This window comes from Nocardiopsis kunsanensis DSM 44524, assembly GCF_000340965.1.
GTDB lineage: Bacteria > Actinomycetota > Actinomycetes > Streptosporangiales > Streptosporangiaceae > Nocardiopsis > Nocardiopsis kunsanensis.
Window position 1 is genome coordinate 1 of the sequence record NZ_ANAY01000012.1, and the last position, 112,444, is coordinate 112,444.

Genomic DNA, 112,444 nt, shown 5'->3' on the forward strand with positions numbered 1-112,444 from the left:
AAGTTCCGAAGAAGAGAGGATCGTCGGTGCGTCGCGGCGCTGAGCCGACCGTGCCGGTGACTCGCCGTCCCACAACGACTCGATCGAGTGTAGGTGGCTGATGCAGCGACGTCAAACTCGCCCGAGCCGAGGGGGCGAACCCCTGTGTGCTCGGGCCGGGGGGGCGGTCGGAGCGACCGCCGGACGCCGTGCCCCACGTGGTCCCCGTGCCGGGGCCCGTGTCCCGTCCGGTTTCTGCTTGTCAGACAACCGGGGTCATCCCCCAGGATGCACGGAAGCAAACATCGCTCCCCCGGTTCTCCGCAGATTTTCTGAGCTGTACACCCGGTACCACCACTGGTGGCGGCCGCCCCCTCAGGGGACGACCGCCACGGAACGGCCGCATCGGCCGACCCGCTTCACGCCATCTCGGCCAGCTCACCGGCCAGCGTGCGGAAGGCGATCCCCCGGTGGCTGATCCTGTTCTTCTCCTCCGGGCCCATCTCCGCAGTGGTGACGTTGTAGCCGTCCGGGACGAAGACCGGGTCGTACCCGAACCCGTTCTCGCCCCGCAGCTCCCGCAGCAGTCGTCCGCGCAGCACACCTTCGGCGACCATCTCGGTCCCGTCCGGCATGACGAGCACGGCCGCGCACATGAACTGGGCGCCCCTGCGTTCGGCCGGGGTGTCGGAGAGTTGGTCCAGCACCAGATCGAGATTGGCCCGGTCCTGGTCGTTCCCGCCGAACCGACCGGCCCATCGCGCCGAGAGCACACCGGGCATCCCCTGGAGCTCGTCCACACTCAGCCCCGAGTCGTCGGCGATGGCCGGCAACCGGGTGTGTTCGGCGATCGCGCGGGCCTTCAGGAGAGCATTGCCGATGAAACTCGGCTCCGTCTCGGGGACCTCGGGGGCCTCGGGGAACTGGTCGAGGGCGACGACCTCGGCGGAAACCCCGGCTTCGTCGAGGATCGCACGCATCTCGGGAACCTTCTTGGGGTTGCGTGTGGCCAGGACGATCTTCACCGGTCCCCCTCCCCCGGGTACGCCTCCGATCCGAGCCTCCGGTTCCGTGGACGCACTCACTCCGACAGCGCCTTCTTCTGGATCGTGGTCAGTTCCGCGCACCCGTCGGTCGCCAGGTCGAGCAGCTTGTCGAGCAGCTCGCGATCGAAGACCGCGCCCTCGGCCGTGCCCTGGATCTCGATGAAGGAACCGTCCCCGTTCATCACCACGTTCATGTCGGTGTCGGCGACGGAGTCCTCGAGGTAGTTCAGGTCGAGCCGCGGCTGTCCCTGGACCACCCCCACGCTCACGGCCGAGAGGGAGCCGGAGAGCGGGTTGCTCTTGAGGTTGCGACGCTTGCGCAGCCACTTCACCGCGTCGGACAGAGCCACGTAGGCGCCGGTGATCGCGGCGGTGCGTGTACCACCGTCGGCCTGCAGGACATCGCAGTCCAGGGTGATCGTGTGCTCGCCCATCGCCTTGAAGTCGATGACCGCGCGCAGGGAACGGCCGATGAGGCGGGAGATTTCGTGGGTGCGCCCGCCGATCTTGCCGCGCACGGACTCGCGGGCGCCACGGGTGTCGGTGGAGCGCGGGAGCATCGCGTACTCCGCGGTCACCCACCCCTCGCCGGTGCCACGGCGCCAACGCGGGACACCGTCCTCGACGGTCGCCGCACAGAGCACACGGGTGTCGCCGAACTCGATGAGAGCTGAGCCCTCGGCTTGGCGCAGCCAGTTGCGGGTGATGTTCACGGGGCGGAGTTGGGTCGGAACGCGTCCGTCAGGTCGAGCCATGTTCCCGAGCGTATCCTCGGCAGCTCCCCCGGGGTGCGGGAGTCGGGAACTCTCACCCCCGGTGGGAGACACACCACTCCGCACCGGGAGGGACGGCGGCCCCTGACGGGCGCGGTTCAGCCGACCTCGTAGACCTGGCCGCTACGGGCCAGGTCGATGGGGCCGGTGTAGGTCGACCGGGCCTCGCCGAGGGTGATCCCGTCGTCGTTCCACGGCACCAGATGGGTCAGGAGCAGGTGCCGGGCACGGGCACGCGTGGCGTGCTCGCCGGCTTCGCTCCCGGTCAGGTGCATGTCCTTGGGGTGCTCGAGGTGGTCTTGGAAGGCGGCCTCGCACAGGAAGAGGTCGGAGTCCTCGGCCAGGTCCACCAGCGCGTCGCACGCACCGGTGTCACCGGAGTAGGTGAGGGTGCGGCCGCCGTGTTCCAGTCGGATCCCGTAGGCCTCGACCGGGTGGTTGACCTCGGCGACCCGCGCGGAGAACGGGCCGAGGCCGAAGCTGCCCTCGGAGAGTTCACGGAAGTCGAAGACCTCGGTCATGCCGGGGTCGGTCTCCAGCCCGTAGGCCTCGGCCACGCGGTCGGCGACCCCGGTGGGGCCGTAGACCGGGATCCTGCCCTTGGTGCCGTTCGGGTGGAACATGCGTGCCACCCAGTAGGAACACAGGTCGAAGCAGTGATCGGCGTGCAGGTGGCTCAGGTAGACGGCATCGACCGAATAGATGTCGGCGTGGCGCTGGAGTGCCCCGAGCGACCCGTTTCCCATGTCGAGCAGGAGTCTGTACCCCTCCGCCTCGACGAGGTAGCAGGAGGCCGGGCTGTCGGGGCCGGGGAAGCTCCCGGAGGACCCGATGATGGTGAGTCGCACGTCGTCGTCGCCTTCTCGATGGGCCGCGGGATCCGGCGCGCCCTCCCCGGTTCGGCGTTCCGCGGGCAGGGTGCGGATGGCGGCTGGTTCTGCGGATGTCCCGTAGTTACGGGTGTACCCCAATGCCCCGCCCGGTGGTACAAAATGTGTCTGGCATCTCAGGAGTGGAGCGTCACGTCTCAAATTCTCACATAGTTTGACCAGTTTCATCCGTTATGCCCAGAACGTTCGAGACACGACTGAGGCCGGCACCTGGCAAGGTACCGGCCTCAATTGCGACGACGGTGTCCGGGTCCGCGCCCCGCGGCGTCGGATCAGGCCCAGAGTTGGCCCTCGAGGCGTTCCTCCGCCTCGTCGAGGGAGCCCTCGTAGGCGCCCGTGGACAGGTACTTCCACCCGGCGTCGGCGATGACGAACGCGATGTCGGCGCGTTCCCCGGCGCGTTCGGCCTTGCGCGCCATCGCCATGGCCGCGTGCAGGGATCCCCCGGTCGAGATGCCGGCGAAGATGCCCTCCTTGTCCAACAGCTCCCGTGTCCGCTTGAGCGCGGCCTCGGAGGGGACGGAGAAACGGGTGGTCAGCACCGACTCGTCGTAGAGCTCGGGCACGAAGCCCTCGTCGATGTTGCGCAGGCCGTAGACGAGCTCGCCGTAGCGTGGCTCGGCCGCCACGATCCGCACGTCCGTTCTGTGCTCGCGCAAGTAGCGGCCCACGCCCATGAGGGTGCCGGTGGTGCCGAGTCCTGCGACGAAATGGGTGATCTCCGGCAGGTCCTGGAGCAGCTCCGGACCGGTCGTCTCGTAGTGCGCCCGGGCGTTGGCCGGGTTCCCGTACTGGTAGAGCATCACCCAGTCGGGGTTCTCGGCGGCCATCTCCTTGGCCACACGTACGGCCTCGTTGGACCCACCGGCGGCTTCGGAGAAGTACACCTCGGCCCCCCACATGGCGAGGAGCTGCTTGCGCTCGGCGGAGGTGTTCTCCGGCATGACACAGACCATGCGGTAGCCACGGAGCTTGGCGACCATGGCCAGGGAGATGCCGGTGTTCCCCGACGTCGGCTCCAGGATGGTGCACCCTGGGGAGAGCCGCCCGTCCTTCTCGGCCTGTTCGATCATGTAGAACGCTGCGCGGTCCTTGACCGATCCGGTCGGGTTCCGGTCCTCCAGCTTCGCCCACAGCCGGACCTCCGGTGAGGGCGAGAGGCGCGGCAGGCCGACCAGAGGCGTACCGCCGAGGGAGTCGAGCAGGGAGTCGTAGCGCATGGTTGCCCTAGCGGCTGCCGCCGGCCACTGCCGGCAGGATCGTGACGTTGTCGCCGTCGGACAGCTCGGCATCCAGGCCGCCGACGAAACGCACGTCCTCGTCGTTGAGGTAGACGTTGATGAAACGGCGCAGCTTGCCGTCCTGCATCAGGCGCTCCTGGATACCGGGGTGGCGGGTCTCCAGGTCGGCGACGAGCTCGCCGAGGTCGGAGCCCTGTCCCTCGACGACCTTGGCGTCGTCGGTCAGGTTGCGCAGGATGGTGGGGATACGGACCTCGATGGCCATGAAGGTGTCTCCGTAAACGGTCGTTGTCGTGCGTTCATACTCAACAGGGGACGCTCGCGTCCCATTCCGGGAAGGACCCGGTGGAGCACCTACTGGTCGGCGGTCTCGACCGGCTCCTCGGTGACCTCCCCGTCGATGATCCGGTAGGAGCGGAACTCGACGGTGTCGGGCTCACGTGTGGAGACGAGCACGTAGTGCGCGTTCGGCTCCGAGGCGTAGGAGATGTCGGTACGCGACGGGTAGGCCTCGGTCGCGGTGTGGGAGTGGTAGATCACGACGGGTTCCTCGTCGTTGTCGTCCATCTCCCGCCACACCTTGAGCTGCTCCTTGGAGTCGAACCGGTAGAAGGTGGGGGACCGCTCGGCGTTGATCATCTCGATGAACCGTTCGGGGCGGTCGGAACCTTCGGGCCCGGCGACCACGCCACAGGCCTCGTCGGGGTGGTCGCGGCGGGCGTGGGCGACGATCTGATCGTAGATCGAGCGGTCAATCCTCAACATGGCACCAGGATACCGAAAACCAAAATTCTACCTACCTGGTGGGTATTAATGTGCGTCACACCGCCCGAAGGCGGGGACCAGAGCCGACGGTCCGCCGGACACGTGGCGCACCCGGGCCGCTTGGCACACCCCGGCGGGGTCACGTTTAAGCTCGGGACCATGAGCGAGGACAGCAGCAGCGCGCTGCTCACCGACCACTACGAACTGACCATGCTCCAAGGTGCTCTGCACAGTGGGGCCGCCGAACGCCGGTCGGTCTTCGAGATGTTCGCACGCCGCCTTCCCGAGGGCCGGCGGTACGGAGTCGTGGCCGGGACCGGACGGTTCCTGGAACTGTTGGAGCGGTTCCACTTCGGCAGCGCCGAGCTCGACTTCCTCTCCGACCACGGAGTGGTCGACGAGCGCACTCTGGACTGGCTGGCCCGCTTCCGTTTCAACGGAGACATCTGGGGCTACGGCGAGGGCGAAGCCTACTTCCCCGGTTCCCCCATCCTCGTGGTGGAGTCGAGCTTCGCCGAGGCCGTGATCCTGGAGACCCTCGCGCTGTCGGTGTTCAACCACGACAGCGCCATCGCCTCGGCCGCCTCCCGCATGGCCGTGGCCGCCGGCGACCGCCCCCTCATAGAGATGGGTTCCCGGCGCACTCAGGAACGGTCCGCGGTCGCCGCCGCACGAGCCGCGTACGTGGCCGGGTTCGCCACGTCGTCCAACCTCGAGGCCGGCCGGAGCCACGGCGTCCCCACCGGCGGGACGGCCGCACACTCCTTCACTCTCCTCCACGACAACGAACGGCACGCGTTCCAAGCACAGCTGGAGTCCATGGGCAACGGGACGACCCTGCTGGTGGACACCTTCGACATCGAACGCGCCGTGCGCCACGCTGTCGAACTGGCCGGGCCCGAGCTGGGCGCGGTCCGGATCGACTCCGGGGACCTCGCCGCACACGCTGGCCGGGTACGGGCCCAACTCGACGACCTCGGCGCCACCAGCACCCGGGTGGTGGTCACCGGCGATCTGGACGAGCACTCCATCCAGGCCCTGGCCGTGGCCCCCGTGGACGGGTACGGGGTGGGTACGTCCCTGGTGACGGGTTCCGGCTCCCCGACCGTGTCGCTGGTCTACAAGCTCGTCGCACGCGCACGCGGTCTGGAGCGGGACACCCCGCTGGAGCCGGTCGCCAAGCGTTCGGTCGGCAAACCGAGCCGTGGTGGCCGCAAGTGGGCCCTGCGCCGGCTGGACAACCGGGGCACGGCCATCGCCGAAGAGGTCTACGGCCACGAACCGATCACCGAGGTGGGCACACGGCCCATGCTGCAGCCGCTCGTCCGGGGCGGGGAGATCGTGGGCCGCGAAGGGGTGCACGATGCACGTGACCGCCACCGCGCGGCCGTCGAGGAGTTGCCCGAGCAGGCGTTGCGGATGTCGCGCGGGGACCCGGCCCTGCCCACGGCCTTCCTCTGACCCGCCCCGGCCGTGCCGGCTGCTCAGCCGCCGGGCGCTCCGCCCTTCGAACAGGAAGAGACACGAGGTTCCGTATGAGCAGGGCACTGATCATCGTCGACGTCCAGAACGACTTCTGTGAGGGCGGCAGCATGGGTGTGAACGGCGGTGCCGCCACGGCCGGTGCCGTCACCGAGTACACACGTGCACACTCGGGCTCCTACGACCACGTCATCGCCACTCGTGACCACCACGTCGATCCGGGCGCGCACTTCTCCGACGAACCGGACTTCGTCGAGAGCTGGCCCCCGCACTGTGTGGTGGGCACACCCGGGGCGGAGTTCCATCCCGGGTTCGACCCCGGCCTGGCCGAGGAGGTCTTCTCCAAGGGTCGCTACAGCGCTGCCTACAGCGGGTTCGAGGGGGCCGCCTCCGACGGCTCGACCGGGCCGGCCTCGTGGCTGCACGAGCGCGGGGTGGACGAGGTCGACATCGTGGGCATCGCCACCGACCACTGCGTGCGGGCCACCGCCCTGGACGCGGTCGGCGAAGGGCTGCGTACGCGTGTGCTGCTGGACCTGACCGCGGGGGTGGCGCGGCCCACCGTGGACTCGGCCCTGGAGGAGCTGCGCGCGGCGGGTGTGGCTCTGGAGGGTGAGCCGGTGGTCCTCTGACCCCTGCCGCCGGAGACGGAACGGCCCCGCCCCCTGCCGGTCATGGGGGTGCGGGGCCGTTCTCCGCGTCCGGTGCGCGTGGTCTCAACCCACGCCGATGGCGGCACGCACGCGCGACAGGGTGGCCCGGGCACGCTCACGGGCGGGTTCGACGCCGTCCGCGAGGATCCGGTCGATCTGAGCGGGGTCGGCCATGAGCTCCTCGTAACGCTCGCGCTGGGGCGCCAGGACCGCGTCGACGGCCTCGAAGAGTTCCTTCTTGAGGTCGCCCCAGCCCATACCGCCGGCCTCCAGGCGCTTGCGGACCTCGGCGGTCCTGTCCTGGGACGCGAAATGGGTCAGGAGCTGGAAGGGGACCGAGACGTCGGGGTCCTTGGGCTCCTCCACCGGTGTGGAGTCGGTGGGGATCTTGTTGATCGCCTTGCGGAGCTTCTTCTGCGGCAGGAACAGCGGGATGTGGTTGTCGTAGGACTTCGACATCTTGCGGCCGTCGGTGCCGGGCAGGATGCTCGCGTCGCTGTCGTCGATGACGCCCTTGGGGATCGGGAAGGTGTAGCCGTTCCCGTAGCGGTGGTTGAAGTACCCGGCGATGTCGGCGGTGTACTCGAGGTGCTGGGACTGGTCGCGTCCGACCGGAACGTGGGTGGCTTCCATCGCGAGGATGTCGGCGGCCATGAGGATCGGGTAGTTGAAGAGCCCCATGTTGACGCCGGAGTCCAGCTCGGTGTTGCCGGCCTCGTGGTTGCGGTCGCGCGCGGCCTTGTAGGCGTGCGCACGGTTCATGAGCCCCTTGGGGGTCATGGCGCTGAGGACGGTGGTGAGCTCGAAGATCTCGGGCACGTCGGACTGGCGGTAGAAGAGGGTCCGTTCGGGATCGAGCCCGCACGCGAGCCAGGTGGCAGCGCCTGACCGGATACTGTGCCGGAGTTCGTCGGCGTCCTTCACCGTGTTCAGGGCGTGGTAGTCGGCGAGGAAGTAGGCCGTCCGGGTGCTCCGGGCCGCTTCGAGCGCGGGACGGATCGCACCGATGTAGTTGCCCAGGTGGAAGTCGCCGGTGGGCTTGATACCGGTCAGATACAAGTGGGTTGCTGCCATGACCACAGCCTATCGGCGCTCCGGTCCCGCATTCCCACCACGGGAGGGCCGATGCGTTCCGGCTTCCCGACGATCTACCTTGGTAACTACCGAACTGTCGTACTTGAAGTACGAGCACTACGGATACCTCCATCAAGGTCCCGAAGAAAATCAGGGACCGCCTCCAGAAGCGCGCCCGCAGAGACCGCACGACCTTGGCTGCGGCGCTCGAGAGCGCGCTCGACGAGGCCGAGGAACTCGAGTTCTGGAACCGTGTTCGCGAATACAACACCTCCTTGACCGATTCAGCACGTGACTCGTACACGCAGGACCACACTCTGCGCGATCACCTGTCCGAACCCGGGGACACCGACCTGGCCGAGGAGGACCGGTGAGGCGCGGTGAGGTCTTCACGGCCGACCTCGGAGAGCCGGTCGGCCGTGAACAAGCACTCAGGCGCCCGGTTCTCCTTGTCAACGCGCAACCTTGGCTGGACGCGAGTCCCCCGGTCGTCATGGGTCTACCGATCACGCGGACCCACCGCCCCAACCCCACTCATGTGGCGATCGAACCCGGCGTTTCAGGACTCGAAGAGATCAGTTACATCGAATGTGAGGATCTGCGGGCGATCTCACCGATGCAGCTCGAGCGTCGGTTCGGGCGCGCGGACGAGACGGTGTTGTTCCGGGTCGAGGTGGTACTCTGCCGGCTCCTGGCGCTCTGACACACGAGCGGGGGCGTCGCCCCCCCAGGGGCAGGCGGGCTCAGACCCGGGGTTCGCGGAACCCGGCCCAGTGCTGGACCATGCGTTCGGCCTGGCCCGGTGTGAAGTGGGTCATGCACGCGTCGTCGGTGTAGTTCATGAAGTTGTTGACCGGGTCCTCGCCGGGACGTCCGGTACAGGTGTCGCGGCCCACGGGGCAGCCGTTGGCGGCCTCGCGTTCGTACGGGGTGTCGTCGACGTAGTCGCCGGGGCTCTCGCACCCGTTCTGGAAGGTGTGGAAGAGCCCGAGCCAGTGGCCGACCTCGTGTGTCGTGGTGTGGCCGAGATCGAAGTTCTCGCGGCTGCCGCCGGGCAGGGTGTCGTAGGAGACGACGACCCCGTCCTGTTCGGGCGAGGACTCGACGTCCTGCGGGAAGGTCGAGAAACCCAGGACCCCGGATCCGAGGTCGGCGGTGTAGATGTTCAGGGTCTCGGGGCCGCCCTGGTGCAGCTCGGCGCGGATGGTATCGCGATTGGAGCTGAACTCGTGGAACCAGGCGTCGTCGCTGTGCCTGGTGACCTCGGTGAGCTCGAAGCCGAACCCGGTGTCGGTCGCCTCCTCCCCGGAGGCGTAGACGCCCCGGTAGGCGTCGTTGAGGACCTGGATCTGCTGTTCGACGCGTTCCCGTCCCACGTCGCCCTCGCCGTCCTCGGCGGAGACGACGTGCACGACGACGGGCACGGACTGCGGCGGGGCGATCTGGCGGCCGCGATCGGTGCCGAGTGCCTCCTCCAGCTGCGCTTGGTGGTCGGCGGCCTGTTCCGGGGTGAGTTCCCCGTCGTGGCCCTCCGGGGAGCGCCTTTCGCTGCCCGGGGCGGAACCATCGGTCCTGCACGTGTGGTCGGTGGCGGCGTCCGCGAGATGGACGGCGTCGGTGGCCTGTGCTGTGTCGGGCACGTCCGGGGACCCCGCCACTGCCAGGCCGGTCACTGCGAGTGCGCTCATGACCAGGCCTGGGCGGAAGGCGGCCGGGCGGCCGCGGCTGCTTCGTCCAATCACATGACGGATTGTAATCGCATGAACACGCACTGGCGTGCAGCCGTGCGTGAACTCGCCGAGTGTTTGCCCGGGGGCCGGGTCAGCGGGACCCGACCGCCCAGGCCCGGAGCTTGGCGATGCGTTCCCGGAGCTGTGCCGGGGTGGCCTGCGCGACCTGGGGGCCGCCGCAGGCGCGCCGCAGCTCGTTGTGGATCACCCCGTGGGGTTTCCCCGTGCGGTGGTGCCAGGCCCCCACGAGGCCGCTGAGCTCACGTCTGAGCTGGGCGAGCACCTCGTGTGTGGGACCGGCCTCCTCCTCGGTCCCGGCCGGCTCGCTCTGCTCGTTCTTCTTGCGGGCCTTGATCTCGCCGGCCTTGAGCTCGTCCTTGCGCTTGCGCAGCAGCTGGGAGACCTGTTCGGGCTCCAACAGGCCGGGCAGTCCCAGGAAGTCCTCCTCCTCGGTGGAACCCGGCGAACTGCCGTACTCGGCGCCGTCGTAGAGGGCCCTGTCGAACTCGGCGGCCGACTCCATCGTCTCGAAGGGCAGTTCCTCCCCCGCGTCGGGGGTGTCCTTCTTCTTGTTGGCCTCGTCGAGGAGGTCGTCCTCGGGGTACTCGTTGTCCGCGGGGGTGCGGTCGAGCACGTGGTCGCGTTCGCGCTCCATCTCCCCGGCGTACTCCAGCAGTGTGGGCACCGAGGGCAGGAAGACCGACGCGACCTCACCGCGCTTTCGCACACGCACGAAACGCCCGATGGCCTGCGCGAAGAACAGCGCCGTACTGGTGGAGGTGGCGTAGACCCCCACCATGAGCCGCGGTACGTCCACACCCTCGGAGACCATACGCACCGCGACCATCCACCGGTCGTCGCCCTGGGCGAACCGGGAGATCTTCTTGGAGGCGGAAGGATCGTCGGAGAGCACCACCGTGGCGCTCTTCCCGGTGATCTGCCGCAGGATCCGCGAATAGGCCCGTGCATTCTCGTGATCGCTCGCGATGACCAGACCGCCGGCGTCCGGGTGGGTCTTGCGGACCTCGCTCAGGCGCCGGTCGGCGGCCTGCAGGACCTTCTTGATCCAGTCGCCCTTCGGGTCGAGCGCGGCCCGCCAGGCCTGCGAGAGGGCGTCCTGGGTCAGTGGCTCGCCCAGGTGCGCGGCGAGCTCGTCGCCGGCCCGGGTGCGCCATCGCATCTCCCCGGAATAGGCCATGAAGATGACCGGGCGCACGACCCCGTCCTCCAGTGCGGGCGCATACCCGTAGCTGTAGTCCCAGGAGCAGCGGCGTACCCCGTTGCCGTCCTGCACGTAGTCGACGAACGGGATCGGGTTGACGTCGGTACGGAACGGTGTACCGGTCAAGGAGAGCCGGCGCGCGGCCGGCTCGAAGGCCTCCCGCACCGCGTCACCCCAGGACAGTGCGTCGCCGGCGTGGTGGATCTCGTCGAAGATGACGAGGGTGCGCCGGGTCTCGGTACGGTTGCGGTGCAGCATGGGGTGCGCGGCGATCTGCGCGTAGGTCACGGCCGCCCCGATGTACTGCTTGCCCAACGCACCCTGGCCGTTCTTGAAGTCCGGGTCGATGGGGATCCCGAACCTGGCCGCGGATTCCGCCCACTGCTTCTTGAGGTGTTCGGTGGGGCAGACGATCGTGATGGCCCGCACCCTGTGCTGCCGCAACAGCTCACTGGCGAGGGTGAGGGCGAAAGTCGTCTTCCCGGCGCCGGGTGTGGCCACCGCGAGGAAATCGCGGGGTTCCCGGCGGAAGTACTCCTCGAAGGCCTCTCGCTGCCAGGCCCGGAGTCCGCTGAGGCGGTCCTCCGTCGTGGTCTGCGTCACCGTCATACGTCACGTCCCCCGTTACTCACGCCGTAGAGGTTAGCGCTCACCGCCGACCGTCCCGTAGGGAGGCCACGGCGGGCCATGGGTGGTGTGTTTCACCCACGCCCCCGTTCGGGTGCCGTGCGGCCGGTTCCAGGCGTCGTCGGGCCCGGTGCCGAGCCGTGTCTACTCGCCGGGGACCTCACCCGGGACCGGGGCCCCGCCCTCGGGGCCGCTGTTGATCGCTCCGTCGTTGAAAGGCATGTGCGGGGAGATCTCCGGAAAGACCACGAACCACAACAACCCCGCCACTCCCACGATCAACCCGATCGTCATGATCAGCTTGGAGATCCAGGGTCCGGGCATGATGCGCCAGATCAGTCCGTACATGTCATTCCTCCGCGTCCGGTGCCATGTGCGCGATGGAGTCCGGCATGCCCTCGGACTTCGGTGTGGTCTCGGTCAGCTCCGCCCAGACGATGAGCCGGTGGGTGTTGTTGAGCTTGGGTGCGCACGTGGTCAGGGTGAGCAGGGCGCGCTCGGGGTCCTCGTCGGAGGCGTCGTCGAAGGGGTCGGGGTCGACCACCCAGGAGTCCTGGGGCAGGACCGTCTCCTCCTGGAACACCTCGTAGGTGTAGAAGTTCTCACCGTCCTCCAGGACCATGACGTCACCGTCGCCGAGCAGGTCGAGGTCCCAGAAGAGACCCGGGGTGCGGTGGGCGGCGATCGCGTAGTTGCCCTCCTGGCCGGGGCCGCTGTCGAACCACGTGTAGCGCCCGGGGCTGTAGAGGATGTCGTCCGGTTCGGTGCCGTTGACCACGACCCAGTCCAGGTCGAGACCGGGCACGTAGAGACGGCTGTCCGCGGCCCCGGGCAGGGGCTCGGAGTCGGGACCGGGCTCCTCCTCCACTGCCGCCCAGTTCTCCTCCAGCCCCTGGGCGAGGTCCTGCTGCTCGCGGTCGGTCTCGAACTGGGAACCGTAGACCTCGTAGGCGGCGTAGAAGAGCATGAGCAGACCGGAGGTCAACAGGATCTCACCGAAGAACCGGACGGTACCGCGCACGACCTCGCCCGGACCGGTGTTCTTCCGCCGGCGCCTGCGCCCCCGCGTGCCGCCCTCGTGCCCCCCGTCGTCGTCCGCATGGGGGGATTGCGGTTCAGTTGTGGACACCAATCCGACCTACTCCTGTTCCCAGTCGAAGGGGCACGACGAGTGGTCCCCGGAACACGGGTGCGCCGAGGGTGTCGCCACGAGTCCGTTCTCCGTGGCCCTTGCCTCGTGTCGGAAACACGCGAGCGGGGGCACTCCCGCGGCACCCGCCCGCACGGCCTGTTCCGCCGCGCGGCAGACCGTGCCGGACCCCGAATCGTGCAGCACCACGATAACCGCCGCAGCCCCTCCCCAGGCCGGAGGAACGATCCCGAAACGGGATCGGCCGGAATCGGCCGGGGAACGCCCGTCGGCAACCGTGCTCGGGGCACGCACCGGCGCGGGATCGGAGGGACCGCCATCACGGTGCCACGCCGTTCGGCGGTTCGGGGGGAGAACGCGGATATCCGAGCACGGTCCGGTCCCCTCCCCGCGGGAAGGGGGCACGGGGCCGTTCGGGCGGGCCCGGCCCCGTACCGGGGGCGGGCTCGCTGCACCACGTCGCGATCATCCCGGCCGGGCCGAGGAACGGGGGCCGCCGGGGTCCGGGACGCTCCTGCCACGGCAGGGGCAGGAGCGGACACGGTCGAAGTGGAGCGGGGACCGGGGACACCTCCGGACGCTCCGTGGGAAGGGCTGTGCCGACGAGCGTCCGGCAGGAACCGGTCCGGTGGAGTGCGCCCGGGTGGCCGCAGAGCGGCTCCCGGTGCTCAGCGGCCCTTGGTCATCTCCTCGTAGGCCTGCTTGCACTCGGGGCAGACCGGGTACTTCTTGGGGTCGCGCCCCGGCACCCACACCTTGCCGCACAGGGCGATCACGGGGTCGCCGGTGACGGCGCTCTGCGTGATCTTCTCCTTCTGCACGTAGTGGGCGTAGCGATCCCGGTCACCGTCGTCATGGGTCTCTTCCGGCTTGGTGTCGCTGTCGGGAAGAACCTTGTTGAGGATGTCCATGGCCATCGTTCCTCACACACCTTTCACGTCTCGTTCTCCACGATATCGGCTTCCGCGCACCACGGCCGGACCTGTGCGGCTCAGTTCAGGCCGGGGTCGTCGGGGTAGGTCGACAGCAACGCGAGGTCGCCTCCCTGACGCCGCAGCACACGCGACCACAGGCGCTCGGGCACGTTCGTGAACAGGTCGCCCGGCAGCGCGTCGACCACGTGCCAGGCACCCTCACCGATCTCCTCGGCGAGCTGACCGGAGCTCCACCCCGCATAACCGACGAAGAGGCGGAAGGCGGCCAGGGCCCCGCCGAGCACCTCCGGAGGACCGTCGAGATCGACCACGCCGAGCCCTTCCAGCCCCGGGGCGACCCCCTCCAGCGGGGCCCATCCCGGTGGTTCTCCACCGGGGCCGACAGAGCCCAGGGCGATCCCCGAGTCCTCGCCCACCGGGCCGCCGGAGAACATGACCGCCGGTTCGCTGGCATAGGAGCCCCAGGCCTCGGCGACCTCGCCCACGGCGGCGTCCAGAGGACGGTTGAGGATCACGCCGAGGGCTCCGTCGTCGGCGTCGTCGACGACGAACACGACGGAACGGCGGAAGGAGTCCTCCTGCAGAAGAGGGGCGGCCACCAGGAGTCGCCCGGTCAGTGTCGACTGGTCCATGTTCCACATCTACCCGCCAACACCGGACCGCCGGTACCTCTTCCGGATTCTCCGACGGGTTCGTGTGCCCCAGGGCCGGCGCAGGGGCGGGCTCAGTCCCCGGAGCTGCGCAGAGCGGCCTCGCGTACGGCCGTGGCCACGTGTGTGGACAGCTCGGAGTGGAACACGCTCGGGATGATGTAGTTCGGCCCGAGCTCGTCCTGGGTGACCACGTCGGACAGGGCCACGGCGGCCGCGACCATCATGTCCGAGTCGACCTGGTGGCTCTGGGCGTCGAGCAGACCGCGGAAGACCCCGGGGAAGACCAGCACGTTGTTGATCTGGTTCGGGTGGTCGCTGCGGCCGGTGGCGACGACAGCTGCGTGCAAGTTGGCGATGTCGGGGTCGACCTCGGGATCGGGGTTGGCCAGCGCGAAGATGATGGAGTCCTGCGCCATCTCGGCGATGTCCTCACCGCTGAGCACGTTGGGGGCGGAGACGCCGATGAAGACGTCGGCGCCCGCCACCGAACCTTTGAGGTCGCCGGTGTAACCGGTGGGGTTGGTGTTGTCGGCGATCCAGCTCAGGTTGTCGTCGAGGTCGTCGCGTCCCTGGTGGATGGCGCCGTGCAGATCGCTGACGATGATGTTCTCGGCGCCGGCGTGCATGAGCAGTTTGAGGATGGCGGTGCCGGCCGCGCCCGCGCCGGACATGGCGATGCGCACGTCCGCCAGCTTCTTGTTGGTCACCCGCAGAGCGTTGCGCAGGGCGGCCAGGACCACGATGGCGGTGCCGTGCTGGTCGTCGTGGAAGACGGGGATGTCCAGCAGCTCGCGCAGGCGGGCCTCGACCTCGAAGCAGCGCGGGGCGGAGATGTCCTCGAGGTTGACACCTCCGAAGCCGGGGGCGATGAGCTGGACGGTGCGCACGATCTCGTCCACGTCCTGGGTGTCCAGGGCGATGGGCCAGGCGTCGATGTCGGAGAAGCGCTTGAACAGGGCGGCCTTGCCCTCCATGACGGGCATGGCGGCCTCGGGGCCGATGTTGCCCAGGCCCAGCACGGCCGATCCGTCGGTGACCACGGCGACGCTGTTGCGTTTGACGGTCAGTCGGCGGGCGTCCTCCTTGTTCGCGGCGATGGCCGAGGAGACGCGGGCGACACCGGGGGTGTAGGCCATGGAGAGCTCGTCGCGGTTGCGCAGGGGCACCTTGGACGCCATCTCGATCTTGCCGCCCAGGTGCATGAGGAAGGTGCGGTCACTGACCTTGTGGACGGCCACACCCTCGACGGCACCGAGGGCGTCGACGATGGACTGCGCGTGCTCGGTGTCGCGAGCGGCGCAGGTGACGTCGATACGGATGCGCTCGTGCCCCGCTTCGGCCACGTCCAGCGCAGTGATCATCCCGCCCACGTGTTCGACGGCGTTGGTGAGGCTGCCGACGGCGCTGCTGCCGGCGTCGACCTCCAGCCGGGCGGTGATGGAATAGGAAACGCTGGGAAGGGTGGCCACGTGTCGCTCCTTGGCTCTCACTGGGGTGTCGTGCGTCCGCACGGTCCGCCGCGGCACGGGTGGGCGCGGCAGGCACGGGATGACCCTCGGGTCCGTTGCGCGGAAGCTCGGCCGGAGGGTGCTGCACACAGCCGGGGGACCCTCGGCGATGCGCTTCACACTACCCGAGTCAAGGGACCCACGTCAGCACAAGAGAACAATTCGCCCAAGCGTAAAAAATCAAAGAAATTCCACACAATCGAGTGGGACGGACCGGGCTAAAGAGATCCGGTTCCAAGCCCCGAGCGGTCCAGCGCGGCCCGCACGACGAGGTCCACACAGGTTTCCAGCGACAGCACCGTGGTGTCGATCACCAGGTGGTAGAGCCCGGGATCGGCCGGGTCGACACGGTAGAAGCGGCGCACGTAGGCGGCGCGGGCCCGGTCGTTCTCCTCGAGGAGCCTCCGGGTGGGGCCCTCCTCCCCCCAACCGGGGTCGCGGGCCTCCTCGCGGTCGCCGTACTCCCACAAGCGGCACATGCGGTCGAAGCGGGCGGCGGGGTCCCCGTCCAGGCGGACGTGCAGGGCCGCGGGGTGGTCGGCGAGCACGGTGGCCCCCGCCCGGCCCAGGACCACGCCTCCCTTGCGCCCGACCTCCTGGATGACCTGTTCGGTGCGTTCGACGAACTCGTGGTCGTAGAGCAGGCGGCCCTCGCGGTTGGTGGCGCCGATGAACGCGGTGTCAACGCTGCCGAAAGTCACCGTGGGCAGCCGGGCGGCGCTGGCGAGCAACCTCTCGAAGCCGCTGGGGGCGCGGTCGTCGCGGTCGCGTGCCTCGTCGAGGGAGCATCCGATGCGTTCGGCCACCGTCGAGGGCACGGCGCGGTCGAGGAAGTCGACGTCGAACCGGGCGGCGACCGCCGGTCCGACGACGCTGCCACCGGCGCCGTAGGTGGCGGACACGGTGACGACCGGGTCGTGGGGAGGATCGCTGCTCATGGCACACCTGCCGGGGTCTGGCCTGTGGGCCGGGGCCCGGTCCGGCGGACACCGGCGATCAGCTACGCGGCGGAAGGCATCCACCGAACGGGCCCTGGAGGCCCTTCCGTGGCCGGTTCCTACCCTGCGCACGGTCTTCTATACGCCACTGGAGCCCCCGGGAACGCATGTGTGAGCACGCGGGGACGCGAGCGAAAGAAACTGAGCTTTTACCGTTATGTGCCGCTATGAGGGAAAACTAACGAAAGGCGCCCAAGAGGATTTTCCTCCCGGGATCGCCCGTGGCTCCGGCCGGGGCACACACGAAAGGGCCGGCCCGGGAAGGTTCCCGGGCCGGCCCTTTCCGCGCCTCAGAACAGGGCGGCAGTGAGTTTGCGCCGTGCAGTGCTGACCCGCGGGTCGCCGGGGGGCAGCACGTCGAACAGGGCCAGCAGATGTGCGCGGACCCTCTCGCGCTCGTCACCGGAGGTGCGTTTGACCGTGGCGACGAGGCGGTCGAAGGCGGACTCGGCCTCGCCCCGGTAGATGTCCATGTCGGCGACGACGATCTGGGCGTCCACGTCGTCGGGGCGCTCCTGGGCGGCGGTCAGAGCCGACTCGGGCTCGACGTGCTGCAAGCGGCCCACCAGACCCACCTGGGCGAGCCGGCTCTTGGACTCGGTGTCGGAGGGGTCGGCCTCCACGGCCTTGCGGTAGATCTCCTCGGCGGCGGCGAAGTCACCGCGGTCCAGCGCTTCCTGGGCCTGGACGTCGACGGGGCGCCCCTGCGGCTCGGGCTCTCCCCCCTCCTCCGCCACGGGCGGCTCACCGTCGGCCTCGACCGTGCCCGGGTGCCCTTCGGGCAGCATCCCCTGCTGGGCCAGCGCGGCGAAGACCTGGCCCAGGCCCTCGCGGAGCTGATTCTCATCGGCCGGCCCCTGGGCCAGCGGCATGACCTGGCCCTGGATCGCCACGAGGATCGCCGGAGCGGACTGCACCTGCAGGGCCTGGGCGACGCGGGGGCTGGCCTCGCTGTCGACCTTGGCCAGGTACCAGTTCCCGCCCGAGCGCGCGGACAGGTTGTCCAGGGCGGTCTCGACCTGCGCGGACTGCTCGGACCAGCCCGCCAGCACGGCCAGGACGACCGGCAGGTCCATCGACCGCTGCAGGACCTCGTTCTGGAAGTTGGACTCGTCGATGTTGAGGGCGTACGGGTTGGTTCGACCCGCCGACTCCGCCGCACGCTGTTTGGCCTCACGTTCCATGGCCGCCTTGCGCGCACCGAGGTCAACGGCACTGTTCGGGGAAAAGTCCGAAGGCTGCATGTCTCCATCCTGCCGTATACACACGGGGGTGGTGGACGGCAGGACGTGTGGCGCCCTGCGCATGTCGGGGCGCGGCAGCCCGTGGTGCCGCGCCCCGTGCGCTCAGAAGCGGGGGTCCTCGGTGTAGGTCCCGAAGACCTCGCCCATCGCGGTGCAGATCTCCCCGAGTGTGGCCTCGGCCCGGGCGGCCTCCATGATCAGCGGGATCAGGTTGCCGTCCTCGGAGCGGGACCCCTCGAGCAGGTCGGCCAGGGCCCGGTCGACGGCCGCACGGTCGCGGTTCTCGCGGCGCTCGGCCAGGTCGCGCTTCTGCTCGCGCTCGACCTCGTGGCTGATCTTGAGGATGTCGAGCTCACCGGAGACGGTGCTGGTGTGGCAGTTGACACCGACGATCTTCTTGTCGCCCTTCTCCAGGGCCTGTTGGTACTGGAAGGCCGACTCGGCGATCTCGGAGGTGAAATAACCGTTGTCGATGCCGGCGAGGATGCCCGAAGTCATCGGACCGATCGTGTGCTCGGCGTCGCGGCCGCCGCCCATGTGGAGGATCTGGGCGAAGACGCGTTCGGCCTCGGCCTCGATCTCGTCGGTGAGCGACTCCAGGTACCAGGAACCGCCGAGCGGATCGGCCACGTTGGCCACACCGGTCTCCTCCATGAGGACCTGCTGGGTGCGCAGGGCGATCTCCGCGGACTGCTCGGTGGGCAGCGCGAGGGTCTCGTCGAGCGCGTTGGTGTGCAGGGAGTTGGTGCCGCCCATGACTGCGGCCAGGGCCTCCACCGCGGTGCGTACCACGTTGTTGTAGGGCTGCTGGGCGGTGAGCGAGACCCCGGCGGTCTGGGTGTGGAAACGCAGCCACATGGCCTTCTCGCTGGTGGCACCGTACTCCTCCCGCATCCACCTCGCCCAGATGCGGCGGGCGGCGCGGAACTTGGCGATCTCCTCGAAGAAGTCGATGTGGGAGTCGAAGAAGAAGGACAGCCCGGGAGCGAAGCGGTCGACCTCCAGCCCGCGCGAGAGGCCGAGCTCGACGTAACCGAACCCGTCGGCGAGGGTGTAGGCGAGCTCCTGGGCGGCCGTGGCCCCGGCCTCGCGGATGTGGTAACCGGACACCGAGAGCGGCTTGTAGGCCGGGATGTGCTCGGCGCAGTACTCCATCAGGTCGCCGATGAGGCGCAGCTGCGGCTCCGGCGGGTACAGCCACTCCTTCTGGGCGATGTACTCCTTGAAGATGTCGGTCTGCAGAGTGCCGTTGAGCGTGGTGATGTCCACGCCTTGGCGTTCGGCCGCCACCAGGTACATGCAGAAAACAGGGACCGCCGGACCGCTGATGGTCATGGAGGTCGTGGTCCCGCCCAGGGGGATCCGGTCGAAGAGCAGGTCCATGTCGGCGACCGAGTCCACCGCGACACCGCAGTGGCCGACCTCGCCCAGCGCGTGGGAGGAGTCGGAGTCGTAGCCCATGAGCGTGGGCATGTCGAAGGCCACCGAGAGTCCCCCGCCGCCGTTGGCGAGGATCATCTTGTAGCGCTCGTTGGTCTGCCGGGCGTTGCCGAACCCGGCGAACTGCCGGATGGTCCAGGTCCGTCCGCGGTAGCCGGTGGGGTACAGGCCGCGGGTGTAGGGGTACTCGCCCGGCCAGCCGATACGTTCGAAACCGGGGACCTCGGCGCCGGGTCGCGGGCCGTAGACCGGTTCCAGGGACCGGCCGGACAACGAGGTGAAGTCGGCGTCGCGTCTGCGTGCCGCGTCGTAGCGGCGCTGCCAGCGTTCACGCCCTGCCTCGATGTCGGCCGACCCGCCGCCCTGTGGTGTGGGGCCGTTCGTGGTGTTCGCCATACTGAAATAGTAGGACGTCCAAATAATTATGTACAGGGAAGAGCGGGCCGGCGCCCGGGCCCTTCCGCCGTGCTCAGCGGTCCTCGGCGGCCTCCACGACGGGTCCGGGGAAGTCACCGAAGTCCACCCTCAACCGGGTGAAGACCTGGTGCAGGTCCCAGAGCTCGTCATCGGAGTAGCAGCCCAGGCCGAAGTCCATGCCGAGCAGCGCCTGCGTGGCCTCCTCGGTGACCTCGCGCCCGGCATCGGTGACCTCGGCCAGCACGCCGCGCCCGTCGCTGGGGTTGGGCAGGCGGCTGACCAGGCCCTGGTTCTCCAGCCGGTCGATGGTGTTGGTGACGCTGGTCGGATGCACCATGAGGCGCTCGCCGATCTTGCCCAGGGGCAGGGAGCCCGAGGCGCTGAAACTCAACAGCACCAGGGCCTCGTACCGGGCGAAGGTCAGACCGAAGGGTTTGAGCGCGCCGTCCAGCTCACCGATGAGGATCTGCTGGGCACGCATGAGCGAGGTGACCGCGGCCATCGCCGGAGAGGCACCCCACTTACGCGTCCAGTTGTCGTGTGCCCGCTCGATCGGGTCGAACGGAAGATTCAACGGGTTTCCCACGCGATCACTGTATTCAGCGCGGGAGGACGCATCGCCACGGAGGGCGGCCGTCGCGGTCTTCCCCACCGGAGCCGGGCCTGTGGCACAGGGGCCCGCACCCCGCGGACCCCGTCGGCCGTGCCCCAGGAACGCCGGCGCCGGTCGGCACTGCCGTGGGCACTGCCGACCGGCGAGCGGGCCGTCCCCGGCACGCACCGGACGCGGAGCGGAGCCGCCTCAGGGGCCGGTACTGTCGGTGAGCTCCCCGACGAGGGTGTCGGCGGCGGCGTAGGGGTCGGTGCGGCCGTCGGCCACGTCGGCGGCGAGACGGTCCAGCCCCTTGCCGGCCTCCGGCCCCGCCATCCGGGAACGCAACAGGTCCAGCGTGATGGCCTGCACCTCCTCGCGGGCGCGGGCACGGCGGCGCTCGGCGAGCTCACCGGAGGCGGACAGGTGGTCGTAGTGCTCACGCACACGTTCCCACAGGTCCCCGACACCTTCGCCGCGGTCGGCGACGGTCATCTCGATCGGCGGTTTCCACTCGTGGTCCTCGCGGTCCTTCATCGCCACCATCTGGCGCAGCTCGCGCAGGGTGACCCGGGCGCCGTCCCGGTCGGCCTTGTTGACCACGAGCACGTCGGCGATCTCCAGCACCCCCGCCTTCGATGCCTGGACGGCGTCGCCCATGCCCGGGGCACTGAGCACCACGGTGGTGTCGGCCTGGCCGGCGATGGCGACCTCGGCCTGGCCCACACCCACGGTCTCCACGAGGATCACGTCGAACCCGGCCGCGCCCAGCACGCGCAGCGCGTGCGGAGCGGCCCAGGAGAGGCCGCCCAGGTGCCCGCGGTTGGCCATCGAACGGATGTAGACACCCGGGTCCGTGGCATGGTCCTGCATCCGCACCCGGTCACCGAGCAGAGCGCCGCCGGTGAAAGGCGAGGAGGGGTCCACGGCCAGCACCGCCACGCTCAGGCCCTTGTCCCGGACCGCACGCACGACCGCGCTCGTGGTGGTGGATTTGCCCACCCCCGGCGAGCCGGTGAACCCGACGACCTGGGCGCGGCCGGCGTGCTCGGCCAGGCCCGCCATGATCTCGCGCAGTTGCGGCGCACCGTTCTCCACCAGGGTGATCGCTCGGGCCAGTGCCCTGCGGTCACCGGCACGGACCCGGTCGACCAACTGGGGGGTGTTCATGGGGACTCCTCGACGTCGGCGGGGTGGGCGGGGCGGGATCGCCGCCCCGCCACGGGTGGGTACGTGGCACGGCCCCGTGGTGCCACGCGGTGCGCGGGCGCCGCCGGGTGGGCAGCGCCCGCGCGGGGAGCTCGGAACGGTCCGGGTCCTACTCGGCCGGGACGGAGAACAGCAGCGCGTCGCCCTGGCCGCCTCCACCGCACAGAGCGGCGGCGCCCGTACCGCCGCCGCGACGGCGCAGTTCGTTGACCAGGTGCAGGGCGAGGCGTGCGCCCGAGGCCCCGATCGGGTGCCCGAGGGCGATGGCGCCGCCGTTGACGTTGACGATCTCGTCGGAGATCCCGAGGTCCTGGGTGGACTGCAGGCCCACCGAGGCGAAGGCCTCGTTGATCTCGACCAGGTCCAGGTCCGCGACGTCCTTGCCCGCCTTGCCCAGGGCGTGCTTGATGGCGTTGGAGGGCTGGGAGTGCAGGGAGTTGTCCGGGCCCGCGACGTTGCCGTGCGCACCGATCTCGGCCAGGACCGGGACACCCAGTTCCTCGGCCCTGGCCCGGCTCATCACGACCACGGCGGCGGCGCCGTCGGAGATCTGGGAGGAGGAACCGGCGGTGATGGTGCCCTCGCGGTCGAACGCGGGGCGCAGCTTGGCCAGGCCCTCCGCGGTGGTGTCGGCGCGCACGCCCTCGTCACGGTCGAGGACGACCGGGTCGCCCTTGCGCTGGGGGATCTCCACGGGAACGATCTCGTCGTCGAAGAGGCCCTTCTCCTGCGCAGCGGCGGCACGCTGGTGGGAGCGGGCAGCGAAGGCGTCCTGCTCGGGGCGGCCGATACCGAGCTTGCCGTTGTGGCGCTCGGTCGAGGCACCCATGGAGCCGCCCTCGAAGGGGTCGGTGAGACCGTCGTGCTCGGTCGCGTCCAGGACCTCGATCGAGCCGTACTTGTAGCCCTTGCGGGACTTGGGCATCACGTGGGGGGCGTTGGTCATCGACTCCATACCGCCCGCGACGACGACGTCGAACTCGCCGGCGCTGATGAGCTGGTCGGCCAGCGCGATCGCGTCCAGGCCCGACAGGCACACCTTGTTGATCGTCACCGACGGAACGTCCATCGGGATGCCCGCCTTCACCGCGGCCTGGCGGGAGGGGATCTGGCCGGCGCCCGCCTGGAGCACCTGTCCCATGACCACGTATCCGGCCTGGTCACCGCTGATACCGGCGCGCTCCAGGGCGGCCTTGATCGCGAAGCCGCCCAGGTCGGCGGCGGAGAACCCGGCGAGGGAGCCGAGGAGTCGGCCGGTGGGGGTCCGGGCCCCACCGACGATGACGGAACCGGGCATGGTTAATGGCCTCCAAGTGATGGGTGTCGCACCTGGTCTGCCACGATACCTACACCCCCTACCGCGACCATCCGGAGGTTCCTCTTGAGCACCACACCCACGCCCGACGTGCCCTTCAGCGGACTGACGCGCCTGGACCACGTCGGTATCGCCTGCCGCGATCTCGACGCTTCCGTCGACCTCTACCGCCGCACCTACGGTTTCGAGGTCGAGCACGAGGAGGTGAACGAGGAGCAGGGCGTGCGGGAGGCCATGCTCCGGGTCAACGGCACCGACGACGGCGGCGCGACTTACCTGCAACTCCTGGAACCGCTCCGGGAGGACTCCCCCGTCGCGAAGTTCCTCGACCGCAACGGCGAGGGGGTGCACCACATCGCCTTCGGGACCGCCGATGTCGCCGGGTCCGCGCAGGAGGTGGGCCGGACCGGGGTCCGGGTGCTGGACTCCGCACCCAGGCGGGGGACGGCTGGGTCCAGCATCGTGTTCCTGCATCCCAAGGACTGCGGGGGCGTGCTCACCGAACTGGTCCAGAGCGGCCACTGAACACCGCGTTCGACACGCACGAATCACGGGGACGTTCCGGACACATCACAAGTTTGCCGCAGAAGGTGTTGCTGACCTCAGACCGCGTCGGAAGTTACCCGAAAGCCGCTTCTCACGGGCTCCCCGCTTGATAAAGTCGCCGAAGGTGTGTTCGGCGGTCGCCGTCGCGATCGGCGCAGCGGGCCGACTGTCCGCCGAGTACACATCAGAAGCTGGATTCGACCACCGGTGTCGGTCCGCGCCCCCGAGGGCCGGGCCGGACAGGTCGAACCGGGTCAGCCGCACCATGTGCGCGGCGCACTCCGTTGGCAGGCCAGGGCCCGGCCCATCCAGTGGGAGAGCAGCCGCAGCCGCCCTCCGAAACCGATCTCCGGCCGTCCACAAGTAGCCGTCTCGCACCCGTTCAGGATCCGCCACATGCCCTCAAACAATATCGACGCCCAGCTCAACAACATTTTCGACGAGGACAACGCCCCGCCCGAGTTCGACGTGGTGTTGCGTGGCTACGAGCGCAACCAGGTGACGGAGTACCTGGAGAGCCTGCGTGCCGAGGTGAAGGAGGCCAACGAGAAGGCCGAGAAGTACAAGGGCGACCTCAACGCCAAGAACCAGCAGCTCGCCGAGCGCGAGCGCCCGTCCTACTCCGGGCTGGGTTCGCGCATCGAAGAGCTCCTGCGCCTGGCCGAGGAGCAGGCCAACGAGCTGGTGCAGAGCGCCCAGATCGATGCCAACGACATCCGCTCCTCCGCCAAGATCGAGGCCGCAGAGATGCGCGCGGCCGCCGAGTCCGAGGCCACCGAGACCCGCGCCGTCGCTCAGCGCGAGTCCGACGACATGCGGCAGGCCGCCGAGTCCGAGGCCGAGGAGATCAGCACCACCGCTCGCCGCGAGGCCGACGAGCTGACCTCCACCACCGAGCGCGAGGTCCAGAAGAAGCGCTCGGCCGTCGACCACGAGATCGCCGAGAAGCGCGCCACCTTCGAGGGTGAGATCGCCAAGCTGCGCACGACCACCGAGCGCGAGTGCGCCCAGGCCCGTGCCGCCGCCAAGCGGGAGCGCGACGAGACGATCCAGGCCGCCAAGAGCCAGGCCGAGGAGCTGCGCAAGAACGCCGAGCGGGCCTTCGCCGAGTCCGAGGCGCGCCGCACCGAGGCCGAGGACCAGTTCGAGCTCCAGCTCACCGACCGCCGTGCCGAGGCCGAGCGCCAGGACGCCGAGCGTCTGGCTGCGGCCCAGGCCGCGACCCAGAAGATGGTCAGCGAGGCCGAGGAGCGGGCCACCAGCGCCGAGCAGCGCGCCACCAAGGCCAGCTCGCAGGCCGAGCAGACCCGCCGCGACGCCGAGAACAACGCCAAGCAGCTCGTCCAGAACGCGAAGAAGAACTCCTCGCAGATCGAGGCGGAGGCCAAGTCCAAGGCCGAGCACATGGTCAGCGACGCCAAGGCCGAGGCCAACCGCATCCACACGGCTGCGAAGAAGGAGGTCGACGAGCTCAACCGCCAGCGCGACAGCATCCAGTCGCACCTGCAGCAGCTGCGCCAGCTGCTGGGTGGCGGCGAGGCCCCCGCCCCGGCTGCCGGATCCGGGACGCCCGCCGTGCAGGCCGCGCCGGAGCAGGCCGCGATCCCCGAGTCCACCCCCGCCCCTGCTCCCGCCCCGGCGGAGGAGCAGCGCCAGCCCGCCGCCTCCGGCAAGGGCAGCGAGCCCGAGGAGGAGGACGAGGACTGGTGGCAGGAGTAAGGTTCCACGTACCGCTCAGCGGTGCTGGAACCCGTTCCTGAACCGGAAGTATTCGTGTGGCGCGGCCCCGGGACACCGTTCCCGGGTCCGCGCCACGCGTCGTTCCGGACACCGGGAGCGGGCGCCACCGGGTGTCCGCACCGAGGGCGCTGCTGCGGGAGCCGGGAGAAACAAAAATGCCCGGCGCGGACCGGAGGACGTCCGGTGCCGTCGCCGGGCAGGGTCTCGGGCCGTCAGCGCAGGGGTTGCACGTCCTTCTCGTAGGGCCCGTCCCACTCCGTCGGCAGCGGATGGGCGTCCGGGTTGGCACGCTTGACGATCTCGTCGAGCACACGGCGCACATAGGGTTCCCCGACCCACAAGTGCTTGGCTCCGTCGACACCGATGATCTCCGCCTGGGTCAGCGGCCGGAAGCGCCGCTCGGCCTCCTCCGGCTGCAGGAAGTCGTCGTGCTCGGGCACGAGCGCGACGACGGGCTTGCCCGAATCCGCCCAGACCGACATGTCGGACTCGTCGGCACGGTGCAACGGCGGCGACAGCAGCACTGCTCCCTCGATCTGCGGGTCGCAGCCCCACTTGAGCGCGAGTTCCGTACCGAAGGACCAGCCCACGAGCCACGGGGCGGGCAGGCCCTCGAACTCGGTGAACTCGATCGCGGCCATCACGTCGTGCTTCTCGGCCTCCCCGTCGCCGAACTCGCCCTGGCTCGTACCGTGGCGCGAGCTGGTCCCCCGGGTGTTGAAACGCAGCACAGCGACATCGGCCAGCGCGGGCAGCCGGAAGGAGGCCTTGCGCAGCACGTGGCTGTCCATCATGCCTTCGGCCGTGGGCAGCGGGTGCAGCGTCACCAGGGTGGCGACCGGTGTCCGCCCGTCCGGCGGGAGCGCGAGCTCACCGATGAGCTCGAGGCCGTCGGCAGTGTGCAAGGTGATCTCGCGGCGTTCCGCGGGCAGCACCGTGGTGGCTCTGATCTCCATGGTTCCTCTGTCGTCGGGACGGCTCGGCGGGCTCAGTACCGGGGCGAACGGCGCGTACGACGGTCCCAGCAGGAGGAGTGCCAGTGGCGGCGGTCGCCTCCGTCGCCGTAAGGGCGCCAGGCCACGACGTGGGCCATGCCCACCGGGATGTTCTGGGCGCACCCGGGACAACGGTAAGACTTGTTGGCCGACGCGCCGGGGATCCGGCGTGTCACCCACTCTCCGTCGGGGCCGTTCTCACGTCGTTGGCCGCCGGTGACACGCAGCATGAGAGCGTCCTCGTCGGGGACGCCGGGTGCGTTCTTCCTGCCCCGGGAGGACTTACGTCGTGGAGAGTTTCGGCGCGGGCTCACCCCTCAAGGGTAGAAGAGGCCGGGCAGTGGCAGCCACCACCCCCGTCCCTGTGCAGAACGGTGGCCGCACACAGCGGTGGCCGGCGTCCCGGGAGCGGGACACCGGCCACTGTTCGCGGTCGGAACGGGTCAGGCGGAGCCGGAGCGGTTCAGCCGTGGCAGGCGCAGCCGCCGCCGTGCCCCTGGCCCTCCCCCTCGGTCTCGGCCTCGGGCAGACGGTCCACCAGCAGCGGCGCGGGCGCCGAGATCGTGGTGAGGCTGTACTCGCTCATCGCCATGAGCGTGGCGACGACGGGGGTGGCGCCCCGGTCGGCCAGCAGTTCCGTGGGGCCCTTGGGGTAGCCACAGCCGAAACGCATCGCGGTGTCGATGTCCTCTGCGGTGGCGTACCCGTCGCCGAGCATACGCATGGCGTCGTCGATCTGCGGGGCCACGAGCATCTCGCCCAGGTCGAGGAGCTCCTCCTCACGGACCATCTGCGCGAAACGGCCGTCGGGCTGCGGCTCGGGGTCCTCGCCCCGGCCGGCGTAGAACCCCTGGCCGGACTTGCGCCCGAAGTGGCCGGCCGCCACCATCCGGCGCAGCAGGGGGGAGGCCACGTAGCGCGGGTCCTTGTACTCGTCCCAGAGCACGTCCATGACGGCCAGGCACACGTCCAGGCCCACCATGTCGGCGAGGGTGAGGGGCCCCATCGGCAGGCCGGCGGCCTTCTGCACGGCGGTGTCGATCTGCTCGCGGGAGGCGACCTTGCGCTCGTACAGCTTGATGGCGTCGTTGATGTAGGGCACCAGGAGCGCGTTGGCGACGAAACCCGCACGGTCGCCGACGGTGATCGGTGTCTTGCCGATGCGCTTGGCGACCTCGGTGACCACGTCGACGGTATCGCCGCTGGTGGAGACCGTCGTGATGACCTCGGCCAGCTTCATGACGGGCGCGGGGTTGAAGAAGTGCAGCCCCACGACCTTGTCCGGACGCCCGGTGAGTGCGGCGATCTCGGTGACCGAGAGCGAGGAGGTGTTGGTCGCCAGGATCGTGCCGGGCGAGCAGATCCGGTCCAGATCACCGAAGACGTCCCGCTTGATCGCGATGCTCTCGGGCACTGCCTCCACGACGAAGTCCGCGTCCGCGAGTTCGTTGCGCGAGGAGGTGAACGTGAGGCGGCCGTCGATCGCCGCACGTTCCTCCTCGTCGATCTTGCCCTTGCTCACGGCCTTCGAGAGGGACTTGTCGAGGTGGCCCTTGCCGCGGTCGAGGGCGGCCTGGTCGATTTCCACACCGACGACGTTGAATCCCGCGCGGGCGAACACCTCGGCGATGCCCGCGCCCATCGTGCCGAGTCCGACGACTCCGACCTTGTCAAATTCCTGCACCATGGGACCAGCCTAGACGGCACCGAGTGCCACCGTGTGCACGGGAGTGCCTGAATCGGCCCGTTTTCCGGAAGATTCTGCCGGCGGCCCGGCTCAGCAGTCCACGAGTTCGGGACTCTGGTTCAGCAACTGGGCGCGCGGGCTCACGAACCGGCCGTGCGCCTCCTCTGCAGCAGGGGTGAACATCGCGAGCCGATGGCAGTTCTGGAAGGCCAGGCGCATACCGAAGTGGCGTTCGACCGCTGCGCGCATGGCGTCGCTGCCGACCAGACGCAGGAGCTGGCCGCGTTCGGCCTCTCCTGGGGGCGGGGTCTCGTTGGTCTCGAAACCGGCCTCGGCCGAGCGCGCCCGCGCGGCCACATCGCTGACCACGTTCCAGGCGTAGGGCAGGGACTCCCGCACACAGGCGATGAAGTCGGCGTCCTCGACGGGTCCCTGCTCTGCCTTCTCCAGGAGCTCCGGTGACACGGTCAGCGACATGGTCTTCCCTTCGTCGTGCCGGTGCGCGGACGTGTGCCGCGCCTTCTCCGGAGACGTTAGGCACTGCGTTGCCGCGCCGTCACGGGTCGTCGGGGACACACCTGCCTTCCCCGGAGGACACATGGAAGTGGTTCCCGTTGTCATTGTCTTCCGGGTGGGGAGGGCTGCCCGAGCCGGGCGAACCGCCCTCGGACACCCCGGGAAGACGGTAACGTTGCGTCCCGTGCGTCTCGTGATCGCGCGGTGCAGTGTCGACTACGTCGGCCGTCTCACCGCACACCTTCCGATGGCTCCCCGGCTGATCCTCGTCAAGGCCGACGGGAGCGTGTCCGTCCATGCCGATGACCGGGCCTTCAAACCCCTGAACTGGATGAACCCGCCGTGCAAGGTCCTCGAGGAGACCGTCGCCGACGGCCCCGACGTCTGGACCGTCACGCACGGCAAGTCGGGTGAGAAGCTCGTGCTCACGATCGAGGAGGTCATGCACGACTCCTCCCACGAGCTGGGCAAGGATCCCGGGCTGCAGAAGGACGGGGTCGAGTCCCACCTCCAGGAGCTGCTCGCCGAGCACATCACCACGCTCGGGGAGGGCTACACCCTCATCCGTCGCGAGTACCCCACCGCGATCGGACCGGTCGACATCCTGTGCCGGGACGGTGACAACGCCACGGTCGCGGTCGAGCTCAAACGCCGCGGCGAGATCGACGGGGTCGAGCAGTTGACCCGGTACCTGGAGCTGCTCAACCGCGATTCCACCCTCGCCCCGGTCACCGGTGTCTTCGCCGCCCAGGAGATCAAGCCGCAGGCCCGTGTACTCGCCGAGGACCGCGGTATCCGCTGCGTCGTGCTCGACTACGAGGAGCTGCGCGGCATCGAACCCGACGTCCTTCGCCTGTTCTAGGACGTTCAGGGCCCGTCCGGCGTCCGTTCGAACCCGTGGAGGCGGGTCTGTGCCCGAGGGCCTGTGTCCGAGGTGGGTGGTCTTCCCCGCCACGTCGGGCACGGCCCGTCCGGTGTCCCCCGATCGGAGGACCCGCCGCGTCCGCACGGCCGATACCCCTCCCGCCACCTGCGCGGGAGGGTCGAAGGCATGGACGACACTGCGATCGAGGTCGCCGACCTCCGTAAGAGTTACGGCGAGACACACGCCGTCGCCGGCATCGACCTGAGCATCTCCCGCGGCGAGATCTTCTCCTTCCTCGGACCCAACGGCGCGGGCAAGTCCACGACCGTGGAGATCCTCGAGGGGTTCCGTCACCGCGACAGCGGCACCGCCCGGGTGCTGGGACAGGACCCCGGCACGGCCGGCCGCGACTGGCGGGCCCGCATCGGTGTGGTCTGGCAGAAGGAGACCATGGCCCCCAAGATCCCCGTCCGCGCTCTGGTGCGGCACTTCGCGAGCTACTACCCCTCCCCCGCCGACCCCGACGAGGTCGTCGACCGGGTCGGCCTCTCCGAGAAGGCCGGCGCCCTGCCCGAGGTGCTCTCCGGCGGGCAGCGGCGGCGCCTGGACGTGGCCCTGGGCATCGTCGGCCGCCCCGAGCTGCTCTTCCTCGACGAGCCCACCACCGGTTTCGACCCCGGGGCCCGGCGCGACTTCTGGGGGCTCGTCCGCAATCTGGCCGACGGCGGAACGACGATCGTGCTCACCACGCACTACCTGGAGGAGGCCGAAGCCCTGGCCGACCGGGTGTGTGTGGTCGCACGAGGCCGGGTCCGGGCCCTGGACACCCCTGCCGACCTGGGCGGGCGCTCGGCAGCGCGCGCCGTGGTGAGTTGGCGGGAGGACGGCCGCCGCCACGAGGTGGCCACGGAAGAACCCGCCCGGGTGGTCTGCGAGGCGGCTGCCCGCTTCGACGGGGAGGTCCCGGAACTGACCGTGCACCGCCCCACCCTCGAGGAGATCTACCTCGGTCTGATCGCGGACGGTGCCGAGCACGACCGGACGGAGGTCCCTGCATGAGCGCGCCCACGAAGAACCCCGAGTCCGCCGCCACCGCCCCGCCACAGCCCCCGCCTCTGCCGGGCACGCTCCGCCTGGGGTTGAGCCGGGGCTGGGTGGAGATCCGCTCCTTCACCCGCGAGTGGGAGAGCATGGTCTTCACCTTCTCCATGCCCACGCTCGTCCTGGTCTTCTTCTCCGTCATCTTCGACGACATGTTCGACACAGGGGTGAGCGCGGTGGACTACTACCTGCCGGGGCTCATCGCGATGGGGCTCATGTCGGTGAGCTTCCAGAACCTGGGCACCGGGATCGCCACCGAACGCGAGTACGGAGGGTTGCGCCGGCTCCGGGGCACACCTCTGGCGCCGGCGTCCTACTTCATCGGCAAGACGGTGATGGTGCTGTTCCTGGCCCTGGGCCAGCTGGCGCTCCTGCTCGGGGTGGCCGTCCTCGTCTTCGGTGCGAACCTGCCCACCGACGCGGCCTCCTGGAGCACCGTGGGGTGGGTCTTCGTCCTGGGCACGATCGGTTGTGCGCTACTGGGCACCGCCGTGAGCTCACTGGCACGCACCGCCCAGGCGGCGTCGGCGGTGATCATCGTTCCGTTCCTGCTCCTGCAGTTCACCTCCGGCATCTTCGTGCCCGTGTACCTGCTGCCCGAGTGGGTCTTCAACGGCGCCGCCCTGTTCCCCCTGCTGTGGATGGCCCAGGGCCTGCGCGCCGGGTTCTTCCCCGACGGGATGGCCGCGCTCGAAGCCTCGGGCTCCTGGGACCTGCACCTGGTCGCCCTGGCTCTGGGGGCATGGTGTGTGGTGGGCTTGGTGCTCACACTGGCCACGTTCCGGTGGAAGACGCGGAAGGACGGCTGAGGCGGCGATGCACGAGAGCGGGGAGCGCCACGCCTGGGAACTGAGCCGGGGATGGGACATCTATTTCACCTCGGTGGTGCTGATCCTCCTGGCCCTGAGCCTGCTGACCTCCGAGCCCGGACCGCGGTCCTGGTGGACCGCCCTCCTCGTGGCCTCGCTCCTGCCCCTGTACTGGCTGGTGGGTCGCCGGATCATCCTGGAGGACCGCTACGCCTCGGGAGAGTCCCTGGTGTTCGGGCTCGTGGTCGCCACGGTCTGCTCGACGGCCGTCTTCCTCGACAGCGGCTTGGGTCTTCTCCTGCTGGCCCTGGCGCCCCTGTGTTTCATGACCGGGGGCGCGACCTACGGTGCCCTCTCGGTGGGGATCATCCTCGTCGTTCCCTGGCTCCTGCGCGGGATCGTGGACGGCGATCCCGCGCTCTCCCTCCTGACCGGCCTCCTCTCCAACGCGATCGTGCTCGCCTTCGCCTACTGGTTCGGGCACTGGTTCGAGAAGGTCGTGCAGCAGAGCTGGGAACGGGCCGAGCTCATCGAGCAGCTCCGGGAGAGCCGTGCGGAGGCGACCCGTCTCTCCGAGCAGGCCGGGGCGATGGCCGAACGCGAGCACTTGGCGCGGGAGATGCACGACACCCTCGCCCAGGGGTTCACCAGCATCATCACCCTCACCCAGGCGGTGGAGTCGGAGTTGGGGACCGACCCGGCCGCCGCACGCCGGCACCTGGAGCTCACCCGCCGGACCGCCATGGACAACCTCGCCGAGACCCGGGCCATGGTGGCCGCACGCGGGCCGGTGCTCCTGGAGGACGACGACCTGGAGGAGGCTCTGCAACGCCTGGCCGACCGGTTCGGCGCCGAACTCGGAATCACCGCGGAGGCGGAGGTGACCGGCCCGGCCCGTCCCCTGCCCGGCGACGTCCAGGTGTGTCTGCTGCGTACCGCCCAGGAGGCGCTGGCCAACGTCCGCAAACACGCCGGAGCGGAGAACGTACGGGTCCGGCTGGCCTACACGGACGTGGGGGTGTCCTTGGGCGTGCACGACGACGGGCGCGGGTTCGGCGCCGACCGGGCCGTCCAGGGCAACGGGCTGGCGAACATGCACCGGCGCGCCCACGACCTCGGCGGGGTGCTCGACGTGGAGAGCACGCCCGGGGGCGGCACGACCGTGCGCCTGTCCCTGGCCACCGACGAGGCCGAGGAGGAGGCCCGGGACCCCGGAACGGCCGCGCGGAGGACGGAGACACCATGATCAGGATCCTGCTGGTGGACGATCATCCCGTGGTCCGCGAGGGCCTCCGGGGGATGTTGGCGGCCGAGACCGGCCTCACCATCGTCGGCGAGGCCTCTTCCGGCCCCGAGTCGGTGGCCCGGGTGGCCGAGCTGAGCCCGGACGTGGTCCTGATGGACCTGCGTATGCCCGGAGGGGACGGTGTCGAGGCCACCGCACGCATCCGGGCCGAGTTCCCCGAGGTGCACGTCCTGGTACTGACCACCTACGACATCGACCGGGACATCCTGCGTGCGGTCGAGGCCGGGGCGACCGGATATCTGCTCAAGGACACCCCGCGCGCGGAGCTCGCCGAATCGGTGCGCAGCGCCGCCCGGGGCGAGACTGTGCTCAGCGGGCGCCTGGCCGGCAAGGTGCTCACCAGGATGCGGCGGCAGGAGGAGCCCGAGCGCCCTGCGCTGTCGCCACGCGAGGCGGAAGTGCTGCGCCTGGCCGCCGAGGGGCGTACCAACGCGGCTATCGGCAGCGCTCTGCACATCAGCGCCACGACGGTCAAGACACACCTGATGAGGGCCTACGAGAAACTCGGTGTCAGTGACCGGACGGCGGCGGTGTCCCGAGCGATCCGGCGCGGGTTGCTCCCGGAGGGCTGAGCCCCGAGGACACACACGTTCCCGGGCCCGAGGGCCGAGGCCTCAGGGTGGGTTCAGGGCTCGCCCCCGATGCGGGGACTGCCCCCGAACGGAAGAATCAACATATGGTGGAAGACGTGAGCCAGTACGAACCCCCCGGACCCGAACGGATACGCGCCTCGGACGCCGACCGCGACGCCGTGGCCCATCGCCTGCGCGACGCCCTCGCCGAGGGCCGCTTGGACCTGGACGAACACAACGAGCGTCTGGACGCGACCTACCGGTCCAAGACGGTGGGAGAGCTGGTCCCGCTCACCGAGGACCTGCCTGAGGCCCCTTCCGACACCGCGCTGACCACGCCCGCGTCCGGGTCGCTGCGTCCCTCGCGCGGGTCCGAGCGCGTCGTGGCGGCCTCCCCCACGAGTTCCTCGGCGATCGCGATCATGGGAGGCGCGGACCGCTCCGGTGACTGGGTCCTGCCCGGGAACTTCATGGCCACGGCGATCATGGGCGGGATCGAACTGGATCTGCGCAGCGCCAAGTTCACCCAGCACGAGACGACCATCTGGTGCTACCCGGTGATGGGCGGGATCGGCATCACCGTGCCCTACGACGTGCAGGTGCGGGTGCACGGCCTCCCGATCATGGGCGGGTTCGGGCTGGAGAGCGAGGCTCCCGGCAGCAACGACCCGAACGCGCCGATCGTGCACATCCGCGGAATGGCGATCATGGGCGGGGTCGGGGTGGAGTACCGTTCCTGGAAGGACGACGGGGACGAGTAGTACCCGGCGGCCCGGACCGTGCCGGCGCCCCGTGCCTTCCCGCCGGTTCCCGCTCGGGTGAACGGTCCATCGAACCACAGGGCTCACCGGAAGGTAAGAGCCATGGCTGGTTGTGGCAATGCGGGCTTTCCCCCCTTGCCGGACACCTGTGCGTGGTGACAGGCTGCCTCGACCGAACCTCGCCATCGGTGTCCGTCCCCCAACACCTTCACATCCCTGCGGGGCGGGCGCCCCATCCCAGGAGGATGAGAGTGCAAGAACCCGCACCAGAGTTCGCGACCACGACCGGGTCCCGGTCCTTGTCCCGGAGCGCCACCGCTGCGGCGGGTGCGCTGGTCCTGACCGCGAGCACCCTGGCCCTGGGCTCACCCGCCCACGCGGCGAACGAACTGGAACCGACCGCCCCCGGGTCGGTCGCCCAGGCCCCTGCGGAGGTCTTCTCCGAACAGAACATGACCCAGCACCCGGGCACCCCGGCCGAAGCGCCGGAACAGGCTCCGCTCTCGGACCTGGTCACCGCCGAAGCGATCAAGTGGCACATGGAGAACCTGGCCACGATCGCCGAGTACAACGGCGGCAACCGGGCCACGGGCACCGCCGGTTACGACGTGGCCGCCCAGTACGTGGAGGACCAGCTCGAGCGTGCCGGCTACGAGACCTGGCGCCACGAGTACGACTACGAGTTGTGGCGCGAGCAGTCCGGCCCCGTCCTGAACCAGACCGCTCCGGAGGAGTTGGAGCTGGTCGAGGACGAGGACTTCAACACGATGTCGTACTCGGGGCCGGGCGAGGTCTCCGCCCCGGGTGTGGCCGTGGCGCCCGAGAGCTCCTCCAGCGGCTGCTCGGCCGAGGACTTCGCCGACTTCCCCGAGGGCGCCGTGGCGATCACCGTGCGCGGGGAGTGCGAGTTCGGGCAGAAGGTCGCCAATGCCGCCGACGCGGGCGCATCTGCCGCGCTGGTGGTCAACACCGAGGACGAGTCCTTCCTCGGCACCTTGGGCGAGATGTCGGAGATCCCGGCGCTCGGTGTCTCCGGCCTGGCCGGGGAGCAGCTCCTGGCCGCCGGTGACGGGCTCGAGCTCGACCTCTCTGTCGATGCCGAGGTCACGGAGGAGAGCTCCTACAGCGTGCTCGCCGAGACCGAGGGCGGCGCCGACGACAACGTGGTGACGGTCGGCGGGCACCTGGACAGCGTCGAGGACGGCCCGGGCATCAACGACAACGGGAGCGGGAGCAGCTTCGTGCTGGAGACCGCGATCCAGATGGCCCAGCAGGAGACGCCGAACAACAAGGTGCGTTTCGCCTTCTGGGGCACCGAGGAGGAAGGCCTGACGGGCTCGACCGAGTACGTGGGCGACCTGACGGAGGAGGAGCTCGACGAGATCGCGCTCTACCTCAACTTCGACATGATCGGCTCGCACAACTACGGCCGGTTCGTGCTCGACGGGCGTATGGACCTGCCCGGATCGGGTGGCGCCCCGTCGGGTTCGGGCGCGATCGCCCAGATCCTGGAGGAGTACTTCGATGAGCAGGGCCAGGTCCACGAGCCCGGTGTCCTGAGCGGGCGCAGCGACTACGGGCCGTTCATGGAGGCCGGGGTCGCCGCCGGCGGGCTGTTCAGCGGCGGCGACGGCGTCAAGTCCGAGGAGCAGGCCGAGTGGTACGGCGGGACCGCCGGAGAGCCGTTCGACCCCTATTACCACACGCCTGACGACACGATGGAGAACATCGACTGGAACTCGGTGGCAGAGCTGTCCGCAGCCGGCGCGCACGGTGTGGAGACACTCGCCGAGAGCACCCTTCCGGTCAACGGGGTGACCCCGCTCGCCGAGCAGGGCCCGGTGGAACTGCCGCGCAAGGGCGATGCCTGGCTGCGGTGACCTGGTGATCCGGTCGGCCCGCGCCCCGGGGTGAGGGCCGGCCGATGCCCCCGGGGTACAGAAGAGCGGGCGGCGTGGACCCCCCGGTCCCACGCCGCCCGCCGAGACGGTGTCTCCCCCTTCGCATCGCACGGTCCGGGTGGTCCCCCTCTGCTTCAACCACACGAACCGGCGCGAACACCGCCGAGGGCTACTCTGTGTATCCCTCTTGTTTCTCAATGTATCAGTGATGTGCATCACCTTCACTCTCCGATATCGAACAGTTATCCTCCGTCCCCGCGGTTGCGCCAGGGGAGGAATCCGGCCCATTGCGCATCAGCTCTAGGGTTGGGGCATGACCAAGAAAGACACGGACCAGCCGGTCGTACTGTCGAAGATCTACACCCGGACAGGCGACGACGGCAGCACCGCCCTCGGTGACATGAGCCGGACCGACAAGAACGACTCCCGTCTCGTGGGCTACGCCGACACCGAGGAGGCCAACGCCGCCATCGGACTGGCCCTGGCCCTGGGTGAGATCCCCGACGACGTGCGTACGCTCCTCACACGCGTGCAGAACGAGCTGTTCGACCTGGGTGCGGACCTGTCCACCCCCGTGGTCGAGAACCCCGAGTTCCCCCCGCTGCGCGTCCTTCCCGAGTACGTCACCGGGCTGGAGGAGGCCTGCGACGTCTACAACGCCGACCTCCCCAAGCTCCGCAGCTTCATCCTGCCCGGAGGAACCCCCACGGTCGCGCTCATCCACTCGGCCCGCACCATCGTGCGCCGCGCCGAACGGTCGGTGTGGGCAGCGCTCGCCGAACACGGCGACAGCGTGAACCCCACGACGGCGACCTACCTCAACCGGCTCTCCGACCTGCTGTTCATCCTCGGCCGCTACGTGGCGGGGGACGGGGACGAGGTCCTGTGGAAGCCGGGCGGTGAACGCTGAGGCCCGGCGTACCGCTCGTCCACGGAGCCACTCGGTGAAGGGGACCCGGCACACCCGACCCGCCCGGTCCCCTTGGACCGCCCATCCGTTCTCAAGGTTTCTCGTGGTGCCGGGGCTGGTGATTCGTCGGGGTCGGGGATTTTGGCCCGGCCGGGCTACGCTCGACGCTCCGACGAACACCACCCACCTACCATCCCTCCACCGGCCGGTCCTCAGCCCACGGCATGGTCCAGGCCGGGTTCGACGCTCCAGCGCAAGGTGCGGAGACCGATCCCCGGTGCACCATGGCGGTCGGGAAGGCCTGCCACCCGACCTCTCCGCTCCGGTGGGCGAGGTTGCGGACCTCGACCTCACTCACCCGGTCCCCGAACCCGGTGAGCAGGCGCGTACGCCCCGGAACCAGGGGTAGGAGCGGAGGTCCCCGGGCATGGTCACCGCCGACGGCACCGACCGTGCCGGCCGCCGAACTCAGGGAGAGAACTGATGTCCCAACAGGTCCAGGGCGTGGTCTCCCGCGCCGAGGGTGCACCTGTCGAAGTGACCACCATCGTCGTCCCGGACCCCGGGCCGGGCGAGGCGGTGGTCCGGATCCAGACCTGCGGGGTCTGCCACACCGACATGCACTATCGGGACGGCGGAATCAACGACGAGTATCCGTTCCTGCTCGGGCACGAGGCCGCAGGTGTCGTGGAGTCGGTCGGCGACGGGGTGACCAACGTCGGCCCCGGTGACTTCGTCGTGCTCAACTGGCGCGCTGTGTGCGGGGAGTGCCGCGCGTGCCGCCGGGGGCGCCTGGAGTACTGCTTCGACACCCACAACGCCGAACAGAAGATGACCCTGGAGGACGGCACCGAGCTCGAGCCCGCGCTGGGTATCGGCGCCTTCGCCGAGAAGACCCTCGTGGCCTCGGGGCAGTGCACGAAGGTCGATCCGTCGGCCTCCCCCGCTGCCGCGGGCCTGTTGGGCTGCGGGATCATGGCCGGGATCGGTGCCGCGGTCAACACCGGCAGGGTCGGTCGCGGCGACTCCGTGGCGGTCATCGGATGCGGGGGTGTGGGAAACGCCGCCGTCGCCGGGGCCCGCCTGGCCGGCGCGGCCCGCATCATCGGCGTGGACCTGGACCCGCGCAAACTCGAGTGGGCCCGCGGGTTCGGCGCCACCCACACCGTCGACGCCCGCAACAATGATCCGGTCGAAGCGATCCGCGAGCTCACGGGCGGGTTCGGCGCGGACGTGGTCATCGAGGCCGTCGGTACCCCTAAGACCTACGAGCAGGCCTTCTACGCCCGGGACCTGGCCGGAACGGTCGTCCTGGTCGGGGTACCCACACCGGACATGCGCATCGAACTCCCGCTGCTCGACGTGTTCGGCCGGGGCGGGGCTCTGAAGTCGTCGTGGTACGGGGACTGCCTCCCGTCGCGGGACTTCCCCGTGTTGACCGACCTGTACACGCAAGGCAGGCTCGACCTGGACGGATTCGTCACCGAGGAGATCGGTATCGGTGACGTGGAGGAGGCCTTCGCCCGCATGGAGCGCGGCGATGTACTGCGATCGGCGGTGCGGCTGTGAGCGACGTTCGAGTGGAACACCTGACCACGTCCGGGGTCTTCTCCCTGGACGGCGGTTCGTGGGACGTGGACAACAACGTGTGGTTGGTGGGTGACGACGAGGAGGTCGTGGTCATCGACGCCCCGCACGACGCGGATGCGATCATCGAAGCCGTCGGTGATCGCGACATCCTCGCGATCCTGTGCACACACGGGCACAACGACCACGTCAACGCCGCGGTGAAACTGGGCGACGCCATGGATGCGCCGATCCTGCTGCACCCGGACGACCGGGTGCTGTGGGACATGACCCACCCCGACCGGGAGCCCGACGGGGAGTTGACCGACGGAGAGACGTTCGAGGTCGCGGGAACGGAGCTGACCGTGATCCACACCCCCGGGCACGCGCCGGGCGCCGTGTGCCTGTACGCGCCGGGGCTGGGGGTGCTCTTCAGCGGTGACACCCTGTTCCAGGGCGGACCGGGCGCGACGGGCCGGTCGTACTCGGACTTCCCGACGATCGTCGAGTCGATCCGGAGCCGGTTGCTGAGCCTGCCGGCGGAGACCGTCGTCAACACCGGTCACGGGCCCGCCACGACGATCGGCGCCGAGGAGGCCAACGTGCCCGAGGACGCGTGATCCTGGCACCGGACCCGTACACCCGCCGCGCGCTCGGCGACGCCCCGGACGGAAGTTCCGGGCCGTCGCCGAGCGTTTCTCTTTCCCGTGCCCTGGAGCCGGACCGTCGGCGGAGGGGCCGACGGCCGCGGGGCCTTCGGCCGGGAGGCAGAACCGCACGCTCGCGGGACGGGCGCGGGGCGTGGAACACGGGGTCGCGGCGGGTCCGAGGCCCGGACGGAACAGGCGCACGGGTGCAGAGCGTGTTGTCCGGCTCCCGACACCCGTTTGTGTCAAACCTCGCGTTCTCGCGGGGGTGAGTGGCTCCCAGAGGCAGGTTTTTGTGGAATCCCCACAACACAGCCGAGCTGACATGAGTACTTCGGACGATTGGTGTTCCGGCTTTCCGTACGCCATTGTGGAGGACACGTGAAGGCGGTGGTCCGGTCCCTCGGCCACCGCCTTCTGTCTGTGCTCTTGGGAGGATCAACCGGTGTTCACTCGTGTCGCCATCGTCAACCGTGGTGAAGCCGCCGTGCGGCTCATCCACGCCGTCCGGGACCTGGCCGCGGAGACCGGGAGGCGGATCAGCACGATCGCCTTCTACACCGACGCCGACCAGGACGCGACCTTCGTCCGGGAAGCCGACCTCGCCCACCCCCTGGGCCCTGCCTCGGCCCGCCCCTACCTCGACCACGCCGTCCTGGAACGGGCCCTGCTCGACACCGGCGCGGACGCCGCGTGGGTGGGCTGGGGTTTCGTCGCCGAGGACCCGGCCTTCGCCGAACTGTGCGAGAAGATCGGTGTGGCCTTCATCGGCCCCTCCCCGGAGGCCATGCGCCGACTCGGCGACAAGATCGGCGCCAAGCAGCTCGCCGAACAGGTCGGTGTCCCGGTCGCTCCCTGGAGCGGCGGCGAGGTCGCCACCCTCGAGGACGCCCTGAACGCCGGTGAGCGGATCGGCTACCCCCTCATGTTGAAGGCCGCCGCGGGCGGCGGCGGCCGCGGTATCCGCAAGGTCTCCTCCGCCGAGGAACTCACCGAGGCCTACGCGCGCACCACCCAGGAGGCCCTGCGCTCGTTCGGTTCCGGGACGGTCTTCCTGGAGCGGCTGGTCACCGGGGCCCGCCACGTCGAGGTACAGGTCATCGCGGACGGCCAGGGCAACGCGTGGGCACTGGGCGTGCGCGACTGCTCGGTGCAGCGCCGCAACCAGAAGATCATCGAGGAGTCCTCCTCCCCCGTCCTGTCGCAGGAGCAGGCCGACGAGCTCAAGGCCTCCGCCGAACGCCTGGCCCTGGCGGTGGGCTACCGGGGTGCGGGCACCGTCGAGTTCCTCTACCACCCCGGTGAGGAACTCTTCGCGTTCTTGGAGGTCAACACCCGCCTGCAGGTCGAGCACCCCATCACCGAGGCCACCACCGGCACCGACCTGGTCCGGCTCCAGCTGCACGTCGCGGCCGGCGGAAGACTCGAAGGCCCCCAGCCCGCCGAGAACGGGCACGCCGTCGAGGCCCGCCTGAACGCCGAGGACCCCGACCGCGACTTCGCCCCCGCACCCGGCCGCATCGCGCGGCTCTCCCTCCCCGCCGGCCCCGGTGTGCGTGTGGACACCGGTGTGCGCGAGGGCGACACCATCCCCGCCGACTTCGACTCCATGATCGCCAAGATCATCGCCTACGGCAGCGACCGCGAGCAGGCTCTGGCCCGTCTGCGCCGGGCGATGTCCGGGACCACCGTGATCATCGAGGGCGGGGCCACCAACAAGAGCTTCGTGCTGGACCTGCTCGAACGCCCCGAGGTCATCGACGCGAGCGCCGACACCGGCTGGATCGACCGTGTACGCGCCGACGGCGGCCTGGTCGCCCATCAGCACTCGGCCACCGCCCTGGCCATGGCCGCGATCGAGGCCTACCAGGACGACGAGGAGGTCAGCCGCGGCCGGCTGCTGTCCACCGCACACGGTGGCCGCCCTCAGGTACGCCACGAGCCGGGCCGGCCGCTCGGCCTCAAGCTGCGCGGCGTGACCTACAAGGTGCGTGTGGCGCGCCTGGGGCACGAACGGTTCCGTGTCGGTATCAGCGGCGGCGGCGACGTGCACACCGCCGAGATCGCGCTGGAGCGCTTCGACCCCCACAGCGGACGGATCGTCGTCAACGACCGTCCGTTCCGTCTGGTCTCTGCCACCCACGGCCCCACCCACCTGGTCGAGGTCGATGGTGTCACGCACCGCATCAGCCGTGACGAGGGCGGGATGGTCCGCTCCCCCGCGCCGGCCCTGGTGGTGTCGGTCCCGTTGGCGGTGGGTGACGAGGTCGAGGCAGACGCTCCGGTCCTGGTGCTGGAGAGCATGAAGATGGAGTCGGTGCTGCGCGCTCCCTTCCGCGCCCGGGTGAAGGAGTGCCCGGTCACGGTGGGCAGCCAGGTCGAGACCGGTGCGCCCCTCATGCGCCTGGAGCCCTTGGCGGACGAGGACGGCGAGGGCTCCGGAGAGGGCCCCGAGGAGATCGCTCTGGACCTTCCCCCCGCGGCCGAGGCAGGTTCGGCCACCGACCGCGCACAGCAGCACCTGCGCGACCTGCACGGGCTCGTGCTCGGCTTCGACGGCGGCCCAGACGAGCCCACGGAGGCACTCCCGGCCTACCTGGCGGTCCGCGATGATTTGGGGTCACGCCCTCCGGAGGGTGAGCTGGAGCTGCTCACCGCCTTCGCCGACCTGGCCGAGCTCACCCGTAACGAGCCCGCCGACGAGGCGGGGGCCGGGGCCGACCGGACGGTGCACAGTTCCCGCGAGTACTTCCACGGTTACCTGCAGAGCCTGGACGTGGACCGCGCCGGTGTGTCCGGTGCCTTCCGCAGCAAGCTCGCCACCGCGCTGGCCCACTACGGGGTCACCGACCTGGACCGCTCCCCCGAACTCGAACGGGCCGTCTTCCGGATCTTCCTGGCCCAGCAGCGGATGGGCACCCACGTCTCGGTCGTCACGGAGCTGCTGCGCCGGTGGGTCACCGACACCCCGCCCGCCGAGGCTCTCGGTGAGCGTGCCGGCCTGGTACTGGAGCGGCTGGTCGAGGCCACGCAGGTGCGTTTCCCGACCGTTTCCGACCTGGCCCGGAGCGTGGTGTTCCGCTGGTACGCCCAGCCGATGCTGCGCCGCAACCGCGCCCAGGTGTACGCAACGGTCCGCGAGGAATTGCGCCACCTGGACCGCAACCCCGACGCCGCCGACCGCACCGAGCGCATCCAGTCCATGGTGGCCTGCTCGGAGCCGCTGGTGCGGGTGCTGGGCCAGCGCATCGGACGCCCGGGCCGCGACCAGGCGCCGCTGTTGGAGGTGCTGACCCGCCGTTACTACGGCAACCGCGGACTGTCCGGGGTCACCGCGGAGGTGGTCGAGGGCTGCCGCTTCGTCACCGCGCGCCACGACGACGGGGGCACGCAGTCCCGGGTGGTCGCCACCGCCGTCGACATCACGTCCCTGCCGGACGCGGTCGAGGCCGTGGGCGCCCACGCCGCCACCTGCTCCGACGGTGAACTGGTCGCCGACCTGTACCTGAGGTGGGAGGACCAGCCCGGCACGGACGCGATGGCCGAGCAGCTCGGCCGGTACCTGTCCCGGATCGGGCGGCCCGCGGGCGTGCACCGCATCACCGTGACCGTCGCCGGGACCGGGAACGCGGTCATGCACCACCATGTGACCTTCCGGCCCGAGGGCGAGGGCTTCGCCGAGGACCGGCTGATCCGCGGACTGCACCCGCAGATCGCCCAGCGCCTGCAGCTGCAACGGCTCCGCGAGTTCGACCTCACGCGGCTCCCCTCGGCCGACGAGGAAATCTACCTGTTCGAGGCCGCCGCGCGCACGAACCCCGCCGATGAACGGCTCGTCGCCCTGGGCCAGGTGCGGGACCTGACACCGCTGCGCGAGTCGGACGGGCGCCTGGTCGCGTTGCCCGCGGTGGAGGACACCCTCGCCGGCTGCCTGGACGCGATCCGCAACGTCCAGGCGCAGCTGCCGAAGAACAAGCGGTACGGCACCAACCGGATCCTGGTCTACGTGTGGCCCTCCACGGAGCTGTCCCGGCAGGATCTGGACACACTGGTGCAGCGGATCCTGCCCACGACCGAGGGCGCGGGCCTGGAGGAGGTCCAGTTCGTGGCCCGTCAGCGCAACACCGCCGGTGAGCTGTCCGAGGTCGCGGTGCGCATCACCCTCGACCCCGCGCGGGGTCCGCAGCTGCACGTGGAGAAGCCGTCCCGGGAGCCGGTCATGCCCCTGGACGACTACGGCCAGAAGGTACGGCGCGCGGCGGCGCGCGGGACCACCTACCCGTACGAGCTGACGGGGCTGCTCACCGGCACCGGGGGCGAGTTCACCGAGTACGACCTCGACGAGAGCGGGGTGCTGGTGCCGGTGGAGCGTCCCGCCGGGCGCAACTCCGCCGCTCTGGTGGCCGGTGTGGTCACGACCCCGACCGAGCGCCACCCGCAGGGTGTCACGCGTGTGGTCCTGCTGGGTGATCCCACCAAGTCGCTGGGGGCGTTGTCCGAGCCGGAGTGCTCCCGGGTGATCGCGGCGATCGACCTCGCCGAGCGGATGCAGGTGCCCGTGGAGTGGTTCGCCCTGTCGGCCGGCGCGCGCATCTCCATGGAGTCGGGTTCGGAGAACATGGACTGGGTCGCGGCCGCCCTGAAACGGATCGTGACGTTCACCCAGGACGGCGGGGAGATCAACGTCGTCGTCGCCGGGATCAACGTGGGCGCCCAGCCGTACTGGAACGCCGAGGCGACCATGCTCATGCACACCAAGGGCGTGCTGGTCATGACCCCGGAGTCGGCGATGGTGCTGACGGGCAAGCAGTCGCTGGACTTCTCCGGCGGTGTCTCGGCCGAGGACAACCACGGCATCGGCGGCCACGACCGGGTCATGGGCCCCAACGGGCAGGCGCAGTACTGGGCTCCGAACCTCGCGGCCGCCGGTGACGTGCTCATGGCGCACTACGACCACACGTACGTGGCCCCCGGTGAGGGGGCTCCGCGCCGGGCCGGGACCTCCGACCCAGTGGAGCGCGACGTGTCGGGGTTCCCGCACAAGGTGGAGGGCAGCGACTTCTCCACCGTCGGCGAGATCTTCTCGGCAGAGCACAATCCGGACCGCAAGAAACCGTTCGACATCCGTACCGTCATGCGTGCGCTCTCCGACCAGGACCACCCGGTGCTGGAACGGTGGGCGAACATGGCCGACGCGGAGACCTCGGTGGTGCAGGACGCCCACATCAACGGGTGGCCGGTGTGCCTGGTGGGGATCGAGTCGAAGTCGGTGCAGCGGACCGGCTTCCCGCCCACGGACGGGCCCGACACCTACACCGCTGGCACGCTGTTCCCGCGTTCGTCGAAGAAGACCGCGCGGGCGATCAACGCCGCCTCGGGAAACCGACCGCTGGTGGTCCTGGCGAACCTGTCCGGGTTCGACGGGTCCCCGGAGTCCATGCGCAAGCTGCAGCTGGAGTACGGCGCGGAGATCGGCCGTGCGATCGTCAACTTCGAGGGGCCGATCGTGTTCTGTGTCGTGGGGCGTTACCACGGCGGCGCGTTCGTGGTGTTCTCGAAGGCGCTCAATCCGGACATGACGGTGTTGGCGGTGGAGGGTTCCTTCGCCTCGGTGCTCGGTGGCGCCCCCGCGGCGGCCGTGGTCTTCGCCGGCGAGGTGAAGAAGCGCACTGCGGCCGACCCGCGCGTCAGCGGACTGCAGGCACGGGTCTCGGAGGCCGGCGGCGCCGAGCGCGCCGAACTCAACGCAGAACTCTCGGAGGTGCGTGCCTCGGTGCGCGCGGAGAAGCTCGGCGAGGTCGCAGCGGAGTTCGACCGGGTGCACAGCATCCAGCGCGCGGTCGACGTGGGTTCGGTGGACGCGATCGTCAGCGCGTCCCGGCTGCGGCCACGCATCGCCGAGGCCCTCGAGCGCGGCATGCAGCACTGACGGACCCGCCTGCCCTGAGGGACGAGACCCGTCCCAAACCCACGCAAAGTGGCCGAACCAAGCACACGGGGCCCGGAACGCACTCTTGGCGCAGGAGTGCCCGGGTCCCCGACCCAGTACCCGACACAGCAAGGAGCCCACGTGAACCTGTTGATCACCGGAATCACCACCCAGTCCTCCATCGCCTACGCCGTCGCCGAACACGCGATGGAGCAGGGCCACGACGTCGTCCTGACCAACCCCCCGGGACGGCAGTTCTCCATCCTGGAGCGCGTGGCCAAGCGCCTGCCGAAGGAGCCGGTCGACGTCCTGCCCCTGGATGTGACCGACCCCGAGCAGATCACCACGGCCGCGGACAAGGTCGCCACGCACTGGGACCACGTGGACGGGGTGCTGCACTCGATCGCCTATGCCCCCGGTGACGCCCTGGGCGGGAACTTCCTGAACACCTCCTGGGAGGACGTCGCACAGGCCATCCACGTCTCCGGTTACTCCCTCAAGGCCCTGGCGGTGGGCTTCCGGAAGTTGATGGCCGCCGCCCCGAACGGCGCCGGGGTCGTCGGCCTGACCTTCGACGCGTCGGTGGCGTGGCCGGTCTACGACTGGATGGGCTCGGCCAAGGCGGTGCTGGAGAACTCGACCAGGTACCTGGCGCGCGACCTCGGCCCGGAGGGCATCCGGGTCAACACCATCAGCGCCGGACCGATCAAGTCCCTGGCCGGAGGGTCGATCCCGGGCTTCGACCAGATCGCGGACCGCTGGGGCGAGTCGGCGCCGGCCGGCTGGAACACCAAGGACTCCTCGGTGGTCGCCGACCCCGCACTGTTCCTGATGTCCCCGGGCGCCCGCGGGATCACCGGGACGACCCTGCACGTGGACGGCGGCTACCACGCCATGGGTTCGCCGCTCGCCTGACCGAGGAGGGACCCGTGCCCGAGCGGTACCGCAGCATCGTCGACGTGCACGTCATCATGTACCGGGCGGGGCGGGTCCTCCTGCTGGAGCGCCGGGGCACCGGTTACGCGGACGGCATGCTGCACCTGCCCTCCGGACACCTGGAGGAAGGTGAGCCGCTGCACGAGGGCGCGGCGCGTGAGGCCCAGGAGGAGACCGGGGTGAGCATCCGTCCCGACGAGCTCACTCTGGGCACGGTCGTCCACCACCGGCAGGACGGGGCCCCGGCGCGGGTGGGGATGTTCTTCGTCGCGTCGCGGTGGCGGGGCCGGGCCCGTGTGGCCGAGCCGCACCGGCTGCCGCCGAACACCCTCGCCTACCCCGCCGCCGGGCTCCGGGGCTGGCTCGAGGGACTTTCCTACGTGCCCCACGCCTGGTGAACCCGGGCCGCCCGTTCCGGGTCCGGGGCCGCCGGGCGGGGCCCGGGGGCCCGCAGGCCTCACCGGGACCGTCAACACGTTCGGACGAGGGTTTTCCGCAGGGCGTGGAGCGTGCGTGCGGTGACCAGGTCTGCGGGACAGGCACAGCACCGCTGGGCCAGGACCGCGACGAACACCGGTCGGCCGCTGTGGTCGTGCAACTCACAGATCAGGTGGTGTGGGAACCGGTCCCGCCGCAGGCGCAGCTCGCGGCTGGGGAAGACGCAGTAACCGCCCATGGTCACCACCCGGCAGCCTGGGAGGAGAACCCGGTCCAAGGCGCCGGTGTCCGTTCGGTCGAGGCACTGTCGACCGGGTCCCAGTCGACGGTGAAGTAGACGGCCTGTCCTGGTCGGCCCGGTTCACTTCCCCACGTGGTGGCGAGGGCATCGACCAGGGCGAGCCCTCGTCCGTGCTCGGCGAGGGCGTGAGCGGACTGCGGGCGCAACGGCACTGCGCGGGGAGGAGAACCGCCGGCTGCGCTTCCGGTGGTACACCGGACCGAGATACGCAGACAGCGGGCGTAGAAGAACGCCGAGACGACGAACGCCCCGTGCCCGCCCGGTTCGGGCGTGTGCAGCAGGACGTTCGTGGTGATCTCGCTCGTCATGAGCAGTGTGTCCTCGGCAACCGAGCCGGGTATCAGAGCTCCGGCGGGTCGCAGGGACATCCTCCGCCGCAGCCAGTCGCGCGCTTCTCCGACGGCATGGGCATCCCTGGCGAACCGGCCGAGGTGTCGATGGGGCTCGGCCCAGTTCCGGCCGACATCGAATACATCGGTGCCCACCGTGACACGCTGTTTCAGGCTTTCCGCCCATCCTGAGACGACGCTGAGAGTCAAGTCGGGAGGCCGCCGAGACGCCCGGCGGCCTCCGAGGTCAGGATCTGCGGCCCGCCGCCCTCACCGGAGGGCTCGGAACAACGCCGTGGCACCGAAGACGCGCACGGTGGCCCGACCGGTCCCGAAGACACTCTCCAGGGGCCGGTACAGCCCTTCGGCGGTGTCCCCGCGGTTGGAGAAGACGGGGCCGGGGTCATCCGCCCCGGGGCAGCAGTTCCTCCAGCAGGTCCTCGACCTGGTGCTTGATGCGGTCCCGGATCGGCCGCACCGCTTCCACACCCTTTCCCGCCGGATCGGGCAGTTCCCAGTCGAGGTAGCGCTTGCCGGGGAAGAACGGGCACGCGTCCCCGCACCCCATCGTGATGACCACGTCCGATCCCTGGACCGTGTCCGGGGTGAGGGCCTTCGGGGCGTTCCCGGTGATGTCCACACCGACCTCGGCCATCGCCGCGACCACCGCCGGGTTGATCTCCTCAGCGGGTGCGGAGCCGGCCGAGCGCACCAGCACCCGGCCTGCTGCCAGATGTTCCAGGAACGCCGCGGCCATCTGTGACCGGCCCGCGTTGTGCACGCAGACGAACAACACCTGGGGCGGCCCCGCGCCCCCATGGTGGTTCTCAGGCATCGGAGCCCCCTCCTTCCCGGTTCGGGTGGGTTCCGGCGGCGCGTGCCCCTCCCGGGACCTCCTCCCCGGAGAACCAGCGGCGGGCCGCCAGAGCCACGTGCACGAGCGCGATGAGGACCGGCACCTCGATCAACGGCCCCACCACCCCGGCCAGGGCCTGTCCGGAGGCCACTCCGAACGACGCGATCGCGACCGCGATCGCCAGCTCGAAGTTGTTGCCTGCCGCGGTGAAGGCCAGGGTCACCGACCGAGGGTAGCCCATCCCGAGCGCGCGCCCCAGCGCCAGCGTCCCGGCCCACATGAGCGTGAAGTAGAGCAGTAGCGGAACCGCGATGCGCACCACGTCCCAGGGCTGGGAGGTGATCGCCTCCCCCTGGAGCGCGAACAGCATCACGATCGTGAACAACAACCCGTACAGGCCCCACGGGCCCAGCTTGGGCAGCAGGCGGGTCTCGTACCACTGCCGGCCACGCGCCTTCTCCCCCAGGCGGCGCGTCAGGTACCCGGCCAGCAGCGGCACCCCGAGGAAGACCAGGACCGACACGGAGATGTCGACGAAGGAGACGTCCAGGGCCGCCTGCTCCAGCCCCAGCCATCCGGGCAGCGCCGACAGGTAGAACCATCCCAGGGCGCCGAAGGCCACCACCTGGAACAGGGAATTGAGCGCCACCAGCACCGCAGTCGCCTCGCGGTCCCCGCACGCCAGATCGTTCCAGACGATCACCATCGCGATGCACCGGGCCAGACCGACGATGATCAACCCGGTGCGGTACTCGGGCAGGTCCGCCAAGAACACCCATGCCAGTACGAACATCAGCGCCGGGCCGATCAACCAGTTGACCACCAGCGAGGTGAGCAGCATCCGCCGGTCGCCGGTGACCGCCCCCAGGCGGTCGTAGCGGACCTTGGCCAGAGGCGGGAACATCATCACCAGCAGCCCCGCCGCGATCGGCAGGGACACCCCCGCCACATCGATCCCCGACAGCACATCGTCCAGGCCGGGCACCAGGCGTCCCAGAGCCAGCCCTGCCGCCATCGCTGCCAGGATCCACACGGTCAGGAACCGGTCCAGGGACGACATCCGCCCGGCCACCCCGGAGGCCTCCGGGGCAGTGGCGTGTTCCGGAGCGCTCACTTCCGGCCCCCCTCGGACACCTCGGGCCGGGCCAGGACCGCGGCCAGACGGTCGGTCGCCTCCGGCAGCACCCGGTAGTACACCCAGGTTCCCCGCCGTGCGGCCGCGATGAGCCCCGCCTCACGCAGCAGCTTCAGATGATGGGAGATGGTGGGCTGGGACAGGTCGAAGGCGGGTGTCAGCTCGCAGACGCACACCTCGCCCCCGCCCCGGGTCGCGATCATCGACAGCAACCGCAGCCGAACCGGATCGCCCAGGGCCTTGAACAGCCGGGCGAGTTCGACCGACTCGTCCTCGCCGAGCGGCGCGATCGACAGACAGGAACAGTCATCGGCGGATGCGTCCCCGAGGACGGGTGCACGACCCTCTTGATTCGACATGCGTCTATATTGACAAACATCGATCCAGAAGGCAAAGCTGGAGGCACAGCACTACATAGATAAACATCTATACAAGCTTCGGAGGATCTCATGTCCCGTGTCCAGCTCGCCCTGAACGTCGCCGACCTGGAGGCGTCGGTGACCTTCTACTCCACCCTGTTCGGCGTCGCACCCGCCAAGCGCCGCCCCGGATACGCCAACTTCTCCGTCGCCGAGCCCCCGCTCAAGCTCGTGCTGATCGAGGGCGAGCCCGGCCAGAACACCCGCCTGGACCATCTGGGTGTGGAAGTGGACGACACCGAGCAGGTGGAGGCCGCTACCACACGCTTCGTCGATTCCGGCCTGGCAACGTTCGAGGAGACCGACACCTCGTGCTGCTACGCCGTGCAGGACAAGGTGTGGGTGAGCGGACCCGGCAAGGAGCCCTGGGAGGTCTACGTGGTCAAGAACGACAGCGACCAGATGGGTTCGGCGCCCGAGCTCGTCGGTGACAGCGCATCCGGGGACACCTCGGCCTGCTGCTCCACCGCACAGGCATAGCCGTTCACACGTACGGCGCGGCCACCCGGACGCGGACGCCGCGCGGTACCCGGCCGACCCCGCACCGGACCGGCCGCGTACCGGACCGGACCGAGCCGCGGCCCTGCTGCACCCGATCCGGAGGGAGACCTCAGGTCTCCCAGTGGGTACCAGGCGGCATGGACTCCAGCCACGACAGGAAACCGGTCATGGCCATCTTCCCCATCGCGAGTTCGAAAGCGGCCTCCTGGGGCTCCTGTCCCTCACCGGTCAGCCATCCCAGACTGACCACGCTCACGTCCTCGGGCAGACGGCTGCGGTCCTCGGGTGTGGGGGAACGCTTCCCCACAATGACAAGACCGCGGCGCGACAGCGTGGCTGTCGGCCGCGGTCTGAGCGAGAAGATCGGAAACCAGCCCAGGTTCTCCGAGCCGTACCGGCCGAAACCGATACGCCACGTACCTCGGCGTCCCCGAGCTCCCGGCGCACGCAGATAACACTCGACTGCGCCGCCGCGCCGCTCGATCACCGAGCGGCGCGACGCACCGACGAGCAGGATCGCCGCACCGACCAGGAACACGGTCAGCAGCGTCCACTGCGCGGTCTCGAATCCGATCCCTTGCAGCAGCCGCTCCATGACCACCCAGTCCGTTCTAGGCGACGTCCTCGCCCACAGCACGCAGGCGGCTGCGGGCGCGTCCGAGAGCGACGTTGTCGCCCTCCTCCGTCGCGCTCGTCACTGCCGTACGTGCACGGTCAACATCGATGTCCTCGGCGAGCTCAGCGGTCTCAGCGAGGATAGAAACACGCCCCTCACCCGAAACCGAGACGAACCCGCTGTGCGCGGCGACCCGGACCTCTCCGGACTCGCGCGCACCCAGCACGCGAACGACGGCGTCGTGGGAGAGGAGCGAGAGCACCGGGACGTGCCCGGGCTGAACGCCGATCTCACCCTCGACGGTCTTCGCGATGACCATGTCGCCCTCGCCGGCCCAAATCTCGTGTTCGGGCGAGACGATCTCGACGAAAAGCTTCTTCGACACTGCCACAAACTCCTCGGCTAGCGGGTGGGTTCGGCCGAGCCGGCCCCGACTCGTTCTTCCGGGGACGGCTCGGCCCGACTGTCCCGCCCGGCGCCCGCCCCCTCTCGGACCCCTCGGGGCGGGCGCATGGCGCGGTCAGGGTGTGTTCGGTGGGCGCTTTCCGGCACCCACCCGACGCGCCCTAGCCTTCCTGCAGCTTCTTGGCCTTCTCGACGACCATCTCGATGTTGCCGGCGTCGAGGAAAGCCTGCTCGGGCAGGTGGTCGTACTCTCCGTCACAGACCGCCTTGAAGGAGGAGATGGTCTCCTCCAGCGGCACGAACACGCCCGGGTTACCGGTGAACTTCTCGGCGACGAACATGTTCTGCGAGAGGAAACGCTCCAGGCGGCGGGCCCGGTTGACGACGACCTTGTCCTCCTCGGACAACTCGTCCATACCGAGGATCGCGATCTGGTCCTGCAGGTCGTTGTTGCGCTGCAGGATCTCCTTTACGCGCTGGGCGACGTCGTAGTGCTCCTGGCCCACGTACTGCGGGTCGAGGATGCGCGAGGACGAGGCCAACGGGTCCACCGCCGGGTAGATACCCTTCTGCGAGATCGGACGGGAGAGCTCCGTCGTCGCGTCCAGGTGGGCGAACGTGGTCGCCGGCGCCGGGTCGGTGTAGTCGTCGGCGGGCACGTAGATCGCCTGCATGGAGGTGATCGAGTTACCGCGCGTCGAGGTGATGCGCTCCTGGAGCTGACCCATCTCGTCCGCCAGGTTGGGCTGGTAACCCACGGCCGAGGGCATACGGCCCAGCAGCGTGGAGACCTCCATACCCGCCTGGGTGAAACGGAAGATGTTGTCGATGAACAGGAGCACGTCCTGGTTCTGGACGTCACGGAAGTACTCCGCCATCGTCAGAGCCGAGAGCGCCACGCGCAGACGGGTGCCCGGGGGCTCGTCCATCTGGCCGAAGACGAGCGCGGTGTCCGGAAGGACCCCCATCTCGTCCATCTCCAGGAAGAGGTCCGTACCCTCACGGGTGCGCTCACCGACACCGGCGAACACGGACACACCACCGAAGTTGCGGGCGATACGGGTGATCATCTCCTGGATGAGCACCGTCTTGCCCACACCGGCACCACCGAACAGGCCGATCTTCCCACCACGCACGTACGGCGTGAGCAGGTCGATGACCTTGATACCGGTGACCAACATCTCGGTCTTGGACTCGAGCTGGTCGAAGGCCGGGGCCTTGCGGTGGATGGGCCAGTGCTCGGAGACCTCCAGCTCGGAGGAGGGCACGTCCATGGACTCGCCCAGGGTGTTGAACACGTGGCCCTTGACGCCGTCGCCGACCGGCACGCTGATGGGCGCGCCGGTGTCGCGTACCTCGGCGCCACGGACCAGGCCGTCCTGCGGGGCCAGGGAGATGGCCCGCACGAGGTTGTCACCCAGGTGCTGGGCGACCTCGAGGGTGATGGTCTTGGTCTCGCCGCCGAGCGTCACGTCGACGTGCAAGGCGTTGTAGATCTCGGGGATGGAGCCCACGGGGAACTCCACATCGAGCACCGGGCCGGTGACCCGGGCAATGCGGCCGGTACCGGTGGCGGTGGCGCCGGCCGTCCCTTCAGCAGTCGCAGTCACTTCTGTTACTCACTTCCCGCGCTGGCACCAGAGAGGGCGTCGGCTCCGCCGACAATCTCACTGAGCTCGTTGGTGATCTCGGCCTGACGTGCCTGGTTGGCCAGACGGGTCAGGTTCTTGGCGAGTTCCTCGGCATTGTCGGTAGCAGCCTTCATGGCCGCACGCCGGGACGCCTGCTGGGAGGCTGCCGACTCCAGGAGGGAGAAGTAGATCCGGTTGGTCACGTACTGCGGGAGCAACTGGTCCAGGACCTCCTCCGCGGAGGGCTCGAACTCGTACAACGGCGGGGTGTCGCCGCCTTCCTGCTCCTGCAGCTCCTCCTGGCCGATCTTCTCGGCTTCCAGCGGAAGCGCACGCACCGAACGCGCCGTCTGCGTCAGCATCGAGACGAACTCGGTGGAGACCACGTGGATCTCGTCCACGCCGCCCTCTTCACTGTCCTGGGAGAACTTCTCCATGAGAGTGGAGCCGATCTCCTGGGCGTGCGCGTAGGTCGGCCTCTCGGTGATGCCCTCCCACTGTTCCTGGAGCGGACGCTCGCGGAAATTGTAGAAGGCCACACCCTTGCGGCCCACCATGTAGGTGAGGACCTCCTTGCCCTGCTCCTGCAGGAGCTGGGTCAAGGACTCGGCCTCCTTCATGATGTTGGCCGAGAAGGCTCCGGCCAGACCCTTGTCACTGGAGATGACCAGGACGGCGGCACGCTTGGGGTTCTCGGCCTCACTCAGCAGCGGGTGGTCCTCCACCCGGCTGGCCAGGGCCGAGACCGCACGCGTGATCTCCCGTGCGTACGGGCCGGCAGCCTCGGCCGCGCGCTGCGCCTTGGTGATGCGCGTCGCGGCGATGAGTTCCATCGCGCGGGTGATCTTCGCGGTCGACTTGGTCGACTTGATCCTCCGCCGATAGATACGAAGCTGTGCACCCATGGGTTACTTCCCGCCCTTGGCGTCCTTGTTGGTCTCCTCGCCGAGAGCCTCGGACTCCTCCTGGCCGAGCAGCGTGCCGGCCGAGGTCTGGAAGCCCTGCTTGAACTTCTCGACGGCCTCCTCGAGGGCCTGACGGGTCTCGTCCTCGAACTTCCCGCTCTCGCGGATGTTGTCGAGAACGCCCTTGTGCTCACGCTCGAGGTAGGCCAGGAAGTCGTCCTCGAAGCGGCGCACGTCCTCGACCGGGACGTCGTCCACCTTCCCGGAGGTACCGGCCCAGATGGATACGACGGTCTGCTCCATCGCGAAGGGCGAGTACTGCCCCTGCTTGAGCAGCTCCATCATGCGCTCACCGCGATCGAGCTGCTGCTTGGAGACCGCGTCCAGGTCCGAACCGAAGGCCGAGAAGGCCTCGAGCTCGCGGTACTGGGCCAGGCTCAGACGCAGCGTACCGGAGACCTTCTTGGTCGCCTTGGTCTGCGCGGAACCACCCACACGGGAGACCGAGATACCGACGTCGATCGCCGGGCGCTGGCCCTGGTTGAACATGTCCGAGTCCAGGAAGACCTGGCCGTCGGTGATGGAGATGACGTTGGTCGGGATGTAGGCCGACACGTCACCCGCCTTCGTCTCGATGATCGGCAGGGCCGTCATCGAGCCGGCGCCCATCTCGTCGGAGAGCTTCGCGCAGCGCTCCAGGAGACGGGAGTGCAGGTAGAAGACGTCACCGGGGTAGGCCTCACGGCCCGGCGGACGGCGCAGCAGCAGCGACACCGCACGGTAGGCCTCGGCCTGCTTGCTCAGGTCGTCGAAGACGATGAGCACGTGCTTGCCCTGGTACATCCAGTGCTGGCCCAGGGCCGAACCGGTGAAGGGCGACAGGTACTTGAAGCCCGCCGGGTCGGACGCCGGGGAAGCCACGATGGTGGTGTAGTCCATCGCGCCGGCCTCCTCGAGGGCACCACGCACGGAGGCGATGGTCGAGCCCTTCTGGCCGACGGCGACGTAGATGCAGCGCACCTGCTTGTCGGGGTCGCCCGACTCCCAGTTGGCCTTCTGGTTGATGATCGCGTCGATACCGACAGCCGTCTTACCGGTCTGGCGGTCACCGATGACCAGCTGGCGCTGGCCGCGACCGATGGGCGTCATGGTGTCGATCGCCTTGATACCGGTCTGGAGGGGCTCCTCGACCGGCTGGCGCTGCATCACCGTGGGGGCCTGGGCCTCCAGGTCGCGGCGCTCGGTGGACTCGATCTCGCCCTTGCCGTCGATGGGCTGACCCAGCGGGTCGACCACACGGCCGAGGAAGTTGTCGCCGACCGGGACCGAGAGGACCTGGCCGGTGCGGCGCACCGACTGGCCCTCCTCGATGCCGGTGAAGTCACCCAGCACCACGACACCGATCTCCCCGACCTCGAGGTTCTGGGCCATGCCCAGGGTGCCGTCCTCGAACTGAAGCAGCTCGTTCGCCATCGCCGAGGGAAGGCCACTGACGCGGGCGATGCCGTCACCGGAGTAGGCGACGGTCCCGACCTCTTCCGCGCGGGTGGCGTCAGGCTCGTACGACTGGACGAAGCGCTGTAGCGCGTCCCGGATCTCGTCCGGTCGGATCGTCAGCTCCGCCATCTCTACGTTGTCCTTGCTCTCAAATGGCGCCGGGCCGGCGCCGTGCGTGCTTGCCTTGCGTTGTTCGCGTGTGTCAGCCGGCCAGACGGCGCTGGACCGCGGCGATGCGCCCGGCGATGGTGCCGTCGATGACCTCGTCGCCCACCCGGACGGAAAGGCCACCCACGACTTGGGGGTCGACCTCGGTGTTCAGGTGGATCTCACGGCCGTACTTGCGGGTCAGGAGGGACCTGAGACGCTCCAGCCGGTCCTCGCTCAGCGGGTGGGCGCTGCGCACCACGGCGATGTAGCGCTGGGCACGGTCGGCGACCACCTTCCCGAGGTACTCGAGCGCCTGTTCCAGGGTACGTCCCCGCGGACGGACGACCGCTTCGCTGACCAGGGCCAGCGTCGCGGAGTTCACCTTGCCCGAGAGCAGGTTCTCGACCAGGGAGTGGCGGTGCGAGGCCTCCACACCCTCCTGGGTCAGGGCGGCGCGCAGCTCGGGCTCGGAGACGACGATCCGCTGGAAACGGAACAGCTCGTCCTCGAGTTCGTCCAGCTGTGTGCCCCGGACCGAGGCGACGGTCGCGTAGACCGCCAGGCGCTCCAAGGCGTCGGTCATGTCACGCGCGCCGGACCAGGGCTGGGAGACGACGTCGTTGACCACGAGGACCGTGGACGGCGACGCCTTGCCCTCGAGGACCTGACCGATCAGGCCGGTCTTGGCCTCGACGGGGTTGGCCTGGTCCGCGAGCCAGCGGCGGAGCGAGTGCTCGCGGTCGAACAGGGCCACGACCTCGAAGAGCTCGCCCCCGAGGGAGACCGCGTTCCGTGCGGCGTCCGCCGACGCCAGGACGTTCTCGTCCAGGCGCCGGGTCGCCTCAGCCAGGGAGTTGCGGCTGATTCCACGCATCAGCGCACCTCGGCTTGTTCGGTGCTCTCGTTCTGCTCCAGCTCCTCGAGGAACCGGTCGATCACGCGGTTCTGCGCGTCGCTGTCGTTGAGGCTCTCGCCGACGATGCGGCCGGCGAGGTCCGTGGACAGCGAACCGATCTCGTTGCGGAGCTGGACGAAGGCCTGCTGGCGGTCCGCCTCGATCTGGGCCTGTGCGGCCTCGACGATCCGGCGGGCCTCCACCTGGGCCTCCTCACGGGCCTCGGCGATGATCGCCGCGCGCTGCTCCTTGGCCTTCTCGAGCTCCTGTGCGTACTCGCGGTGGGCCTCTTCGAGCTTCTCGCGGTACTGCTGGCGGATCTCCTCGGCCTCGTTCTCTGCGCGCTGGGCCCGCTCGATACCGCCCTCGATGGCGTCGTGGCGCTCGTCGAGGGTCTTCATGACCTTGGGTACTGCCTTGCGGGCCACAAAGAAGTAGACCACGGCGAGTGCGATCAGACCGAAGGTGAACTTCACCCAGTCGATCCGCAGAATGTTTGTTTCGGCTGCCAACTCGACCAACATGGTCAGCCCTCCTTCGCGTCAGATGCCATCAAAAACGGTTGGCAGGAACGGTTTTAGACGGCGAACGCGAGGACGAAGCCCAGAATGGCGAGGGCCTCGATGAGCGCGAAGCCCAGGAAGATGTTGGTCTGCAGCGGGCCGCGGGCCTCGGGCTGGCGGGCGATGGCCTGCATGCCCATGCCGAAGACGAGACCGACACCGATACCGGCGCCGATGACGCTGATGCCGTAGCCGACGGAGTTGATGCTGCCCTCGATGGCGGCGATGTCCATAAGTGTTTCCCTTTACTCGACGTCCGGCGTCGCGTTTCGCGATTGGTCAGTGCGCCGGGTGTGGACGGGTCATTACACCTTCGTACCGGCCGGGGTGGCCGGCACTCAGGGGTTCTAGTGGGCGGATTCGAGGGACCCGTTGAGGTACAGGCTCGCCAGCAGCGTGAAGATGAACGCCTGGACGAGCATGATCAGGATCTCGAAGAGGAAGAAGAGGATGTAGCCGATCAGCGCGGCACCGGAGAACAGGACCGACAGCCCGGCCAGGGCCGGCTCGGCACCGATGCTCAGCATGTACCAGCCGCCGTAGGCGAACACCGCCAGCAGCAGGCTGCCCGCGAACATGGTCGCGAACAGACGCAGGGCGTGCGTCAGCGGGCGGATCACGAAGACCGAGAGGGTCTCGATCGGCGTGACCAGGACGTAGATCGGTTTGGGCATCCCGGGCGGGAAGATCTGGTTCCTGATGTATCCCCATCCCCCCTGCTGGCGCATACCGACGACCAACGTGAGGACGAAGATGAAGATGGCGAACATCGCCGGGAAGGAGAGGTCGCTGTTGACCGGCAACATGCCCGGGATCAGACCCGAGATGTTCATGAAGACGATGAGCGTGAAGATCGCCGTCATCAGCGGGATGAACTTGTCACCCTTGGCCCCCATGGTGGGGCGGGTGATCTGGTCCCGGATGAACAGGACGAACATTTCGCCCACGCCCTGCCTGCGCCCGGGGACGAGGCTCAGCTTCTTGCTGAACCACGACCACAGGAGCAGGGATGCGCCGAGGGCGACGATCAGCAGAACCAGGTACAGGTCGATGCCGTCGCTGCCGGGGATGCCGCCGAGCCACGGTTCGGGGAAGAACATCCCAATGGTGGGAGCCTCGAACCCGCAGCCCGCCTCGCCTTCGCCAGGGAAGAGGTGGCAACCCGGTTCGGCCGCGAGAATGCGCGCGTCAGCACTCACGGCGAATCCTTTCGTCGTGACGCAAGAAAGCCTCTTGGATGGTTGTGGAGGAGCTCGCCCACACCTGTGAGGATGTCGGGCTCACTCCAGCGGGAGAGTTCAGGCCTGGCGGGACTTGACGACGATCAGATAGACCGACCCGACCAGGCCGAGCACCGCCCCGATGGGCAGAAAGAGTGCATCGAAACCCAAGAGCCAGTCCGCGATCCAGCCGATGCCGGTCCACACGAGTACACCCGCGAGGAGAGTGGAGAACATGGCCCAGCCGTCGGAGTCGCGCGGTTCCTGTGCGCCGCGTTTCTCCGTGTCCTTGGCTGATTCGCTGCTCATCTCGCTCCGGAATATAGCATGTGGCACCGGACTGGAACGGGGTCGCCCGCCTACCGTCGACCAGGGTATTACGCCCTTCGTCCCGGGCTTTGGCGGGGTTGCCCATCACGTGTTCCCCGAGGCTTGTCCGGGATCCACGTGCGGGATCTTGGCCTTGGAAATCGCTCGGATCTGCCCGCCCAGCCAGACCAGCACGCAGGCCAGCGCCGTGTAGACGAAGGCCCGGTCGTCCAGGTCAGCCATGAGAGGGCTTCGGCCGAGGGTGACCAACAGGATGCCCAGGACCGCCATCTTGACGACGAAACCGAGCAGGTTGGCCGCCATGAACAGGTCCTTGTTCCGGCGGGACAGCGCGATCACGGCCCACTGTCCGAGCCCGAAGCAGCCCAGCACGAGCACGGCCCCCAAGAGCGCGCTGAGCGCTCCGGGGACACCGCCGAGCAGTGCTGCCACACCGATGGCCAGAACCCCGCACACCACGCTGGGAAGTGCGGCGCCACGGAAGATCGCGACGTCGTGTTCCTGCATGACAAAGCTCCGTGGGGGTTCTGTGGTTACCTGCTCGTGAAAGCTATCACAAGGTTTTCGGTGTCGAATCCGAGGATGCCTTAACGCAACCTTAACGCCCCTCGAAAGTCCCCTACGCGGGGGCCTCCAGGGGCGGTGTCGCCTTCGCCACATCCGCCCCCATCACGGCACCGCTGGTCAGAAGCGGTGCTTCCGGGACTTTCGCCCCCGATGGGAGCAGGCCGCGGCCCCGGCCGCCACCATCGGAACCCTCAATCGTGACCGGAACGAGTCTTAACGCGTCCTATACGCTCCCACGAGAGCAGCCCGCGGCGCTGGAGACGGGGCAGCACGATGAGACCGACCGCACAGAGCGCGACCAGGGCCGTGACCGTCAGGACGAGCAGAGGGGTGTCGAAGACCGACAGCGACACCGCGGCGAAGGCCACGATCCCCGCCCACAGGTACATCAGGAGCACCGCTCGTACGTGGCTGTGCCCCATGTCCAGGAGCCTGTGGTGCAGGTGTCCGCGGTCGGGGGCGAACGGCGACTTCCCGGCCAGCGTGCGGCGCAGGACGGCCAGCACGAGGTCGGCCAGGGGCAGGGCGATCACCAACAGCGGCAGGAGGATCGGCAGGAAGACCACCAGGCCGGAGTTGAACTCCTCCCGGGCGGTGTTGGCGTCGAACTGGCCGGTGACGTTGATGGTGATGGAGGTCAGCAACAGGCCGAGCAGCATCGACCCGGTGTCGCCCATGAAGATCTTGGCCGGGTTGAAGTTGTGGAAGAGGAAACCCAGACACGTGCCGGCCAGGATGATCGCGATCATCGCCGGGTAGGACTGGCGCTCGAACCCCTGCTCGACCGCGACCACGTAGTAGTAGGCGAAGAAGGCCAGCGACGAGATACCGACGATGCCCGCGGCCAGGCCGTCCAGACCGTCGGCGAAGTTGACCGCGTTGATGGTCACCACGATGAGCAGCACCGAGATCATCGCCCCGAGCCAGGGCCCCAGGGACAGCTGCGTACCCGGCAACGGCAGCCACAACAGCTGCACGCCGTGCGCCACGAGGATGCCCGCCGCGGCGGTCTGTCCGGCGAGCTTGCTGATGGCGTCCATCCCCCACCGGTCGTCCACGATGCCGATCAGGGTGATGAGGCCACCCGCCAGCAGCAGGCCCCACCAGGTGTCGGCGACGAAGACGTTCTGCAGGTGCGGGAGTTGGGCGGAGATCAGCAGCGCAGCCCCGAAACCGCCGTAGATGGCGATCCCACCCATGCGGGGGATGGGCTCCTTGTGCACGTCGCGGTCGCGGACCGGAGGCGTGGCCCCGATCGCGATCGCGAACTTGCGCACCAAAGGAACCAACAGGTAGGTCACCGCGACAGCGATGACGAACGTGAGTGCGTACTCGCGCACCGTCCGTCCCTTCTAGTCCTCCGAACGGTCGCCGCCGGAGGAACGGCCCCCGGAGGCCTTCTCGGCGGTCTCGGCCTTCTCCTCGGCCCGGTCCTCACCGCCGGCCGGAGCCTCGCTGCTCTCCTCCGCGGCCACGGCCCCGGTCCCCTGTTCAGCGGCGGGCCCGCCACCGGACGGGGACTCAGCGGCTTCCCCGGGGCCGGCCGTCTCCTCGTCCTCGGCCCCGGTGCGCTTCTTGGGCTTGCGCAGTTCACCGATGACGGTGCCGCACACGGAACGCAGCTGTTCGATGGAGATCGCCCCCTGGCGCAGCACCCGCGGCACCGCGTAGGTCAGGTCCACGATGGTGGAGGGCACCCCGGAATCGGCCTCGCCACCGTCGAGGTAGACGGCGACGTCCTCCTCACCGAGCTGCTCGACGGCCTCCTCCACCCGTAGTGCGGCCTCCTGCCCCGACTTGTTGGCGCTGCTGACCGCCATCGGGCCGGTCTCCTTGAGCAGCTCCAGCGCGACCGGGTTCATGGGCATACGTACCCCGACGGTGCCCTTGGTGTTGCCCAGGTCCCAGGACAGACTCGGGGTCGCGGTACACACCAGGGTGAGCGGACCCGGCCAGAACTCCTCCATGAGGTCGCGGCCGTGACTGCCCAGGTCGTCGACGAGCGCGGTGGCCGCACGCATGGACCCGACCAGGACCGGCGGCGGCATGTCCCGGCCCCGTCCCTTGGTCTCCAGCAACCGGGTCACTGCGGTGGGGTTGAAGGCGTCGGTACCGATGCCGTACACGGTGTCGGTCGGCATCACCACCAGATCGCCGCGGCGTACCGCCGAAGCGGCATCGGTGACCCCGTCCTTGCGGGCGGTGTCGTCCGCACAGTCGTAGATACGGCTCACCTGTCGTTCACCTCTTCAAGACTCAGGTGTCCTCGTCGGCCCGGCGCATGACCACGAAACGGTCGCGTCTGGCCATGTCCTTGCGGTTGAGCACGTCGCGCCAGCCCCGGTCCTCGGGGAAGAACCACGGGATCTCGATCCCTTGGCCGTCGTGGTGTTCGACGGCCATCGCGCCACCCGGCCGCAGCAACCGCCGTCCGACCTTCTCCAGGTCGCGGATCATGTCGAGGCCGTCCTCCCCCGACCACAAGGACGGTGAGGGGTCGTAGTCGCGGACCTCGGGCGGGATGACCTCGCCGTCACGGGTGGGAACGTAGGGGGGATTGCTGATGACCAGGTCGACGCGGCCGTCCAGTTCCGGGAGCGCGGTGCGCATGTCGCCCGCGTGCGCGTGGACACGGTCGCTGTGGCCGGTCTCCCGGATGTTGAGCTCCGCCCACTTCAGGGCCTCGGGCTCGATCTCGACGGTGTGCACACGCGAACGCGGCACCTCCTGGGCGATGGAGATGGCGATGGCACCCGACCCGGCACCCAGGTCGACCACGAGCGGGTCGGCCACGTCCATGGACCGCAAGGTCTCGATCGCCCAGTCGACCATGATCTCGGTCTCGGGACGGGGCACGAACACCCCCGGCCCCACACGCAACTCCAGGTAGCGGAAGTAGGCGTGGCCGGTGATGTGCTGCAGGGGCTCGCGTGCCTCCCGCCGGGCCACACACTCCCAGTACCGGGCGTCGAAATCGGAGTCGGCGACCGAGTGCAGTCCTCCTCGACGAACACCGTGCACGAACGCCGCGAGTTCCTCGGCGTCCGTGCGTGGCGATGCGATGCCCGCCTCCGCGAGTCGCAGTGTCGCGCGGGCGACCTCGTCGAGCAGGAAGTTCATCGGTCGTGTGGGGCGGACGCCCCCGCCGTCGGGCGAGGGAGGAAGCCCTTGCCTCCTTCTGTGCGGTGTAGGCGTAACCGGCCCCTCGTCCAGGAAGGGGATCCCGTTACGACTGTGCGGCTTCGAGCCTCTCCTTGGTGTCGGCCTCCGTCAATGCGCGGATGACCCCGTCCAGCTCGCCGTCGAGGACCTGGTCGAGGTTGTAGGCCTTGTAGTTGACCCGGTGGTCGGAGATGCGGTTCTCCGGGAAATTGTAGGTGCGCACCCGCTCGGAGCGGTCGACGGTGCGGACCTGGCTCTTGCGCTCGGCCGCGGCCTCGGCGTCGACGCTGGCCTGGGCCTCGGCGTAGATGCGGGCGCGCAGGATCCGCAGGGCCTGTTCCTTGTTCTGGAGCTGGCTCTTCTCGTTCTGGCAGGAGGCCACGATCCCGGTGGGCAGGTGGGTGATCCGCACGGCCGAGTCGGTGGTGTTGACGCTCTGGCCGCCGGGTCCGGAGGAGCGGTAGACGTCGATGCGCAGGTCGTTGTCGTGGATCTGGACCTCGATCTCCTCGGCCTCGGGGACCACGAGCACGCCGGCGGCCGAGGTGTGGATGCGCCCCTGGGACTCGGTCACGGGCACACGCTGCACACGGTGCACACCGCCCTCGAACTTGAGCACCGGCCAGACCCCGGTACCGGGTTCGGGGTTGCCCTTGTTCTTGAAGGCGATGGTGATGTCCTTGTAGCCGCCGAGGTCGGAGTGGGTGGCGTTGATGACCTCGGTCTTGAAGCCCAGGCGTTCGGCGTAGCGCAGGTACATGCGGACCAGGTCGCCGGCGAACAGTGCGGACTCCTCGCCGCCCTCGCCGGCCTTGACCTCCATGATGAGGTTCTTCTCGTCGGCGGGGTCGCGCGGGATCAGCAGCACTCGCAGGCGCTCGGTGAGCTCGTCGGCCTGCTGGGACAGACGGTCGGCCTCTTCGGCGAAGGCGGGGTCCTCCGACGCGAGTTCACGCGCGGCCTCGATGTCCTTCTCGACCTCGTTGAGCTGGCGGTAGGTCTCGATGATGGGGGTCAGGTGCGAATACCTCTTGCCGAGTGTGCGTGCCTTGTTCGGTTCGGCGTGCACCTCGGGATCGGCGAGCTGCTGTTCCAGCTCGTAGTACTCCCCCAGAAGGTCGTCCAGCTTCACTGTGCCACGTTCCCGTCTTGTGTCGCTTGCCTCGCCTGCGTGTGTGCCGCCCCGTGCCGGGCGGACACTGTGCACCGGCGGCGCCGAGTCGGCGCCGCCGGAGAGCGGGCAGCGCTACTTGGCGGCGCGCTTACCGAAGCGCTTCTCGAAGCGGGCGACCCGGCCACCGGTGTCGAGGATCTTCTGCTTGCCGGTGTAGAACGGGTGGCACTCGGAGCACACGTCCGTACGCAGTTCGCCCGCAGTCAGGGTGCTCCGCGTGACGAAGTGGGCTCCGCAAGTGCAGGTCACCTCGGTCGGAACGTACTCGGGGTGGATGTCGGACTGCATGGTGTGTCTCCTCTTCAGGGGCGCAGCCGCCGGACGCATGCCGAGCCCGCCACCAGGGGTGGTCGGTCGAATCGGGCCATGCGCGAACCGGTGCCGCGGCGATCTGGATAGTCAGGACGGCGGCCCCGGGAAAGGGGCGGACCAGTCCTCGTTACCAGTTTGCCAGATTCACAACGATGCCGGGACCAGTCCCTATTCCGAACGGCTCCCTCCACGGTCCGGCCGCGGCAGCCGTGTGTGCTCGGGGACCGGCAGACGGGCGTCCCGGCGTCTGAGCAGGGCGAGCAGGGCGGCCAGAGCGATCAGTGTCACGGCCAGCAGGGCCGTGCCCGCATGCAGAGCGATCCCGTGGACCAACACGTAGGCCAGGGACCCGGCGATCAGCAGGTAGTAGGCCATCGGCAGCACGGTCTGGCGGAGTACGTCCCCCTCCCGGCCCACGAGACCGACCACAGCGGAGGCGGCGACGACGTTGTGCACGGTGATCATGTTGCCCGCGGCACCGCCGACGGCCTGTGCGGCCACGACCGACTCCGGGGGCACGGCGATGCGTTCGGCGGTGGCGTGCTGGAACAGGGAGAACATGAGGTTGGAGATGGTGTTGGACCCGGCCACGAAAGCACCGAGCGCACCGATCCAGGGGCCGATCAGCGGCCAGCTCGTGCCGCCGAGTTCGGCTGCCCCCGCGGCCAGGGTAAGCGGCATGCTCTCCAGGTCCGCCTGCCCGAAGTCGGCCCCCGTGTTGATGAAGACCCGCACCAGGGGTACGGCGAAGAGCAGGGCGACGGCGGCCCCGGCCAGCTGGGAACCGGCCGTCCTCCAGGAGTCGAGGATCTGGCGCCCGCTCATCCGGTGGAGTACGTAGGTCACCGCACACACCAGGACGAAGGTGGCACCCGGCGAGAAGAGGGGTTGGACCGTCTCACCGATCCCGGTACCGAGGATGTCGTCCCATCCGACCGTGATGCCCTCGAGCCAGGTCTTGAGCGGGGTGACGGTGCGGGACAGGACGAGGACCCCGGCGACCAGGAGATAGGGCGACCAGGCACGCAGCAGGCCGATACGGGGCCCGCTTCCGAGCACCTCGGAGCTGCCGCTACCGGGCTCGAGCTTGCCGGTCCAACGGGAGAGCCAGTCCTCGCGGGCCGGGAAGTCCCAGACGGTCCTGGGGAGAAGGAACCCCTTGCGAGCGGCCAGGACGACGATGACCAGGCCGGTCAGACCGCCGAGCAGACTGGTGAACTCCACCCCGAGGAAGTAGTTGTACAGCACGGACGGGACCGTGAGGGCGAAGGCGGCGAAGAGCGCGAACTTCCAGGCTCCGAGGCCGTCGGAGAAGCGTCGTTCCTTCCCGTAGAACCCGCAGAGCATGCAGCAGATGAGCAGCGGGACGAGGGTGCCGGCCGCGGCGTGCAGGAGCACCGTCTGGAAACCGATCTCGGAGATGTACTCCGGGAAGCTCATGCCCAGTTCCGCGGCGCGTGCCTCCGCTCCGCCGCCGCCCTCGAGGCCGCCGGCGACGCCCACCAGGACGGGCGTACCGACCGCGCCGAAGCTGACGGGGGTGCTCTGGATGACCATGCCGACCATGACGGCGGCCATGGCCGGGAAACCCAGGGCGAGCATGAGCGGGGCGACCACCGCGGCAGGGGTGCCGAACCCGGACGCGCCCTCGATGAAACTGCCGAAGAGCCAGCCGATGATGATGGCCTGCACACGGCGGTCGGGGCTGATGTCGGTGAAGGTGCGCCTGATGGTGGCGATGGCCCCGCTCCTGGTCAGGGTCGCGAGCAGGAGCAGGGCACCGAAGACGATGTAGAGCAGGCCGAGCGCGAGGATCAGGCCTTGGAAGCTGGAGGCGAGGACGGCGACCCAATCGGTCTGCCAGAAGTGGACGGCGATACCGACCACGACGACGTAACCGACGGGCATCGCGTACATGGCGGGGAGACGGAAACCCACGAGCAGGATCCCGATGAGGACGATGGGGGCGAGGGCCAGAAGGCTGAGTACGGCGAGGTTGTCCATCCAGACGGCTCCCTGGCATGGGGGGTTCTCGACGCCGCGACCCTAAGCCGCACTTCCGTGTTGCGACACACCCCTCTTGTGATCCGAGACACACAAGTGATCTTTTCCGGGCCCGGCGGCGGGAGCTCACGCTCCGGACCGGTTCACCGGACCGCCGAACCGCTCACCCGCGGCCGCTTCCCCGACGGGAGGCCGGACACACCAGAAGAGGGGCCCTCCCCGAAGAAGAACGGAGAGGGCCCCTCTGCACACCACCTGTGTCAGGTCGTCTTCTGCACCTGCATCAGGAACTCGGCGTTGCTCTTGGACTCCTTCATCTTGTCCAGGAGCAGCTCGATGGCCTGCTGCGTGTCGAGCGCGTGCAGCACCCGGCGCAGCTTCCAGACCACCTGGAGCTCCTCGTTGGACATGAGGATCTCCTCCTTGCGGGTGCTGGAGGCGTCCACGTCGACCGCGGGGAAGATCCGCTTGTCGGACAGGGACCGGTTGAGCTTGAGCTCCATGTTGCCGGTGCCCTTGAACTCCTCGAAGATCACCTCGTCGGCACGCGAGCCGGTCTCCACCAGCGCCGTCGCCAGGATGGTCAGCGAGCCGCCGCCCTCGATGTTGCGGGCCGCGCCGAAGAACTTCTTGGGCGGGTACAGCGCCGTGGAGTCCACACCGCCGGACATGATGCGCCCGCTGGCCGGGGCGGCCAGGTTGTAGGCGCGCCCCAGACGGGTGATGGAGTCCAGCAGGACCACGACGTCGGTGCCCATCTCCACCAGGCGCTTGGCGCGCTCGATGGCCAGGTCGGCGACGGTGGTGTGGTCCTCGGCCGGACGGTCGAAGGTCGAGTGGATGACCTCGCCCTTGACCGTGCGCTGCATGTCCGTGACTTCCTCGGGACGCTCGTCCACGAGGATGACCATCAGGTAGCACTCGGGGTTGTTCTCGGTGATCGCGTTGGCCACCGACTGCATGACCATCGTCTTACCGGCCTTGGGCGGGGAGACGATGAGACCGCGCTGACCCTTGCCGATCGGTGCGACCAGGTCGATGATGCGCGTGGTCATGATGTTGGGCTCGGTCTCCAACCGCAGGCGCTCCTGCGGGTAGAGCGGGACCAGCTTCGAGAACTCCTGGCGGCCCTTGGCCTGGTCGGGCGACATGCCGTTGATCGAATCCAGCCGGACCAGGGCGTTGAACTTCTCCCGGCGCTCGCCCTCGCGGGGCTGCCGGACCGCGCCGACGATCTGGTCGCCCTTACGCAGTCCGTGCTTGCGCACCTGGGCGAGGGAGACGTAGACGTCGCTCTGCCCGGGCAGGTAGCCGGTCGTACGCACGAAGGCGTAGTTGTCGAGGATGTCGAGGATCCCCGCGACCGGCAGCAGGACGTCGTCCTCACCGATCACCGGCTCGGTGTCCTGGCCGCCGCCACGGCGCCGGTCGCGGCGGTCGCGCCGCCGTCCGCGCCGACGGCCGCCGCCACCGCCGAAGTCGTCGTCGTTGTTGTTGTCACGGCCCTGGTTCTGACCACCGCCGCCCTGCTGGGCGTTGTTGTTCTGGTCGTCATTACCGCCTCCGCCACCGCGGTTGCGGTTGCGGCGGTTTCGCTGACGCTCTCGCCCCTGGCCGGACCGGTTGTTGTTCTCCCGGTCCTCAGAGGAGTCGGGGCCGTTCTTCCGGGGGGTGCTGGATGTCTTGGTCACGCTGCTCGCGGAGGTAGAGGAGTCGGCGCCGTCCACCGCTCGGGGCTGTCCACCGGAGTTGTCACCGCGGTTGCGGGACGAACGCCGGTTCTGGGAGGGCTTGTCGCCCTTCCCACCCTGGGAGTCGGCCACGGCCTGGTCCGACGGCTGCTCACCCGATGACTTCCTGCTGTCTCGGGTGCTGTCCGAGGCCGTCTTCTCGGAGGCCTGGGCCTCGGCCGGTTCGCCGGTGGCCCCGACCTTACCGGCCTTGGGCGCCGGGTCTGCTTGTTTTTCTGTTCTGCCCTTCGAGGGGGCCTCGACGGGACCCCCCTGCTTGGCTTCGATCGCGGCGATGACGTCGCTCTTACGCATACGCCCCGTACCGGTGATGCCCAGGCTCGACGCGAGCTTTTGCAGCTCGGGGAGCTTCAGAGCCGCGAGCCCGGTACCCCGCGCGCCGGCGCGGGACCGAGAGGCGGAGGAGGCGTTCTTGGACGCCGACTCACCGCTCTCGGCACCGGAAGCGTCGGTGGTGGCTCTGCTGTCGACCGCCGCGTCCGTGTGGAGCTCGGTAGTGTCGCTCACTAAGGGTCCTTCCCAAGGAGCGGGCTTCGGCCGTCAGCAGGTCGCTGTAACGACCGGCCCGTGTGTTGCGAACCGGCAGGGGCCGGGTAGGGCGTGCCCCACGTCGATGTCGGAAACCGGCGAGAAGACGGTCCCCTACCCAATCGCGGCGGGCTCTGGGTGAAGCCAGACGTCGGGGCGGATGGCTCGGTGATGATGCCCGTCAACCGTGGTCACACTCATCCGGGGAAAAGGTGACTGCGGGAAATGAAGGGCAAGGCCGCGGAGAACCGCTGACTCACCACTCGGGCCACCGCCTCCGCGCGATCGTAGGACCGGACCGCCGGAGTATGGGACGCGGGTGCCGTCGTGGCGGATGAGCACACGCCCCGCAACGGGGCATCTGGTGCTACACCAAGCCTAACATCACCAGCGGCCACGACTATTCCTCGACACGGAAGCTACGGATGGGGAGATGGGGTCCACACCCCCGCCGGCTCGACATGCAGGGGGCGTACATCCCAGTCCTTACCCGCCCTCCCCCGGATTGAACCAAGCTGGCGGGCGATTTCCGGCGATTCCGTGTCGGCGTCACCTTCCGTCACCGAGCACAACACCAACACGGTGGGCCCCGCGCCCGAGACCACGGCAGGCAGGTTCTCGTGTTCTCTGAGTTCGGAGACCAGGTCGACGGACAACGGCATCGCCGGGGCCCGGTAGGACTCGTGCAGCCGGTCCCGGGTGGCCGCGTACAGACCCCGGGGATGGCCACGAACAGCCGCCGTCATGAGCGCCGCACGGCCTGCGTTGAAAGCCGCGTCGGCATGCGGGACGTTCTCCGGCAGTAGGCTGCGGGCCCGTTCGGTGGAGAGCCGCCAGTCCGGCACACACACCACCGGGAGGATGCGCGGGTCCACGGCCCCGGAGACCGCTCCCCACTCCTGCCCCTCCCGGTAGGCGACCGTGTAGCCGCCGTACACACAGGGCGCCACATTGTCCGGGTGGCCCTCGAGGTCGGCGGCGACCTGGTAGATCCAGTCGCGGTCGGGACCGCCGTCGGGTCCGGTACGGCCCAGCAGCGCCGCGGCCACGGTGATCCCGCCGACGATCGCGGTGGAGGAGGAGCCCAGCCCCCGTGAGTGCGGTACGCGGTTCACACAGACCAGATCCACGCCGGGGGCCTTCTCCCCCACCCGGTCGAAGGCCTCACGCAGTGAACGGACCACCAGGTGGCGCTCGTCGAGCGGGACCTCGCCGGCGCCCTCGCCCTCGACGTGGACCGTCGTCCGGGCGTCGTCGCGGACACGGACCTCGAACTCGTTGTACAGGCTCAGCGCCATGCCCAGGCTGTCGTACCCGGGTCCGAGGTTGGCGCTCGTTGCGGGCGCATGGACCGTCACCCGCGTGGGTCGGGGCATCGTGGGCTCCTCGGTGGGGCGTCCCGGGACGTGTCCGGGAGTGGCGTGTGCGAGCGGTGGGGGCCGCCCCGGGGTCAGGCGAGGTCGAGGGCCTGGGCGGCGTCCTGGGCATCGACCGGGACCGTGGTGGCCGCGCCGGCGCCGGCCAGGGCCCAGTCCGGGTCCTTGAGGCCGTTGCCGGTGACGGTGCAGACCACACGGCTGCCCCGGGGGACCAGCCCCTGCTCGGCGGCCTGGATCAGCCCGGCCACACTCGCGGCGGAGGCCAGCTCGACGAAGACGCCCTCCTCGGCGGCCAGAAGCTTGTAGGCGGCCATGATCTGGCGGTCGGTGACCTTGTCGATGAGTCCGCCGGAACCCTCCCGGGCGTTCTCGGCCAGGTCCCAGGAGGCCGGGTTGCCGATGCGGATGGCGGTGGCGATGGTGTTGGGCGTGGTGACCGGTTCACCGTTGACCAGGGGCGCGGATCCGCTGGCCTGGAACCCGAACATACGGGGCTTACGGCTGGAGACACCGTCGTCGGCGTACTCGGAGTAGCCCATCCAGTACGCGGAGATGTTGCCGGCGTTGCCCACGGGGATGCAGTGGATGTCGGGGGCGTCCCCGAGCGCGTCGACGATCTCGAACGCGGCGGTCTTCTGCCCCTGGAGGCGGTAGGGGTTGACCGAGTTCACCAGCGCGACCGGGTAGTCGATGCTGAGCTTGCGGGCCAGTTCCAGGCAGTCGTCGAAGTTGCCGTCGACCTGGAGCAGGCGGGCGCCGTGCACGAGGGCCTGGGCGAGTTTGCCCATGGCGATCTTGCCCTGGGGGACCAGGACGGCGCAGGTCATGCCCGCACGGATGGCGTAGGCGGCGGCGCTCGCGCTGGTGTTGCCGGTGGAGGCGCAGATGACCGCCTGGGCGCCTTCCTCGGCCGCCTTGCTGATGGCCATCGTCATACCGCGGTCCTTGAAGGAACCGGTCGGGTTGAGGCCCTCCACCTTGAGATGGACGTCGCAACCGGTCAGCTCGGACACACGCACCGCCGGCAGGAGCGGGGTCCCGCCCTCCTGGAGGGTGACGACTGGGGTCTTCTCGTTGACGGGGAGGTGGTCGCGGTATTCCTCGACGACGCCTCGCCACGCCCGTGCCATGCTCACGACGGTGTCCCTTTCGGGTGTTGGATGACGCTCCACGCGCGATGTGTCCGGTGGGCCGCCCGGAACGAGTGCAGGGGCTCCCACCTGCTGACAAGTCTATGACCATCAGCGACTGTCTCGGATCACGGTCGCGCGTCTCGCTATTCGGTCAGTTTCCGACTGTGCGGGGCGGTGTTCCGCCCCACGGGGTTGCGTTCGGACGCCGGCACGCCCCTCGGAGGCACTGGAGCGGGCACCCGCAGGAACGAGGACGACCGCGGAGAGGCCGGAGAACGTACCTTCAAGGGCGGCCCGCCCGCGGGACACCGCGCCGTAGGAGTCCGTTGAGGGCGGGTGACGGGCGGGCCGCAGCGCAGGCCCGGGGAGAACCCCCTAGTCGAAGTTCTCCACCCGCATCACACTGGCGACCTCCCGCACGGAGTCGTCCTCCTGCAGCCGTTCGACGGTGCTGCGCAGCGCGGCGTCGGGTGCTCGGTGGCTGACGAGGACGAGTTGGGCGTCGTCGCCGCTGCCCTCCTGGCGCACGTTCTTGATGGAGACCCCGTGCTCGGCGAAGATCTCGGCGACCGTGGCGAGTACGCCGGGGCGGTCGGCGACGTCCAGGGAGACGTGGTAGCTGGTGACGGTCTCGCCCATGTCGTGGACCAGCAGGCCGGTGTCGTGTCCGCCCTCGCCCACGTGGGTGTCGGCGAGGCGGTTGCGGGCCACGGCCACCAGGTCGCCGAGGACGGCACTGGCGGTGGGCGTGCCTCCGGCCCCGGCACCGTAGAACATCAGGCTGCCGGCGGACTCGGCCTCGACGAAGACCGCGTTGTAGGCCTCCTTGACGCTGGCGAGGGGGTGTTCGACGGGGAGCATCACCGGGTGGACGCGCACACCCACGGATCCTCCGTCCTCGGAGCGCTGGCAGATCGCCAGGAGTTTGACGACACACCCCATCGCACGGGCGCCGGCGATGTCGGCTGCGGAGACACCGGTGATGCCTTCGCGGTGCACGTCGTCGGCGGTGACCTGCTGGGTGTGGAAGGCCAGGCGGGCCAGGATCGCGGCCTTGGCCGCGGCGTCGAAGCCCTCCACGTCGGCGGTCGGGTCGGCTTCGGCGTACCCGAGGGTCTGGGCCTCCTCCAGGGCCTCGGTGAATCCGCTGCCGGCCGAGTCCATGCGGTCCAGGACGTAGTTGGTGGTGCCGTTGACAATGCCCAGCACGCGGTCGACGCGGTCGCCGGCCAGGGAGTCCCGCAGCGGACGCAGGAGCGGGATCGCCCCGGCCACCGAGGCCTCGTAGAACAGGTCGACACCGGCTTCGCGTGCGGCGGTGTGCAGGGTCTGCCCGTCCTCGGCCAGCAGCGCCTTGTTGGCGGTGACCACGGACTTGCCTGCCTTGAGTGCGGCGAGGATCAGCGACCGGGCGGGTTCGATACCGCCGATGACTTCGACGACCACGTCGATGTCGGGCCGGGTGGCCAGTGCCGTGGCGTCGGTGGTCAGTAGTGCCGGGTCGACACCGCGGTCGCGGTCGAGGCGGCGCACCGCGATACCGCCGATCTCCAACGGTGTGCCCACACGTGCGGCCAGTTCCTCGGGCTGCTCGTCGATCAGTCGGACGACTTCCGAACCCACTACGCCGCATCCGAGCAGCGCCACCTTCATCGCCATTTGGGCGTGACTCCCACTTCTCTCGTGTCCGTGACCTCGCGCGGCCGGGGCCGCTCCTGGGTTTTCTCAGCCGACGTCGAGCCGGAGCAGGTCCTCTTCGGTCTCCCTGCGCACGATGACCCGCGCGTCCCCGTCCCGTACCGCGACCATGGCCGGGCGCGGCAGGTGGTTGTAGTTGCTCGCCATGGAGTAGCAGTAGGCACCTGTGGCCGCGACGGCGACCAGGTCCCCGGGGCGCAGGTCCTCGGGAAGGTACAGGTCGTGCACGATGATGTCACCGCTCTCACAGTGCTTGCCGACCAGGCGCGAGAGCATCGGACCGCTCTCGCTGACCCTGGAGACCAGGCGGCCGGTGTACTCCGACCCGTACAGGGCGGTACGGATGTTGTCGCTCATGCCGCCGTCGACGCTGACGTAGGTGCGGATGCCCTCGACGTCCTTGACCGTTCCGACCTCGTAGACGGTGATGCCTGCGGGGCCCGCGATCGCCCGGCCGGGTTCCACTGCGATGCGCGGGACCGGCAGACCGGCCTCCTCGCACTCGCGGTGCACGATGGTGGTCAGGCCGGCGGCGATGGTCTTGGGGTCGAGGGGGTCGTCGTCGGAGGTGTAGGCGATGCCCAGTCCGCCGCCGAGGTCGAGTTCGGCGAGGGTGACGTCGAGTTCCTCGTGGATCTGTGTGAGGAAGCGCGCGACCCGGCGTGCGGCGACCTCGAACCCGGAGGTGTCGAAGATCTGTGAGCCGATGTGCGAGTGCAGGCCGACGAGGTCGAGGTGTTCGGAGGCCAGGGAGCGGCGGACGGCCTCCGCGGCTGCGCCGGTGCTCATCGCGAAGCCGAACTTCTGGTCGTCGTGCGCGGTGGCGACGAATTCGTGTGTGTGCGCCTCCACTCCCGTGGTGACCCGGATGAGGATCTTGGGGCGGGCGCCGGCCTCGGCGGCCACCGACTCCAGGCGGTCGATCTCGTCGAGGGAGTCGACGATGATGCGGCCGACGCCGGCCTCGACCGCTCGGCGCAGTTCGGCGACGGACTTGTTGTTGCCGTGCATGCCGATGCGTTCCGGCGGGACCTCGGCGGCCAGGGCGACGGCCAGTTCGCCGCCCGAGCACACGTCCAGCTTCATGCCTTCTTCGGTGGCCCAGCGGGCGACGGCCTTGGTGAGCAGGGCCTTCCCGGCGTAGTAGACGTCCGAACCGGTGAAGGCGGTGCTGTAGTCACGGGCCCGGGCGCGGAAGTCCTCCTCGTCCATGACGAAGAGCGGCGTGCCGTAGGTGCGGGCGAGGTCGCCGACGCCGAGGCCGCCGACGGTCAGCTCGCCGTCCACACGGCGGGACGTGGCGGGCCAGACCTTGGGGTCGAGTGCGTTGAGGTCCTCGGGCGGCAGTGGCGGGTTCTCCTCCGGCAGGATCTCCGCGTGGCGGGATCCGGCGGGGTGCGCGTAGCGGCTCATGATGGGCTTTCGACTGGACTTTCGTCTGTGCTGTGGCGAGGACGCCCCGATCATTGTCCACCGATCCGGTCGGGACGAGGGGGTCGGGTCGGGGCGCGCGACGACGTCTTCGGCAGGTCCTACAGCCTTGTGGGCGCGGACACGCCGAGGAGGAAGAGCCCCGTACGCAGGACCCCGGCGACGGCGGCGGGTAGCGCCGGGTCCGCGACGGCCCCCTCCGACCGCGCAGCGGCGCGGGGACACGTCCGCCACTCATCGTAGGCACTGGCCAGCCCTTCCAGGTATCTGACCAGGATATGGGGTTCCTCTCTGCGTGCGGCCGAATCCAGCGCGCTGGGACCGTCGAACAGGCATCCGCGCACCGAGGCCGTGTGCGCGGGACAGGCCGCAGGGGGCAGGGCCCCGGCGGCGGTCCAACGCTCCTGGCTGGTGGCGTGGGCGTGGGCGTAACGCAGACGGAAGGCCGGGTTGGCGTCGGTCAGACGGGACCATGCGCCCGGACGGTCGGCGGAGGGAAGCACCGGAAGATCGTTCCCGGTGGTCTCGCCTTCGCGGGGGTGCTCGGGGATGGAGCGACAGAAGGCCACGCGGGCGCTGTCCTCACCGATGGTACCCAGGACGCGGGCGGCCTCGGAGACCAGCTCCGTCCTGTCCCCGTCGCGGTAGGGGTCGCGCCAGCCGACCTCCTTCTCCCCCGACCGGGCCGGCGGGGCCTGGGGGGCGAGGGCCAGGGTGATGCGGGCCCTAGCGTCGGCGCGTGCGCGCCTGCGGGCCTGGGCGAGCGGACCGGACTCGTGCAGGGCGGTACGCGGCCATACGCCTTCCCCCGTCCAGGCGCGGCCGGTGAGCCAACGGGGGCCGTCGGCAGCCGCACGGACCATGCGGGTGCGCTGTTCGCCGGTGAGGGTGACGTTGACGAACCCCCTCCGGTCACCGCGGACGTCGGCGTACCCGGGCCGCAGTTCCTCGGCCAGGCGCCCGCCCACGAGCACGGGCGCGTCCTTGCCCCGGGAGGTGCACACGAGGCGGACGATCCGGGGTGCGAGGGGGGAGGCGGCGTCGTGGCCCTCCTGGGCCTGTTCGGCGCGCGGCCAGGCGAAGGGGACCTGCTCCGGGTCGATGCCGAAGGCATGCGCCGCGGCGCTCCGGACCTCTGCTTCCAGGGACCACGGAGTCACTCCCGTTCCCCCTCCAGCAGTTCACGGACGACTTCCACGAGCGCGTCGGGGTCGAAGGGTTTGGTCATGTAGGCGTCCACCCCGATGCGTTCCCCGTGCTTGCGGTCCTCTTCCTGTGCACGTGCCGTGACGAGCACGATCCGGCAGGCCGTCTCCGGCCGGCGCGCACGCAGGCGCTCTGCGGCGGTCCAGCCGTCCAGGCGCGGCATCATCACGTCCAGCGTGACCACGTGCGGGTCGATGTGGTCGACCCGCTCGAGACAGTCCTGGCCGTCGACGGCCGTGAACACCTCGAAGCCCTCGAGTTCGAGGTTGAGGCGGATGAGTTCCCGGATCATTTCGTCGTCCTCGACGACGAGAACCCGTGCGGGTAGGGCGTTCACGGGCGTGACCCTACCTTCGGCGGGCGAACGCGCACCACTGGAACGACCGAACAGCGGGTGGCGGCGGGGCGTCCGGGAGCGATGGGGAGCGGTCTCCGTTCTCAAGTGGACGAGGACCCCGCAGCCCCTGCTACAGTTGTTCACGCAACCGCGCCCCCTTAGCTCAGGGGATAGAGCAACGGCCTCCGGAGCCGTGTGCGGAGGTTCGAATCCTCCAGGGGGCACAGGTGAACGGTCGGCGCCATGAGCCCGCTGACCAGGTGAAAGGCGCCCCGCGGGGCGCCTTTCGCGTTTCAGGTGTCGTCATCCTGCGTCACGTTCGCCGAGCTTCTGTGGACACACTGCGGACAGGACGCGGACGAAAAAGGAGCAGGGTCCCCGAAACCACTCGGAACCCCACCCGAAACCGTTCAGGAACGTGTGATCCGCGCCACTGACGATGGCCACCGAATCGGGTCTCAGTCCTGCTTGATGAGCGAGACCTCGAACTCGAGGACGACTTTCTCCCCGACCAGCACACCGCCGGTCTCGAGTGCGGCGTTCCAGTTGACCCCGAAGTCGTTGCGGTTGATCGTCGTGGAACCCTCGAAACCCACACGGACGTTGCCGAACGGGTCGGTGGCCCGGCCTTCGAAGGTGAACGGCACGGTGACCTGCCGGGTGGTGCCCTTGATCGTGAGGTCCCCGGTCATGTCGAGGGTCTCCTCGCCGGACCGCGTGACCTCGGTCGAACGGAAGGTGATCTCCGGATAGTCCTCCATCTGCAGGAAGTCGTTGCTGCGCAGGTGGGCGTCGCGGTCGGCGTTGCGGGTATCGATGCTGTCCGCCCGGATCACGAGCTCCACCGACGAGCGGGAGGGGTCCTGGCCGTCGAGGACGGCGGTACCGGTGAACTCGTTGAACGAGCCGCGTACCTTGGTCACCATCGCGTGCCGGGTCACGAATCCGATGCGGGTGTGCGCGGGGTCCAGACTGTAACGGCCGGTGAGCTCGGAGTAGGACTGCTGGAACGCCATCGGTTACCTCCTGTGGTCGATGCGTCTTCTCTACACGACACGAGGTCTCCACCAGGGGGAGCGGCACGCGCGGGCGGAGCTATTCGGAGGGGCGGTGCCTTTGCGTTTCGACCGGGAACACGGACGATGCGGTGTGGCCGTCGTAGTGGGAGGGGCGCACCCGCACCAGCTGGGCGAGCAGAGCCAGGACCGGTAGTTCCAGGAGCGGGCCCGCCACGAGGGCGACCGCGATGAGTGGGCGGTCGGGGAAGGCCGCGACCGCGATGGCCAGTGCGACGGGCGAATTCCGGGCCGTGGTGGTCATGGTGAGCGTGACCTTCTGCGCGGCGGGCAGACGGAGGATCCGGGACAGGGCCACCGCCAGTGAGGGCAGCACGACGAAGAAGACCGCGAGCGGCGGTAGCAGAGCCAACAGATCCGCGGCGTGGTCCAGAACCGTGCGGGCCTGCCAGGCGAACATCGCGAAGACCGCCACGTACAGCAGCGGCAGCACGAGGGTTCCGGCCGGCGCGATGACAAGGCGTGCACGCCACTCTTCGCCCTTGAAGCGCGCCGAGGCCCGGCGCAGGACCAGCGCGATCACCAGGGGCACCACGAGTACCAACAGCACCGATTCGGCCAGCGTCGCGGCGTCGACCATCGCCGCCTCGCCACCCAACAGCAGCACGTACACCGGCAACAGCACGAGCTGCAGGACGAGGTTGACCGGCAGCAGTGCGGCGGCGATCCCGGTGTGCCCGCGCGCCACGGCGGTGAAGACCAGGTACCAGTCGGTACAGGGAGTCACCAGGAGCAACAACAACCCGATCCGCAGGTCGGGCTCTCCGCCCAGCAACCCGGCTCCCAGTGCCCAGGCCAGGGCCGGGGTGAGGACGAAGTTGAGTACCAGGCCGGCCACGACGAGGGTCCGGGCCCGACGGACCTCCCCCACGTGAGCGGCGTCCATCTGCACGAAGACGGCGGTGAGCATCACGAGCAGCGCGGGCAGCACGACGTGTTCGGCCGCCGGGCCGATGGGCAGCAGCAGTCCGGCCCCCAGCCCGCCGAGAGCGGACAGGGCGACGAACAGGCTCTGGAGGCGTTCTACCAGGGACACGGTTCAGACTTTCACAGCGGGGTCGGGGAGGGTGTCCGCCGAACCGGCCGGGGTTCCGGGGCCGCCGGCAGGACCGGACGCGCCCATCGGCGCCATGCGCACCCGTTGAGCTCTCGAGCCGTACGGGGGCCGAGGAGGTGGATCCGCGAAAACACCGGCGCCGCCGGGCCGGGGCACACACCCCGGTCCGGCGGCGCCGGAGGAGGCAGGGGCGGCCCTGGTCCGGGGCCGCCCCGCCGTCGGTGCCTCAGAGGTCCAGGACGTAGGCCTCTCCGTCCTGGTCGGTGGCCACGACACGGCTGCCGTCCTCGTTGAGCGAGACGGCGCCGAATTCGGCCCCGGACTCTTCCATTACCACGGACACCTCCATGTTCTGCAGGTCCCAGACCCGCACGGAACCGTCGCGGGAGGCGCTGGCGGCCGTCTGCCCGTCGCCGCTCACCTCGACGTCCCACACGTAGTCGGTGTGTCCGTCCAGGACTCCGAGCTGCTCTCCCAGGTCGGCGTCCCACACGATGACCCTGCCGTCGTCGGAGCCGCTGACCACGGTGCCGTCGGCCCCGAAGTCGACGCCCTGCACCCAGTCGGTGTGGCCCTCGAGGGTGGCCTCCTCGCTCTCGGACTCCACGTCCCAGAGGATGACCGTGTTGTCGTCGGAGGCGCTGGCGACCATGCTGCCGTCCGGGCTGAAAGCCACGTCACGCACCCAGTCGGTGTGGCCCTCGAGGGTGGCCACCTCGCTCTCGGACTCCACGTCCCACACCTTGACGTCGCCGGTGTCGGATCCGCTGATGACCATGCTGCCGTCCGGGCTGATGTCCACACCGCGTACCCAGTCGGTGTGTCCGTCGAAGGAAGCGACTTCGCTTCCTGACTCGTCCCAGACGGTGACGCTGCCGTCGTGGGCACCGCCGGCCAGCAGGGACTGGTCCTCACTGAACTCGACCGCCAGGATCGAGGAGTAGTCGGGGCCGAGCAACGAGTCCTCGACGGCATCGTCATCGAGGTTCCACAACAACACCTCACCGCTGCCGGAACCCTGCGCGATCACCGTGCCGTCGGAGGTCAGGGCGATGTCCTCCTCGTTGCCCCCGGTCTCCACGATCCGGGCTTCTCCGGCGTCCCCGGTGCCCGGCCCGCCGCCTCCGGAAGCGGAACCGCCCTCACCGGAGGGGTCGTCCCCGCCGATGAAGAAGAAGATGCCGCCTACGATGAGCGCGAGCACCAGGAAGACGGCGACGAGCACGATGGCCAGTACCGGCCCGCCCTTCTTCTTCGGCGGCCGGGGCTGACCGTAGGGCGGGACAGGCTGTCCGTACGGTGGCGCGCCTCCAGGAGGGCCGTACTGCGGGCCGCCGGGACCGTAGGGCGGTGCAGGTTGTGGGCCGGACGGACCGGGTTGCGGACCGGACTGCCCGGGCGGACCGTACCCCTGGGGTTGGCCGGACCCGTGTCCCTGGGGGGCACCGTACGGACTTTGTGGTGGAGGATTGCTCATGACAGCTCTCTTCGGATCACAGAACAAGGGAAGGGAGATGTGTCGTCCGACCACCCCAGCCCACGGGGCAATGGATACGGCGGGGGGGGACGATCCACTCATCATGTCAGAAGATACTCCCTCGAAGCAGGCCCGGCCGGGGCTCTCCCCCCGCTCCCCTCGAAGGATCTCGTGTACTACCCGGCCCTTCGGGGCGGTGCAACCCCCTGGCGGGCAGTTGCCGACACCGAGGAGCGGCCGTGTCTTCGAGAGATCCGATATCTGAACCATGGGGAACACGGTCCCCCTACGGTCGGGGCCAACAGTGGCCCGCGAGGGTCGACCACCACCTGGCGGAAGGGCTGGCCCCGGAAGAGGTGGACCGTTGGGTGAGGTCCGCGACCATCCTGCATTCCAACGGCGATGCGCTGGACATCGCGGTCAAGGACGGTCGGATCGTGGGGGTGCGGGGCCGGGAGCAGGACCGGGTCAACCGCGGGCGTCTGGGGCCCAAGGACCTCTACGGCTGGCAGGCCAACCACTCCCCCGACCGCCTCACCCGTCCTCTGGTGCGCCGGGACGGGGTACTGACCGAGACCGACTGGGACACCGCGCTGGACCTGGTGGCGAGCCGCAGCAGGGAGCTGCTCGACGACCAGGGGGCCACGGCGCTGGGCTTCTACACGAGCGGGCAGCTCTTCCTCGAGGAGTACTACACCCTCGCCGCCATCGGCCACGGAGCGATCGGCACCAACCACATGGACGGCAATACCAGGTTGTGCACGGCCACGGCCGCGGCGGCCCTGAAGGAGTCGTTCGGTTGTGACGGCCAGCCGGGTTCCTACAACGACATCGATCACGCCGACGTCATCGCGCTGTACGGACACAACATGGCCGAGACACAAACGGTGTTGTGGTCCCGTGTCCTCGACCGGTTGGCGGGGCCGAACCCGCCCCGGCTGCTGTGTGTGGATCCCAGGCCGACGCCGGTGGCCCGGGAGTCGACGGTGCACCTGGCGCCCCGTCCGGGCACCAACGTGGCGCTGATGAACGCTCTCCTGCACGAGCTGATCAGGAACGACCGGATCGACCACACCTACGTCGAGAAGCACACCGTCGGCTACGAGGACCTGGTCCGGAGGACCGCCGAGTACACGCCCGAACGCGCCGCCGAGATCTGCGGTGTACCGGCGCGGGCCGTCCGCGAGGCCGCGGAACTGCTGGGGAGTGCCGAGCGGCTCCTGTCGACCGTCCTCCAGGGCTTCTACCAGTCGAACCAGGCCACCGCCGCCGCTGTGCAGGTCAACAACGTGCACCTGCTGCGGGGCATGCTGGGCCGGCCCGGCGCGGGGGTCCTGCAGATGAACGGCCAACCCACGGCGGAGAACACGCGGGAGTGCGGCGCCGACGGCGACATGACCGGGTTCCGGAACTGGGACAACGAGGAGCACGTGGCCGATCTCGCCCGGGTCTGGAACCTGGACCCGATGCGCATCCCGCACTACGCACCACCCACACACGCCATGCAGATCATGCGCTACGCGGAGAAGGGCTCGGTCCGCTTCCTGTGGGTCAGCGCGACCAACCCGGCGGTGTCGTTGCCCGAACTGCGGCGGATCCGGAAGCTCTTGTCACAGGAGTCCCTGTTCCTGGTGGTGCAGGACTGCTTCATGACCGAGACCGCCGAACTCGCCGACGTGGTGCTGCCCGCGGCCACCTGGGGGGAGAAGACGGGCACCCTCACCAACAGCGACCGTACGGTGCACCTGTCGGAGAAGGCCGTGGAAGCGCCCGGCGAGGCCCGTCCGGATCTGGACATCTTCCTGGACTACGCGCGTCGGATGGACTTCCGCGACGCGGACGGCCACCCCTTCCCCCAGTGGCACGACGCGGAGTCGGCGTTCGAGGCGTGGAAGCGGGCCGGCGCGGGCCGTCCCTGCGACTACTCCGGGCTCACCTACGAGCGGTTGCGCGGCGCCGACGGTGTCCAGTGGCCCTGCGACGAGGAGCGCCCGGACGGGACCGAGCGCCTCTACACGGACGGCCGGTTCTGGGCCCTGCCCGAGCAGTGCGAGAGCTACGGCAAGGACCTGGTCACCGGGGCGCCGTTGGACGAGAGGGAGTACCGGGCGATGAACCCCGAGGGCCGGGCGATGCTCAAGGCCGTGGAGTACGTGCCCCCTCACGAGGAACCGGACCGGGACCACCCCTTCGTCCTGATCACCGGCCGCACGCTCTACCACTTCCACACGCGCACCAAGACCGGGCGCTCTCCCGAGCTGCAGCGGGCGGCCCCCGAGGTGTGGGTGGAGGTCTCCCCCTCGGACGCGCATGAGGCGGGTCTGGCCGAGGGCGACCCGGTGGAGGTGTCCTCACCGCGCGGGACGATCCGGGCCCGTGCCAGGATCAGCGGTATCAGCGACGGCGTCCTGTTCGTGCCCTTCCACTACGGCTACTGGGACTCCGGCGCTTCGGAGGAGGACGGTGCACGGGACCGGGCGACCAACGAGATGAGCATCAGCGATTGGGACCCGGTCTCCAAACAGCCCCTGTTCAAGACCGCCGCCGCGCAGCTGCGTCCCCTGGGCGGGGGTGACGGGCGGCCGGCACCGGCGCCCACAACGACGGCCTCGGCCCCGGTCGACCAACGTGTGGCGCCCACGCGGGGCGCACCCGACACCGCTGAGGAGACGGCCGGAGGGGGACCACGATGAGGCTCGCAGCCGCCCTGCGCGAACTGCACCGCTCGGAGAGCACGCTGGCCGACGAACTGCTGCGGGTGGCCGACCGGCACTCGGACGAGGTCGAGGTCCGCCATGTGGCCGGGGACCTGGCGTACTGGTCCCGTGAGCACGCACACGAGATCACCGGGATCGCGCCTCGCTACGGGGTCGATCCGGCCGAGTTGGAACACCCGGAACCGTCCGAGGAGGGTCAGCGCGAACTCCCCGGTGAAGGGAGCGACGCGGACCTGGCTCTCCTGGCCGATCTGCGCCGGGTGTACCGGATGTCGGCGGGGGTGGCACTGGACTGGGACCTGCTCGGTCAGGGCGCCCAGGTCGTCGCGGACGCCGAGCTGCTGGCGGCCACGGAGCGGTGCCGCGCACGGGCGGAACGACAGATGCGCTGGGCCCGCGGCATGCTCAAAACGGTCTCGCCACAGACCCTGGCCACCTGAGGACCGCGCCGCACGGGCACAGCGGGACGGTTCAGCTGAGCTGGTCACCGTAGACGTGTTCGACGGCGAGGGTGAGAAGGACCCGGCGGTCGTCCACCATGGCCTGCCGGTACTCGTCCCAGTCGGGGTGTTCGCCTGCGGCGGCGCGGTAGTGGTCGACCAGTGCCTGGACCTCGGGTCCGTGCGGGTCGTCGCCCGGTCCGATCAGGGTGACGGCGCCCTCGGCCGTGGCCCACGCCCAGCCGTCGGAACGGGTGACCTCGAGCGCGGCGCGGGGATCCCGGCGCAGGTTCGCGGTCTTGGCGAGCCCTTCGCGCGTGGAGATCTGGATGATGCCGCCCGACCGGTCGTAGTGGGGCTGGACCGGGGAGAGCTGGGGGCGGCCGTCGGACTTGAGGGTGGCCAGGATCCCCAGGCGGCTCTCGGCCAGGAGCGTGTGCGGGTCGTAGGACGTGGAGGTCACGGCTGTCCTCTCTCGGGATGGTCGGTCCGGGCGGCGTCCGTGGTGCGGGCGGTGCCGGTGTGGTCCGCCGGCCCGGGCCCCGGCCCGCCGCTCACCCACTGTTGTACCGGGGCAGGGCCCGGGCGTCACGGGCCACGCGCGGCCGGAACCGGACCGGGGAAAGGGGAAGAGGAGCGGACGTGGCCCCGGGGCGGGGAACGCCTGCCCCGGGATCAGGCGGCGAAGCCCGTCGAGCTCGCCCGACGCACCGCGTCCACGTGCACACCCGCATGTGTGCGTCCGCGGACGGAGGTGCCGGGGGTACGGGCCCGCAGGACGGACCCACAACGCACGGGTCAGCGGTGTTCGGACATCTCGGCGGCGGACTCGGGCAGCGTACCGGCGCCGTCGGTACCGGCCTCGGCGTCGATCTCGCCGGCGGTGTCGCTGTCGGTGCCTGCCTCACCGGCCGAATCCGGGTTGCCGCGGTCGAGCACGCCGGCGATCAGGGCCACGGCCAGGCCCAGTACCGCGGCACCCGCGCCGAGCAGGGCCGGGGAGGTGTAACCGAGCCCGGCGCTGATACCGAGCCCGCCGATCCAGGCACCGCCCGCGTTGGCGAGGTTGAACGCGGAGTGGTTGCTCGCGGCTGCGATGGTCGGTGCTCCGGAGGCCTTGTTGATGATGAGCACCTGCAGCGGCGCGGTGACACCGAACCCGACGGCGCCCAGCACGACGACGGCGGCCATCGCGCTGACCGGGTGTTGGACGGCCACGGAGAACAGCAGGAGCACCACCGCCAGCGAGGCCAGGGATCCGTAGATGGTCGGGCGCAGCCACCGGTCGGCGAGCGGCCCCGTCACGAGCGACCCGAGTGTCATCCCGGTCCCGAAGAGGGCCAGGACGACGGGCACCCCGGCCGGGGACATCCCGGCGACCTCGGTCATCATCGGGGAGATGTAGCTGAAGACCGCGAAGACCCCGGCGAAACCGAGGACGGCGGTCAGCAGGCCCCACAGAACCTGGGGGCGGCCCATCGCCGCGATCTCTCCGCGCAGGCGCACGCCCTTCGGTGAAGGCACTTCGGGCACGAAGGCCAGCACGGACACCAGGCTCGCCACCGCGATGGCGGCGACCACGAGGAAGGCGGACCGCCAACCCATCAGTTGGCCGACGAACGTCCCTACGGGCACACCCACGATGTTGGCGACGGTCAGGCCCAGGAGCATGCGTGCCACGGCGGTGGCCCTGCGCGCGGGGCCGGCCATGTGCGCGGCGACCAGGGCGCCGACACCGAGGAAGGCCCCGTGCGGGAGCCCGGCCAGGACCCGGCTGGCCAGGACCGCCTCGTAGGTGGGCGCGACGACGGTGGCGAGGTTGCCGAGCACGAAGAGCCCCAGGAACAGCAGCAGTGCGGTGCGCCGGGGCAACCGGGTGGCGGCAGCGGTCAGCAGTGGGGCGCCCACGACCACACCGAGGGCGTAGGCGGCGATGAGGTGTCCGGCGGTGGACAGGGAGACGTCGAGATCGGCGGCCACCTCGGGCAGCAGACCCATGATGACGAACTCGGTCGTTCCGATGGCGAAGGCGCCGAGAGCCAACGCGAGCAGAGCGAAGGGCATGGGCGTACCTCTCCTGGTGCGGGACAGGGGCGGTGTGGGCGGGCGGCGGGGCCGCGTTGCCCCGGAGTCTCCCGGGGTCGAGCACGGAGTTGGCACGTGCTAATCCCAGGTTGGCAGAGACGGCACGGCCGCTTCAAAGGGTGCGGGGTGTGAACTCGCTCGCGCTGTCCGGAACCGCGCCCCACAGGCTGCGGTTACCGTGGACGGTGACGGTACGAGGTGGGCGAGAGAATCAGGAGGGCCGGGGGCCAGATGCCGAGCAGCGGTGCGGACGATCCCCGTGAGGGCCCTGTGTCCCCCGTCGGTCCTCCCGGTCCCGGTACGGGCCGGCCGGAGGGTTCGCCGAGTCCACAGGCCTCCCCCGCGCCCCGCTCCCGTCGCCCCACGATGGCCGACGTCGCCGCGCACGTGGGCGTCTCCCGCCAGCTGGTCTCACTGGTCCTGGCCGACAAACCCGGCCCCAACCCGCGCACCCGCGAACGGATCCTGCGTGCAGCCGAGGACCTCGGGTACCACGCCGACACCGCGGCCCAGCTGCTGCGCCGCGCACGCAGCCGCCAGCTCGGCGTGCTCTTCACCATGGAGCACCAGCTCGAGACCCACATCGTCGAGGCCCTCTACCCTGCCGCCGCTGACGCCGGGTACGAGATCGTCCTGGGCGCCCTCCTGCCGACCCGCAGCGAACGCCGAGCCATCGACGACCTGGTCGGGCTGAGGTGCGAGGCGCTCATCCTGATCGGTCTGGCCGAACAGGCCCCCGCCCACCTGGCCAAGATCGCCGAGCAGGTCCCCGTCGTGGAGATCGCCCAGTACACCGGAGCCCCCGGAACCGACAGCGTGCGCACCGACGACGCCGCAGGGGCCCGTGAGGCGGTCGACCACCTGGTCGCGCTCGGCCACACCGACGTGGTCCACGTGGACGGAGGCGACCGCCCCGGCGCTGCTCAGCGGCGCGAGGGGTATCTGGAGGGCATGCGCGCCCACGGGCTCACCGACCGCATCGAGGTCCTGCCCGGGGACTACACGGTGGAATCCGGTGTGGCCGCCGCGCGGACCCTGATCGAACGGGGCCGGTTGCCGACCGCGGTGGTGGCCGGCAACGACCTGTGCGCCTGCGGGGTCGTGGAGGCCTTCGTGCGCGCGGGCGTGCGTACCCCCGGGGACCTGTCGGTGGTGGGCTACGACGACAGCCGTACCGCCTCGCTCCCCTACCTCGACCTGACGACGGTGCGCCAGGACACCGGCCGGATGGCCGAGATCGCCGTGCGTGCGGCGGTCGAACGGCTGGACGAAGGACGCACGGACGATCGGGTGGATGTCCTGGAGCCCGCTCTCACTCTGCGGAGCAGTACCGGACCGGCACCCGCGCCTCGGGCCCCGGGCGTCCGGGGCGGGCCGCCCTCGACGGACCCGCCGCAGGGGCCTGCGGACGCGGATCAGGCCGGCTCGTAGGGGACCGCTTCCTCCAGGGTGACGGTCAGTTCCTGCCCACGCGGGGTGGTGTAGCTGCGCTCCTCCCCCGCACGCGCCCCGATGAGCGCCCGGCCCAGCGGGGACTGGGGCGAGTAGACGGTGATCCCCTCGGAGTCGGATCCGTCGCGTACGCCGAGCAGGAACGTCTCGGTCCCCTCCTCGGAACCGTGGCGCACGGTCAGCACCATGCCGGGTTCGGCGACGCCGTCGTCCGGCGGGGTCTCGCCCACGACGGCGTCGCTCAGCAGTTCCTGGATGCGGGCGATGCGCCTCTCCTTGCGGTCCTCGTCGGCGGGGACCTCGAACTCCGCGGCGACCTCGTCCGGGACGGGTCCTCCGGTGAGGACGGCGAGTTCGCGGACGAGACGTTCGTGTGTGGCGCGGGTCAACCAGGTGTTGGTGTGTTGCACAGGACCTCCTCATATACTGCGCCCCGCCGGGGTCACCGGCGGGGCGCGGGGTTCGGGTGCGCGGAGTACGGCTCAGCGCGTGGGGTCGAAGGGTTCCAGCTCCTGCGGCAGCTTCTGGGTGGCCACCGCTCGTGCGAGCAACCGTCCCGTGGCGGGGCCGTGGGTGAGCCCCCACATGCCGTGGCCCCCGGCGACGTACAGGCCGCGCACGTCGGTGGGACCGACGAGCGGGAGCCCGTCGGCCGAGACCGGGCGGGGCCCGACCCAGGTGTCGGCGCGGTCCTCGAGGTCGACCCCGTCCATGTAGGGCGCGGCCGAGCGGACGATGGCCTCCACGCGTGCGGGGTCGGCGGGTGCGTCCGGCGAGGCGAACTCCATGGTCCCGGCCACCCGCATACCGTCCTTGGCCGGGGTGCAGGCCACCCGTGCCTCGGGCAGGTACACCGGCCCGGGGACCGGGCGGTCGGTGCCCACGGTGAAGCTGTAGCCGCGGCCGGCCGCCACCGGCGTGCGCACGCCCCAGCTGCGGGCGCTCCGGTTCAGCCACGAGCCGGAAGCGACGACGAGGTGGTCGGCCTTCTCCACCTCGCCCTTCTCGGAGGTCAGCGTGAAGGCGTCCCCCGCACGCGAGGGGTACTGCACCTCGTCGAGCGAGAACCCTTCGACGATCCGCCCTCCGCGGGACCGGACCGAGTCGGCCAGGGCATGGGTGAACAGCGCCGGCTGGAGGTAACGCTGGCCGTGGATGCGCACACCCGCCCGGACCCGGTCGGAGGCCACGGGGACGAGATCGCGCACGGCTTCGGCGTCGAGCGCGGTGTGGGAGGCGGGGATACCGGCCTCCTCCACCTCCCGCAGTTCGTGGACCAGGCCCAGCGCCTTCCTCTCGGAGGAGAACAGGGCGGTGATGGGGGCCTCCTCGATCACCGCGCCGACCCCGCCGTTCAGGAGTTCGTCGAAGGCCTCGTGGCAGGCACGGCTGAGGGGGGCGTTGCTGAGGAGGGCCCGCTGGTGCCCCTTGGGCGTGGAGTTGAGGGCGAACAGCGAGAGGAAGCGTGCGAGCTCCGGGCTCGGGACCCGCGGCACGGACAAGGGGTGGTGCGGGTCGATCAGTGACCGCGCGCCGTCCAGGATCGCGCTGGGGGTGTTGAGCGGCACGGCGAGCGCGGGTGAGAGCCATCCGGCGTTGCCCCAGGAAGCACCGGCGGCTACGCGGTTGCGCTCGAGCACGGTCACTTCGATCCCGTGCTCCTGGAGGTACCAGGCGGTCGAGAGACCGACGACACCTGCGCCGACGACGGTGACGGCGCGGGGTGCGTCCACAGCCGATGCGGCCATGCACGTTCTCCTTAGGACGGATGACGGACAGGCTGGATACCAATGAGGACAGTACAAGTCTGCTCGGGAAACACGCACTACCCATTGTCCGTGTCGCACAATTTTTGGCTAGCCTCATGTGGGAGCACGACAAACCGGGCCTGGAAGAGAGTTCGAACAGGGGGTGCGCTGTGGTTCTGTTGGAACGCCTGGCGACGATCCTCGGCGTCTACGGAACACGCCCGGCCGGCCCGCGCATCCCGGCGCACACGGTCGTGCACAGCGTAGCGGTGCACGACCCTGCCGGGGGCCGCCCCGAGTCCGGCGACATCCTGTTGGGGTTGGGCGAGCGTGACCCGGTACGGGCCGTGGAGCTCGCCGGGGCCGCGGACGCGTCGGCGGTCGTGGTGCGTACCGGCGAGGCGGAACCGGACGACGGTGCGCTCCGGGCCGCGCGGGAGCGGGGTGTGGTCCTGTTGTGGGTACCGCCCGAGGTCTCCTGGAGCCAGGTGGCGGGCATCGTCTTCGGGATGGTTCTCGAGGGCGGGGAGACCGAGTCCGGACGCGGCCCGAGTGACATGCCGACGCTGGCCGACACCCTCGCGACACAGCTGGGCGGCCCCGTGACGATCGAGGATCCGCGTTCCCGCGTCCTGGCCTACTCGGCACGCCAGGCTTCGACCGACCGGGCCCGTCTGGACACGATCCTCGGCCGCGGGGTGCCGGAGGAGCTGCACGAGTACCTGTCGCGGATCGGGGTGTTCGAGCGGTTGGCCTCCTCCGACGAACCGGTGTACGTGCCGCCCGTGGAGGAGTACGGGATGGGGGCGCGCACAGCGATGGCGGTGCGGGTGGGCCGGGAGTTCCTCGGTTCGGTGTGGTTGTCCTGCGCCGGTCCGCTCTCGCCCGAACGCGCCCGGATCCTGTCCGAGGGCACCCGTACCGTCGCGCTGCACCTGCTGCGCAGCCGGGTCAGCGCCGATCTGGAACGGCAGGTGGAGTCGGAACTGGTCGGCCGGCTACTGGAGGGCGGCACCGACCCCACGGAGGCGGCGGTCCGGCTCGGCCTGGCCTCGTCCCCGTACCGGGTGGTGGCGTTGCAGGCGCACACGCCCGAGGAGCGGCACGCCGCCGCGCTGTTGGCGTTCGAGCGGGCCACGACCGGTTTCGGCTGGTCGCGTCCCGGGCGCAGCACCGTCTTCGGGAGCACGGTGTACACGGTCCTGCCGTGCGGACCCGACAGCTCGCGTGCCCGCGAGTGGTTGGCCGAGGCCACACGCGGGCTGCCCGCGCACGTGTCGGTGCACGCGGGTATCGGGGGTCCGGCCGATCCGGCTCGCCTGGCGGAGAGCCGGCGTGAGGCCGACGAGAGCCTGGCGCTGCAGTCGGCCCGGCCGGGCCGGGACGTGGTGGCCTACGACGAGTCGTGGGACGAGGTCCTCCTGCACCGGTTGCGTACGTCCTCGGCCTCGGGGCGCCGTCCCGCCGACGGACCGGTCGCGGACCTGCAACGACACGACACCGAGCACGGGACCCGGTTCGTACCGACCCTGCGGGCCTGGCTCCGTGCGCAGGGCGACCCGGCCGAGGCGGCTCGGGTGCTGCAGGTCCATCCCAACACCGTGCGCAACCGCATGCGGCGGATGGCCGGCGTCACGGCCCTCGACCTGGAGGACCCGGACCGGCGGTTCGCTCTGGAGATCGCGCTCGAGGTGCACCTGCCCGGGGAGTGAGCCGGCCGAGACGCCGGCCGGCCCTCATTCCACTGTGGTGGAAGGAATGGTGCGGTGTGCCCGTATCGCACCGGTGCAGAGCACCCCGACGTAGAGCACACAGCCGACCATGATCGCCGTGAACTGTGCGGCCCCGGTCCCGGTGAAGAACGGTACGAGCGCGCCGGCGAGCAGGATACCGGCGCTGATGGTGAGCCACGGGGCCGCGCTGCGGTGTACGTGGTACCAGGCCCGTTCGCTCTCCAGAGTTCGCTTGGTCCTGATCCCGAACGCCGCGGGCGTGCAGCGGCTCGCGGGGCCGGCGGACTTCTCGGTGCGCCCGGCCAAGGGGGTGCACCTGCTGGTGGACGGGGACGCGTTCGATTCCGATTCCGGGCTCATCGCACGTGCGGAGGACTCGGTCATCATCCTGCGCCGGTGGTACGGCAACTGGCTGTTGGGCACCACCGACACGGCCTACGACGGGGACCGGGGCGCGCCGTCGGTGGAGGCGGGGCGACGTCGACCACCTGCTGCGCAACGTCAACCGGTACCTGTCCCGCCCCTTGACACGCGCCGACGTGCTGGGGGCCTACGCGGGACTGGGCCCGCTGTTGTCGGCCGCGGACGGGGCGGGGGCGACCTCGGCGCTCTCCCGCGACCACACGGTGGTCACCGGGCCCGCGGGGATGGTGACGGTCGTGGGCGGCAAGTACACGACGTACCGGGTGATGGCGCTCGACGCCGTGGACGCGGCCGTCCGGTCGGCGGGACTCGACCCGGGCCCGAGCCGGACCGCGGACCTGCCCCTGGTGGGTGCGGACGGCCACGTGGAAGCGGCTCCCGGGCTCCACCGCCCGGCCGCCGACGCGGGAACCCCGCGAGCCACGGCCGAGCGCATGTTGCACCGGTACGGAGGGGAGCTGCCGGAGCTGTTGCGCGGGGGCGGGAGGAGATCGCCGGCCGCCTCGACTCGGGGTTGCGCAGGGCGGTCACGCACGAAGGGGCGATGACGCTGTCCGACGTGCTGGTACGCCGTACGCGTGTGTCCTTGACCGCCGAGAACGGCGGGACGGAGGCGGCCCCGGAGGTTGCCGGGTCCCTGGCCCCGCTCCTGGGGTGGTCCGGGGACCGGGCCGACCGCGAGGTGGGAGGCTACCGGGCCGAGGTCGAACGCGACCGTGCCGCCCTGTCGAGTGACTGGGAGGGACCGAAACACTAAACTCATTACTCGCCGCTACTAAGGAGTGACGATGAGTAACTTTTTTCGGAGTGTTCAACGGGGTGCGGCGCAGGCGGACACAACTGCCTGCGCCCACTCCGTGGTGGCCGCGTCTGGAACGGCCCGGGTCCGTGGTGGTCAGCGGTGAGCCGCGTCAGACGTCACCGACCGGTGGTCGGGAGTTGGCCCGCACATGGGCGCGTGTTCAGTCCTGTCGAAGAGGGTTGCTGCCCGCCGGTCCCCCCTGGCCGGTGCACCCCCTCTCATGCAACGGAGAGCGACCCCATGGCAACAACAGACACACCGACGCCGCGTGCCGTCCGGGCAGGCGGCTCACCCCGGAGCACCCTGGCCGTGGCTGCGGCCGTGGCCGTCGCCGGTCCCCTGGCCCTGGTTCCCGCGACCGTCGCGGCATCGCCGTCGGAAGGCGGGGCCTACCGCGGTGAGATCGAGGTCGTAGCGGGCGAGGAGGGGGCCGCCGGTGATTCGGTCACCGGGACGGTCTTCGTCGACGCCGACCGCAACAGCACCAACGACCGCGGTGAGGAGGGCCTGGCCGACGTCATGGTCACCAACGGCCGTGACGTGGTCCGGACCGACAGCGAGGGCCGGTACGAGCTCCCCGCGTTCGACAACATGACGGTGTCGATCACCCAGCCGGCGGGCTATCAGGTCCCGATGGACGAGCACAACATTCCGCAGTTCCACTACAACCACCTGCCCGAGGGCTCCCCGGACCTGAAGCACGGCGGTATCGCACCGACCGGGCCGCTGCCGGAACAGATCAACTTCCCGGTGACCGAGAGCAGCCGGACCGCCGACGCCGCACAGAGCTGTGTGATCGCGGGCGACCTGCAGGTCACCGACGAGGAAGAGGTCGGGTACGCACGGGCCGGGGCCATCAACGACCTGTCCGAGCGCCACGACTACGCCGGCTGCGGTTCCCTGTTCCTCGGCGACATCGCCAACAACGACCTGTCGCTGTACCCGGACGTCAAGGACCTGGTCGCCGAGACCAACGGCCCGGCCCGGTTCCTGCCCGGCAACCACGACATCGACTTCGACTCCCCGAGCCCCGAGCACGCCTTCGACACCTTCCGCGAGCACCTGGCCCCGGAGTACTACTCCTACGACGTCGGCGACATGCACTTCGTCGCGCTGAACAACGTCGACTACCCGTGCACCCCGGGCCACGACAGCCCCGAGGGCGTCGCGGAACACTGCTCCGACCCCGAGGGCGACCCGCAGTACAACGGCCGCATCAGCGACGAGCAGATGGAGTGGCTCGAGCAGGACCTGGCCAACGTCCCCGGCGACAAGCTGGTCGTCGTCGCCGGACACATCGGGCTGGTCAACTACGCCGACGAGGGCGAGTTCCAGCACCAGGTCGACCAGACCACCCGGGTGCACGAGCTCCTGGAGGGACGCGAGGCCGTCGCCGTGTCCGGACACAGCCACAGCGTCGAGAACATGGAGCCGGGTGACAGCACCGAGGGCTGGCGCGAGGTCCTCGGTGTCGGGGGCCTGCCGTTCCAGCACATCACCGCGGGCGCGATCTCGGGTGACTGGTACTCCGGCGAGGTCGGCGAGAACGGTTACCCGACCGCGATCGGCCGCGACGGCGGGCGCCCCGGCGTAGTGACACTGGACGTGCAGGGCAACCGGTTCCAGGAGCGCTTCACCGTCACCGGCGAGTCCGACGACGTACAGACGCAGCTGAGCATCAACAGCCCGACCTACCGCGAGTGGTACGAGCAGTGGAGCGAACGGACCGGACAGGCCCCCGAGCCGGCCGACCCCTCGGTGGTCGACCGTGAGGACCTGGCCGGGAAGACCTGGCTGACGACCAACTTCTTCTTCGGTTCCACCGGCGCCGGGGTCGAGGTCGCCATCGACGGCGCACCGGCCGAGCCGGCCGAACGGACCCAGCAGATGCAGGGCGAGGCCCAGAACGTCGGTGCGGAGTACTCCGACCCGTACGCGGCCTCGCAGCAGTTGGTCCACGGCGGCAGCCTCGCCGACCGGACGATGCACCTGTGGCGCTTCGAGCTGCCCGAGGACCTCGACAGCGGCTCGCACACCGCCGAGGTGACCGCGACCGACGCGCACGGCCGCGAGTTCACCGACACCCTCGAGTTCGAGGTCGTGGAGGCACGCAAGTAACACCGCCTGTGCCAGGGGCCGCCGCCCGCGCCGGGTGGCGGCCCCACGTGCTCCGCCTGTCGGTCGGCGGAAGGCACACACTGAGCACTAGAGTTACAACTCTCAGTGATCATGGGGGTAATCATGAGTGTCGAGGCCCGGAACGCCCGGTGGGGTTGGGAGAAGGTGGGCGCGACCGCCTACGTGTACATGGAGCTGCGCAACACCGGGGGGCGGACGCTCTCGCTGGTCTCGGCGTCCAGCCCCGACTTCACGTTCGCGAACCTGGTCACCACCACCGACGAGGAGGGTGAACGGGTCAAGGCGGGGCTGGACGGCATCACCGTCCGTGAGGAGACCGTGCTCCGTCCCGGGGACCGCCGAGTACAGCTCGACGCACCGACCCGCCCCTTGGCGGCGGACGAGGCGGTGGAGCTCGTGCTGTCGATGTCGGACGGCACCCGGCTCGCGATCACCGCCGAGGGGGAGACCGCACCCTCCTGAGGCCGCCGGGAGGAGCGGTCCTCCCGGCGGCCCCTGGCACGGCCCTGCCCGGGGTACGTGTTCAGTTCACCCGGTCGTCCGGGGCCGAGCGCTCTTCGCCGGTGGCCGCGTCCGGGTCCGGGGACCCGTTCCGCACCCGGGTACCGACGTCCAGCTCGGCCCTCTCCTCCGCCAGCAACCGCAGTGCCTCCTCGTGGGAGACGCTCCGGCGCGGGGTGGCCAGACTGACCACGACCCCCGCGACCAGGGCCGTGAGCATCGACGGGATCACCGGGTTGCCCCAGAAGTCGGTCCATGCTGACACGTTGTGCACGGCCAGAGCCATGGCCGAACCCCCGATCAGGGCAGCCAGACCGCCCTGCCACGTGGCCCGGGGCCAGAACTTGCCCAGCAGCGAGGCCACGAGCAGCCCGGTGAGGATCGTCGAGATCATGAGCTCGATGTAGGCGATGATGGTGGTGGCCATGAGGGAGAAGACCAGGGCCAGCCCGAGGACGGCCACCAGGGCGATCCGGGAGTAGGAGACCATCTTCTCGGCCTTGGGCAGCCGACCGGTGACCAGGTGGGCGACGTCGCGCAGCAGGATCGTCACGCCGGCGATCGCGTCGGAGTCGCCCGAGGACATGGTGGCCGACAGCCCGGCGATCAGGAGGAAGGCCCCGAGCCAGAGCGGGAACAGCGTGGTCGCCAGGTAGGGGAAGGCCATGTCGGGGTTGTCCAACCCGGGTTCCAGGCCGCGGGCGGCCATCCCCGCGACGGCGGGCAGCATCGCGAACGCCGCGAACAGGCCGGCCACCCAGGCGAAGCTCTTGCGCACGGTGCGGACATCGGACGCGGAGTAGATGCGCTGCCGGTACGAGGGGGTGGCCAACACACCCACGGCCACGACCAACGCCAGGGAGATCCCCGGCAGCAGGCCGATCGCGTCCACACCGAGCATCGAGGTCGCCTCCTCGGGCACGTTCTCACCGATGCCCTCGAAGCCGCCCACACGGACGAGGGCGAGCACGGCCAGAACGGTGAAGCCGATGAACAGGATCGTGCCCTGGATGGCGTCGGTGATGACGACGGCGAGGTATCCGCCCACCACGGTGTAGAGCCCGAAGCTCACGGCGATCACGATCTTGGCCGTGGTCGGGTCCAGCCCGGTGAGGTAGGAGAGGTAGAGCGCCCCGCCCATGATGTGGGCCCCCAGCCAGCCCACGGAGGCCAGGAGCATCACGATCGACACGACGCCCTTCACCGCCCGGCTGGCGCCGTAGTAGTAGCTCATCTCCTCGGAGAAGGTCATGAACCCGTGCTTGCGCACACCGGAGAAGAGCCAGAGCAGGAGCAGCACGCCGACGGCGCCGCCGACGCCGTACAGCGCTCCGGCCCAACCGTTCTCGTAGGCGAACCCGACGGCCCCGAGGCTGGAGCCGGTGCCCACCAACGTGGCGAGTGTGGTCCCCAGGAGCAGGGGTGTGGTGAGGCTGCGCCCGGCCAGGAGGAAGTCCTCACCGCTGCGGTTGCGGCGGGCCACCCACACTCCGATCCCGAGCATGAGCACCACCGTGCCGGCCAGGACCAGCAGGTAGATCAGGCTTGTTGTGTCATTCATGTTGGATCTCCTTCGCCCGGCTCTGCCCGGTGAGGGGCGCACCCGGGGACGGGGGGAAGGGCCCCGGGTGCGGTCCGGGGCCCGTGGCTCATTCGGCCGGGTTGTAGAGAACCGCGTCCACCTCGATGGCGAAACCCGGCAGGTCGGCCTGCAGCGTGGTGCGGACCGGCGGTTCGGTCGCGAAGTACTCGGCGAAGAGCGTGTTCATCTCGGCGAAGTCGTCGAGGTCGCGGAGGTAGACCCCGACCCGCACGGCGTCGTCGAGGCTCGATCCGGCCGCCTCCGCGGTCTTGGCGAGGTTGGTGAAGGTGGCGTGTGCCTGCTCCGCGAAGGAGCCCTCGACCAGGGACCGGTCGGTGCGGTGGGGCGTGGCTCCGGCGAGGTAGACGAAGTCGCCGGCGACCACGGCCTGGGAGTAGGGGCCGCCGGGCGGGGCGGCCTCGGGTGCGTGGATGGTCTTCTTGGCCATGGGAATCCTCCTCTTTCTGGTGTTTCTTCCGGGGCGTTCGGTCCTTGCAGGGCCTCGGAGCGGGTCAGAACACGGTGCGGACCGCGTCGACGACACGGTCGTCGCCGTCCAGGACCGGGATCAGGGACCACTTGTCGAAGACCGTGCAGGGGTGGGACAACCCGAACTCGACCACGTCCCCCACCTGGAACCGGGGTGCCTCGGCGTCCAGGTCGAGGAACCCGTGGTGGTCGTTGAGCTCCACGACCCGGGCCCCCGCCCCGACGGGGACACGGCGGCCCTCGCGCAGGACCGCGCGGGGGACCGGCAGGTCGATGTCGAAGGACAGGTCGCGTTTGCCCGCGCCGAAGAGCACCCGCCCGGGTTCGGGGCAGGAGAGCACACGCGCGAAGCACGAGAGCGCGGGGCGCAGGGGGTCGGGGTCGGCCCCCGACCGCAGGGGCGAGGCGCGTTCCATGAACAGGTCGTCATGGGTGATGTAGCACCCCGAGCGCACGACCGGCCGCACCGGCACGGACAGGCCCTCCAGACCGGAGAAGGCCTCGGCGGCCAGGTCCGGGTAGCTGCTGCCGCCGGCGGTCACGACGATCTCGTCCGCGTCCGCGAAGAGGCCCCGGGCGTCGGCGCGGCGGACGAACTCGGGAAGGCGGCCCAGCCAGGTGCGGGTGCGCTCGGGCGAGTCGTCGTCCCTGCGCTGCGGGAAGACGCCTTCGAACCCCTCGACCCCGGCCAGGCGCAGGGCCGTGCTCCGCGCGACCCGTCCGGCGAGGTCCAGGGCCTCCTCGACGGTGCGCACGCCGGTGCGGCGTCCGGGTACGCCCAGTTCCACGAGGACCGGGAGTTGTCTCCGTGCCGAGCGCAGGGCCCGTTCCATCAGTTCCAGGCCGGCGGGCGAGTCGACCAGGCACATCGGTTCGAAGTCCGGGTCGGCCAAGGACTCGGCGAGCCAGGCCAGTTGCGCCGGTTCCGTGATCTCGTTGGCGATGACGACCCTGGAGACGCCGACCCCGCGCATCACACGTGCTTGGGCGACGGTGGCAGCGGTGAGCGCCCACGCGCCGCGTTCGGCCTGGGCGGCCCAGAGCTGCGGGGCCATGGTCGTCTTGGCGTGCGGCGCCAGTTCGAGGCCGCGTTCGGCACACCAGCGGGCGAACCGGTCGAGGTTGTGGTGGAGGGCCTGCCTGTGGAGGGTGACCGCGGGCAGCCACAGGTCCTCCAGCCGTAGCCCGGCGGCCCGGACCTCGGCTGGGCTGGTCGGGCTCTGCGGCAGGGAGCGCGCCTCGACGCTCCGGTTCTCCAGTTGGTCGAGCCGGTCCGGGTCCGGGCCGGCTGCTCCGTAGCCGGCCGGGGAATCCGTTCGGGTTCCGTTCTGTGCTCGGTTCATGGTCAGGCTCCGTGGCGTGGGAAGGGCTCGTCGAAGTCGTCTGGGGAGGACAAGTGCTGGACCGAGTCCCGGGTGCGCTGCTGCCGTCCGGCCTCCGCGTGTTTCTGGGCGGGGCTGAGCGGGATCCAGGGGGGCGGGGCTTCGGCGGCGCTGGGCGGGAGGAGGCGTCCCGCGACGTAGGTGGCCGTGTTCCGCAGCCGCACGGGTGCCTGCCGCAGGCCGCCGTGCACGTCGGGGAGCGCGAAGGGGCCCTCCTGAACGTCGAAGACGGCGATGTCGGCCGGTGCGCCGGGGGCGAGCGTGCCGGCCCCGAGCCCGAACGCGCGGGCGGGCCGGACGGTGGCGGCCTCGACGACCTCGTACAGGCCGAGCCCGGCGGCCATCATCTTGGCCATCACGGTGGGCAGGTCGAACGCGGGACCGTACACGGAACGGATGTGCAGGTCGGAGGAGATCAGGGGACGCACACCGGCCGCCAGTTCGGTCTCGAGGACGTCGTAGGCGAAGGCCCCCGATCCGTGGCCCAGGTCGAAGACCACACCGGCGTCGAGGGCGCGTGCGGCGGCGTCGGTGAGGCCCCCGCCGGTCACGAGGTCGGCGGGAGCGCCGGAGGCGCAGTGGGTGAGGACATCGCCCTCGGAGAGCAGGGGTGCGATCTCGGCGATGGTGGGAGGGCCGTACCCCACGTGGACCATCAGCGGACGCTGCAGGACTCGTGCCAGGCGCACGGCCCGGTGGAGGGGTTCGAGGCCGTTCTCCCCGACGGTACGGGCGTCGATACGGGCCTTGACCCCGCGCACGAAGCCGCCCTGGCGTGCCACCACCGCGGCCGCGGCGTCGATGTCGAGGTGGTCGAGCACGCGGTGCTCGCCGGTCTCGGCGACGAGTCCGAGCCCGGAGACGTTGATCAGTGCGTGCACCCGCACGCTCGCGGGTTCGGCGACGTGGCGGCGGAGCCCGTCCATGGCGTAGGCGCCGGCCGATCCCGCGTCGATCCAGGTGGTCACACCCGTGCGCCACGCGACGGGTGTGGGGTCCAGCCCCCAGTAGCCGGCGCCGTGCCACACGTGGGTGTGGGCGTCGACCAGTCCCGGGGTCACCAGCTTCCCCCGGACGTCGACGACCTCGGCCGCCGGCTCCGGCTCCTGTGCCCGGTCGCCCGCGGGGCCGGTGGGGCGCACCTCCGCGATCCTGCCGTCGCGCACTGCCACGTCGGCTGCGCGGTCGTGGCCGGATGCGGGGTCGACGACCCGGCCACCGCGCAGCAGCAGATCCCACATACAAACCCCCGGATGCTGCGGTATGCGCAGCAGTGTTGCGTATTGTTCATCAAAAGAATTAGCATCCTGTTCAGTCGGAGGTCAACACCCCGGAGACCGGGGCCGCACAGGGAGGACACGCGTGAAGCAGTCAGCGCAGGGCGGGTTCGGTATCGACGCGGTGTGTGTGGGCGAGACGATGGCGCTGCTGGTGCCCGATCCCCCCGAGGCGCCCGAGGACGCCGATTCCTTCCGGTTGCTGGCCGGCGGCGCGGAGTCCAACGTCGCCGTGCACCTGGCACGTGCCGGTCACCGCGTGGTCTGGCACAGCGCCCTCGGTGACGACGGGCTCGGCATGCGGATCCACCGGACCCTCACGGCCGAGAACGTGAGGTGCGAGGCCCGCTTCCATCCCGAACGCCCCACCGGCCTGTACCTGAAGGAGCTCGGCACGGAGGGCACCCGGGTGCGCTACTACCGTCGGGGGTCGGCCGCCACGACGCTCGGTCCGGAGGACGCCGACAGGATCCTGGAACACGCACCCGGGCTGGTCCACACCACGGGCATCACCGCGGCGCTGTCCGAGTCGGCCGCCGCGCTGGTCACGCGTATGCTCACCACCGACCGTCCCGGTACGCTCCGCAGTTTCGACGTGAACCACCGGCCCGCCCTGCACGGCCCCCACCACACCGAACCGCTGCTCGAAGCGGCTCGCAGCGCCGACGTCGTCTTCTGCGGCCTCGACGAGGCCGAGGCGCTGTGGGGTTCACGCAGCACCGACGAGGTCCGCGCCCTCCTGCCCGAACCATGGCTCCTGGTCGTCAAACAGGGCGCCCGAGGGGCCACCGCCTATTCGGAGGGCCGTTCCTGGAGCCGTGGGGCCCCCGACGTCGAGGTCGTCGAGCCGGTCGGGGCCGGCGACGCCTTCGCCGCCGGTGTGCTGCATACACTGCTTTCCGGTGCCCCCATCGACGACTGTCTGGACGAAGGCACACGACTGGCCGGCCAGGTCCTGGGGGTGCACGACGACATTCCTCCGCGTACCCGTCCGGGCGTCGGTGCCGTGGCCGCGTCGCAGTCCCACGGAACCGGGTGAGGGGACACCCGACCGAACGGACCGACCAGAAGGAGACTCCCAGTTGTCGAGCAGTGTCCAGCGTGCCCTCCGCATCCTCGTCGAGCTCTCCTCCGGCCCCCTGACCATCAGCGAACTCGGCCGACGCCTCGACGTGCACCGCACCACCTCGCTGCGACTGCTGCGCACGCTGGAGGAGGAGCGTTTCGTCCGCCGTTCGGAGGACGGCCGCTACCGGATCGGCCCGCTCATGGCCGCGCTCGCCCACGAGGCCCTGGAAGGGCTCGACCTGCGTGCCGCGGCCCACGAACACCTGCGCGCGCTGGGGGCCTCCTCCGGGCACACCGTGCATCTGGCGGCCCTGGACGGCGACAGCATCGTCTACCTCGACAAGGTCGAGTCCCGCCAGAGCATCCGGATGTACTCCTACGTCGGGGCCAGGGCGCCGCTGCACGCGACCGGGGTCGGCAAGGCGATCCTGGCCCACATCGACCCGCAGGAACGCGGGTCCCTGCTGGGCGCTCCCCCGTACCCGGGCCACACCCCGAACACCCGGACCGACCCGGGCGAGCTGGCCGAGGACCTGGCACGAGTGGTCGACCGGGGCTGGGCCCTGGACGACTTCGAACACGAGGAATTCATCCACTGTGTCGCCGCACCCGTGCGAGGGGCGACCGGCCGGGTCGAGGCGGCGATCTCCGTCTCGGCCCCCGAGGTAACCCTGGACCGCGAGGACCTGCTCGGCCTGGTCGACGACCTCAGGGCCACTGCGAACGCCATCAGCAACGAACTCGGTTGGAGCCGAACATGACCGTCCCGCCCGCCACAGCGACCACAGACCGTCCCGGCGCCCCGGACTGGGCGGACTTCTTCGCCTCCGGGCTCGCCGGCTCCCCCGTGATGGTGATCATCCGCGGGGTCTCCCCCGACGAAGCGGTGGCCAACGCAGAGAAGGCGTGGGCCGCCGGGGTCCGTCTCGTCGAGGTGACCGTGGAGAGCGAGAACGGACTGCACGCGCTGGAAGCGGTCGTCCGGGCCGCTGCGGGACGGCACACCGTGGGCGCCGGGACCGTGACCACACCGCAGAGGTTGGAGTCGGCGGTCGCAGCCGGCGCACGGTTCGGTGTGGCACCGGACCTGAACACCGAGACCGTCCACGCGGCCGGACAGGCAGGGGTGCCGTTCCTGCCGGGCGTGGCCACCCCGACCGAGGCCGGGCAGGCCTTGCGGCTCGGCGTGGCCACCGTCAAGGCGTTCCCCGCCTCGTCCCTCGGTGCCCCATGGGTCTCGGCGCTCTCCGGGCCCTACCCGGAACTGCGTGTGGTGGCCACCGGCGGGATCGACGCGGCCAACGCCGGCTCCTTCATGAAGGCCGGTTCCCTCGGACTGGGGGTGGGCCAGTCGGCCACGGCGGGCGGGCACCTGGACGAGATCGTCCGTGCCGCCGAACGGAACGCCTGACCCGGCCGGGCGGTCGGCCCGGGCCGACGCGGGCACGAAGCCGAAATGTGTGCTCTAGGCTCGGAAGATGAAGTTCCTCGTACGCGAACGCGTCTTCGACATCGGTGACGACTTCTGGGTGACCGACGAACACGATCAGCGGGTCTTCTGGGTCGACGGCAAGGCCCTGCGGCTGCGCACCACCTTCGAGCTGAAGTCCCCGGACGGGGACGTGCTCACCCGGATCCGCAAGAAACTGTTCAAGGTCCGCGACCAGATGGCGATCGAGCGGGACGACTCGACGGTCGCCACGGTGCGCACACGCCTGTTCAACCCGGTACGCGACAAACTCAACGTCGAGATCGAGGACGGCCCGGACTGGGAGGTCACCGGTGACTTCCTGGACAAGGAGTACGTCATCAGCGACGAGGAGGGGACGGTCGCGCACGTCTCGCGCAAGTGGTTCCGCCTGCGCGACACCTACGCGGTGGACGTCAACAGCCACCGGAACGACATCGGCGGGGACCCGGCCCTGGTCATCAGCGTGGCCGTGGCCGTGGACGCCCTGACCGGCGACGACGACGGCGACGACTGACCTCTCTCCCCCGCCACTTCTCTGCGCCTCTCCACAAGAAACAGAATGCCCCGCCACACAAAGGGCCGAGCCCTTCATGTGGTTGAGCTACCCGGGCTTCTTGTAGCTCAGGAGACCCTGCACCGTGCACGTGCCCTGGGGCCCGGCCCCACCAGCTCTCCAGCCGGGGCCCGAGTATGGGGACCGAAGCGCGGCCTCAGGCCGCGGGCCAGGAGCTTCCGGTCAGGTCGAAGGCCAGATGGAACCACACCTTGCGGATACTCGGGTGGCCGTTGTCGCCCCACGTGGTGGCGAAGCTGTCCACGAGTGCCAGGCCGCGGCCGCTCTCCGCGGTCAGGTGTTCCCCCTCGAGCGGCGCCGGGCTCAGCTGTCCGCCTTCCTCCGCGTCCCCCGGCTCAGCGCGCACCGGGCACCCGTTGTCGCGACAGACCAGGGTGAGGCCGTTGCCGCTGCGGGTCACACGCAGCACGAAGGTCTGCCCTTCCTCACCCGAGCGGCTGTGCCGGATGGCGTTGGTGGCCAACTCGGTCCCCAGGAGGGAGAAGACGTAGCGGAAATCGGAGTCCCGGCCGGCGGCACAGGTGTCGAGGAAGGCCCGGGCGAGCGGGATACTCACCGACGTTCCGGAGAACTCCCAGTGGCGTTTGGTGAACGGTACCGGCGTGCGGCCGTTGAAGTAGTGCCGGTACTCGTCCGGTACCCCCGAGAGAACGGTCTCCTCGGCCTGAGTCAGGGTGGGCACTGAGACGAGCGTAGGCATGAACGACTCCTTCGGCGGGGCGACTCGTGTGGCCAGAGCCTCGGGGACGGTGCCCGGGGCACCTCTCCGCGGGGGCGGCTGCGGGAGTTTCCGGCCGCGGGGGAGGGCGGCTCGGATCGGTTACGACCTTACGCCAAGATCTGCCAGTGGGACAGGGGAGACTCATGTGGTGCATTCCGCCCTTCTCCCGTGGGTGCGGGCTCTTCCGGTCGCCGCGTGCCCTCGTGGGACCCACGTGCCGGACGGCCGTCCGCAGTCCCCCGCCCCGGCCGCACACGGGTCCGCACGCGCCGTACTCTCCTGCCCCCGCGGGCCCGCCCCGCCCGCATCACGCACGGGGGTCGCGTGCTCCCGCGTACCGGTCTCACCGGACGGCCCGCAGAGCCTCCTCGGCCGCGGCCTCGGCCTCGGCTCGCTCGCCGGGCACCAGCCCCACACGGCTGCGGCGGTCGAGGAGGTCCTCCACGTCGAGGGCCCCTTCGTGGCGCACGCCGAACCGCAGTTCCGCCCCGGTCAGCCCGCGCACGACCGGTTGCAGGAGTGAGGGGTCCCCGTGCGCCTCGGCGACCACCGCGGGGGCCTCGGCCCCGTACCGGGCCACGAGCGTTCCGGGGGCGTCGATACCGGCGAGCTCCCCGGCGGATGCCGCGCCGACCAACGGCAGGTCGCGGGTACGGCAGGGGCCGGCGGGCAGCCGGTGGGCGGCGACCGCGGTGTCGACGGCCTCCTCGGCCATGGCCCGGTACGTGGTGAGTTTGCCGCCGACCACGGTTGTCGTCCCGTCGTGTGCGACCGTGACGGCATGCTCACGCGAGAGGGCGGCGCTCGCGCCTTCCCCGTGCAGTAGGGGACGCAGCCCGGCGAAGGTGCCCAGGACGTCGGCGCGTGTGAGGTGCGTGCCCAGGACCCGGTTGAACTGGGACAGCAACGTGTCCACGTCCTCCTCGGGCGCGTGCGGGACCCTCGGCACGGTTCCCTCGAGGGGTTCGTCGGTGAGTCCGGCCAGGACGCGCCCGTCGGGTTGCGGGAGGGCGAAGACGAAACGCGACAGGCCCCCCGGCACCGGCACTGTGAGCGCGGCCTGCGGCCGCCCGAGGGCCGCGCCGTCCAGGACCAGGTGGGTACCGCGGCTGGGGCTGAGCCGGACCCCGGGGTCGAGGGTGTCGGCGTGTACACCCGTGGCGTTGACGACCGCGCGCGGACGCAGGGGGATCAGCCGTCCGGTGTTCTCGTCGCGCAGGGTGGCCCCGTCGTGGGTGAGGTTCTCGGCCGAGCACCGGGTGATGACACGCGCTCCCTCACGTGCAGCGGTGCGGGCCAGGGCCACCACGAGACGGGCGTCGTCGACGAGTTGGCCGTCGAAGGAGAGCACGCCGCCGAGCAGGCCCCGGGGGGCCACGGTCGGCAGCAGGCGCAGGGTCTGGCGTGCGTTGAGGGTACGCGGGGGCGGGAGGAGCTCTCGCGGGGTCCCGACCGCTCGGCGCAGAAGATCACCCAGGCCCATACCGCTACGCGAGAGGAATGCCTTGCCCACGCCGATGTGCCGGTGCACCGGTACCACCATGGGCAACGGCCGCACGAGGTGCGGTGCGGTCACACGCATGAGGACGTCGCGCTCGCGTGCGCTCTCGTAGGCGATCCCGAACCGGCCCTTGGCGAGATAGCGCAGACCGCCGTGCACGAGCTTGGAGCTCCAGCGACTGGTCCCGAAGGCGAGGTCGTCGCGTTCGACGAGGACGGTTGTGAGGCCTCGCGAGGCCGCGTCGAGCGCGACCCCTGCCCCGGTGACACCGCCGCCCACGACCAGGACGTCGATCTCGGGTGAGGATTCCAGGTGCGCGAGGTCGGCGTCCCTGCGGGCAGCGTTGAGGGAGGAGGGGGCGGGGACGGTCGAGCGCATGGTGTGAGCCTTCCTGGAAGACGGATGGTGGGGCGGGAGCGGCGCGGCCGCCGGGGTCGGGACGGCCGGGGCCGTCAGGGTGAGTGCGCTTGCGGTCGCGGGCCCGGCGGGGCGAGATAGCCGTCCAGGAGGGTGGCGAGCTCGCCCACGAGCGCCTCCTCGTCGATCAGGTCGTCGAAGAGGCGCCGCCCGGTCACGGTGTTCTGCACCGTCACCAGCACCGTCCGGGCCAGGACCGCCGGGTCCCCGGGCCGGACCGATCCGTCGGCCTGGCCCTCCACGACAGTGGGTTCGATGACCTCGAGCGCCGCCCGATGGCTGGTTCCGAGCCGGTGGAAGGTGTAGGTCGCCAGGAGTTCGGGCTCGCTGTCGACCACACGTGTGAACAAGGGGTGGGTGGCCAGGGCGCGGGCGACACCGCCGGCGTGGCGGACCAGCCGGGTACGGGTCGCTTCCTCCTCCCGGTCCTCCTGTGCGAGTTCCTCCTCGTCCAGGAGGATCGTGCGCAGTTCGCGGGTGAGCAGGTCGGCCACGAGCGCGGTCACGTCGGGCCAACGCCGGTAGACGGTGGGGCGGCTGACACCTGCACGCCGAGCGACGTCGGTGAGGGTGGTCCGGCGTACCCCGAAGGCCTCCACGCAGGTCCTGGCCGCGTCGAGGATGTCGTCCTCTACGTTACGTTTTGACGTCATGTGTAAAACTGTAGAGCATGACCCACGACAAAACCACACCCTCCGCGCCCGAGATGAGCTGGTTCGCCTGGGGTGACCCCGAGCGCGCCGAGGCACTCGACCCAGCCCTGCGCGACCTCATCGTGCAGGCCCTGCACGCCGACGTGAGTCCGATCCCCCCGGTCGAAGAGGCCGACGTCGACCTCCCGCCCTCACACCTGTCCGACCGCCTGCGCGAGCTCCTCGCCGGGATCGTCGGTACGGACCACGTGCTCACCGGCGACGCCGTGCGCCTGCGCAGGTCGGGCGGCAAGAGCACACCCGACCTGCTGAGGCGCCGTTCCGGTCAGGCGGACCCCGCACCCGACGCGGTGGTCCGGCCCGCCGACCACGAGCAGGTCCAGCGCCTGGTGGAACTCTGTTCCTCGGAGGGTGTGGCGGTCGTGCCCTTCGGCGGCGGGACGAGTGTCGTGGGCGGTGTCGATCCCCTGCGCGGTCCCTTCGGGACGGTCGTCTCCCTCGACCTGCGCCGTCTGGACGGTCTCGTCTCCGTCGACCACACCTCCTCGACCGCCGTCCTGGGCGCCGGCCTGCGTGCCCCGCGTGCCGAGGAACTCCTGGGCGAACACGGCTGCACCCTCGGCCATCTGCCGCAGAGTTTCGAGTACGCCACCATCGGCGGGTTCGCCGCCACGCGTTCGGCGGGCCAGGCCTCCGCCGGGTACGGGCGGTTCGAGGACATGGTCGTGTCCCTGCGTATGGCCACCCCGCGCGGGACCCTGGAGTTGGGCGGAGCGCCCGCCTCCGCCGCGGGCCCCGATCTCAAACGTCTCGTGCTGGGCTCGGAAGGCACCCTGGGTGTCATCACCGAAGTCGGCGTGCGGGTGCGCCCGCTGCCCGAGACCGTGCTCGACGAGGCATGGTCCTTCCCCGATTTCGCGACCGGCACCGAGGCCCTACGCATTCTGGCCCAGTCCGACGTCCGCCCGACCATGGCCCGGATCCTGGACGAGTCCGAGACCTTCGTGGGCGCTGCCCTGGGCGGACGCGAGGCCACCCCCGGCTGCCAGGCGGTCCTCGGCTTCGAGGGAACCGCGGAGGAGGTCGAGACGCGCGCCGGCCTCGTACGCCGACTCATGACCGGAGCCGGTGGCACCCGCCTGGGGCCGGAACCCGTCGCGCACTGGAGGGAGAACCGCTTCTCCTCCCCCTACCTGCGCGACACCCTGCTCGGCGCGGGCGTTCTCGCCGAGACCTTGGAGACGGCCACCACCTGGACCGGTCTGCTCCCACTGTACGAGGCGGTGACCGAGGCGCTCAGGGGCTCCCTCGAAGGCGAGGAGGGCGGCGCGGTCATCCTGTGCCACGTTTCGCACACCTACCCCACCGGCGCGTCGCTGTACTTCACGGCGGCCACCGCCGCCGGTTCGGACCCGCTCTCGCGCTGGGACCGGGCCAAGCGGGCCGTCTCGGACGCGATCGCCGAGGCCGGGGGCACCATCTCCCACCACCACGCGGTCGGCACCGACCACCGTCCGTGGATGGTCTCGGAGATCGGCCCGTTGGGTGCGGAGATCCTGCGTTCGGTGAAGTCGGCGCTGGACCCGGAGGGGGTGCTCAACCCCGGCAAGCTGGTGCCCGAACGTTCCTGAGGGACACGTTCGGCAGGCGTGCGAGGAGGGGCGCCGCGGTCCGCCGGACGGAACGCGGCGCCCCTTCCGGTGTTCACGGGGCTGTTCGGGACGGTCTGCACGCCGGGGCGGGCGGAACCGTCCCCCGGCGTGTCCCCGTTCGGCCCCTACGGTGACTCGTTGACGTCCTGGACCGAGCTGTGGACCTGTCCCCCGAGGGCTTCGAGGTCGGCGATCCCCGTCTCCGGGTCGAAGTCGTCGGAGGCCGGCTGTCCCGCGAAGATCCCGAAGAAGGCGTTCTCCTCCCGGAAGAAGGCAGCGGCCATGTCCGGCATGTACTCTCCCGCGCTCGGCATCGCCATGACCACGCCTTCGTCGCCCAGGGAACTGTGTTCCCACATGGCATCGCCCGTGGTGTCGACGAGGTCGCTGCTGCCGGACGGCCGGCCCAGCTCGCCGGGCTCCAGCTCCGACTCCAGGTCCCGCACCTCGTCGGACATGTCCTCGGCGGCCTCCTCGAAACCCGTGGAGCCGGCTTCGTGGATCTCGACGAGGACCTGGACGGCGTGCTCGTAGTTCTCCGCCGAGCCGTAACTGACCGAGCACTCCAGAACGTGCGAGTCGGCGATGCCGCCGTTCTCCTCGTACTCACCGTCGATGTTGACGCTCGCGCCGCCACCGAAGGAGGAGAAGTCCTCCTCGAACAGGATGTCCTCGCAGCGGTCCTCGGCCAGGGTCCCGTAGGTCGTCGACCCGGAGAGCACGGCGACACCGACGGCCGCGATGAGCAGGACCGCGGCCCCGCCGGCCACCCCACCGACGATCAAGCCCCTGCGGGAACCGGAAGCGCCACGGCCGCCCGGAGGAGGCGGCTGCTGCCCGTAGCCGGGCGGGGGCGGGCCCTGCGGTGCACCACCGTGAGGACCGCCGGGCGGAGGACCCTGGGGAGGCTGCTGTCCGTGTCCGGGGGGCGGGCCCTGCGGGCCGTACCCGGGCGGGGGCTGCGGCGGCCCACCCTGGGGCCGACCGGGGTAGGGGCCGGGCTGTTGGGGACCGTGGGCCCCTGGTTCGGGCCGTGGGGGCCCTGCGGGGGTGGAGCCGACATGGGTGGGTACTCCCGATACACGTCGTGGGGGCGTTACTGTGCTGCTTCGACCGGACGGGCCGGGACCGAGAGCTTCTCACGGCAGTCCCCGAGGAACCGCCGTCTCACGTGGGACGGCCGGAGTCGGCCGAAGGTTGCACCGGAAGAGGTTCGGTCCTGCACACGGGGGCGGGGCCGGACCGGGCGCTCCGGCGGTTCCGAGGGATCGGGACGGGCCGTACCGGGGAGCGTTCCGTGTGCTCCGCACCGCCCTGACAATGGATGCCGTGGCACGAGGAAAACTCCGCATCTACCTGGGATACGCGCCCGGCGTCGGCACCACCTACAGCGCACTCACCGAGGCGCACCGCAGGGCCGCGCACGGCGCCGAAGTGCTCGTGGGCGCCGCGGTCACACACGGACGCCGACACACCGGTGCGCTCCTGGAGGGGTTGAGCACGCTCCCCCTGCACGAGTCCGGGGCCATGGACGTGATCGCGGTGATCGCGCGCGTCCCGGACCTGGTCGTCGTGGACGAACTGCACCGCACCAACCCTCCCGGGGCACGCAACGCCACCCGGTGGCAGGACGTGGAGGACATCCGGGCGGCCGGCATCGACGTGGTCACCACGGTCGGTATCGAACACCTGGAGTCCCTCAACGACGTGGTGGAGGAGATCACCGGCTCCCGGCCCACACAGACCGTCCCCGACCAACTGGTCCGCGGCGCCGACGAGGTCGAGCTGGTCGACGCCTCACCACAGGAGCTGCGCCGACGCATCTCCCAGGGGGACCTGCACCCGCCCGAGCGCCTGGACGCGGCGTTGTCCGACTACTACCGCGAGGGCAACCTGGCGGCGCTGCGCGAACTGGCGCTGCTGTGGACCGCCGACCGGGTCGAGGAGGGCCTGGCCCGGTACCGGGGCGAGCACGAGATCAGCGTGACGTGGGAGGCACGCGAGCGGGTGGTGGTGGCGCTGACCGGCGGCCCGGAGGGTGAGACGCTGATCCGGCGCGCGGCCCGGGTCGCGGCGCGCTCACGCGGCGGCGGTCCCCACCCCAGCCACCTGTTGGCGGTGCACGTGCTGCCGCCCAACGGTCTGGCGGGGCCGCCCACCGACGACATGCTGCGGCAGCGGCGCCTGCTGGCCGAGCTCGGCGGTACCTACCACCAGGTCGTGGGCAGCGACGTGCCCACGGCGTTGTTGGAGTTCGCCCGCGGGGTGCACGCAACCCAGATCGTGCTGGGCTCCTCGCGCCGTCCTGCCTGGCAGTACGCGCTGGGGCCGGGTGTGGGCGCGATGGTGTCCCGGGACTCCGGCGACATCGACGTGCACATCGTCACGCACGAGGAGGTCGGCAGCGGGCGCTGGTCCCTGTCCAAACCCGGACGCGGCCTGGGCGAGCACCGCCTGGTCACCGGTTGGGGCCTGGCTCTGGTGGCTCCGCCCCTGTTGTCGTTGACACTGGCCCTGCCGACCTTCGACAACATCGGCCCGGCCTCGGAATCGCTGCTGCTGTTGTTCATCACGGTGGCCACCGCCGCGGTGGGCGGCCTGTTCCCGGCTCTGGTGTCGGCGCTGTGGAGCGCTCTACTGCTGACTGTGCTCCTCTCCCCCCTGCACGGGCGCCCCTCGGTGTCGGTGGACAATCTTCTGGCGTTGGTGGCCTTCATCCTGGTGGGCACGTTGGTGGCGCTCGTGGTGGAGGTCGCGGCGCGCCGGGCGGCACAGGCGGCCCGGGGGCGTGCGGAGGCCGACGCCGTCTCCCTGCTGGCCGGGAGCGTCCTGGCGGGGAACGAACCGCTGCCGGCGTTGCTGAGGCGTATCACCGAGACCTTCGGGCAACGGTCGGCGGCACTGCTGGAACGTGTGGACGGCGGCGGCTGGCGCGTGGTCAACACCGTCGGGACGCCGGTGTGCGAGTCCGAGGAGGACGCCGACGTCCTGGTCACGATCAACGACGGGCTGACCTTGGCACTGAAGGGGCGTGTACTTCCGGCCGCTGACCGGGGTGTGCTGTGGGCCTTCGCCGCCCACATCGCTATCGCCATGGAGCAACAGCGGTTGGAGTGGGACGCGGCCGAGGCGCGCGGGCAGGCGGCCGGCAACCGGATCCGCACGGCGTTGCTGGCGGCGGTCTCGCACGACCTGCGGACCCCGCTGACCTCCATCAAGGCGAGCCTGTCGAGTCTGCGCGCCACCGACATCGAACTCACGCCCCAGGACCGCGACGACCTGCTGGAGACCGCGGAGGAGTCCACGGACCGCCTCAACCAGCTCATCGACAACCTGCTGGACATGAGCCGGGTGCACACCGACAGCGTGCGTCCAAAACTACGGGCGGTGGGGCTGGAGGAGGTCGTGCCCGCCACACTGTTGGGGCTTCCCCGCGGTGCGGTGCGGGTGGACGTGCCCGACGGCCTGCCCCGCGTGTACGCCGACGCGGGGCTACTGGAACGCGCGGTGGCCAACGTCGTGAGCAATGCGGTGCGGCACAACCCGGACCCGACGGTCCCGGTCCTGGTCAACGCCAGTGCACACGGCAATGAGGTACAGCTGCGTGTGGTCGACCGCGGTCCCGGTGTGTCGGACGAGGGCAAACAACGTATGTTCGAGGCCTTCCAACGCCTCGGGGACGCTCCGCAGGGGACGGGCGTCGGGCTGGGGTTGGCGGTCGCACGCGGTTTCGTGGAGACGATGCGGGGCGGGCTCACTCCGGAGGACACCCCGGGTGGCGGGCTGACCATGGTGTTCACCCTGCGTGCGGTGGAGTCGGAGGACGAAGGGGGGACCGGTGCGGGTGCTGGTCGTTGACGACGACGTGCAGATCATCCGGGCGATGCGGATCAACCTGCGGGCGCGCGGCCACGAGGTCGACACCGCCGAGGGCGGCGCGGACGCGCTGCGCCTGGTGACCCGGAACCGTCCGGACCTGGTCCTGTTGGATCTGGGGTTGCCGGACATGGAGGGGTTGGAAGTGATCCGGCGCCTGCGCGGGTGGACCCAGGTTCCGATCATCGTGCTGTCGGCGCGCCATTCGGCCGGGGAGAAGGTGCGGTGCCTGGATTCGGGCGCGGACGACTACGTCACCAAACCGTTCGGGATGGACGAGCTGCTCGCCCGGATGCGGGCGGCCGAACGGCGGTCGGCATCGGAGGAGGCCGCGCCGGAGGTGGTGACGTCGGCGTTCACGGTGGACCTGGGCGCCAAACGTGTGCTGATCGGGGACGAAGAGGTGCGGTTGACACCGACCGAGTGGCACATCCTGGAGATCCTGGCGCAGTGTCCGGGGGACCTGGTGAGCCAACGCCGCTTGTTGCAGGAGGTGTGGGGCCCGGCGTACCAGAGCGAGACCAACTATCTGCGGGTGTACATGGCTCAGCTGCGGCGAAAGCTGGAGCCCGACCCCGCCCGCCCGCAGTTCCTCATCACCGAGGCGGGCCGCGGGTACCGGTTCCAGACCGACACCTGACGTCGTTTCCCTCGCTACCCGTGGGGTCGAAGACCCCTCCGGGCCGCTCCGTGGGGCAGGATGGAAGGCGTGTCCGATGTGCCTGAGCAACCACTACGGAGCGGCGAACACCGCTACTGGCTGACCACCTCCGACGGGATCGGGATCGACGCAGTCCTGCTGCGCGGTGCCGAGGCCCGCACCACGGCCGTGGTCCTCGCCAACGGTTTCACCGGTACCCATCGCAACCCGTACACGCGCACGATCGCGGAGACGATGTACGCGGTCGGCGACGTCATGACCTTCGACTTCCGTGGCCACCACGGTTCCGAGGGGCGCAGCACCGTGGGCAACGCGGAGATCCACGACCTGGAGGCGGTGCTGACGCGTCTCCGGGAGCTGGGGTACGAGCGTGTGGTCACGGTCGGCTTCTCCATGGGCGCGGCGGTCGTGATCCGGCACGCGGCGATCTTCGGCGGCGTGGACGCGGTCGTGGCGGTGAGCGGACCGAGCCGTTGGTTCTACCGCGGGACCCGACCGATGCGCCTGCTGCACGTGGGGGTCGGTGGGCGCGTGGGGCGTTTCTTCCTGCGTACCTTCCGCAAGGTGCGGGTCATCGACCGCAGGTGGAGCACCCGCCCTGCCGAGCCGCGCGAGATCGCCGGGGAGATCTCCCCCGCGCCGCTGCTGGTGGTGCACGGCGACTCCGACGCCTACTTCCCCACCTCGCACGCCACCGCCATCCACTCCGCGGCACGGGCCCCCAAGGACCTGTGGATCGTTCCGGGCATGGGCCACGCCGAGCGGGCGGTCGAGCCCGCGCTCGCCGAGCGTATGCGGGACTGGATCGCCGGGTGGCTGCGGCATGCCCCGGAGAGCTGATCCGCCACGGGCCGGGCGGGGTTTCCGCGGCCGTCCGGCGGCCCGGACGCGCGCAGGAAGGCACGTACCGGACGGGCGACAAACCCCCGGAAGTCCCACATGGACAGGCTTGAGGGGCTCGACTAGAAAGGAAGGATGACCCGACCCCGCCCTTCTTCCTCCAGCTCCGCCGCACCCGACTCCGACACCGGTCTCCCCGGGCTGCGCGGGCGCGGGTTCGCCCTGCTCATCGCCGCCACCGCCATCGGACTGTGCGGGTTCGCCGCCGTCCTGCCCCTGGTGCCGCTGTGGGCTTCCCGGGGCGGGGCCGGCGAGTTCGGCGCCGGCACCACCACAGCTGTGTTCATGCTCACCACGGTCCTCACCCAGCTCGGGATGCCCTGGCTCCTGGACCGCGGTGCCTACCGTTGGTCCTTCCCCGTCGGGTCGCTCGTCCTGGGGCTGCCCACGCCCCTGTTCGCCGCCACCGCCGACCTGGGCCCGCTCATCCTCGTCTCCGCGGTGCGCGGCATCGGTTTCGGCATGGTCACGGTCGCGGGCACGGCGCTGGCGGCGCGACTGGTCCCGCGCGCCCAGGTCGGCCGGGCCACCGGCCTCTACGGGCTCGCGGTCGGGTTGCCCCAGGTGGTGATCCTGCCCGGAGGTGTGGCCGTGGCACTCGCGGTCGGGTTCGGTCCCGTCTTCTGGGTGACCGGCGCGACCGGTGTGATCGCCGCGGTCCTGGCCTCGGGGATCTGGTCCGCCGACGGCGGGCGCAACCGCCCGGCCCTGCGTTCCATCCCCACGACCGGGGCCTCCACCTCCCACAGCGATGCACCCCGAGGCCTGAGGCTGTGGGCGGCGTTGGCCTCTCCCCTGCTCATGATGCTGCTGGTCGCGATCTCCGCGAGCAGCATCGTGACCTTCCTGGCGATCCCCCTCGAGCAGGCCGCCTGGCTCGTGAGCGCTGCGCTGGCGGTGTACGCGCTGTGTGTGGTCGTGGGCCGCTGGACCGCCGGTGCCCTGTACGACCAGTACGGGCGCACGGTCCTGCTCATGCCCGCGATGGTCTCGGGCGCACTCGGCATGGGGCTGGTGACTGCGGCCATGTGGACCGGTACCGGTTCCGAGCAGCCCGGACCCGTACCGGCGGCGCTGATCCTGGGCGGGGCCGCGCTGTTCGGGCTCGGTTTCGGGTCGGTGCAGAACGACACCGTGACGATCATGCTCGACCGTGCCGGTACCTCCGGGCAAGGGCGGGCCAGCGCGGTGTGGAACATCGGTTACGACGCCGGGACCGGGGCGGGCGCCATGGGTCTGGGCCTGCTCATCCAGCTGCTCGGTTACGGGCCCGCGTTCGCCGTCACCGCCGTGGCTCTGCTCGCCCTGGTGCCCCTGACCCTGCGGACCGGGGTGCAGCGCCCGCCCGGGACCGTGCACCGCTGACAGCTCACCCGGGCCGGGGACTGCGGTCCAGGTCTTCGGGGACCGCGGCGGAGGGGCGCTGTCCCGACCGGCCGGGACAGGGCTCGGCCCCTCGTGGAGACAGACCCCGGGACGGAGCGCTCCCTGCCCCTCGCCCAGTCCCTCCTAGATCGTTGATGGGGGCTGGGGTGGGGGTTTCTTGATGTGTTCGGGGTTCGAGGGCGGGGGTTTCTTGTGGTGCCGGGGATGGTGGTTCGTCGGGGTCGGGAATTCTAGCCCGGCCGGGTCTTCGCGCAACCCTCGTCGGCGCCACCCCCGCACACGTTTCTTTGCGGGGTTGGTGGCGGGTGTGTGGTGGGTTGGTGTGGGGCGCCTCGGGGTGTGCGCTCCGACCCTTTGCGCCGGGCTTTCCCGACCCACCTCGACGAACCCCTCCCACCCCCGGCGCCCTGGCAGCAGAAGAAATGGTGGGCGCTTTCCTCCCCCTGTGGGGCTGCATTGTGACCACCGCTTGCGGCGTGCGGGGGGGTGGTTCGCTCCTGCGGAGGCAACTACCGGCCCTTCGGGTCTGGCCCCGCCTGCTCCCGGCGGGGCATTGAGGCCGGGGGTGGCTGGTGTGTGCG

Annotated in this window: 105 protein-coding genes and 1 tRNA gene; 38 read left to right on the top strand and 68 right to left on the bottom strand. The window is 70.1% G+C overall.

Annotated elements, in window-relative coordinates:
- Positions 1-398: 398 nt before the first annotated feature.
- The 6 genes from rdgB to D456_RS0110045 all read right to left on the bottom strand — a co-directional run bounded on the left by rdgB (position 399) and on the right by D456_RS0110045 (position 4,694).
- Entirely contained in the window at positions 399-1,004 is a 606-nt protein-coding gene (rdgB, locus tag D456_RS0110020) for an RdgB/HAM1 family non-canonical purine NTP pyrophosphatase (RefSeq protein WP_017576042.1), read from the bottom strand.
- A 56-nt stretch (positions 1,005-1,060) separates the two neighbouring features.
- Positions 1,061-1,780, bottom strand: coding sequence for a ribonuclease PH (rph, locus tag D456_RS0110025; protein ID WP_083904551.1), 720 nt, complete (start codon positions 1,778-1,780; stop codon positions 1,061-1,063).
- 116 nt (positions 1,781-1,896) lie between these two features.
- Positions 1,897-2,646 carry an MBL fold metallo-hydrolase gene (locus tag D456_RS0110030; RefSeq protein ID WP_026115739.1) on the bottom strand — a complete coding sequence of 250 codons (750 nt, stop codon included), beginning with the start codon at positions 2,644-2,646 and terminating at the stop codon, positions 1,897-1,899.
- A gap of 314 nt (positions 2,647-2,960) precedes the next feature.
- Positions 2,961-3,908 (bottom strand): PLP-dependent cysteine synthase family protein, encoded by a 948-nt coding sequence (locus D456_RS0110035; RefSeq protein WP_017576045.1) that lies wholly within the window; start codon positions 3,906-3,908, stop codon positions 2,961-2,963.
- 7 nt (positions 3,909-3,915) lie between these two features.
- Positions 3,916-4,194, bottom strand: coding sequence for a MoaD/ThiS family protein (locus D456_RS0110040; protein ID WP_017576046.1), 279 nt, complete (start codon positions 4,192-4,194; stop codon positions 3,916-3,918).
- A gap of 89 nt (positions 4,195-4,283) precedes the next feature.
- Positions 4,284-4,694: a Mov34/MPN/PAD-1 family protein gene (locus D456_RS0110045; protein ID WP_017576047.1), complete on the bottom strand. Its 411-nt coding sequence runs from the start codon at positions 4,692-4,694 to the stop codon at positions 4,284-4,286.
- 159 nt (positions 4,695-4,853) lie between these two features.
- On the opposite strand from D456_RS0110045, the gene D456_RS0110050 reads away from it, so the two are divergent.
- Positions 4,854-6,155: a nicotinate phosphoribosyltransferase gene (locus tag D456_RS0110050; protein WP_017576048.1), complete on the top strand. Its 1,302-nt coding sequence runs from the start codon at positions 4,854-4,856 to the stop codon at positions 6,153-6,155.
- A 74-nt stretch (positions 6,156-6,229) separates the two neighbouring features.
- Positions 6,230-6,808 (top strand): nicotinamidase, encoded by a 579-nt coding sequence (locus D456_RS0110055; protein WP_017576049.1) that lies wholly within the window; start codon positions 6,230-6,232, stop codon positions 6,806-6,808.
- Between the two features lie 84 nt (positions 6,809-6,892).
- On the opposite strand, the gene D456_RS0110060 is transcribed toward D456_RS0110055, so the two are convergent.
- Complete coding sequence (locus D456_RS0110060; RefSeq protein WP_026115740.1) at positions 6,893-7,903, bottom strand: tryptophan--tRNA ligase; 1,011 nt, start codon at positions 7,901-7,903, stop codon at positions 6,893-6,895.
- A 194-nt stretch (positions 7,904-8,097) separates the two neighbouring features.
- Between D456_RS0110060 and D456_RS0110065 the strand changes: the two genes are divergently transcribed.
- Both D456_RS0110065 and D456_RS0110070 read left to right on the top strand, forming a co-directional pair.
- Complete coding sequence (locus D456_RS0110065) at positions 8,098-8,277, top strand: hypothetical protein (protein ID WP_017576051.1); 180 nt, start codon at positions 8,098-8,100, stop codon at positions 8,275-8,277.
- Positions 8,274-8,606, top strand: a complete 333-nt coding sequence (locus tag D456_RS0110070; RefSeq protein ID WP_017576052.1) for a type II toxin-antitoxin system PemK/MazF family toxin — start codon at positions 8,274-8,276, stop codon at positions 8,604-8,606. Before D456_RS0110065 ends, D456_RS0110070 begins: the two co-directional genes overlap by 4 nt.
- Positions 8,607-8,646: 40 nt before the next feature.
- Here D456_RS0110070 and D456_RS0110075 read toward each other — a convergent pair whose 3' ends face one another.
- The 13 genes from D456_RS0110075 to D456_RS0110135 form a co-directional block, all read right to left on the bottom strand.
- Positions 8,647-9,591, bottom strand: coding sequence for a zinc metalloprotease (locus tag D456_RS0110075; protein WP_026115741.1), 945 nt, complete (start codon positions 9,589-9,591; stop codon positions 8,647-8,649).
- A 133-nt stretch (positions 9,592-9,724) separates the two neighbouring features.
- Positions 9,725-11,464: a DEAD/DEAH box helicase gene (locus D456_RS0110080; RefSeq protein WP_017576054.1), complete on the bottom strand. Its 1,740-nt coding sequence runs from the start codon at positions 11,462-11,464 to the stop codon at positions 9,725-9,727.
- Positions 11,465-11,626: 162 nt separating this feature from the next.
- Positions 11,627-11,830: a hypothetical protein gene (locus tag D456_RS0110085; protein WP_017576055.1), complete on the bottom strand. Its 204-nt coding sequence runs from the start codon at positions 11,828-11,830 to the stop codon at positions 11,627-11,629.
- A gap of 1 nt (position 11,831) precedes the next feature.
- Positions 11,832-12,614: a class E sortase gene (locus D456_RS0110090; RefSeq protein ID WP_017576056.1), complete on the bottom strand. Its 783-nt coding sequence runs from the start codon at positions 12,612-12,614 to the stop codon at positions 11,832-11,834.
- 686 nt (positions 12,615-13,300) lie between these two features.
- Positions 13,301-13,549, bottom strand: coding sequence for a DUF3039 domain-containing protein (locus tag D456_RS0110095; protein ID WP_017576057.1), 249 nt, complete (start codon positions 13,547-13,549; stop codon positions 13,301-13,303).
- 74 nt (positions 13,550-13,623) lie between these two features.
- Positions 13,624-14,199, bottom strand: a complete 576-nt coding sequence (locus D456_RS0110100) for a YqgE/AlgH family protein (protein WP_026115743.1) — start codon at positions 14,197-14,199, stop codon at positions 13,624-13,626.
- 92 nt (positions 14,200-14,291) lie between these two features.
- The gene (locus D456_RS0110105) at positions 14,292-15,689 is read right to left on the bottom strand and encodes an NAD-dependent malic enzyme (RefSeq protein ID WP_017576059.1); all 1,398 of its coding nucleotides are present in this window, start codon (positions 15,687-15,689) and stop codon (positions 14,292-14,294) included.
- A gap of 257 nt (positions 15,690-15,946) precedes the next feature.
- Positions 15,947-16,666, bottom strand: coding sequence for a cytidylate kinase-like family protein (locus D456_RS0110110; RefSeq protein ID WP_017576060.1), 720 nt, complete (start codon positions 16,664-16,666; stop codon positions 15,947-15,949).
- A gap of 350 nt (positions 16,667-17,016) precedes the next feature.
- Positions 17,017-17,970 carry a tetratricopeptide repeat protein gene (locus D456_RS0110115; RefSeq protein WP_017576061.1) on the bottom strand — a complete coding sequence of 318 codons (954 nt, stop codon included), beginning with the start codon at positions 17,968-17,970 and terminating at the stop codon, positions 17,017-17,019.
- A 102-nt stretch (positions 17,971-18,072) separates the two neighbouring features.
- Complete coding sequence (locus D456_RS0110120; protein ID WP_017576062.1) at positions 18,073-19,806, bottom strand: acyl-CoA mutase large subunit family protein; 1,734 nt, start codon at positions 19,804-19,806, stop codon at positions 18,073-18,075.
- A 73-nt stretch (positions 19,807-19,879) separates the two neighbouring features.
- Positions 19,880-20,401: a MarR family winged helix-turn-helix transcriptional regulator gene (locus tag D456_RS0110125; protein WP_017576063.1), complete on the bottom strand. Its 522-nt coding sequence runs from the start codon at positions 20,399-20,401 to the stop codon at positions 19,880-19,882.
- A 228-nt stretch (positions 20,402-20,629) separates the two neighbouring features.
- Positions 20,630-21,589 (bottom strand): methylmalonyl Co-A mutase-associated GTPase MeaB, encoded by a 960-nt coding sequence (gene meaB / locus D456_RS0110130; RefSeq protein WP_017576064.1) that lies wholly within the window; start codon positions 21,587-21,589, stop codon positions 20,630-20,632.
- A gap of 148 nt (positions 21,590-21,737) precedes the next feature.
- Positions 21,738-22,925 (bottom strand): acetyl-CoA C-acetyltransferase, encoded by a 1,188-nt coding sequence (locus D456_RS0110135; protein ID WP_017576065.1) that lies wholly within the window; start codon positions 22,923-22,925, stop codon positions 21,738-21,740.
- An 84-nt stretch (positions 22,926-23,009) separates the two neighbouring features.
- Between D456_RS0110135 and mce the strand changes: the two genes are divergently transcribed.
- Positions 23,010-23,468 carry a methylmalonyl-CoA epimerase gene (gene mce / locus D456_RS0110140; RefSeq protein WP_017576066.1) on the top strand — a complete coding sequence of 153 codons (459 nt, stop codon included), beginning with the start codon at positions 23,010-23,012 and terminating at the stop codon, positions 23,466-23,468.
- A gap of 417 nt (positions 23,469-23,885) precedes the next feature.
- The gene (locus tag D456_RS0110145) at positions 23,886-25,208 is read left to right on the top strand and encodes a DivIVA domain-containing protein (protein ID WP_017576067.1); all 1,323 of its coding nucleotides are present in this window, start codon (positions 23,886-23,888) and stop codon (positions 25,206-25,208) included.
- A 233-nt stretch (positions 25,209-25,441) separates the two neighbouring features.
- Here D456_RS0110145 and D456_RS0110150 read toward each other — a convergent pair whose 3' ends face one another.
- The 4 genes from D456_RS0110150 to D456_RS0110165 form a co-directional block, all read right to left on the bottom strand.
- Positions 25,442-26,185 carry an alpha/beta hydrolase gene (locus D456_RS0110150; RefSeq protein ID WP_017576068.1) on the bottom strand — a complete coding sequence of 248 codons (744 nt, stop codon included), beginning with the start codon at positions 26,183-26,185 and terminating at the stop codon, positions 25,442-25,444.
- Positions 26,186-26,217: 32 nt separating this feature from the next.
- Positions 26,218-26,538, bottom strand: a complete 321-nt coding sequence (locus tag D456_RS0110155) for an ATP/GTP-binding protein (protein ID WP_193373823.1) — start codon at positions 26,536-26,538, stop codon at positions 26,218-26,220.
- Positions 26,539-26,687: 149 nt separating this feature from the next.
- Positions 26,688-27,911: a 3-hydroxyacyl-CoA dehydrogenase gene (locus D456_RS0110160; protein WP_026115744.1), complete on the bottom strand. Its 1,224-nt coding sequence runs from the start codon at positions 27,909-27,911 to the stop codon at positions 26,688-26,690.
- A 90-nt stretch (positions 27,912-28,001) separates the two neighbouring features.
- Positions 28,002-28,388, bottom strand: coding sequence for an SCO5389 family protein (locus tag D456_RS0110165; RefSeq protein WP_017576071.1), 387 nt, complete (start codon positions 28,386-28,388; stop codon positions 28,002-28,004).
- Positions 28,389-28,611: 223 nt separating this feature from the next.
- Here D456_RS0110165 and nucS point away from each other — a divergent pair, with 223 nt between their 5' ends.
- The 13 genes from nucS (at position 28,612) to D456_RS23930 (ending at position 46,128) form a co-directional block, all read left to right on the top strand.
- Complete coding sequence (gene nucS / locus D456_RS0110170; protein WP_017576072.1) at positions 28,612-29,289, top strand: endonuclease NucS; 678 nt, start codon at positions 28,612-28,614, stop codon at positions 29,287-29,289.
- 189 nt (positions 29,290-29,478) lie between these two features.
- Entirely contained in the window at positions 29,479-30,351 is an 873-nt protein-coding gene (locus tag D456_RS0110175) for an ABC transporter ATP-binding protein (protein ID WP_017576073.1), read from the top strand.
- Entirely contained in the window at positions 30,348-31,202 is an 855-nt protein-coding gene (locus D456_RS0110180; RefSeq protein WP_017576074.1) for an ABC transporter permease, read from the top strand. The genes D456_RS0110175 and D456_RS0110180 overlap by 4 nt, the downstream gene beginning before the upstream one ends.
- Positions 31,203-31,209: 7 nt before the next feature.
- Positions 31,210-32,448: a sensor histidine kinase gene (locus D456_RS0110185; RefSeq protein ID WP_017576075.1), complete on the top strand. Its 1,239-nt coding sequence runs from the start codon at positions 31,210-31,212 to the stop codon at positions 32,446-32,448.
- Positions 32,445-33,080: a response regulator transcription factor gene (locus D456_RS0110190; RefSeq protein WP_017576076.1), complete on the top strand. Its 636-nt coding sequence runs from the start codon at positions 32,445-32,447 to the stop codon at positions 33,078-33,080. Before D456_RS0110185 ends, D456_RS0110190 begins: the two co-directional genes overlap by 4 nt.
- Positions 33,081-33,184: 104 nt before the next feature.
- A complete protein-coding gene (locus D456_RS0110195) occupies positions 33,185-33,841 on the top strand; it encodes a DUF1707 SHOCT-like domain-containing protein (RefSeq protein WP_017576077.1) in 657 nt (218 codons plus the stop codon).
- Positions 33,842-34,092: 251 nt separating this feature from the next.
- Positions 34,093-35,721 carry a M28 family peptidase gene (locus D456_RS0110200; RefSeq protein WP_017576078.1) on the top strand — a complete coding sequence of 543 codons (1,629 nt, stop codon included), beginning with the start codon at positions 34,093-34,095 and terminating at the stop codon, positions 35,719-35,721.
- A gap of 334 nt (positions 35,722-36,055) precedes the next feature.
- The gene (locus D456_RS0110205) at positions 36,056-36,652 is read left to right on the top strand and encodes a cob(I)yrinic acid a,c-diamide adenosyltransferase (RefSeq protein ID WP_017576079.1); all 597 of its coding nucleotides are present in this window, start codon (positions 36,056-36,058) and stop codon (positions 36,650-36,652) included.
- Between the two features lie 483 nt (positions 36,653-37,135).
- The gene (locus tag D456_RS0110210) at positions 37,136-38,221 is read left to right on the top strand and encodes an S-(hydroxymethyl)mycothiol dehydrogenase (RefSeq protein ID WP_017576080.1); all 1,086 of its coding nucleotides are present in this window, start codon (positions 37,136-37,138) and stop codon (positions 38,219-38,221) included.
- The gene (locus tag D456_RS0110215; RefSeq protein ID WP_026115745.1) at positions 38,218-38,838 is read left to right on the top strand and encodes an MBL fold metallo-hydrolase; all 621 of its coding nucleotides are present in this window, start codon (positions 38,218-38,220) and stop codon (positions 38,836-38,838) included. Before D456_RS0110210 ends, D456_RS0110215 begins: the two co-directional genes overlap by 4 nt.
- Positions 38,839-39,310: 472 nt before the next feature.
- Entirely contained in the window at positions 39,311-44,794 is a 5,484-nt protein-coding gene (locus D456_RS0110220; RefSeq protein WP_017576082.1) for an ATP-binding protein, read from the top strand.
- A 141-nt stretch (positions 44,795-44,935) separates the two neighbouring features.
- The gene (gene fabI, locus D456_RS0110225; protein ID WP_017576083.1) at positions 44,936-45,709 is read left to right on the top strand and encodes an enoyl-ACP reductase FabI; all 774 of its coding nucleotides are present in this window, start codon (positions 44,936-44,938) and stop codon (positions 45,707-45,709) included.
- 14 nt (positions 45,710-45,723) lie between these two features.
- Positions 45,724-46,128 carry an NUDIX domain-containing protein gene (locus D456_RS23930; RefSeq protein ID WP_017576084.1) on the top strand — a complete coding sequence of 135 codons (405 nt, stop codon included), beginning with the start codon at positions 45,724-45,726 and terminating at the stop codon, positions 46,126-46,128.
- A gap of 280 nt (positions 46,129-46,408) precedes the next feature.
- Here the strand turns inward: D456_RS23930 and D456_RS0110240 are convergent, their stop codons facing one another.
- The 4 genes from D456_RS0110240 to D456_RS0110255 all read right to left on the bottom strand — a co-directional run bounded on the left by D456_RS0110240 (position 46,409) and on the right by D456_RS0110255 (position 49,148).
- On the bottom strand, positions 46,409-46,777 hold the full coding sequence (locus D456_RS0110240; protein WP_239643805.1) for an ATP-binding protein: 369 nt from the start codon (positions 46,775-46,777) through the stop codon (positions 46,409-46,411).
- A gap of 424 nt (positions 46,778-47,201) precedes the next feature.
- Positions 47,202-47,633: an arsenate reductase ArsC gene (locus D456_RS0110245; RefSeq protein ID WP_017576087.1), complete on the bottom strand. Its 432-nt coding sequence runs from the start codon at positions 47,631-47,633 to the stop codon at positions 47,202-47,204.
- A complete protein-coding gene (arsB, locus tag D456_RS0110250) occupies positions 47,626-48,768 on the bottom strand; it encodes an ACR3 family arsenite efflux transporter (RefSeq protein WP_017576088.1) in 1,143 nt (380 codons plus the stop codon). The genes D456_RS0110245 and arsB overlap by 8 nt, the downstream gene beginning before the upstream one ends.
- A complete protein-coding gene (locus D456_RS0110255; RefSeq protein ID WP_017576089.1) occupies positions 48,765-49,148 on the bottom strand; it encodes an ArsR/SmtB family transcription factor in 384 nt (127 codons plus the stop codon). The genes arsB and D456_RS0110255 overlap by 4 nt, the downstream gene beginning before the upstream one ends.
- A gap of 90 nt (positions 49,149-49,238) precedes the next feature.
- Between D456_RS0110255 and D456_RS0110260 the strand changes: the two genes are divergently transcribed.
- Complete coding sequence (locus tag D456_RS0110260) at positions 49,239-49,688, top strand: ArsI/CadI family heavy metal resistance metalloenzyme (RefSeq protein WP_017576090.1); 450 nt, start codon at positions 49,239-49,241, stop codon at positions 49,686-49,688.
- A gap of 130 nt (positions 49,689-49,818) precedes the next feature.
- Here D456_RS0110260 and D456_RS0110265 read toward each other — a convergent pair whose 3' ends face one another.
- From D456_RS0110265 to D456_RS0110380, 24 genes are all read right to left on the bottom strand, one after another.
- Positions 49,819-50,304, bottom strand: a complete 486-nt coding sequence (locus tag D456_RS0110265) for a DUF2550 domain-containing protein (RefSeq protein ID WP_026115746.1) — start codon at positions 50,302-50,304, stop codon at positions 49,819-49,821.
- 16 nt (positions 50,305-50,320) lie between these two features.
- Positions 50,321-50,710 (bottom strand): F0F1 ATP synthase subunit epsilon, encoded by a 390-nt coding sequence (locus D456_RS0110270; RefSeq protein ID WP_017576092.1) that lies wholly within the window; start codon positions 50,708-50,710, stop codon positions 50,321-50,323.
- Between the two features lie 181 nt (positions 50,711-50,891).
- Complete coding sequence (gene atpD, locus D456_RS0110275) at positions 50,892-52,340, bottom strand: F0F1 ATP synthase subunit beta (protein ID WP_017576093.1); 1,449 nt, start codon at positions 52,338-52,340, stop codon at positions 50,892-50,894.
- A gap of 5 nt (positions 52,341-52,345) precedes the next feature.
- Positions 52,346-53,266, bottom strand: a complete 921-nt coding sequence (locus D456_RS0110280) for a F0F1 ATP synthase subunit gamma (RefSeq protein ID WP_017576094.1) — start codon at positions 53,264-53,266, stop codon at positions 52,346-52,348.
- Between the two features lie 3 nt (positions 53,267-53,269).
- Positions 53,270-54,892, bottom strand: coding sequence for a F0F1 ATP synthase subunit alpha (gene atpA, locus D456_RS0110285; protein WP_017576095.1), 1,623 nt, complete (start codon positions 54,890-54,892; stop codon positions 53,270-53,272).
- A gap of 73 nt (positions 54,893-54,965) precedes the next feature.
- Positions 54,966-55,787 (bottom strand): F0F1 ATP synthase subunit delta, encoded by an 822-nt coding sequence (locus D456_RS0110290; RefSeq protein WP_017576096.1) that lies wholly within the window; start codon positions 55,785-55,787, stop codon positions 54,966-54,968.
- Complete coding sequence (locus tag D456_RS0110295; RefSeq protein WP_017576097.1) at positions 55,787-56,332, bottom strand: F0F1 ATP synthase subunit B; 546 nt, start codon at positions 56,330-56,332, stop codon at positions 55,787-55,789. Before D456_RS0110295 ends, D456_RS0110290 begins: the two co-directional genes overlap by 1 nt.
- 53 nt (positions 56,333-56,385) lie before the next feature.
- Positions 56,386-56,604 carry an ATP synthase F0 subunit C gene (gene atpE / locus D456_RS0110300; protein WP_017576098.1) on the bottom strand — a complete coding sequence of 73 codons (219 nt, stop codon included), beginning with the start codon at positions 56,602-56,604 and terminating at the stop codon, positions 56,386-56,388.
- Positions 56,605-56,718: 114 nt separating this feature from the next.
- Positions 56,719-57,471, bottom strand: coding sequence for a F0F1 ATP synthase subunit A (atpB, locus tag D456_RS0110305; RefSeq protein WP_017576099.1), 753 nt, complete (start codon positions 57,469-57,471; stop codon positions 56,719-56,721).
- A gap of 198 nt (positions 57,472-57,669) precedes the next feature.
- Positions 57,670-57,900 carry an AtpZ/AtpI family protein gene (locus D456_RS0110310; protein ID WP_017576100.1) on the bottom strand — a complete coding sequence of 77 codons (231 nt, stop codon included), beginning with the start codon at positions 57,898-57,900 and terminating at the stop codon, positions 57,670-57,672.
- 105 nt (positions 57,901-58,005) lie between these two features.
- Positions 58,006-58,428 carry a hypothetical protein gene (locus D456_RS0110315; protein ID WP_017576101.1) on the bottom strand — a complete coding sequence of 141 codons (423 nt, stop codon included), beginning with the start codon at positions 58,426-58,428 and terminating at the stop codon, positions 58,006-58,008.
- Positions 58,429-58,679: 251 nt separating this feature from the next.
- The gene (locus tag D456_RS0110320) at positions 58,680-59,828 is read right to left on the bottom strand and encodes a glycosyltransferase family 4 protein (RefSeq protein WP_017576102.1); all 1,149 of its coding nucleotides are present in this window, start codon (positions 59,826-59,828) and stop codon (positions 58,680-58,682) included.
- Between the two features lie 12 nt (positions 59,829-59,840).
- Positions 59,841-60,722: an L-threonylcarbamoyladenylate synthase gene (locus tag D456_RS0110325; protein WP_017576103.1), complete on the bottom strand. Its 882-nt coding sequence runs from the start codon at positions 60,720-60,722 to the stop codon at positions 59,841-59,843.
- A gap of 22 nt (positions 60,723-60,744) precedes the next feature.
- Complete coding sequence (gene prmC / locus D456_RS0110330; RefSeq protein WP_017576104.1) at positions 60,745-61,608, bottom strand: peptide chain release factor N(5)-glutamine methyltransferase; 864 nt, start codon at positions 61,606-61,608, stop codon at positions 60,745-60,747.
- A gap of 106 nt (positions 61,609-61,714) precedes the next feature.
- Complete coding sequence (gene prfA / locus D456_RS0110335; protein WP_017576105.1) at positions 61,715-62,782, bottom strand: peptide chain release factor 1; 1,068 nt, start codon at positions 62,780-62,782, stop codon at positions 61,715-61,717.
- 114 nt (positions 62,783-62,896) lie between these two features.
- Positions 62,897-63,112 (bottom strand): 50S ribosomal protein L31, encoded by a 216-nt coding sequence (rpmE, locus tag D456_RS0110340; RefSeq protein ID WP_017576106.1) that lies wholly within the window; start codon positions 63,110-63,112, stop codon positions 62,897-62,899.
- Between the two features lie 192 nt (positions 63,113-63,304).
- Positions 63,305-65,140 (bottom strand): L-lactate permease, encoded by a 1,836-nt coding sequence (locus D456_RS0110345; protein ID WP_017576107.1) that lies wholly within the window; start codon positions 65,138-65,140, stop codon positions 63,305-63,307.
- A 260-nt stretch (positions 65,141-65,400) separates the two neighbouring features.
- The gene (gene rho, locus D456_RS0110350) at positions 65,401-67,398 is read right to left on the bottom strand and encodes a transcription termination factor Rho (protein WP_017576108.1); all 1,998 of its coding nucleotides are present in this window, start codon (positions 67,396-67,398) and stop codon (positions 65,401-65,403) included.
- Between the two features lie 440 nt (positions 67,399-67,838).
- Positions 67,839-68,777, bottom strand: coding sequence for a homoserine kinase (gene thrB / locus D456_RS0110355; protein ID WP_017576109.1), 939 nt, complete (start codon positions 68,775-68,777; stop codon positions 67,839-67,841).
- 92 nt (positions 68,778-68,869) lie between these two features.
- Positions 68,870-69,928: a threonine synthase gene (gene thrC, locus D456_RS0110360; protein WP_193373825.1), complete on the bottom strand. Its 1,059-nt coding sequence runs from the start codon at positions 69,926-69,928 to the stop codon at positions 68,870-68,872.
- A gap of 378 nt (positions 69,929-70,306) precedes the next feature.
- On the bottom strand, positions 70,307-71,590 hold the full coding sequence (locus D456_RS0110365) for a homoserine dehydrogenase (protein ID WP_017576111.1): 1,284 nt from the start codon (positions 71,588-71,590) through the stop codon (positions 70,307-70,309).
- Between the two features lie 66 nt (positions 71,591-71,656).
- A complete protein-coding gene (lysA, locus tag D456_RS0110370; protein ID WP_017576112.1) occupies positions 71,657-73,042 on the bottom strand; it encodes a diaminopimelate decarboxylase in 1,386 nt (461 codons plus the stop codon).
- Between the two features lie 119 nt (positions 73,043-73,161).
- Positions 73,162-74,220: a DALR anticodon-binding domain-containing protein gene (locus tag D456_RS0110375; RefSeq protein WP_017576113.1), complete on the bottom strand. Its 1,059-nt coding sequence runs from the start codon at positions 74,218-74,220 to the stop codon at positions 73,162-73,164.
- Positions 74,217-74,603, bottom strand: coding sequence for a response regulator (locus D456_RS0110380; protein ID WP_017576114.1), 387 nt, complete (start codon positions 74,601-74,603; stop codon positions 74,217-74,219). Before D456_RS0110380 ends, D456_RS0110375 begins: the two co-directional genes overlap by 4 nt.
- A gap of 152 nt (positions 74,604-74,755) precedes the next feature.
- On the opposite strand from D456_RS0110380, the gene D456_RS0110385 reads away from it, so the two are divergent.
- Positions 74,756-74,827 (top strand) — tRNA-Arg (locus D456_RS0110385).
- 234 nt (positions 74,828-75,061) lie between these two features.
- On the opposite strand, the gene D456_RS0110390 is transcribed toward D456_RS0110385, so the two are convergent.
- The 3 genes from D456_RS0110390 to D456_RS0110400 all read right to left on the bottom strand — a co-directional run bounded on the left by D456_RS0110390 (position 75,062) and on the right by D456_RS0110400 (position 77,961).
- Positions 75,062-75,619: a YceI family protein gene (locus D456_RS0110390; protein WP_017576115.1), complete on the bottom strand. Its 558-nt coding sequence runs from the start codon at positions 75,617-75,619 to the stop codon at positions 75,062-75,064.
- A 79-nt stretch (positions 75,620-75,698) separates the two neighbouring features.
- Entirely contained in the window at positions 75,699-76,715 is a 1,017-nt protein-coding gene (locus D456_RS0110395; protein WP_017576116.1) for an arsenic resistance protein, read from the bottom strand.
- A gap of 247 nt (positions 76,716-76,962) precedes the next feature.
- Positions 76,963-77,961, bottom strand: coding sequence for a WD40 repeat domain-containing protein (locus D456_RS0110400; RefSeq protein ID WP_017576117.1), 999 nt, complete (start codon positions 77,959-77,961; stop codon positions 76,963-76,965).
- 620 nt (positions 77,962-78,581) lie between these two features.
- On the opposite strand from D456_RS0110400, the gene D456_RS0110405 reads away from it, so the two are divergent.
- Both D456_RS0110405 and D456_RS0110410 read left to right on the top strand, forming a co-directional pair.
- On the top strand, positions 78,582-80,906 hold the full coding sequence (locus D456_RS0110405) for a molybdopterin oxidoreductase family protein (protein WP_239643806.1): 2,325 nt from the start codon (positions 78,582-78,584) through the stop codon (positions 80,904-80,906).
- The gene (locus D456_RS0110410; RefSeq protein WP_017576119.1) at positions 80,903-81,370 is read left to right on the top strand and encodes a hypothetical protein; all 468 of its coding nucleotides are present in this window, start codon (positions 80,903-80,905) and stop codon (positions 81,368-81,370) included. Before D456_RS0110405 ends, D456_RS0110410 begins: the two co-directional genes overlap by 4 nt.
- A gap of 31 nt (positions 81,371-81,401) precedes the next feature.
- Here the strand turns inward: D456_RS0110410 and D456_RS0110415 are convergent, their stop codons facing one another.
- Both D456_RS0110415 and D456_RS0110420 read right to left on the bottom strand, forming a co-directional pair.
- Positions 81,402-81,833: a PPOX class F420-dependent oxidoreductase gene (locus D456_RS0110415; RefSeq protein WP_017576120.1), complete on the bottom strand. Its 432-nt coding sequence runs from the start codon at positions 81,831-81,833 to the stop codon at positions 81,402-81,404.
- Positions 81,834-82,168: 335 nt separating this feature from the next.
- On the bottom strand, positions 82,169-83,434 hold the full coding sequence (locus D456_RS0110420; protein WP_017576121.1) for an MFS transporter: 1,266 nt from the start codon (positions 83,432-83,434) through the stop codon (positions 82,169-82,171).
- A gap of 387 nt (positions 83,435-83,821) precedes the next feature.
- Between D456_RS0110420 and D456_RS23935 the strand changes: the two genes are divergently transcribed.
- Complete coding sequence (locus D456_RS23935; RefSeq protein WP_239643808.1) at positions 83,822-84,886, top strand: LacI family DNA-binding transcriptional regulator; 1,065 nt, start codon at positions 83,822-83,824, stop codon at positions 84,884-84,886.
- Here D456_RS23935 and D456_RS0110430 read toward each other — a convergent pair.
- Both D456_RS0110430 and D456_RS0110435 read right to left on the bottom strand, forming a co-directional pair.
- Positions 84,871-85,317: a GreA/GreB family elongation factor gene (locus D456_RS0110430; RefSeq protein ID WP_017576123.1), complete on the bottom strand. Its 447-nt coding sequence runs from the start codon at positions 85,315-85,317 to the stop codon at positions 84,871-84,873. The genes D456_RS23935 and D456_RS0110430 overlap by 16 nt on opposite strands.
- 72 nt (positions 85,318-85,389) lie before the next feature.
- Positions 85,390-86,655, bottom strand: coding sequence for an NAD(P)/FAD-dependent oxidoreductase (locus tag D456_RS0110435; RefSeq protein WP_017576124.1), 1,266 nt, complete (start codon positions 86,653-86,655; stop codon positions 85,390-85,392).
- A gap of 170 nt (positions 86,656-86,825) precedes the next feature.
- On the opposite strand from D456_RS0110435, the gene D456_RS0110440 reads away from it, so the two are divergent.
- Positions 86,826-88,367, top strand: a complete 1,542-nt coding sequence (locus tag D456_RS0110440; protein WP_017576125.1) for a PucR family transcriptional regulator — start codon at positions 86,826-86,828, stop codon at positions 88,365-88,367.
- A 24-nt stretch (positions 88,368-88,391) separates the two neighbouring features.
- On the opposite strand, the gene D456_RS23940 is transcribed toward D456_RS0110440, so the two are convergent.
- Complete coding sequence (locus D456_RS23940; RefSeq protein ID WP_230479943.1) at positions 88,392-88,814, bottom strand: SdpI family protein; 423 nt, start codon at positions 88,812-88,814, stop codon at positions 88,392-88,394.
- A 98-nt stretch (positions 88,815-88,912) separates the two neighbouring features.
- On the opposite strand from D456_RS23940, the gene D456_RS25015 reads away from it, so the two are divergent.
- The 4 genes from D456_RS25015 (at position 88,913) to D456_RS0110465 (ending at position 92,214) form a co-directional block, all read left to right on the top strand.
- Entirely contained in the window at positions 88,913-89,359 is a 447-nt protein-coding gene (locus D456_RS25015; protein WP_152442532.1) for a hypothetical protein, read from the top strand.
- Entirely contained in the window at positions 89,356-89,568 is a 213-nt protein-coding gene (locus D456_RS25020; RefSeq protein WP_017576127.1) for a glycerol-3-phosphate dehydrogenase C-terminal domain-containing protein, read from the top strand. Before D456_RS25015 ends, D456_RS25020 begins: the two co-directional genes overlap by 4 nt.
- Before the next feature lie 285 nt (positions 89,569-89,853).
- Entirely contained in the window at positions 89,854-91,731 is a 1,878-nt protein-coding gene (locus D456_RS0110460; protein ID WP_083904553.1) for a calcineurin-like phosphoesterase C-terminal domain-containing protein, read from the top strand.
- A 123-nt stretch (positions 91,732-91,854) separates the two neighbouring features.
- Positions 91,855-92,214 (top strand): copper chaperone PCu(A)C, encoded by a 360-nt coding sequence (locus tag D456_RS0110465; RefSeq protein WP_230479942.1) that lies wholly within the window; start codon positions 91,855-91,857, stop codon positions 92,212-92,214.
- Between the two features lie 61 nt (positions 92,215-92,275).
- On the opposite strand, the gene D456_RS0110470 is transcribed toward D456_RS0110465, so the two are convergent.
- From D456_RS0110470 to D456_RS0110485, 4 genes are all read right to left on the bottom strand, one after another.
- A complete protein-coding gene (locus D456_RS0110470; protein WP_017576130.1) occupies positions 92,276-93,814 on the bottom strand; it encodes a sodium:solute symporter family protein in 1,539 nt (512 codons plus the stop codon).
- Positions 93,815-93,902: 88 nt separating this feature from the next.
- Positions 93,903-94,283 (bottom strand): RidA family protein, encoded by a 381-nt coding sequence (locus tag D456_RS0110475; RefSeq protein WP_017576131.1) that lies wholly within the window; start codon positions 94,281-94,283, stop codon positions 93,903-93,905.
- Between the two features lie 64 nt (positions 94,284-94,347).
- A complete protein-coding gene (locus tag D456_RS0110480) occupies positions 94,348-95,667 on the bottom strand; it encodes an alanine racemase (RefSeq protein WP_017576132.1) in 1,320 nt (439 codons plus the stop codon).
- A 2-nt stretch (positions 95,668-95,669) separates the two neighbouring features.
- The gene (locus tag D456_RS0110485) at positions 95,670-96,947 is read right to left on the bottom strand and encodes an amidohydrolase family protein (protein ID WP_017576133.1); all 1,278 of its coding nucleotides are present in this window, start codon (positions 96,945-96,947) and stop codon (positions 95,670-95,672) included.
- Positions 96,948-97,068: 121 nt separating this feature from the next.
- Between D456_RS0110485 and D456_RS0110490 the strand changes: the two genes are divergently transcribed.
- From D456_RS0110490 to D456_RS0110505, 4 genes are all read left to right on the top strand, one after another.
- Positions 97,069-98,022, top strand: coding sequence for a sugar kinase (locus D456_RS0110490; RefSeq protein ID WP_017576134.1), 954 nt, complete (start codon positions 97,069-97,071; stop codon positions 98,020-98,022).
- Positions 98,023-98,065: 43 nt separating this feature from the next.
- Entirely contained in the window at positions 98,066-98,812 is a 747-nt protein-coding gene (locus D456_RS0110495; protein ID WP_017576135.1) for an IclR family transcriptional regulator, read from the top strand.
- Complete coding sequence (locus tag D456_RS0110500) at positions 98,809-99,462, top strand: bifunctional 4-hydroxy-2-oxoglutarate aldolase/2-dehydro-3-deoxy-phosphogluconate aldolase (RefSeq protein ID WP_017576136.1); 654 nt, start codon at positions 98,809-98,811, stop codon at positions 99,460-99,462. Before D456_RS0110495 ends, D456_RS0110500 begins: the two co-directional genes overlap by 4 nt.
- Positions 99,463-99,529: 67 nt before the next feature.
- Positions 99,530-100,036 carry an LURP-one-related/scramblase family protein gene (locus D456_RS0110505; RefSeq protein WP_017576137.1) on the top strand — a complete coding sequence of 169 codons (507 nt, stop codon included), beginning with the start codon at positions 99,530-99,532 and terminating at the stop codon, positions 100,034-100,036.
- 196 nt (positions 100,037-100,232) lie between these two features.
- Here D456_RS0110505 and D456_RS0110510 read toward each other — a convergent pair whose 3' ends face one another.
- The 3 genes from D456_RS0110510 to D456_RS0110520 all read right to left on the bottom strand — a co-directional run bounded on the left by D456_RS0110510 (position 100,233) and on the right by D456_RS0110520 (position 103,388).
- Entirely contained in the window at positions 100,233-100,796 is a 564-nt protein-coding gene (locus D456_RS0110510; protein ID WP_026115750.1) for an ATP-binding protein, read from the bottom strand.
- A 364-nt stretch (positions 100,797-101,160) separates the two neighbouring features.
- Positions 101,161-102,696, bottom strand: coding sequence for a glycerol-3-phosphate dehydrogenase/oxidase (locus D456_RS0110515; protein WP_017576139.1), 1,536 nt, complete (start codon positions 102,694-102,696; stop codon positions 101,161-101,163).
- A gap of 74 nt (positions 102,697-102,770) precedes the next feature.
- Complete coding sequence (locus D456_RS0110520) at positions 102,771-103,388, bottom strand: TetR/AcrR family transcriptional regulator (RefSeq protein ID WP_026115751.1); 618 nt, start codon at positions 103,386-103,388, stop codon at positions 102,771-102,773.
- A 17-nt stretch (positions 103,389-103,405) separates the two neighbouring features.
- Here D456_RS0110520 and D456_RS0110525 point away from each other — a divergent pair, with 17 nt between their 5' ends.
- Positions 103,406-105,019 (top strand): FAD-binding oxidoreductase, encoded by a 1,614-nt coding sequence (locus D456_RS0110525; protein WP_017576141.1) that lies wholly within the window; start codon positions 103,406-103,408, stop codon positions 105,017-105,019.
- Between the two features lie 146 nt (positions 105,020-105,165).
- On the opposite strand, the gene D456_RS0110530 is transcribed toward D456_RS0110525, so the two are convergent.
- Positions 105,166-105,825, bottom strand: a complete 660-nt coding sequence (locus D456_RS0110530) for a hypothetical protein (RefSeq protein WP_230479941.1) — start codon at positions 105,823-105,825, stop codon at positions 105,166-105,168.
- 535 nt (positions 105,826-106,360) lie between these two features.
- Between D456_RS0110530 and D456_RS23950 the strand changes: the two genes are divergently transcribed.
- From D456_RS23950 to D456_RS0110550, 4 genes are all read left to right on the top strand, one after another.
- A complete protein-coding gene (locus tag D456_RS23950; RefSeq protein WP_083904555.1) occupies positions 106,361-108,898 on the top strand; it encodes an ATP-binding protein in 2,538 nt (845 codons plus the stop codon).
- Positions 108,879-109,556 carry a response regulator gene (locus tag D456_RS0110540; RefSeq protein WP_017576144.1) on the top strand — a complete coding sequence of 226 codons (678 nt, stop codon included), beginning with the start codon at positions 108,879-108,881 and terminating at the stop codon, positions 109,554-109,556. Before D456_RS23950 ends, D456_RS0110540 begins: the two co-directional genes overlap by 20 nt.
- 60 nt (positions 109,557-109,616) lie before the next feature.
- Positions 109,617-110,417: an alpha/beta hydrolase gene (locus D456_RS0110545; RefSeq protein WP_193373824.1), complete on the top strand. Its 801-nt coding sequence runs from the start codon at positions 109,617-109,619 to the stop codon at positions 110,415-110,417.
- Between the two features lie 135 nt (positions 110,418-110,552).
- Positions 110,553-111,842: an MFS transporter gene (locus D456_RS0110550; protein ID WP_017576146.1), complete on the top strand. Its 1,290-nt coding sequence runs from the start codon at positions 110,553-110,555 to the stop codon at positions 111,840-111,842.
- Positions 111,843-112,444 lie beyond the last annotated feature (602 nt).

Excerpts from the sequence above, each read along its gene's own strand:
- rpmE (WP_017576106.1), bottom strand. The coding sequence starts at position 63,112 with ATGCAGTCCGACATCCACCCCGAGTACGTTCCGACCGAGGTGACCTGC.
- D456_RS0110045 (WP_017576047.1), bottom strand. The coding sequence starts at position 4,694 with ATGTTGAGGATTGACCGCTCGATCTACGATCAGATCGTCGCCCACGCC.
- D456_RS25020 (WP_017576127.1), top strand. The coding sequence starts at position 89,356 with ATGACGCTGTCCGACGTGCTGGTACGCCGTACGCGTGTGTCCTTGACC.
- D456_RS0110080 (WP_017576054.1), bottom strand. The coding sequence starts at position 11,464 with ATGACGGTGACGCAGACCACGACGGAGGACCGCCTCAGCGGACTCCGG.
- thrC (WP_193373825.1), bottom strand. The coding sequence starts at position 69,928 with ATGGCACGGGCGTGGCGAGGCGTCGTCGAGGAATACCGCGACCACCTC.
- D456_RS0110040 (WP_017576046.1), bottom strand. The coding sequence starts at position 4,194 with ATGGCCATCGAGGTCCGTATCCCCACCATCCTGCGCAACCTGACCGAC.
- D456_RS0110075 (WP_026115741.1), bottom strand. The coding sequence starts at position 9,591 with ATGAGCGCACTCGCAGTGACCGGCCTGGCAGTGGCGGGGTCCCCGGAC.
- D456_RS0110525 (WP_017576141.1), top strand. The coding sequence starts at position 103,406 with ATGACCCACGACAAAACCACACCCTCCGCGCCCGAGATGAGCTGGTTC.
- D456_RS0110460 (WP_083904553.1), top strand. The coding sequence starts at position 89,854 with ATGGCAACAACAGACACACCGACGCCGCGTGCCGTCCGGGCAGGCGGC.
- D456_RS0110365 (WP_017576111.1), bottom strand. The coding sequence starts at position 71,590 with ATGGCGATGAAGGTGGCGCTGCTCGGATGCGGCGTAGTGGGTTCGGAA.
- D456_RS0110175 (WP_017576073.1), top strand. The coding sequence starts at position 29,479 with ATGGACGACACTGCGATCGAGGTCGCCGACCTCCGTAAGAGTTACGGC.
- D456_RS0110100 (WP_026115743.1), bottom strand. The coding sequence starts at position 14,199 with ATGGACCAGTCGACACTGACCGGGCGACTCCTGGTGGCCGCCCCTCTT.
- D456_RS0110280 (WP_017576094.1), bottom strand. The coding sequence starts at position 53,266 with ATGGGTGCACAGCTTCGTATCTATCGGCGGAGGATCAAGTCGACCAAG.
- rph (WP_083904551.1), bottom strand. The coding sequence starts at position 1,780 with ATGGCTCGACCTGACGGACGCGTTCCGACCCAACTCCGCCCCGTGAAC.
- D456_RS0110505 (WP_017576137.1), top strand. The coding sequence starts at position 99,530 with ATGAAGTTCCTCGTACGCGAACGCGTCTTCGACATCGGTGACGACTTC.
- D456_RS0110050 (WP_017576048.1), top strand. The coding sequence starts at position 4,854 with ATGAGCGAGGACAGCAGCAGCGCGCTGCTCACCGACCACTACGAACTG.
- D456_RS0110120 (WP_017576062.1), bottom strand. The coding sequence starts at position 19,806 with ATGGCGAACACCACGAACGGCCCCACACCACAGGGCGGCGGGTCGGCC.
- D456_RS0110310 (WP_017576100.1), bottom strand. The coding sequence starts at position 57,900 with ATGAGCAGCGAATCAGCCAAGGACACGGAGAAACGCGGCGCACAGGAA.
- D456_RS0110510 (WP_026115750.1), bottom strand. The coding sequence starts at position 100,796 with ATGCCTACGCTCGTCTCAGTGCCCACCCTGACTCAGGCCGAGGAGACC.
- D456_RS0110245 (WP_017576087.1), bottom strand. The coding sequence starts at position 47,633 with ATGCCTGAGAACCACCATGGGGGCGCGGGGCCGCCCCAGGTGTTGTTC.
- D456_RS0110180 (WP_017576074.1), top strand. The coding sequence starts at position 30,348 with ATGAGCGCGCCCACGAAGAACCCCGAGTCCGCCGCCACCGCCCCGCCA.
- atpA (WP_017576095.1), bottom strand. The coding sequence starts at position 54,892 with ATGGCGGAGCTGACGATCCGACCGGACGAGATCCGGGACGCGCTACAG.
- D456_RS0110115 (WP_017576061.1), bottom strand. The coding sequence starts at position 17,970 with ATGCAGCCTTCGGACTTTTCCCCGAACAGTGCCGTTGACCTCGGTGCG.
- D456_RS0110255 (WP_017576089.1), bottom strand. The coding sequence starts at position 49,148 with ATGTCGAATCAAGAGGGTCGTGCACCCGTCCTCGGGGACGCATCCGCC.
- D456_RS0110055 (WP_017576049.1), top strand. The coding sequence starts at position 6,230 with ATGAGCAGGGCACTGATCATCGTCGACGTCCAGAACGACTTCTGTGAG.
- D456_RS0110165 (WP_017576071.1), bottom strand. The coding sequence starts at position 28,388 with ATGTCGCTGACCGTGTCACCGGAGCTCCTGGAGAAGGCAGAGCAGGGA.
- D456_RS0110465 (WP_230479942.1), top strand. The coding sequence starts at position 91,855 with ATGAGTGTCGAGGCCCGGAACGCCCGGTGGGGTTGGGAGAAGGTGGGC.
- D456_RS0110085 (WP_017576055.1), bottom strand. The coding sequence starts at position 11,830 with ATGTACGGACTGATCTGGCGCATCATGCCCGGACCCTGGATCTCCAAG.
- D456_RS0110260 (WP_017576090.1), top strand. The coding sequence starts at position 49,239 with ATGTCCCGTGTCCAGCTCGCCCTGAACGTCGCCGACCTGGAGGCGTCG.
- D456_RS0110205 (WP_017576079.1), top strand. The coding sequence starts at position 36,056 with ATGACCAAGAAAGACACGGACCAGCCGGTCGTACTGTCGAAGATCTAC.
- D456_RS0110185 (WP_017576075.1), top strand. The coding sequence starts at position 31,210 with ATGCACGAGAGCGGGGAGCGCCACGCCTGGGAACTGAGCCGGGGATGG.
- D456_RS0110550 (WP_017576146.1), top strand. The coding sequence starts at position 110,553 with ATGACCCGACCCCGCCCTTCTTCCTCCAGCTCCGCCGCACCCGACTCC.
- D456_RS0110435 (WP_017576124.1), bottom strand. The coding sequence starts at position 86,655 with ATGGCCGCATCGGCTGTGGACGCACCCCGCGCCGTCACCGTCGTCGGC.
- D456_RS0110060 (WP_026115740.1), bottom strand. The coding sequence starts at position 7,903 with ATGGCAGCAACCCACTTGTATCTGACCGGTATCAAGCCCACCGGCGAC.
- D456_RS0110390 (WP_017576115.1), bottom strand. The coding sequence starts at position 75,619 with ATGGCGTTCCAGCAGTCCTACTCCGAGCTCACCGGCCGTTACAGTCTG.
- D456_RS0110160 (WP_026115744.1), bottom strand. The coding sequence starts at position 27,911 with ATGGTGCAGGAATTTGACAAGGTCGGAGTCGTCGGACTCGGCACGATG.
- D456_RS0110095 (WP_017576057.1), bottom strand. The coding sequence starts at position 13,549 with ATGGCCATGGACATCCTCAACAAGGTTCTTCCCGACAGCGACACCAAG.
- lysA (WP_017576112.1), bottom strand. The coding sequence starts at position 73,042 with ATGAGCCGCTACGCGCACCCCGCCGGATCCCGCCACGCGGAGATCCTG.
- D456_RS0110195 (WP_017576077.1), top strand. The coding sequence starts at position 33,185 with ATGGTGGAAGACGTGAGCCAGTACGAACCCCCCGGACCCGAACGGATA.
- D456_RS0110500 (WP_017576136.1), top strand. The coding sequence starts at position 98,809 with ATGACCGTCCCGCCCGCCACAGCGACCACAGACCGTCCCGGCGCCCCG.
- atpB (WP_017576099.1), bottom strand. The coding sequence starts at position 57,471 with ATGTTCTTCCCCGAACCGTGGCTCGGCGGCATCCCCGGCAGCGACGGC.
- D456_RS0110035 (WP_017576045.1), bottom strand. The coding sequence starts at position 3,908 with ATGCGCTACGACTCCCTGCTCGACTCCCTCGGCGGTACGCCTCTGGTC.
- prmC (WP_017576104.1), bottom strand. The coding sequence starts at position 61,608 with ATGAACTTCCTGCTCGACGAGGTCGCCCGCGCGACACTGCGACTCGCG.
- D456_RS23950 (WP_083904555.1), top strand. The coding sequence starts at position 106,361 with ATGGATGCCGTGGCACGAGGAAAACTCCGCATCTACCTGGGATACGCG.
- D456_RS0110545 (WP_193373824.1), top strand. The coding sequence starts at position 109,617 with ATGGAAGGCGTGTCCGATGTGCCTGAGCAACCACTACGGAGCGGCGAA.
- D456_RS0110290 (WP_017576096.1), bottom strand. The coding sequence starts at position 55,787 with ATGCGTGGAATCAGCCGCAACTCCCTGGCTGAGGCGACCCGGCGCCTG.
- D456_RS0110475 (WP_017576131.1), bottom strand. The coding sequence starts at position 94,283 with ATGGCCAAGAAGACCATCCACGCACCCGAGGCCGCCCCGCCCGGCGGC.
- D456_RS0110135 (WP_017576065.1), bottom strand. The coding sequence starts at position 22,925 with ATGCCCGGTTCCGTCATCGTCGGTGGGGCCCGGACCCCCACCGGCCGA.
- D456_RS0110345 (WP_017576107.1), bottom strand. The coding sequence starts at position 65,140 with ATGGACAACCTCGCCGTACTCAGCCTTCTGGCCCTCGCCCCCATCGTC.
- D456_RS0110145 (WP_017576067.1), top strand. The coding sequence starts at position 23,886 with ATGCCCTCAAACAATATCGACGCCCAGCTCAACAACATTTTCGACGAG.
- atpE (WP_017576098.1), bottom strand. The coding sequence starts at position 56,604 with ATGGACATCGCCGCCATCGAGGGCAGCATCAACTCCGTCGGCTACGGC.
- D456_RS0110240 (WP_239643805.1), bottom strand. The coding sequence starts at position 46,777 with ATGACGAGCGAGATCACCACGAACGTCCTGCTGCACACGCCCGAACCG.
- D456_RS0110520 (WP_026115751.1), bottom strand. The coding sequence starts at position 103,388 with ATGACGTCAAAACGTAACGTAGAGGACGACATCCTCGACGCGGCCAGG.
- D456_RS0110150 (WP_017576068.1), bottom strand. The coding sequence starts at position 26,185 with ATGGAGATCAGAGCCACCACGGTGCTGCCCGCGGAACGCCGCGAGATC.
- D456_RS0110110 (WP_017576060.1), bottom strand. The coding sequence starts at position 16,666 with ATGAGCAGCGATCCTCCCCACGACCCGGTCGTCACCGTGTCCGCCACC.
- D456_RS0110485 (WP_017576133.1), bottom strand. The coding sequence starts at position 96,947 with ATGTGGGATCTGCTGCTGCGCGGTGGCCGGGTCGTCGACCCCGCATCC.
- D456_RS0110210 (WP_017576080.1), top strand. The coding sequence starts at position 37,136 with ATGTCCCAACAGGTCCAGGGCGTGGTCTCCCGCGCCGAGGGTGCACCT.
- D456_RS0110515 (WP_017576139.1), bottom strand. The coding sequence starts at position 102,696 with ATGCGCTCGACCGTCCCCGCCCCCTCCTCCCTCAACGCTGCCCGCAGG.
- D456_RS0110420 (WP_017576121.1), bottom strand. The coding sequence starts at position 83,434 with ATGCCCTTCGCTCTGCTCGCGTTGGCTCTCGGCGCCTTCGCCATCGGA.
- D456_RS0110295 (WP_017576097.1), bottom strand. The coding sequence starts at position 56,332 with ATGTTGGTCGAGTTGGCAGCCGAAACAAACATTCTGCGGATCGACTGG.
- D456_RS0110480 (WP_017576132.1), bottom strand. The coding sequence starts at position 95,667 with ATGAACCGAGCACAGAACGGAACCCGAACGGATTCCCCGGCCGGCTAC.
- D456_RS0110470 (WP_017576130.1), bottom strand. The coding sequence starts at position 93,814 with ATGAATGACACAACAAGCCTGATCTACCTGCTGGTCCTGGCCGGCACG.
- D456_RS0110315 (WP_017576101.1), bottom strand. The coding sequence starts at position 58,428 with ATGCAGGAACACGACGTCGCGATCTTCCGTGGCGCCGCACTTCCCAGC.
- D456_RS23935 (WP_239643808.1), top strand. The coding sequence starts at position 83,822 with ATGGCCGACGTCGCCGCGCACGTGGGCGTCTCCCGCCAGCTGGTCTCA.
- D456_RS0110190 (WP_017576076.1), top strand. The coding sequence starts at position 32,445 with ATGATCAGGATCCTGCTGGTGGACGATCATCCCGTGGTCCGCGAGGGC.
- D456_RS0110410 (WP_017576119.1), top strand. The coding sequence starts at position 80,903 with ATGAGGCTCGCAGCCGCCCTGCGCGAACTGCACCGCTCGGAGAGCACG.
- meaB (WP_017576064.1), bottom strand. The coding sequence starts at position 21,589 with ATGAACACCCCCCAGTTGGTCGACCGGGTCCGTGCCGGTGACCGCAGG.
- D456_RS0110265 (WP_026115746.1), bottom strand. The coding sequence starts at position 50,304 with ATGGAGCGGCTGCTGCAAGGGATCGGATTCGAGACCGCGCAGTGGACG.